Origin of the sequence: Pontibaca methylaminivorans, from assembly GCF_900156525.1 — a bacterium.
GTDB lineage: Bacteria > Pseudomonadota > Alphaproteobacteria > Rhodobacterales > Rhodobacteraceae > Pontibaca > Pontibaca methylaminivorans.
The window spans coordinates 1,670,654-1,782,121 of the sequence record NZ_FTPS01000001.1; the positions used below are offsets into that span (position 1 = coordinate 1,670,654).

The window sequence follows — 111,468 nt, forward strand, 5'->3', positions numbered from 1 at the left end:
GGAAATCCTTGTGCCCGAACAGGGTTGAGCGGAAAGGGGCAGGGCCACGCTTAGTTGATCGCAAGGCTATTCCCCTGCGCGCGGCCTGCCCCTATCTTCTGGCGCATGAAACGGATTGCACTGGCCACAGCGGCCCTGATTCTCGCTGCTTCGACCGCCATGGCCGAAGGAAAGCTCACGCTGGACGAGATTTCGTCCTATCTGAACGGAATCAATACGGCGCAGGCGCCCTTTACCCAGGTGAATGATGACGGCAGTCTCGTCACCGGAAAGCTTTACCTGCACCGGCCGGGGCGGATGCGCTTTCAATATGACCCGCCCGACAATGCGGTGGTGATGGCCGGCGGCGGCACGGTGGTGGTGCAGGATCCGAAATCCAACCAGCCGCCCGAAAGCTATCCGCTGAGCCGCACGCCGCTGTCGATCATCCTCGCGCGCAATGTGAACCTCGGGCAGGCCAACATGGTGGTCGGCCACAGTTATGACGGGACCAGCACCGTCGTCACGGCGCAGGATCCCGAACATCCAGATTACGGAAACATCGTGCTGAGCTTTACCGGCAATCCGGTGGAACTGCGCAAATGGGTGGTGAATGACAGCTCGGGGAGCGCGACGACCGTGATCCTGGGTGGTCTGGAAACCGGAATGACGCTCAGCCCGAACCTGTTCTCGGCTCCGACCGTGACCCGGGGCAGCCGCGGCCGCTGAGGCCGCGGACCCAGGCGGATTCGTCAGCGCGCGTATCACCAGCCGGCGGCGCCGCGCCCTGCACCGGCAGGGCGGGCGGGGATCAGCGCGAGCAGCTTGCCAGTTGGCGGGCATACATGGCGGATCGGCTTTCGACATTGCCCGACGTGCGCAGGAGCCAGCTCTTGGCATTGTGGCTGCCGCGGGCATAGCCGGAATGCCCCTCGTGATAGGCCAGATACTGGTTGCGCGCATCGGTCAGCGCAATGCCGTTGCGGTCGCGCGACTTGGTCATGTACCAGCCGATGAAATCCGCCGCATCGTCCATGCGGTCGCGCCGGGCCCGGCGTTTGCCCGTCGCTGCGCGGTAATCGTCCCATGTGCCGTCAAGCGCCTGACTGTATCCATAGGCGCTGCTCTGGCGGCCGACGGGAAGAATGCCGAGCACATAACGGAACGGTGTGCGCGCGTTTCCGCGGAAGCTGCTTTCATGATAGATGGTCGCCATCTGCACATGCACCGGAACGCCCCATTTGCGCTCGGCCGCCTTGAAGGCCCGCATGTATTTGGGTCGCTCGGTCGCGATGCTGCAGGCATCATCCATGTTGTGGGGTGGCTGGTACCGCGCCCCGCAGGACGCGAGCAGAACAGCCAAGGCTGTCGCCCATATAAATCTGCTCATCTGCCTCGTGCCTTTTTTGGTCAACCATACACGATCTTCGGCATTGGGGAAATCAAAATGCTGCGACCCTCCGGCGCAACCCCGCCGGGCGCGGACAAATTTTACGATAATGCTGCAACATCCATTCAAGAAGCACCGGGCGCTGCTTGAAACCCTGCTGCGGCGCAGCTAATAGCAGAAATGACATGTTGGAAAAACAAGCGAAATATCGCCTCGGCCAGGTGGTGCGGCATCGCAAGCATCCGTTTCGGGGTGTGATTTTCGATGTCGATCCGGAGTTCGCCAATACCGAGGAATGGTATGAGGCAATCCCCGAAGACATCCGCCCCGACAAGCAGCAGCCCTATTATCATCTTCTCGCCGAAAACGAGCAGAGCTTTTACGTGGCCTATGTGTCGGAACAGAACCTGATCGAGGACTATTCGGGAGAACCCGTGGACCACCCCGACATCCCCGAGATCTTCGGCCCGTTCCAGGACGGCACCTACAGGATCCAGTTCCAGATGAACTGATGCGCCGCCGGGCTGCGGCGTGGTTCCGATGTGCCGGTCACTCGCCGGCATTGTCCTGTTCCCGCGTCACGGCGCCGCCTTTCGTCGGGGGAGGTCCGGTCCGTCGCCAGCCATATTTCGCCGGGCGTTCTGCTGGAAAATCCGTGCAGGCTCGCCTTTGCGCCTGCCGGTTGCCCGGAACTGCGGCGTTCCTCCGAAACGGGGCCCCGCTCATGTCAAAAGGCCCGCGGTCATCCGCGGGCCTTTCGCTGTCTCGTGTCGGGCACGGGCCGGATCAGCAATCCAGCGTGTTCGCGCGCTCCCAATCGCTCAGTTCGGCACAATACTGCAGCCACTCCGCCCGCTTCTTGTTGCAGAAGGCAGAGGTGAACTCTTCGCTCATCTGCGCGACCAGATCCGTGTCGGCCTCGTAGGCACGCAGCGCGTCCAGAAGGTTCTCGGGCAGTTTGGGCGCGTCGGTGATCTTGTGGCCTTCGTGATGCATGTCGATGTCATCAAGCGGCTTGCCCGGATCGGCCTTGGAGCGGACGCCGAGGATTCCGGCCGCCATGTTGATCGCCGGCAGGAGATAGGGGTTGACCGAACCGTCGGGCAGACGGTTCTCCATCCGGCCGCCACCGGGGACCCGCATCAGATGGGTGCGGTTGTCGCCCGACCATGTCACCTTGGACGGTGCCCAGCTTGCCCCCGAAGCCGTGGCGACACTGCCGACGCGCTTGTAGCTGTTGACCGTGGGGCAACTGATCACTGTCGTCCCGCTGCCGTGCCTGATGATGCCGCCGAGGAAGTTCAGCCCCAGAGGCGAGAGCCCGTGGCTGTGGCTGTCGTCGCGGAACAGGTTGGTCTTGGCATCCTTGCCCTCGCCGTCCCAGGCGGAGATATGGATGTGCAGACCATTCCCCGTAAGCGGGCCGAGCGGCTTGGGCATGAAGGTGACGCGCATGCCGTGCTTTTCGGCGATGGTGCGGATCATGAACTTGAAGAAGCTGAGCTGGTCGGACATCTTCAGGACGTCGTCGAAGTCCCAGTTCATCTCCCACTGGCCGTTGCCGTCCTCGTGGTCGTTCTGGTAGCCGCCCCAGCCCATCTCGTGCATGTAGGCGCTGGCTTCGCGGATGACGTGCATGTTGCGCATCATCGACTGCTGATCGTAGCAGGGCTTGGAAAGCGTGTCGTAGCTGTCCGCCAGCGCCCGGCCGTCCGGGGTCAGGAACTGGAACTCGGGCTCCACGCCGATCTTGAAGTAGAGGCCAAGTTCGGCCGCGTCCTTCATCTGCTTGCGCAGCACGTTGCGCGGGGCCTGCATCGTGTATTCGCCGCGGATGACCGGGTTGCCGGGCACCCATGCCACGTCGCGCTGCCACGGAATCTGGATCACCTGATCGGCGTCGGGCATCACCATCATGTCCGGCTCGGCCGGCAGATAGTCGAAGTCCGCGGCGAATGCGGCGAAACCGGCACCGTTTTCCTGCACCCGGTCAATGGCGCGGATCGGCACCAGCTTGGTGCGCTGGACGCCCTTGATGTCGGTGAAGTTGACCATGAAATACTTGATACCGCGATCCTTCCCCCACTCCATGAGGTCGATCTGCGATTCCTGGGCAAGATTATCGTTTGCCATGACCTGATTTTAGCTCCCTGTGTGGTCCAACCTTGAGCGGTTGGCCGTTGTGTAGCATCAAGAAGAAGGCGCGGCATCCCGAAAGATACCGCGCCTCGATGTCGGATCAGAAGTTGCCGTAGCCCTTGCCGGGCCACCAGTCGGTGCCCGCGATCGGGACCTGGGCCATTGCAGCGGCCTCCATGGTCAGCGCCACCAGATCCTCGGGCTCGAGGTTGTGGAGGTGGTTCTTGCCGCAGGCGCGCGCCACGGTCTGGGCCTCGAGGGTCAGAACGTTCAGGTAGTTGCGCAGACGGCGCCCACCTTCAACCGGGTCGAACCGCTCGAAGAGCTCGGGCGTCTGGGTGGTGATCCCGGCCGGATCCTTCCCTTCCTGCCAGTCGTCATAGGCACCGGCGGTCACGCCGAGCTTGCGATACTCTTCTTCCCACTTGGGGTCGTTATCGCCGAGCGCGACCAGCGCCGCGGTTCCGATCGCGACGGCGTCGGCACCCATGGCCATCGCCTTGGCCACGTCCGCGCCGTTGCGGATGCCGCCCGAGACGATCAGCTGCACCTTGCGGTGCATGTCCATCTCCTGCAGCGCGCGCACCGCCTGGCGGATACAGCCAAGCAGCGGGAGCCCCACATGTTCGATGAACACGTCCTGGGTGGCGGCGGTGCCGCCCTGCATCCCGTCCAGCACGATCGCGTCGGCGCCGGCCTTGACGGCAAGCTTGACGTCGAAATAGGGGCGGGTGCCGGCGATCTTGACGTAGATCGGCACTTTCCAGTCGGTGATCTCGCGCACTTCGAGGATCTTGATTTCAAGATCATCCGGCCCGGTCCAGTCGGGGTGACGGCAGGACGAACGCTGGTCGATCCCCTTGGGCAGGTTGCGCATCTTGGCCACACGGTCCGAAATCTTCTGGCCGAGCAGCATGCCGCCGCCGCCGGGCTTGGCGCCCTGGCCGACCACGATCTCGATGGCGTCCGCCTTGCGCAGGTCGTCGGGGTTCACCCCGTAGCGCGAGGGCAGGATCTGGACCACGAGCTTGTTGGAGGATTCACGCTCTTCCGGCGTCATGCCGCCGTCGCCGGTGGTGGTCGAGGTGCCGGCGGCGTTGGCGCCGCGGCCCAGGGCTTCCTTGGCCCGGCCCGAGAGCGAACCGAAGCTCATCCCCGCGATGGTGATCGGGATGTCGAGATGCAGCGGGTTCTTGGCAAACCGGGTGCCGATGACGACATCGGTGCCGCATTTCTCGCGGTAGCCTTCCAGCGGATAGCGCGAGATCGACGCGCCCAGCAGAAGCAGGTCGTCGAAGTTGGGCACGTAACGGTTCGCGCCGCGACCACGGATGTCGTAAATCCCGGTTTGTGCCGCACGGCGGATCTCGTCCAGCGCATGCGGATGGTAGGTGGCAGAGAAAATCGGCTGCGTATGCGGATTTCCGTGCTGCTTGGAGTCTTTGTCCAGCATGTCAGCTATCCCTTAGTAAGCGTTGTCGATGTCGAAGTTGTAGAGCTGGCGGGCAGAGCCGTAGCGCTTGAACTCTTCGGGCTTCGCATCGGCGCCGGAGCGCTCAAGGATCTCCTTGAGGAATTCGATATGCTCCGGGCGCATCTCCTTCTCGATGCAGTCGGCACCAAGCCCTGCAACCTTGCCGCGCACGAAGAAACGCGCCTCGTAGCAGCTGTCGCCGAGTGCGTCGCCGGCATCGCCGAGAACGACGACGTTGCCGCTCTGGGCCATGAAACCGGACATGTGCCCGATATCGCCATGAACGACGATATCGACGCCTTTCATCGAAATGCCGACGCGGGCGCTTGCGTTGCCCTTGATCACCAGCAGCCCGCCATGAGCGGTGGCGCCAGCGTTCTGGCTGGCGTCACCCTCGACGATCACCGTGCCCGACATCATGTTCTGCGCGAGGCCGGGGCCGGCCGAACCTTCGATCCGGACGGTGGCCTCCTTGTTCATGCTGGCGGTGTAATACCCGGTCGATCCCTTGATGGTCACATCCAACGGCCCGTCGATACCGCAAGCGATCGCGTGCTGACCGCGGGGGTTGAGAATTTCCCACTGGGTCTGGTTGGTCTGCCCGATCTGATCGTGCAGTTTCTGATTCAAGTCGCGAATGCTTTCGGTCTGAAGGTCGATTGTCTGCATCTTAATGGCTCCAGAAGTAGGCAGTGGCGGGTTCGGGCTCCCAGATCTTGGCATTTTCGATGCCCGGGAGGTCGGCGAAGGCGCGGTACTCACTGGCGAAGGCGACATACTGGTCGGTTTCTGCCATGATCGCCGGCTTGGTGGCGATGTGGTCACGCACGACGCCAAAGCCGTCCTTGGTGCCGACCACGAAGTTGAAGAAGCCGTCGATGTCCTCGACCGAGCTTTCCAGCGCTTCCTTGAGGGAGGCACCATTCTGCAGCTTCCACGAGATGTAGGCCGCGCCGACTTCGGTGTCGTTCTGCGAGACGGTCTGGATACCTTCGCGGGCAAGGCGACGGCGCCACATGTTGTGGTTGGAGAGCGAACCGTTGTGCACGAGGCACTGATCGGTCCCGGTCGAGTAGGGGTGAGCACCGTTGGTGGTCACGTTCGATTCGGTCGCCATGCGGGTGTGCCCGATGCCGTGGCTGCCGCTCATCTGGGAAATGTGGAAGCTCTCGGCCACGTCCTTGGGCAGGCCGACTTCCTTGTAGATTTCCATGCTTTCACCGGTGCCCATGACGGTTGCGTCGGGGCGGATGCGGGCGAGAGCCTCGCGCGCTTCGTCCAGCTTGGCGGTCGGCAGCGTCAGCAGCGCATGAGTGTAGTTGCGCTCCATCTTGACCTCTGCGCCGATCTCCTTGCCGAGGTCGGTGTCGAGGTTGGCGAAATCCGCCTCCGCATTCGGGGACTGAACGGTCACTTTGGCAGTATCGCTCTGCCCGCTGCGGTAGATGGCGAGGCCGGCGCTGTCAGGCCCCCGCTCCGTCATCGTGATCAGCATTTCAGTCAGAAGCTCGCCCAAGCGTGGCTCGAGCGATTTGTCTTTCAGGAATAGTCCAACGATCCCACACATCGCTTTGATCCTTTCTGAGAACGGTCGAATCTATAGCTAGCAATTCCTATTTTTCAGTTCAACTGACAAGAATAAAATTTTCATCAGAGGATTATGCGCCTGCAGCAATATCACTGGCTGAGCGCCGGGCGCGCCGCACAACCGAAGGGAGATATGCGGGAGGGTGATACCGGGATACGGGTTTTCGGGGCGGGTCAGCCCGCCTGCGCATAGGCGATGATCGAGAGATAGCGCGTCGGCAGTTCGATCAGTTGCTCGGGCCCGTGCGGGGCATCGGCATCAAAGAACAGCGTGTCGCCGGGTTCCAGCACATAGATGTCGTTGCCGTGACGGTAACCGACCTTGCCTTCCAGAACGTAGATGGTTTCGATCCCGTCATGCTGGAACGTGGGGAAGGTGTCCGAGATCTCGGTCAGGGTGATGAGATAGGGTTCGACCACCACCCCGCTCGAATTGGAGCCGATATGGCCAAGCAGATTGTACTGATGCCCGGCGCGGGCGCCGCGCCGCTCGGTCTGCACGCCTTCACCGGCCTTTGTCAGAACCGCGGTGCGGGTTTCCTCGTATCCGCGCAGAAAGGCGGTCATGGGCACGCTCAGCGCATGGGACAGGGCCTGAAGCGTGCTGAGCGAGGGCGAGGTGTTGCCGTTCTCGATCTTGGACAGCATCCCGATCGAAAGCCCGGTGGCTTCGGCCAGGGCAAAGACCGTCATCTTCTGCTGGCGGCGGTGAGCGCGGACCTCCTTGCCGATGGCGACCTCAAGCACGTTTTCCCGAATGCTCGCGACCTTGTGCGGATCCTGCTGCAACCCCTTGCGACCGGCACGGGGGCTGCGTTTCTCAGGTTTCGCCATGCGATATTGCTCCGACGCTGAATTATATCCGATAAGAACGACAACAAAAGGAAAACACCCTGCCGGAGGCAGCAGGCATCCCCCCATGAAAATTTCACGTGAGGAATAATCCATGACCGGGCCTGAGAAATCAACAACATTGGGATTCCTCATCTTTCCGGGGTTTCCCATGGCCTGCCTGACCTCGGCGATCGAGCCGCTGCGCGCCGCGAACGAGATCGCCGGGCGCCCGGCCTTCGGCTGGCATCTGATTTCCGAGCGGGGCGACCGGGTGCGGTCGAGCGCCGAAGTCGGGTTCGATCCCGACCTTGCGCTGGCCGAGGCGGAGGGGCTCGATTACCTGTTCCTGCTCAGCAGTCCGCGGTCGCGTTTCGACGATCCGAAGGCGTCCGACGGGCTCCTGCGGCGATTTGCCCGCCACGGGGTGCGCATGGGCGGCATCAGCGGCGGCGTGTTCCCGCTGGCGCGTTCGGGCCTGCTGGCCGGGCATGAATGCAGCGTGCACTGGTGCTACGAGGCCGCATTCGCCGCCGAATTTCCCGATCACCGCACCACCGACGATGTGATTCGCATCGACCGGCAGCGTTACACCGTGTCCGGTGCGGCGGCGGCCTTTGACCTCATGCTGCACCTGATCGAGGAAAAGCTCGGCAACGACGTGACCACAGAGGTTGCCTGCTGGTTCCAGCATCCGCTGGTGCGCGGGCTGGGCGTGCGCCAGAAGATCCCGACCGCCCATGGCCCGAGCACCGCCGACATGCTCCCGACCGTGGTGGCGCGCGCGGCCGAGATCTTTGCCGACCACATCGAGGATCCGCTTGCCGTCAGCGATGTGGCCGACCTGATCGGGGTCTCTTCGCGCCAGCTTGAACGCAGCTTCAAGCAGGCCACCGGGCAAAGCCCGTCGCATTATTACCGCTCGCTGCGGATGAACGCCGCGCGGCAGCTCGTGCTTTATTCACGGGACAGCATGACCGAGATCGCCAATGCGGTCGGCTATGCGACGGCGGCGCCGATGCTGCGGCATTACCATGACGCCTTTGGCCTCAGTCCGAAGGAAGACCGCGAAACGATCAACATGTTCCGGGTGCGCAACAACCGCTCGATCCCCTCGACATGAGCGGAGAACGCGCCGCGGGTGCCGGCTGGCGGAAAAGATGACGGAGCGCGACCCGGGGGGCCGCGCTCCGAACGATCGCTCGCGCCGAGGGGGAGAAGACCCGTCAGATTACACTTCGGGCCGCGGCAACGAGCGAATCATGCAGTGATCCTGCCGAAGATCGTGGAGCAATTATACTAAAATGCGTGTCCGTGCCGCGGCAGACGAGAAAAGTTCCCAGCGCCGCAAGCTGGGTGCGGGTCACCTGGTCCTGTTCCATCATCCTTGTATCGGCATTGCAGAGCCGCTCCAGCACGTCGTGGCAGCGCGGTCCTTCAAGGTCGAAACGCACCCAGCCGTCGGTCTGTTCGGTGACCGATGCGCTTTCCCCGACCGCCGCGAGCAGTTGCGCCGCCAGATCCTCGTGGCTGTCGTGCGGGGCCTCGATCATCCATTGCTGCGGACCGGTCCAGAAGGCGGTGAGCCGCCCCTGGGTCACGCTTTTCGCGACATCGGGAAGGTCGGCGCCAAGGAAACCGGCCGCGCCTGACACGCAGGCGTCTTCCTGTCCGTGGCGCGCGGCCAGCGAGGCAAGCGCCCAGTCGGGACATTCCGAAATGGTCAGTCCCTGGAATTCCTCGACCCGGGGGGCTGTGCCCCAGAGGGCCGTAATCGGTTCAAGATCATGCACGGAGACGTTCTCCCTCTGGGTCGATGAATACCGGATTGACGACCTCGGCCTCGATGCTGAGGTTGGTCAGCGGGCTTACCACGCGGACGATCTCGCCCATGCGGTTGGCGCCATCCTTGAGGAACCCGAGCCCGATCGAGCTGTTCAGGATCGGCGAATAGCAGGCCGACGTGACGTAACCCTGATCGTTGGCGGCATCGACCGACCCGCTGCGGTTCATCAGATGCGCGCCTGCGGTCACCTTCTGGCTGCTGTCCACCGGCTTGAAGCCGACCAGCCGCAGCGCATCGGGCAGGTTCATGCCTTCGCGTTCGGACATGGTCGAGCCGATGCTGTCCTTCTTCTTGGAGACCATCCGCCCCATGCCGAGGTTCAGCGCCGTGGTGGTGCCGTTCAGTTCGTTCCCGGCGGCGTGGCCCTTTTCGATACGCATGACGCCCAGCGCCTCGGTGCCGTAGGGAACGACGCCGAATTCCTCGCCCGCGGCCATGAGGCGCTGCCACATGGCATCGCCATAGCGCGTCGGCACGGCGATCTCGAACGCCAGCTCACCCGAGAAGGAGATCCGGAACAGCCGGGCCCGCAGACCTCCGCAGACGGTGATCTCGCTGCAGGCCATGAAGGGGAAGCCCTCGTTCGAGATGTCGAATTCGGGATCGACCACCTTCTCCAGCAGCTTGCGGCTGTTCGGCCCGGCCACGGCATATTGCGCCCAGGCCTCGGTGGTCGAGATCAGCTGCACGTCCATGTCGGGGAACAGGCACTGCCGCACGAACTCCATATGGCGATAGACCGGCACCGCGTTGGCGGTGGTGGTGGTCATCACGAAATGGTTTTCGGACAGGCGCGCGGTGGTGCCGTCGTCCTTGGCGATGCCGTCCTCGCGCAGCATGAGCCCGTAGCGGACCTTGCCGACGCCGAGCTTGGCGAAGCCGTTCGCATAGATCAGGTTGAGGAACGCAGCGGCATCGGTGCCCTGGATGTCCACCTTGCCGAGCGTGGTCACATCGCAAAGCCCGACCGAATCGCGCACCGCGCGCACTTCGCGGTCCACGCTTTCGCGCCAGTGGGTTTCACCCGGCTGGGCGAACCACTGGGTACGCAGCCAGTTGCCGGTCTCGACGAAGACGCCACCGTTTTCTTCGGCCCATTTGTGGCTCGGGGTCTTGCGGATCGGGTGGAAATCCTTGCCACGCGCGCGCCCGCCGAAGGTGCCCATGGGCACCGGGCTGTAGGGCGGGCGGAACATGGTGGTGCCGGTCTCGGAGATCGACTGGCCGGTCAGTTCGGCCATGATCGCGACCGCGCTCACGTTGGCGGTCTTGCCCTGATCGGTCGCCATGCCGAGCGTCGTGTAGCGCTTGAGATGCTCGACCGGGCGGAAATTTTCCTGATGGGCGAGCTTCACGTCCTTGACGGTCACGTCGTTCTGCTGGTCGAGCCAGGCCCGGCCCTTGCCGTGTTTCACGTACCAGAGCGGCGTGATGTCGAGCGGCGCATCCTCGGCCTCGGGCAGATCGAAGGCGGGTGCCGTGATCCCGAGGTCGTCGAGCGCCGCCCGCGCCCCCTCGCTGCCGGTCCTGAGAGCGGCGGCGGTCGAGAAATCGCCATTGGCGGCGCCGGTCACCGTGAGCCCGGGAATCGCATCCGGCGCCGGGACGAAGGCCGCGATCTCGTCGCTCCAGACCGGGCGTCCGCGCTGGTGGCAGGTCAGGTGAACGTTCGGATTCCACCCCCCCGCCACGCCGAGCGCGCCGCATTCGATGGTGCGGGTGCCGCCATCGGCAAGCTGGACCTTGACGAAGGAAAGCCCGTGGCGCCCCGATGTGTCGATCACCTGCGCCCCGGTCAGCAGTTCGCAATCGGCGACCCGCTGCGCGCCGGGGCGGCTGTCGATCACCGCGGCGACCTTCACGCCCTTGGCCATGAGGTCGGCGGCGGTGCGGTGGCCGTCGTCGTTGTTGGTGAACACCGCCACCTTGGGCGCGGCGGTCACGGCCCAGCGGTTGGCGAAATCGCGCATGGCGCTGGCCAGCATGATGCCGGGGCGATCGTTGTTTTCAAAGGCGATCGGCCGCTCGATGGCGCCGGCGCAGAGCAGGGCGCGTTTCGAATAGATGCGCCACAGGATCTGGCGCGGCTTGCCGGCCTCGGGCACCAGCACATGGTCCGAGACCCGCTCGACCGCGCTGTAGACGCCCTGGTCATAGGCGCCATTCACCGAGGTGCGGCGCATGCAGCGCACGTTGGGCAGCGATTCGAGCTCCGCCACCGCTTCGGCTGCCCAGTCGGCCCCGGATTTGCCACCGACGCTGAAGGTTTCGCCGTTGAGCCGCCCGCCGAAGATGAAATCCTCGTCGGCGACGATCACCCGCGCCCCGGTCCGCCCCGCGGTGAGCGCGGCGGCAAGCCCCGAGGGGCCCGCACCGATCACCAGCAGGTCACAGTGCAGGAAGCCCTTGTCGTAGACGTCCGGGTCTTCCTCGAAGGAGATGGCGCCAAGCCCGGCCGCCCGGCGGATCATGGGCTCATAGACCTTTTCCCAGAAGCTCTTGGGCCACATGAAGGTCTTGTAATAGAACCCGGCGCCGAAAAAGCTGGAAAAGACGTCGTTGATCCCGAGCAGGTCGAACCGCAGCGACGGAGACCGGTTCTGGCTTTTCGCGACCAGCCCGTCGAACAGTTCGGCCGTGGTGGCGCGGGTGTTCGGCTCCTGCCGCGCGCCGGTGCGCAGTTCCACGAGCGCGTTCGGCTCGGCACTGCCCGATGTCAGCAGCCCGCGCGGGCGGTGGTATTTGAACGAACGCCCCATGAGCCGCACGTTGTTGGCAAGCAGCGCCGAGGCCAGCGTATCGCCCGGGTGCCCCTCGTAGCGGGCGCCGTCGAAGGTGAAGGCCAGCTTGCGCGACCGCTCGACCTGGCCGCCGGAAAGACGGTTCGGCTGTGGCTTGCCCGGGCTCGCGGTTGTCTGGATCTCATTCGTCATTTGCTGCGTCCCCGTGCGCGCGCCACGTCACTGGCCAGTTCGACTTTGTATATTTCATGGGTCACCGTGTCGCGGGTGACCACGAGCCACGAGCGGTCGCCGGCCTCGTGGAACCAGAGCTCCCGGTGCTCGCCGGCCGGGTTGTCGCGCAGGTAGCAGTATTCATAGAACTGCTCCTGTGCGTCATCGGCCTGCCAGTCGGGCCGGTCGATCAGGGATGCCGAGCCGAGGCAGGTGAATTCCTGCGCGTCACGCGGCCCAAGCAGCGGGTGATTGATGATCATCGCCGTGACTCCTCAGTGCAGGTTCGGGAAAGGGCCCTGGCCCTTTTCGTCGATCATGTATCCGCGGCGGAAACGATCGAAACGATAGGCCCGGGCCAGTTTGTGCGGGGTGTCGGTGGCCAGCAGATGCGCAAGGCAGACGCCCGCGGCCGGGGTCGCCTTGAAGCCGCCGTAGCACCAGCCGCCGTTGAAATAGAGCCCATCGACATCGGTCTTGTCGATGATCGGAGAGCCGTCCATGCTCATGTCCACGAGGCCGCCCCAGTTGCGCAGGACGCGCACGCGCCCGAGCGCGGGAATCAGCGCCATGCCGCTTTCGATCACGTCCTCGACCACCGGCAGACCGCCGCGCTGGGCATAGGTGTTGTAACCGTCCGGGTCGCCGCCGAACACGAGACCGCCCTTGTCGGACTGGCTGCAGTAGAAATGCCCGGCGCCGAAGGTGATGACCCCCGGCAGCACCGGCTTCAGCCCCTCGGTGACGAAGGCCTGCAGCACGCAGCTTTCGATCGGCAGGCGCATCCCCGCCGCCGCCATCACGCGCGAGGACGAGCCGGCGACGCTGCTTGCAACCTTGGTCGCGCCGATGAAGCCACGCGTGGTCTCGACCCCCTTGCAGGTGCCGTTCTCGATGCGGAAGCCCGTGACCTCGCAGTTCTGGATGATGTCCACGCCAAGCAGGTCCGCCGCCCGCGCATAGCCCCAGGCCACAGCGTCATGTCGCACCGTGCCGCCCCTCGGCTGCATCAGGCCACCCTTGATCGGAAAGCGTGCGTCGTTGAAATTGAGGAACGGATACATCTCCCGCACTTCGGCGGTGCTCAGCAGCCGCGCATCGGCCCCGTTCAGGATCATGGCGTTGCCGCGGCGGGTGAAGGCGTCGCGCTGGGGATCGCTGTGGATCAGGTTGACGATCCCCCGCTGGCTGACCATGGCGTTGTAATTCAGCTCCTGCTCGAGGTTCTCCCAGAGCTGCATGGAATATTCATAGAAGGGCTCGTTGCCGTCCAGCAGGTAGTTCGAGCGGATGATGGTGGTGTTGCGCCCGACGTTGCCGCTGCCGATCCAGCTTTTTTCCAGCACGGCGATGCGCTTCTTGCCGTATTCCTTGGCAAGGTAATAGGCCGCGGCCAGCCCGTGACCGCCGCCACCGATGATGATGTAGTCATAGCTCGCCTGCGGTTCGGGGTTTCGCCATGCGGGGCCCCAGCCCTTGTGACCCGTCAGCGCTTCCTTGATGACCCGAAGACCGGAATATCTCATGGGAGACCTCATTTCGTTTGCGACACGAAGATGCGCGGATTCAATGAACTGTTAATCTTCGGATCGGACAAACCTATCATCGAATCCGACATGAATGCATTTTTGTCGTGTTTCAGCGGGGCGGCGCCGCCAGTCCGGCCAGCCAGTCCCGCACCACGCGCCGTTCGTCGAAATCCTCGGAAGCGGTTGCGCAGAGCAGATGATAGCCCTGTTCCGTGCACACTTCACGCTCTCCCAGCGGGCGCAGAAGCGCGCCGCTGTCAATGTAGGGATCGACCAGATGCGCCCAGCCGAGCGCGACGCCGAGCCCGTCCACAGCCGCTTGGATCGCCAGTGGATAGGTGTTGAACGCGGCCGCATGTGCGGGGTCGGCGCCCGGCGCCCCGACCGCCTGGAGCCAGGTGCTCCAGGTCATCCATTCTGAATGGGCCGAGGTGACGCCGATCAGATCCTGCCGCGCCAGCCCCTCGACGCATTCTGCCTCCGGGTGAGCGGCCAGATAGACAGGGGAGCAGACGGGGAACACCGTTTCACCGAAAAGCTGACGGCTGGCAAAGCCCGGCCACTCGCCGCTTCCGCGCAGGATCGCGAGATCGACCGAATCGGAGAGGCATTCCTCGTCGTTGTCGGATGCGACCAGCAGGATCCGGATCTGCGGATTGATGCGCCGGAAGGCCTGCAGGCGCGGCATGAGCCAGAGCACCGCGACCGAATTGGTGGCCGCCAGCGTGACCGGGCGCGGGCGCCCTTCCGAGGCGATCCGGCGCGACGCTTCGCGCAGGCGGCGCAGCGCCGGCTTGATGTCGGCAAGGAAACGCTGCCCCTGCGGGGTCAGCCGCACCGAGCGCGATCCACGCAGGAACAGGGCCGTGCCGTGGTGCTGTTCGAGCAGGCGGACCTTGCGGCTGATGGCGGTTTCGCTGAGGTGGAGCCGCTCGGACGCGCGGGCAAAGCTTTCCTCCTCGGCCGCGGCCTCGAAGGCGAGCAGGTAATCGAGCGGCGGCAAGGACGGCCTGCCCCCGCTCTTCCGTTTCGCGTCCTGCCGGTCGGTCATGCCAGTCCTCTGATCGTTGCTGCGAGCCATCCCGAATGACCTCGGAAAGCGCAGGCTCAGCCTATCAAAAAAATATTCGGAAGAAAGCGCAACCGGTGGCAGGATGGGATGAGGGTCGGGGTTTGCAGGACTTCCTGCAGCACCGGCCATGAAACGCAAGCCATGTCACGAAGGGGGCATCATGGGTATGGAAGCAATCCTTCCGCGCGCAACCGAACGGGGCGGGGTGGTAACGCCCGGCCTGCCGGTTCTGCCGCCGGGTGTCGAACGCCACCCCGTGCCGGGGGGCGGCAGCCGGGCCGTGCAGATCACGGCGGGCGACGTGCTCACGCTGCAGGATCGCGAGGGGCTGCAACCGGTCGAACTCGTGTTCTTCGCCCCGGACGGGCGGTCCGATGCGGCGATGATCGGTGCCGCGGGCGGGCATGACCCGGTCGGGCTGAAACGGGCGCTGACCGCGGATGCCTCGGGCGCGCGGGTGCGCCATGCGCTCGATGTGGCGGGGTTCGACCTCGGGCGGGCCGACGGGATCCTGCTGTTCGGCGAGGGATCGCGCGCGGGCGAACACGCGAGCCTGACCGCGGCCAGCGACGGGCTTTTGCTGGTCTGCGCCCCCGGCGGCCCGATGGAGCCGCAGGAGCACTGGGCCCCGACCGAGATCGTGCTTTACATCCGCCGCAGCCGTCCCGCCAACGAGACGACCCTGCTGGAGCCGCCGCCGCCGCTGGCCGATCCGCTGCACGACATCAACGTCCAGCCGGGCGAGGCCCACAGCTACGAGGTGCGCAAGGGCCAGTATATCCAGGTGCTTGATGTGCAGGGGCGCGAATGTTCGGATTTCCAGGCGTTTTCGGCGCGCGCGCTGGAGAAGGGGCTGGAACGCGACATCGACCCGACCACGACGCGCACGCTGATGGGGCAGGCCTATCCGATGCCGGGGATGCGGTCGAAATACTATACCGTCGATCAGGAACCGCTGGTCGAGGTGGTGCGCGATACGGTCGGGCGCCACGACACGTTCGGGCTGGCCTGTACCGCGCGTTACTATGCCGACATGGGTTATCCGGGGCATGTGAACTGTTCGGACAACATCAACCTGCGGATGGCGCAATACGGCGTGCGTCCGCGCGCGGGCTGGCCGGCGGTCAATCTGTTCTTCAACACCATGCTGGACGATCACAACGCGATCACCAGCGACGAGCCCTGGTCGCGGCCGGGCGATTATGTATTGATGCGCGCCCTGACCGATCTGGTCTGCGTGACCACCGCCTGCCCGAGCGATATCGACCCGGCGAACGGCTGGAATCCGACCGATATCCAGGTGCGCACCTACAGCGATGACAACAGGTTCAGCCACTGGACGGGCTGGCGCAAGACCCCCGAGGGAGACATGGAAGAAACGAAAAAGACCGGGTTCCACGACTGTTTCGCGCGCCATACGCGGGATTTCGTCGAATATCAGGGCTATTGGCTCCCCAACGAGATGACCGCCCACGGCGCCATCGCCGAATATTGGGCGGCGCGGGAAAAGGCGGTGATCATGGATCTGTCGCCGCTGCGCAAATACGAGGTGACGGGCCCGGATGCCGAGGCGCTTTTGCAGCATTGCGTGACCCGCGACATGAGCAAGCTGCCGGCCGGTGCCGTGGCCTATACGGCGATGTGTTACGAACATGGCGGCATGATCGACGACGGCACGGTGTTCCGGCTGGACGAGAACAATTTCCGCTGGATCGGCGGCAGCGACCAGTCGGGGCTCTGGCTGCGCCGTCAGGCGGAGGAACGCGGGCTGAACGCCTGGGTGCGTTCCTCGACCGATCATCACTGCAACGTGGCGGTGCAGGGGCGGCTGTCGCGTGACATTCTCGCGCCGCTGATCTGGACCCCGCCCGCGCGCCCCACGGTCGAGGAACTCGGCTGTTTCCGCCTCACGGTCGGGCGCATCGGCGATCAATACGGCGCACCGGTGGTGGTGAGCCGCACCGGATATTCGGGCGAACTCGGCTACGAGGTGTTCTGCCATCCCCGCGATGCCGAGGCCGTGTTCGACGCGATCTGGGCGGCCGGCGAGCCCAGGGGGATGATCCCGTTCGGGCTCAAGGCGCTCGACATGCTGCGGATCGAGGCGGGGCTGGTCTTTGCCGGATCGGAATTCGACGACCAGACCGATCCGCTGGAGGCGGGGATCGGCTTTACCGTGCCGCTCAAGTCGAAGACCGACGACTTCATCGGTCGTGCGGCGCTCGAGCGGCGCAAGGCCCATCCGCAGAAAAAGCTGGTCGGCCTCGATATCGAGGGCGGCGTGGTGCCGGGCCATGGCGATTGCGTCCATGTCGGCAAGCCGCAGATCGGTGTCATCACTTCGGCGATGAAGTCCCCGTTCCTCGGCAAGGTGATCGCGCTCGCGCGGCTCGACGTGGCCCATGCGGATATCGGCACCGAGGTCGAGGTGGGGCTGCTCGACGGTGACCAGAAGCGCCTGAAGGCGCGCGTCGTGCCGTTCCCGCATTTCGACCCGAAGCGCGAGCGGGTGAACGGGAACTATGCCTGAACCGGAACCGCGGGACGGGCCATCCTGACAGGAAAGCCCCGGGACATTCCCGGGGCTTTGCTATTTCGGAGATCGCGTTTCAGGCCGGGGTCAACCGGTGCGGGATTCGCCGCGCAGATCGGGCGGGGTGGCCTCCTGCGCAAGCATCTTTACCACCTCGTCCAGCGGCAGCACCTGGCTTTGCTTTTCGCCGAGACGGCGCAGCGAGACGCTGCGTGCCTCGACCTCGCGGTGCCCGACGGCAAGGATCGCCGGCACCTTGGCCAGGGAATGTTCGCGCACCTTGTAATTGATCTTTTCGTTGCGCGCGTCAGCCTCGGCGCGGATCCCGGCCCGGCGCAGCGCGGTCACGGCCTCCTGCACGTATTCGTCCGAATCCGACGTGATCGAGGCCACCACCACCTGCCGCGGCGCCAGCCAGAACGGCAGTTTCCCGGCGCTGTTCTCGATCAATATGCCGAGGAAACGCTCGAAACTGCCAAGAATCGCGCGGTGCAGCATGACCGGGCGGTGCTTGGCGCCGTCGGCGCCGATATAGGTCGCGTCGAGCCGCTCGGGCAGCACGAAATCGGCCTGGAACGTGCCGAGCTGCCATTCGCGCCCGATCGCATCGGTCAGCTTGAAATCGAGCTTGGGTCCGTAGAATGCGCCTTCGCCGGGGTCGAGTTCGAAATCGTCCGTCACCGTGCGGATCGCGGCCTCAAGCGCCGCCTCGGCCCGGTCCCATGTCTCGTCCGAGCCGGCGCGCACATCGGGACGGGTGGAGAACCGGATGTCGAACCGCTCGAAGCCGAGATCGCGATAGACTTCGGACAGCATGGCGATGAAACCCGCGGTTTCGTCCCGGATCTGATCCTCGGTACAGAAGATATGCGCATCGTCCTGGGTAAAGCCCCGCACCCGCATGAGGCCATGCAGCGAGCCCGAGGGCTCGTACCGGTTGCAGGCGCCGAATTCGGCCATGCGCAGCGGCAGGTCGCGATAGGATTTGATCCCCTGATTGTAGATCTGCACATGGCAGGGGCAGTTCATGGGCTTGAGCGCATTGATCGCCTTTTCGCGGGCATGTTCTTCGTCCACCTCGACGATGAACATGTTTTCCTGGTATTTCTCCCAGTGGCCCGATGCCTCCCAGAGCCGGCGGGCCACCACCTGGGGCGTGTTCACCTCGACGTAGCCGTGGGCGCGCTGCTTGCGGCGCATGTAATCCTGCAGCGTGGTGTAGATGGTCCAGCCGTCCGGGTGCCAGAATACCTGTCCCGGCGCCTCGTCCTGAAGGTGGAACAGGTCCATCTCGCGCCCGAGCTTGCGGTGATCGCGTTTTGCGGCCTCTTCAAGCATGTGAAGATGGGCCTTCAGCCGCTCGCGGTTGAGGAAGCCGACGCCATAGATGCGCTGCAGCATGGGGCGGGCCGAGTCACCGCGCCAGTAGGCGCCGGCGATGCTCATCAGCTTGAAGGCATCGCCCGGCACCTGCCCGGTGTGCTGGAGATGCGGGCCGCGGCAGAGATCCTGCCAGTCGCCGTGCCAGTACATGCGGATCGGCTGCCCCTCGGGGATCGCCTCGACCAGTTCGACCTTGTAGGGCTCGCCGCTCTCGCGATAGTGGGAAAGCGCGCGGTCGCGGTCCCAGACCTCGGTGCGCACCGGATCGCTCTTGGCGATGATCTCGCGCATCCGCGCCTCGATCCGGCCCAGATCTTCGGGGGTGAAGGGCTCGGCACGGTCGAAATCGTAATACCAGCCGTTCTCGATCACCGGCCCGATGGTGACTTTCGTCTCGGGCCAGAGTTCCTGCACCGCCCGGGCCATGATATGCGCAAGATCGTGGCGCACGAGCTCATTCGCGGCGGCCTCGTCCTTCATCGTGTTGATGGTGATGGCCCCGCTTTCGGTGATCGGCCATTGCAGATCCCAGTGCTGCCCGTCGAGGGTGGCGCTGATCGCCTTTTTCGCCAGCGATTTCGACAGGTCGGCAGCGATTGCCGCCGCGGTCACGCCGCTGTCATATGCGCGTGAATTGCCATCGGGAAAGGTAAGGGAGATCTGGCTCATGGCAGGATCCTCGTCGGTCTGGCGCCCACGGAACGCCCGGTTGCGGGTTGTCGGGGCATCTCTGAACGCGCCGTCCATGGCTGTCAAGGCGCGGTTGTGCCGGCTGCACGCCCCGTGCATGATCGCGCCAACCGGAAGCAGGCGGCAGGAGGGGCCGGAGTGAGCGAACCATCCCACATCACCACGCGGCAGGGGCGGCGCATCGCCTATCACGCGACCCCCGGGCAGGGGCCCATGGTCGTGTTCCTTGGCGGGCTCAAATCCGACATGGAGGGGACCAAGGCGCTGCATCTCGAATCCTGGGCGCGTGAGCGGGGCCGGGCGTTCCTGCGGTTCGACTATTCGGGCCACGGCCAGAGCGGCGGGCGGTTCGAGGACGGCTGCATCGGCGACTGGGCCGAAGACACGCGCGAGGTGGTGGAGCGGCTGACAAGCGGGCCGCTGGTGGTGGTCGGATCGTCCATGGGGGGCTGGCAGGCGCTGCTGCTTGCCCGTGCATGCCCCGGCCGCATCGCCGGCATGGTCACCATCGCGGCCGCGCCCGATTTCACTGAAGACGGCTGGTGGGCCGGGCTCGACGAGGCCGGGCGGGCGGTGCTCATGCAGCGCGGACAGGTCGAACTCCCCTCCGACTACATGGAGCCCTACATCGTCACCCGCCGCATGATCGAGGACGGGCGCGAAAATCTGGTGTTGCGCAGCCCGCTCGCGCTGCCCTTTCCGGTGCGCTGCCTGCAGGGCACGGCCGACGAGGCGGTGAGCCGCGATACCGCGCTGCGCCTGCTCGACCATGCCGATTGCCCGGATATGCGGCTTGCTCTGGTCAAGGGGACCGATCACCGTTTTTCCGATCCGGCCTGCCTGCGCATGATCGAAACCGCCATCGAGGAGGTCTCGGCACCCGGTGCCTGACACCGGCATGGCTGAATCGCGCTGAACCCGGCCGGGCCGGCGTTGACAGTCCGGCGCGAGACGCCATGTTGCGCTCATAGGCAAGAGGCAGGCCCGAACATGAGAGAATCCGTGGTGTTCATCCCGGGCATGATGTGCGATGCGCGGCTGTTTGGGCCGCAGATCGAAGTGTTGTCGCGCGAACGCGTGGTGGCGGTGGCGCCGGCCACCCAGGGCGAGCGGATCGAGGAAATCGCCAGCCAGATGCTCGACCAGTTGCCGGCGCGGTTTGCGCTTGTGGGGCACGGGCTGGGCGGAATGGTGGCGATGGAGCTGCTGCGCCGCTCTCCGGCGCGGATCACGCGGCTTTGCCTCATGGCGACCGACGCGCAGGCCGAAACGCCGGAAAAGGCCGCCGCGCGCGAGCCGCTGATGGTTGGAATCCGGGCCGGGCGGCTCGAGGATGTGCTGAAGGACATGATGCCGCCGGAGCGGTTCGCGCCCGGCCCCGAACGTCTGCTGGTGCGCGATCGCCTGCTGAGCATGGCGCGCGACCAGGGCACCGAGGTCTTTCTGCGCCAGAGCCGTGCCCTGCAGCGGCGCCGCGATCAGCAGGTCGCGCTGGGGAAGGCGACGGTTCCGACGCTGATCCTCTGCGGCGAGCATGACGAGACGATGCCGCGCAGGCACCACGAGTTTCTGGCGGAACTCATGCCGAGCGCGACCCTGCGCATCATCGCGGGGGCCGGCCATTATCCGACGCTGGAACAGCCGGGCCCGACCAATGAGGCCCTTCGGGAGTGGCTGGCCCGCCGTCACCCGGCGCGCTGACCGGTCCCGGCGCCGGGGACCGCATCCCGGGGCGGCGGCGGAACCCGCGCCGGGTTTCAGGCCACGGCGATCTTGTGCACGGGAGCCTTGCGGCTTGCGCTGCGCGGCGAACCGCTGCCGTTGCGGTCGATGAAATCGAGCACCAGGGGGCGGATGTTGTCGCGCCACGAGCGGCCGGCGAAAATGCCGTAATGGCCGGCGCCGGGTTCGACATGGCTGGCCTTCATGTTGTCCGGCAGTCCGGTGCAGAGATCGAGCGCGGCAATGCACTGGCCGGGTGCCGAGATGTCGTCATTGGCCCCCTCGACCGACTTGACCGCGACGCTGGTGATCTGGCCGATGTCCACCTGCTCGCCGTTCACGGTAAACACGTTGCGCGCCACTTCGCGGTTCTTGAACAGCCGCTCGACCGTGGAAAGGTAGAATTCGGCCGGCATGTCCATGACGGCGAGATATTCGTCGTAGAAGCGGTTGTGCGCGTCGTGATCGGATGCCTCGTGGCGGGCCACCCGGGTGATCTGATCGACAAAGGCCTGGCTGTGCCGGTCCACGTTCATCGAGATGAACGAGCTTAGCTGCAACAGCCCCGGGTAAACCGGCCGGCCGACTCCGGCGTATTTGAACCCGACCCGCTGCACCATCATCGCCTCGAGCTGCCCCATGGTGACGCGGCGGCCGAAATCGGTGACCTCGGTCGGGGTTGCGTCCGGATCGACCGGCCCGCCGATCAGGGTGAGCGTGCGCGGCTGGGCCTCGGGCTCGCGTTCGGCCAGATAGGCGGTCGCGGCAAGGGTGAGCGGGGCAGGCTGGCAGATCGCGATCACATGGCTGTCGGGCCCCATCTCGCGGATGAAATCCACGAGGTAGAGGGTATAATCCTCGACGTCGAACTTGCCGGCCGAAACCGGGATGTCGCGGGCATTGTGCCAGTCGGTGACATAGACTTCGCAATCGACCAGCAGCGATTTCACCGTGCTGCGCAGCAGCGTCGCGTAATGCCCCGACATGGGTGCGACCAGCAGCACCTTGCGCGGACGCTCCGCCCGGCCGGAGATATTGAAATGGATGAGATTGCCGAAGGGTTTCTCCAGCACCGTCTCGATCTTGACCAGATGATCGCGGCCGCGTTCGGTAAAGGTGCGGATGCCCCAGTCGGGCTTGGTGATCATGCGTTCGAAACTGCGTTCGGTGACTTCGCCCCAGGCCGCCATCCAGCTGAGCGCGGGGTTCGGTATCATCGAAAAGATCGGATATGACGCGAGCGCCTGCGCCGAAGCACCCATCCATTGATTGGTGTTGCGGGCTGCCTCCATCATGTCGTAGGCTACCATATAGCGCAAATTCGGGTCTCCTTCATGTGTCCGAGCGGGTCGGACCCTCGTTGCCTTAGCTCGCGCAGCGGGTGGCGATCGTTCCGCGACCACACGAGATTAGGGAGGAAAGTGCATAATGACAACTGCCGAGGATGGCGCCGCCCCCCTTGACGAAGCGCAAATGCAACGCTTGACCGAGAATCTCTCGCGTGTCGAAGGACTGTCGCGCCGCCTGGTCGAGGTGATGAGCGCAAAGACCCATCATCATCCGGGCCTGGACGCGCCCGACCAGCAGTTGTTCACCCGCGCCGCCACCGCCTGGTGGTCGGAAATGATGCAGAATCCGGCCCAGATCTGGGAAAAGCAGATCGAATACTGGAGCGAGTCGGTCAGGCATTTCGCCGAGCTTCAGCGCGCCCTTGTCAGCGGGCAGTTGGCCATGCCCGACGAGGCGGCCGCAGGGGACAACGACGACCCCTCCGACCGGCGGTTTTCCAATCCGCTCTGGGATACGCATCCCTATTTCAACATGATCAAGCGGCAGTATCTGACCAATGCGCGGGCGATTCAGGAGGCGGTCGAACAGATCGAGGAACTGGACCCGACCGACCGGCGCCGGCTTGGCTATTTCGCAGATCAGATCATCGACATGATGGCGCCGACCAATTTTCTGGCCACCAACCCGGATGCGCTGGAACGCGCGGTGGCGACGGACGGCGAGTCGCTGATCAGCGGGCTCGAGAATCTCGTGGCCGACCTCGAGGCCAATGACGGGGAACTGGTGGTGCGGCTCGCCGATGAAAGCGCCTTCGAGCTTGGCGGCAACGTGGCGACGAGCCCCGGCGACGTGGTGTTCCGCAATCACATGATGGAACTGATCCAGTACAAGCCCGCCACCGAAACGGTGCACGAGACGCCGCTGCTGATCTTTCCGCCCTGGATCAACAAGTTCTACATTCTCGATCTCAAGGCCCAGAACAGCCTGATCCGGTGGATCACCGAACAGGGGCATACGCTGTTCGTGGTGAGCTGGATCAACCCCGATGCGAGCTATGGCGATGTCGGGCTCGAGAATTACATCGAGGACGGTTACCTGACGGCGCTGCGCGAGGTGAAGGCGATCTGCGACGTCGATCGTGTCAACGTGATCGGCTATTGCATCGGCGGCACCACGCTTGCGCTTACGCTGTCCCTGCTCAAGCAGCGTGGCGACACCTCGATCCGGTCGGCGACCTTCTTTACCACGCTGACGGATTTCACCGAGCATGGCGAATTCACGCCGTTCCTTACCAATGATTTCGTCGATGCGATCGAGGCGGAATCCGAGAAACGCGGGATCCTGCGCTCCTATATCCTGTCGCGCACCTTCAGCTTCCTGCGCTCGCGCGACCTGATCTATACGCCGGCGGTGCGCAGTTACATGCTGGGCGAGACGCCGCCCGCCTTTGACCTGCTTTACTGGAACGGGGACGGCACCAACCTGCCGGGCCGGATGGCGGTGCAGTATCTGCGCGCGCTCTGCCAGCGCAACGAATTCGCAAGGGACGGCTACGATCTTCTCGGGCACCGGCTGCATGTGAGCGACGTGGATGTGCCGCTTTGTGCCGTCGCCTGCGAAAGCGACCACATCGCCGCCTGGAAGGACAGCTACCGGGGCGTGCAGATGATGGGGGCGAAGGACAAGACCTTCATCGTATCGCAGTCGGGCCATATCGCCGGCATCGTCAACCCGCCGACCAAGAAGAAATACGGCCACTACACCAAGGCCGACCTTACGCCCGCGGCGGATGACTGGTTCAAGGCGGCGCGGTTCTACAACGGATCCTGGTGGCCGCGCTGGGGAAAGTGGCTGGCGAAACACGCCGGCCGGCAGATTCCGGCGCGGGAAACGGGTGATTCGAAGCACCCGAGACTGGCGCCGGCACCGGGAACCTATGTGCGCGTCCGCGCAAGCAGCTGAAATTCCTGACATTTCGAAAAATTTCTGCATTGCAGCAAAAAATCCTTGAATTGCTGCGATGCAGCGTGCATATTGTCGGCAGAAGGCAAGACCCCGCTAACCAGAGCCGCAACCAGAGGATTATGACAATGAGCAAGACCCAGGATTTCACCGCCGTCATGAAAGACATGATGGGTGCGTTCCCCGTCGACACCAGCGCCATGGACGACGTGTTCAAGTCGACCGCCAGCCTGAACGAAAAGCTTTCGAACGTGGCGATCGAGGCCGCCGGCAAGTCGGCTGAAATCTCGAACAAGTGGACCAAGGACACGCTGGCCAAGCTCGGCGAGATGTCCCGGGCCAAGACCGAGCCGGCCGACTACGCCAAGGCCATGACCGATTTCGCCTCCGCATCGGCCGAAGTCGCCGCCGAGAACCTCGCCGCCTTTGCCGAAGTCGCCAAGAAAGTTCAGATGGACACCATCGAACTGGTGATGTCCGCCGGCAAGGAAATGAGCGCCGACGCGACCGCCGCCATGAAGAAGGCCGCGACCGACGCGACCACCGCAGCCAAGAAAGCGGTTCCCGCGAAATAAGGAACAGCAGCCGAAATCCTATTCCTCCCCCCATGGATTTCCGGCGCTGGGATGGGCAGGCTTGAACGAGCCTGCCCTTTTCTTTTGCGAAACGCTCGCCTAGAGTTTTCGGGATGCACCATGCGGGGGGAGGAATACCCTATGGCGGAGACGGACAAGCCGTTGCTGATCAAGCGCTACGCGAGCCGCCGACTTTATAACACCGAGACCAGCGATTACGTGACGCTCGACGACATCGCCGGTTTCATACGCGCCGGGCGCGAGGTGCAGATCGTCGATCTGAAATCGGGCGATGATCTTACCCGGCAATATCTGCTGCAGATCATTGCCGAACACGAGAGTCGCGGCGAAAATGTCCTGCCGATCAACGTCCTGAACGATCTGGTGCGCAGCTATATGCTCCCCGGCGGGGGCATGATGCCCCAGTTCCTGCAAAGCTCTTTCGAGATGCTGCGCGAGAACCAGGCCAAGATGGTCGAGAGCATGAACGCCATGAACCCGATGACCAAGATGCCCGGTTTCGAGGCGGTGAAGGCGCAGCAGGAGGCGTTCCTGAAGGCCATGACCGGCGGATTCGTTTCCGGCAACTGGAATCAGGACCGGGACGAAGAGGACTCCGAGAGCGACGACAGCCTGGCCGAGATCCGCCGCCAGTTGGCCGAGCTTCAGAAAAAGCTTTCGCGCCTGGACTAGACACCGGCTGCCGCAGGGCGGGGCGCAGGATCAGCCCTGCACTGTGCCGGATTCTCGGGTGGCCTCATCCATGGCGGCAAGCAGGGCGCCGGCGATCGCGTCGATTTCGGCCGTGCTGCGCCAGACCGGCAGGCGCAGGTCGCAGGCGCGCATCAGCATCGCCCGCGTGCGGGGCAGCTCCGGCAGTTCGGACAGGAACTTCCAGTTCCAGAAAACCCGCGCATTATCGGTGCCGGCGCCGAAAATTCCGACCTCGATCCCCCGGGACCGCGCCGCGGCGACAAAGCCCGATGCCGTGGCGTCATCCAGGCCGACAAGGTTGAACTGGATCGAATCGGGGGCGCGCCGTTCGGGGCCAAGCGCGGCCGGAATGCTGAAATGCCGGTTCGTCCGCAGCCGCGCGGCCAGCCGGTCGTGGTTGGCCAGGCCCATGCGCACGCGATGCGGCACTTCGGCAAGCTGGGGCCGGATCACCGCCGCGGAAAGATTGCTCATGCGGACGTTGGAAAGCGGCAGGCGATTCTGCCAGCGCAGAAAGGCCCGCTCCAGATCCTGGCTGTTGTCGTCGCGCGGACTGCGGTGCTGTTCCCAGTTACGCTCATAGGCACCCGACATGATGACCGCCCGGGCCAGAAGATCGGCATCATCGGTGACCAGCATCCCGCCCTCGCCGGCGTTCACCATCTTGTAGGACTGGAACGAAAAGCAGCCGATCCGGCCGATCGTGCCGATATTGCGCTGTCCCCACCGTGTGCCCAGAGAGTGCGCGGCATCCTCGACCACCGGGAGGGCGCGGGCGTCGCAAAGCGCCATGATCGCATCCATATCGCTGGTGTGGCCCCGCATATGGCTGACGATGACCGCCTGCACACCGTCGAGCCGCGCCTCGAAATCCGCCAGGTCGATGCGGTAATCCTCGCCCGTTTCGCAAAGCACCGGCACGCAGCCGGCATTCACCACCGCCGAGGGAACGGCGGAAAAGGTAAATCCCGGGATCAGAACCCGCGCTCCCGGCGGCAGGTCGAGCGCCCGCAGCGAAAGGAACAGCGCCGCCGAGCATGACGACAGGGCGAGCGCATGGCGGCTGCCGATCAGGTCCGCGAATTCGCGTTCGAGCAAGGCCACCGGCGCGTCGCGGCTGTCCCGGTAACGGAACAGGTCGCCCGTCCGCAGCAGCTCGTCGATCGCATCGCGAGCGCCCGGAGGGATCGGCTCCGCATCATGGGTCTGGGAGGGTGATGACATGTCGCGTGCCCGTTGGTGCAAGCTTTTGCAACTGATAGAACAATGCCTTCCAGGTTCCAAGAACAACCGCCTGTGGGTGGCGGCATCGCGGACCGCCCTCAGACCCCGATCCGGTCGCGCAGGCGATACCAGCTCATCGCCAGCGCAAGCAGCGGCACCCGCAGCCGCCCGCGGCCCGGAAAGGCAGGGGCGGGCAGGGCGGCCATGGTGTCGAACCCTTCGGCCTGCCCCCGGATCGCATGCGCCATGAGCAGCCCCGCATGGGTGGCCATGCCGACGCCGTGCCCCGAATAGCCCGATGCCGACATCAGGTTCGGCGCAAGCCGCGCAAGCCAGGGCATCCGCCGCATGGTGATCGCCAGCGTTCCGCCCCAGGCATAGTCGATGCGCACGTCGCGCAGATGCGGAAAGATCCGCAGCAGGCGCCGGCGCACGAGCCCCGCGATGTCCTGCGGAAAACGGTAGCCATAGGTTTCGCCGCCCCCGAAAAGCAGCCGCCCGTCGCGGCTCAGGCGGAAATAATTCACCACGAAACGGCTGTCGCTCACGGCGATGTTGCGGGTCAGCACCTGTTTCGCACCGGACCCGAGCGGCTCGGTCGCGACGATGAAATTGTTGATCGGCATGACCCGCGCCGCGACCCGGGGCGAAAGCCGGTCGAGATAGCCGTTGCAGGCCAGGATCGCATGATCGGCGCGGACCTCGCCATATTCGCTCCGCACCAGCACCTGCCGGCCCGGTTCGATGTCCCGCACATGGGTCATCTCGCAGATTCGGACCCCCGCCGCCGCGGCGGCGCGCGCCAGCCCGCGCGCATAGTTCAGCGGATGCAGATGGCCCGCCCCCCGGTCCAGAAGGCCGCCGCGGTAGGATGGCGAGGGGCAGAGCGCCCGGCTGCGCCCGGCGTCGAGAAACTCGATGTCCTCGTATCCGTAGCGGTGGCGCAGATGCGCGCCATATTCGCACAATCGCTCCAGCTCGGCCCGGCGCGTCCCGGCATGGAGGATCCCCGGCGCAAGGTCGCAGTCGATCCGGTGGCGCGCGATCAGGGCCCGGACAAGCGCCTTGGCGGCCTCCGCATGGTCCCAGAGGCGCCGCGCATCCGCGTCGCCGACCAGCCGCTCGAGCTCGTCCTGGTCCATGCCATGCCCGCTGCCGAGCTGTCCGCCGTTGCGCCCCGACGCGCCGAAGCCGACACGATGCGCCTCGAGCAGAACGACACGAAAGCCGGCCTCGGCCAGATGCAGCGCCGCCGAAAGCCCGGTGTAGCCCGCACCGATGATGCAGACATCGGCGCGCAGGTCGCCCTCCAGCGGCGCAAAGGCCGGGAGCGGCACGGCACTCGCCGCATACCAGCTTTCGGGCAGCCTGCCGCGCCTGTCATTGGCAAAAAGCAGCTTCATCCGCAAACTCCGCCCGGCGGCCTTGGTGCGCGCCCCCCGGGTCTTCTTCTGGCTGTAAATATCCATATCCTGCCGCCTGCCGTCCCTCGGTGAGGCCGGGAACGGGCCGCGGTCAGACGTTCAGAAGCAGGTGCTCACGCTCCCACGGAGAGATGACCTGCAGGAACTCGTCGTATTCCGCCCGCTTGAGGACCGAATAGACGCGCGAGAATTCCGGCCCCAGAATCTCGTGCAGGTCGCGGGCCTCCTCGAAAAGGTCGAGTGCCTCGCCCAGAACCCTGGGAATGTCGCCTTCTCCCGCATAGGCATCGCCGCGGAATTGCGGGCGCGGGCGCCGCTCCTCGATCAGCCCCATATAACCGCAGGCGAGGCTCGCCGCGATCCCGAGATAGGGGTTGCAGTCCATCCCGGCAAGCCGGTTCTCGATCCGGCGCGCCTCGACCGTGGAAAGCGGAATGCGGATGCCGGTCGTGCGGTTGTCGCGGCCCCATTCGAGATTGATCGGCGCCGACTGGTCCCGCACGTAGCGCCGGTAGGAATTCACATAGGGCGCCAGCACCGCAACCACTTTCGGCAGGTGGCTCTGCAATCCGGCGATGAAGTGGAAGAACGCGTCGGTCTCCCCGCCATGGGGGCCCGCGAACAGGTTGCGCCCGCTTTCCATGTCGAGGATCGAGTGATGGATATGCATGGCGCTGCCGGGTTCGTCGGCGATCGGCTTGGCCATGAAGGTCGCGAAACACCTGTGCCGCAGCGCGGCCTCCCGGATCAGCCGCTTGAAATAGAACACCTCGTCGGCAAGCTTTACCGGATCGCCGTGGCGCAGGTTGATCTCGAGCTGGCCGGCGCCGCCTTCCTGGGTGATGCCGTCGATCTCGAAACCCTGCGCCTCGGCGAAATCATAGATGTCGTCGATAATCGGGCCGAACTCGTCCACAGCCGACATGGAATAGGCCTGCCGCGCGGCGGCCGGCCGCCCGGAGCGCCCGATCATCGGCTCGATGCTTTTCGCCGGATCCAGGTTCGGCGCGACCAGGAAGAATTCCATCTCCGGCGCCACCACGGGTTTCCAGCCCTGCGCATGATACAGCGCCACCACCCGCTTCAGCACGTTGCGCGGCGCATATTCGATGGGGCGGCCCTTGCGGTCATAGGCATCGTGGATGATCTGGAGCGTGGCATCCGCGGTCCAGGGGGCGGCGGTCGCGGTGCCGAGGTCGGGCTTCAGGATCATGTCGCGTTCGATGAATCCCTCCTCCCCCGCCGCCTCGCCCCAGTCGCCGGTGATGGTCTGGAAGAACAGGCTGTCGGGCAGGTGGAAATACTCCTGCCGCATGAATTTTCCGGCAGGCATCGCCTTGCCCCGCGCGATGCCGGGCATGTCGGCGATGATGCATTCCACCTCGTCCAGGTGCCGCCCCTCGATATAGGCCCGCGCCGCCTCGGGCAGGGCCTCGGGCCATTGATCGCCTGCGGACATCAGCCTTCCTTGCGCCGCAGGAAGTCGGCCATCATCCGCGCAATGGCCGCGCTGTCGTTGGGCTTGCCGAATTCGGCGCGGGCGGCGGCAAGCTGCGGTTCGGGCACCACCCCGGTGCGCGCCCGGATCAGCCCTTCGATATAGGCATCATCGAATTCGGGATGCGGCTGGATCGTCAGCATCGAATCGCCGTAGCGCAGCATCGCATGGGGGCAGAAGGCGCTGCTCCCGATCACTTCGGCCCCTTCGGGAAGCCGGGTGACCTGATCCTGATGCCAGGCATTCAGGAACACGGGCTTGCCGTTCAGGACATATTCGGAGCGCCCGACCGCATAGCCGCCCGGGTATTTCTCGACCTTGCCGCCAAGCGCCTGGGCGATGATCTGATGGCCGAAACAGACCCCGACCAGCGGGCGGCCGCTGTCATGGATGGCGCGGATCAGGGCCTCGAGAGGCGCGATCCAGGGCAGGTCGTCATAGGCGCCGTGGACCGAGCCCGTGATCAGCCAGCCGTCGGCGTCTTCGGGCCCGGCGGGGAACTCCATGTCGAGCACCGCCCAACTGCGGAATTCGAACCCATATCCGGCGAGCAGATGGCGGAACATGTCGTCGTAATCGCCAAGCTTTGCGGCAAGTTCGGGCGCGGCGCGGCCCGCCTGCAGGATACCTATCTTCATCGTCATGCTTCTTTGTTCAGACATGGGCGCAGGGCACTGATTCGCAGCGCTCCGCCCGGATGACATATGCCATGGATCCGGCCGGCAGGTCAGGCCGAATCATCGCCTTCCCGCGGCAGTCGGGCATTCGCGGCGCGCTGGCGGGCCAGCGCGCTGTCCACGTCGCCGATGCCGAGCAGCCGCACCACGAGCCGCACCAGCGCATCTTCATCCGCCGTATGCGTGCCGTCGGCCAGCGCCACCTGCCAGAGCGCCTCGACGATCTGCAGGCGCTCGTCATGGGGGATGGCGTCCTTGATCGCGCGGGTGAACCGGACCGTGTCGGGGGCTTCGGTCTCGAGCGTTTCGGCCTTGCCGCGCAGGGCGATGGCCTCGAACGGGGACAGCCCGTAGCGCATGGCGAGGATATGGCCGATGCGACTCCGCTCGGCCTCGGAATATTCACCGTCGGCCCGCGCACAGCGCACCAGCAGCGCGGCCAGCGCAAGCCGGGCGTCGCTTTCCGGCAGAGGCGCGGGGGTGCCGGTCAGACGGTTGAGGAAATCGGAAAACATGGGACGATGCGGATGCTCTCTGCGGCAGGGGCGCTATTGGTGACCGGTCCGGCCGGCTCCGGTCTCAGCGCCCGCCTCGGTTGCGTCGGTTACGGAGCCGGCCTGGTTTTCGGCGCGCTCGCGGGCACGGGCGCTGTCCAGCCGGCTCAGCCCCATGGCCTTGCGGGCCTTTTCCACCATGCGCAATTCTTCTTCGCGGATAGTGTCGCCGGCCAGCAGAACCTCCCACAGCGCATCCAGCGTCGCCAGCCGCGTGTCGAGTTCGGTGGTCTCGCGGATCAGCCGCGCAAAAGTGTCGGTTTCGGGGGCGACGGCATGAAGCTTTTCGCAGGTTTCGCGCAACCGCGCCGCTTCGGCCGGGCCCAGCCGGAACCGCTGCGCGAGGATACGCTCCACCAGCGCCATCTCGGCGGCCGAGCCCTCGCCATCGGCGCGCGCGACGCGCACCAGAAGCGCACCGATCGCCATGCCGGTGTCGGAGGCGGGGAGGTCATCCTCCGGGTGGTCGGCGCGAAAGGCCGCGAACAGCTTGTTCAACATGAGCGCCATGCTATCCGCGCCGCACGCCCCCGCCAAGCGCGAAGCCATCACATTCCGGTTTGCGCTCGTGCCGGGCCGGTTGCGCTTCAGGCGCTGCAGCGGAGCACGCATCACGTATCACACAAGGCGCGAGGCGGCGATGGCCGCGCGCACGAAATCGGCGAACAGCGGATGCGGAGCAAAGGGCTTGGATTTCAGTTCGGGATGGAACTGCACGCCGATGAACCAGGGATGATCGGCCCATTCCACCGCCACGGGCAGTTGATCGTCGGCGGACATGCCGGAAAACCGCAGCCCCGCCTGTTCCAGCCGCTCACGATAGGCGGTGTTGACCTCGTAACGGTGGCGATGGCGTTCGCTGATGTGCTCCGTCCCGTAAATCTCCGCCACTTTCGAGCCGGCGGCAAGCACCGCCTCGGATTCGCCAAGGCGGATCGCTTCGGCAAATTCGCCCGAACCCTCCGCCGCGTCACCGCAGGGGCCGTCGGCCGGGCCATGGGCCGAGCGGTGAATCACCGCCTCGATCCGGGTGTTGCCGCTTTCGCGGATGAATTCTTCCGACCCGGCCGTCGGCAGCCCGGCAACATTCCGCGCCGCCTCGAGCACCGCCATCTGCATGCCGAGCGAGATGCCGAGATAGGGCAGCTTGCGTTCGCGGGCGAACTGCGCGGCCTTGATCTTTCCCTCGGTGCCGCGCTCGCCAAAGCCCCCCGGCACCAGAATGGCATGAAAGCCCGACAGATGCGCCGCCGGATCCTCGCGCTCGAAAAGCTCGGCCTCGACCCATTCGATCTGCACCCGCACGCGGTTCGCCATGCCGCCGTGAATGAGCGCCTCGGCGATGGATTTATAGGCATCCTCAAGCTGGACATATTTGCCGACGATGGCGACCCGGACCGTGCCTTCGGGATGTTCGACCCGCTCGGCCACGTCGCGCCAGCGGTCGAGCTGCGGGCGCGGGGCCGGGGTGATGCGGAACGCATCCAGCACCGCCTGGTCCAGCCCTTCGCGGTGATAGGCCAGCGGCGCCTCGTAGATGGATTTCAGATCATGGGCGGCAATCACGGCATCGGGACGCACGTTGCAGAACAGGGCCAGCTTTTCGCGCTCCTTGGCCGGGATCGTCTGTTCCGAACGGCAGACGAGGATATCGGGCGCAAGGCCGATGCTGCGCAGTTCCTTGACGCTGTGCTGGGTCGGCTTGGTTTTCAACTCGCCGCTGGCCTTGATGTAGGGCAGCAGGGTCAGGTGCATGAACGTGCACTGGCCGCGTGGCTGTTCCTGCGAAAACTGGCGGATGGCCTCGAGAAAGGGCAGGCCCTCGATGTCGCCGACCGTGCCGCCGATTTCGCAAAGCATGAAATCCACCTCGTCGGCGCCGATGCGGATGAATTCCTTTATCTCGTCGGTGACATGGGGAATCACCTGGATCGTCTTGCCGAGATAGGCGCCGCGCCGCTCTTTCTCCAGCACGTTGGAATAGATGCGCCCGGCGCTGATCGAATCGCTGCGCCGCGCCGCGACGCCGGTGAAGCGTTCGTAATGGCCAAGGTCGAGATCGGTCTCGGCCCCGTCGTCGGTGACGAAGACCTCGCCGTGCTCGAAGGGGCTCATGGTGCCCGGATTGACGTTCAGGTAAGGGTCGAGTTTGCGCAGGCGCACCGAATAGCCGCGGGCCTGCAGAAGTGCCCCGAGCGCCGCCGAGGCGAGCCCCTTGCCAAGCGACGAGACGACACCGCCGGTGATGAATATGAAACGCGCCATTGCTGTCGGCTGCCCCCGTGACGTGTGGATTCTTGTGGCCCTGACCGGTCGGGAAAACCGCGGCATCACGGGATTTCACCAGTAAGGGATTTGCTTGGGGCGCGCAAGGCGAGGCGGAAAAAAGCAGCCGCAAAGGCCGCGGCCGGAGCCGCCCCGAAATGCGCGGAAATGTTGGCGGGTTCCCGCGCGGCCGTCAGTCGTCGGCGCGCGGGGTGAGCGGTTCGTCCGTATCGGGCGGGCTGCCGTCAGTGGCGCTGCCGGAATCGGGGGCGGTCGCTGTCGGCGGCGGCAGCAGGTCGTCGCCCAGCGGCGCTGTCGGCGCCGTCGCATCCGGCTGCGCGCCCGATGTGCCAAGCCGGTCGACCACCGATCCGCCGGTGACACCATCGGCCGCGAGGACCGTCAGATAGATCGAGGTGCCGAGAAAGGCGATCGCCAGCACCCATGTCACTTTTGCAAGCGCGGTTGCCGCGCCGCGGCTCGTCATGGCGCCGCCGCCACCGCCGATGCCAAGCCCCCCGCCCTCGGAACGCTGCATGAGGACCACGCCGATAAGGCCGAGGGCCAGAAGAAGATGGATGGTGAGAACGATATTTTCCATGAAGACCTGCGGCGGCTCGATGTCGAGGCGCTGTCTAGGCAAGAATGCGGCCCGGGGCAAGAGACGACTGCGGCGCCGTCGCTGCGGAGCACGGAGAGTCCCGCGAAAGATTGCGGTTTTCCCGGTCGGCGGGCAAGGTTATAGGGAGAGGGCGGTTTGAGGGAACAGATAAGATATGGCCAATGTCGTCGTTGTCGGCGCCCAGTGGGGCGACGAGGGCAAGGGAAAGATCGTTGACTGGCTGAGCGAGCGCGCCGATGTCATCGTCCGGTTTCAGGGCGGGCACAACGCCGGGCATACGCTGGTCGTCGACGGCACGGTTTACAAGCTGAACGCGCTGCCCTCCGGGGTGGTGCGCGGCGGCAAGCTGAGCGTGATCGGCAACGGGGTGGTGCTCGATCCCTGGCATCTCGTGCGCGAGATCGAGGCGATCCGCGCCCAGGGCGTGACCATCGACCCCGAAACCCTGATGATCGCGGAAAACACGCCGCTGATCCTGCCGATTCACGGTGAACTCGACCGCGCGCGAGAGGCGGCGGCGAGCAAGGGCACCAAGATCGGCACCACCGGGCGCGGCATCGGGCCGGCCTATGAGGACAAGGTGGGGCGCCGTTCGGTGCGGGTTGCGGATCTCGCCGATCCGGCCACGCTCGAGGCGCGGATCGATCGTGCGCTCCAGCATCACGACCCGCTGCGCCGGGGGCTCGGGATCGAGCCGGTGGACCGCGATGCACTGCTGGCCGAGCTTCGCGCGATCGCGCCCGAGATCCTGCAATATGCGGGGCCGGTCTGGCGGGTTCTGAATGAAAAGCGCCGTACCGGAAAGCGGATCCTCTTCGAGGGGGCGCAGGGGGCGCTGCTCGACATCGACTTCGGCACCTATCCGTTCGTCACCTCATCGAATGTCGTCGCCGGGCAGGCGGCGACCGGGGCCGGAATCGGGCCCGGTGCGATCGACTTCGTGCTTGGTATCGTCAAGGCCTATACCACGCGCGTGGGCGAAGGGCCGTTCCCGACCGAACTGTCCGACCCGGACGGGCAGCGGCTGGGCGAGCGCGGGCGCGAATTCGGCACCGTCACCGGACGCCAGCGCCGCTGCGGCTGGTTCGATGCGGTTCTCGTGCGCCAGACCTGCGCGGCCAGCGGCGTGAACGGCATCGCCCTGACCAAGCTCGACGTTCTGGACGGGTTCGAGACGCTGCGGATCTGCACCGGCTATGACCTTGACGGCGAGCGGCTCGATTACCTCCCGACCGCCGCCGACCGGCAGGCGCGTTGCCGGCCTGTCTATGAAGAGATGCCGGGCTGGAGCGAAAGCACCGAAGGCGCGCGATCCTGGGCGGAACTGCCGGCCAATGCGATCAAATACGTGCGCCGCGTCGAGGAACTGATCGATTGTCCCGTTGCGCTCCTGTCCACATCGCCCGAGCGCGAGGACACGATCCGGGTCACCGATCCCTTCGCCGACTGATGGCGCTCGGTTACAAGGCCCGTCGCCGCTGGTCGCTGGTGATCCTGGTGATCGGGCTTCCGGTTTATATCATCGTCGCGGTCACCATCATGAGCCGTCTGGACCGCCTGCCGGTCCTGGCGGAGCTTGCGGTTTATGTCGCGCTGGGCGTGCTCTGGGCGCTGCCGTTCCGCTTCGTCTTCCGCGGGATCGGACAGGCGGATCCGGAGGCAGAAAAAGACCCCGGCCAGCCGGACCGCTGATCCCGGGCCGCGCGACCGGGCGGCTCCGGCGGCTCTCCCGGTGCGGGGTGAAGACAGGGCAGTTCGCGCCGATGCCAGCCTGGGCGCTGTTGCCCCGCGCGGAATGAAGGATTCAGGAAAAGCGTCGGTCGATGGCGGCGATCGTGGCGTGTCAGGCGGTTCCGGCGCGGTCCTCCCTGCCCGGGGGCGTGCGGCCCGCTCCGGAGCGTGGTGTCGCCTGCCCGTTCAGCGCCGCCGGTGCCACACGGCGGGGGCGGACCGGGCGGGGCTCCGGCCGCGCCGGATCGACGCGCTGTTCCGCCACGAGCCGGAGCGGCGGAAGCTGGGCATCCATGTCCGGCCGGGCGCTTTGCACATGCGTCCCGTCGAGCACCGGACGGCGCGGGCGGATGACCTCGGCCAGGTCGGCGCGATAGGCGGTGCTGCCGTCCGTTTCCGGCCCCGCGTCGGGTTCGATGCGCTTGTGCGCCACGGCGGCGCGCATCTGTTCATAGGCTGCATGGTTCGACGCGGTGCGCTGCTCGCCCATGCGCGAATCGGCGGCCTCGGCCAGCCGCGCAAGCTCGGTCTCCCGCGGCGGCGCGGCGGAACCGGTTTTCGCACCCCCGTCCTCCTCCATCCCGTTGCCGCAGGACGGCGTCGCGCGCAGGGGCATGGTGGCCTCGGATTCGGTGGTTCCGGTCCCGATGGAGTCGGGCAGGCTGGCGGTGACGACCGGGAGGAGCCTGTGGCGCTGCACGGTCTCGACGATTTCGGCCTCGAAACAGGGCAGGTCCGCAGGAGTCGCCATGTCGCTGCCCGCAGCCGCCGCGGGATCGGGAAGGTCATCGACCCGCGTCCCTTCGGCCTCGTTCCGGGCGGGATCGTCGGTTTGCGCGCTCTCCTCGCCGTGGCGAGGGGCCGCCTGCGGGGCTGTCATGTCCGGGTGCGCCGGTGCTGGCGGAATACGAATGCCATCGCCAGGCGGGGGTGGCGCACTGCCGGTTGCCCCGTCGCTGTCCTCGTCGTTCCCCGGCAGGGCCGGCGGCGTGACCGGGAGCGAAGCCGTTTCCGGCGATGCCGGCATGTCGGGATCGGCCGCGATTCCGGGCGTCGGAATCTGGTCCGCCATATCCAGCCGCGCGAAAATCCCGGCCAGTTCCTCGTCGGCCCGTTCGTCCGGGGCCTCGACACCGGCTTCGTCCTCGTGTTGCAGGGCGGTGCCGATGTCCTGGGCGACGGTGCTCACGAAGATGTCTTCGGGCTCGTCCTCGCAAAGGGCGTCGTCGGGCGTGTCGCTCCGGGCGACCACCGCGCGGATGCGGCGCAGCCGTTCGGCGATGCTGTCGATCCCGCGCACGCCGCCGGGTCCCGTGGGATTGTCCTCCATCGCGCCTGGGGCAGAGGGCCGGTGCATCGAAAAGGCTGCTAATCCGGCGGCCTGCGCCTCGGGCGTCATCATTGGCGCGCCGAATCGGGGCTCTTCCCCGGCGATCCTGCGGAAATGGTCGGCGACCTCTTTCATTGCCCCGACGGAATCGTCGAATCCCTCGAGCGTGCAGGAAAATGTGCCGTAGGAGACCGTGAGGATCCTGTTGCTCTGCGCCATGGGATGGCCCATCCTTCGTTCGACCGCGATTCCGCGCGCTCACCCGTGTGAAAGTAGAATGCTTTCAGGGCGATAATGTGACCCCTTCCCGAACAAATGGTTAATGCGATCCCGATGAACGAGCCGAGTCAAGCCGCGCAGCCGGTAATCGTCACGAGTGCGCAGCCTGTCACGCTGATCGGGGGCGGGCCGCTCGGGCATGAGGATCTGCGCCTAGCGCTTGCCCATGCGCCGCTCCTGGTCGCCGCCGACGGCGGTGCCCATGCGGCGCTTGCGGCCGGCCATGTGCCCGAGGCGGTGATCGGGGATCTCGATTCGGTCGGCACCGGCCTGCCGCGCGGCATCACCCCGGAGCGGATGCACCGGATCGCCGAGCAGGACAGCACCGATTTCGACAAGGCGCTGCGCAACATCGACGCGCCGCTGGTGATCGGGGTCGGGTTCTGCGGCGGGCGGCTCGATCACCAGTTCGCGGCCTTCAGCACGCTGCTGGAACAGGCGGCGCGCCCCTGCATCCTTCTGGGAAGCACCGATATCGTGTTCCATGCGCCGCCAGCGCTGCAGCTTGATCTCGTGCCGGATACGCGGGTGTCGCTGATGCCGCTCGTGCCGCTTGGCGGGCGGTCGCGAGGGCTGCGCTGGCCGATCGACGGGCTCCGCCTCGCGCCGGGCGGGCGGCTCGGCACCTCGAACCGCGCCACGGGCCCGGTCACGCTCGATATCGACGGCGAGGGGATGCTGGTCGTGCTGCCGCGCGCGGAGCTCGGCGCCGCGGTGGCCGGGCTTGCTGCCGCCCGGGATGCGGGGCGGCAGCGTTGAGCGGAAGGCTCAGCAGTTCGGCACGTTGACCGCAAGGCCGCCGAGCGCGGTTTCCTTGTATTTCTCGCTCATGTCCTCGCCGGTCTGGCGCATGGTCTCGATACAGGCATCCAGCGACACGAGATGCTGCCCGTCCCCGCGCAGGCTGAGCGAAGCGGCGGTGACGGCCTTGACCGCGCCGAGGCCGTTGCGCTCGATGCAGGGCACCTGCACGAGCCCGCGGATGGGATCGCAGGTCATGCCAAGATGGTGTTCCAGCGCGATCTCGGCCGCGTTCTCGACCTGTTCGGGGGTACCGCCCATCACCGCGCAGAGTCCGGCGGCGGCCATGGCCGATGCGCTGCCGACCTCGGCCTGGCAACCGGCCTCGGCCCCGCTGATCGAGGCGTTGTACTTGACCAGCCCGCCGATCGCCGCCGCCGTCAGCAGGAAATCCTCGACCAGCGCGGCATCGGCATTGGGCACATGGTCGAGATAATAGCGCAGCACCGCGGGCACCACGCCCGCCGCGCCGTTGGTCGGGGCGGTGACGACCTGGCCGCCGGCGGCGTTTTCCTCGTTCACGGCCATGGCATAGGTGCTGATCCAGTCATTCACCACGTGGGGGATGACGACGTTCTTGCCATGCTCGGCCTGCAGCGCCTTGTGGATGTCACCGGCACGCCGGCGCACGTTGAGCCCGCCGGGCAGGATGCCGCCACCGTCGAGGCCGCGGTCGATGCAGTCGTTCATCACCTGCCAGATCCGCGCCGTGCCCTTGTGGACATCCTCGGCGCTGCGGCGGCTGGTCTCGTTCTCGCGCTTCATCTCGGCGATGCTCTTGCCCGACTGGCGCGCCATGTCGAGCATCTGGGCCGCCGAATGGAACGGGTAGGGGACGGGGGGGCCGTCCTCGGTATCCTTGCCGGCGGCAAGTTCGGCCTCGGTCATGACGAAACCGCCGCCGATCGAATAATAGGTCTCTTCGAGGATGACCTTTCCATCCTTGTCGGTCGCCATCAGGATCATGCCGTTCGCATGGCCGTGCAGCTTGCGCTTGTAGTCGAAGATCAGGTCCTGTTCCGGGTCGAAATGCAGCGTTCCGAGCCCCTCCGGCGTGACCTGGTGGGTGTCGCGGATCTCCTGCAGCGTCCTTTCGGCGGCCTCGGCATCATAGGTCTCGGGGTGGAACCCGGCGAGCCCGAGGATCGTGGCGCGGTCGGTGGCATGGCCGACCCCGGTAAAGGCCAGCGATCCGTGCAGCGAGGCGCGCAGCCCCGCGAATTCGAGCGGTGACGCGCGCATCAGGTCAAGAAACCGCGCGGCGGCGACCATCGGTCCGATCGTGTGCGAAGACGACGGCCCGATGCCGACCTTGAACATGTCGAAAACCGACAGAAACATTGTTAGCCTCTCAATCTTGTGCGCCTGCGGCCCTGGCCTTCGCGGGCGTTCGGTGCAAGCGGCATGTTGCGGGATGACGATCTCCCCCCCGCGCGGGGCGGTCCGGGGCTCCTCCTCTCGTCCTGCGGCGCACTATAGTGCATCGTGCGGGCAATAACAGGGGATTTCGGGGCGCAATTGCGCCTCGCACCCGGCGCACAACTTTCCTATAAGCGGGCGGGATCACGAGCGGAGTTGCCATGAGCGAACAAATGTCGCCGGCTGACCGGGCCAAATACGCAGCCGCGCACCGCGCGGCCGCTTTCGTCGAGGACGGCATGCGCGTCGGGCTCGGGACCGGCAGCACCGCCGCCTGGCTGGTGCGCAGCCTCGGGCAGCGGCAGCGCGACGAGGGGCTGCGCTTTCGGGCCGTGCCCACATCGCAGCGCACGGCCGAACAGGCCCGCGAAGAGGGGATCGCCCTTGTCACGCTGGAAGAGGCGGGCTGGCTCGATCTCACCATCGACGGCGCCGACGAGTTCGACGCCGAATTCAATCTGATCAAGGGCGGCGGCGGGGCGCTGCTGCGGGAAAAGATCGTCGCGGCCGCCAGCGAGCGGATGATCGTGATTGCCGACATCGGCAAGGAGGTCGGCCGGCTCGGCGCCTTTCCGCTGCCGGTCGAGGTGATCCCGTTCGGCTGGCAGGCCACGCAGCGGCTGATCGAGGAAACGCTCGAGGCGGCGGACGTGCTCGGGCGCGAGGTGCGGCCGCGCCTTGCCGGCGGACAGCCCTTCGTTACCGACGAGGGCAATTACATCCTCGACCTGCATCTCGGGCGCATCGGCCAGCCGCGCCGCCTTGCCATGGTGCTGAACCAGATTCCCGGTGTGGTTGAAAACGGGCTGTTCGTTGATATCTGCGACATGGTCATCGCCGGATATGCCGATGGGCGGGTCGAACTCCGCGATCGCGATCGGGGCGCCAGCCAACAGGACAACATAGAGCTGCCCCGGCCGGGCAATCTGTTTTCGGATATTGCGGAATGAGGGTTTCAGCGGATGAGTTTTGATTTTGATCTTTTTGTCATCGGCGGCGGCTCCGGCGGGGTGCGGGCTGCCCGGGTTGCGGCCGGCGAACACGGGGCAAAGGTCGGGCTGGCCGAGATGGACCGCTACGGCGGCACCTGCGTGATCCGGGGTTGTGTCCCCAAGAAGCTGATGGTCTTTGCCTCGGGCTTCGGCGATGTCGTCGAGCGCGCGAATGCCTATGGCTGGGATTACGGCGGCGGGCCGTTCGACTGGTCCCGCTTCCGCACCCGGCTCGAGGGAGAGCTGGAGCGGCTCGAGGGCGTCTATCGCCGGCTGCTGAAGGAATCCGGGGTCGAGACCTTCGATGCGCGGGCGCGGCTGCGCGATCCGCATACGGTCGAACTTTCCACCGGCGAGACCTTCACCGCGAAACATGTCCTGATCGCAAGCGGCGGCCGCGCGGTTCGCCCGGCGCTCGACAATGCGGGCCTTGGCATCGTTTCGGACGACATCTTTCATCTGGACCGGCTGCCGGAGACGATCCTGATTCTCGGCGGCGGCTATATCGCCTGCGAATTCGCCTGCATCCTGCACGGGTTGGGGGTCGGGGTGACGCTCTATTGCCGGGGGGACCAGATCCTGCGCGGATTCGACGACGAGGCGCGCGGCCTCATCGCCGAACAGATGCGCGCGCGCGGCATCGAGATCCAGACCGCCACGAATATCGCGGCGCTTGCGCCGGCGGATGGCGGCGACGGCGGCAGGGGGGCGCTGCGCGTCACCGCGACCACCGGCGGGGAGCGCACCTTCGATAGGGTGCTTTTCGCCACCGGCCGGGCGCCCAATACGCCCGATATGGGGCTTGAGGATGTCGGGGTCGAGCTTGGCGCGCGTGGCGAGATCCTCGTGGACGAATACAGCCAGACCGCCGTGCCCTCGGTTTATGCGATCGGCGACGTTACCGACCGGATCAATCTTACCCCGGTGGCGATTCGCGAGGGCATGGCCTTTGTGCGCACGGTCTTCGGCGGCACCCCGACCCCGGTCGATCACGAACTTGTGCCCTCTGCCGTCTTCACGCAGCCCGAGATGGGCACTATCGGGTTGAGCGAGGAAGAGGCCCGCGCGCAGGGTCCGGTCGAGATCTACGCGACGAGCTTTCGTCCGATGCAGACGTCCTTCATCGACCGCCCTGAAAAGGTGCTGATGAAACTGGTGGTCTGCAGCGAAACCCGCCGCGTGCTCGGCTGCCACATCGTGGCGCCGGATGCGGGCGAGATGATCCAGCTTGCGGGGATCGCGGTCAAGATGGGAGCGACCAAGGAGGATTTCGACCGCGTTGTCGCCGTGCATCCGACCATGTCCGAAGAAATCGTGACCTTGCGGGCTCCGGTGCGGAGTTGAACGCGCGGCGCGGATGCAGGATTAGGAACACAATGGCGCGCTGATCTGCGGCCGAGAGACAAGAGGATGACCACATGGCGGGTAATGGTGATGGTCCCTGGGGTGGTGGCGGCGGATCGTCTGGCGACGGTTCGGGGCATCGCGGCAAGGACGAGGGCGGCGGACGCGACCGTCCCGACGGGGCGCGCCCCGGCGGCGGGCGGCCGCATCCGCCCGAGATCGAGGAACTGATGCGCCGCGGCCAGGACCGGCTGCGGGTGCTGATGGGCGGGCGCGGCGGCAACGGCGGCCTGCCCGGCGGCGGCAGCGGCGGGGGCGGCTTTGTCCCCCATTTCAGCCGCGGCACCATTGCCATCGCGGCGCTCGTGGCGGCGGGCATCTGGGCCTTTGCGAGCTTCTACACCGTGAAACCCGAAGAACAGTCGGTCGAGCTTTTCCTCGGGCGCTATTCCGGGATCGGGGAGCCGGGGCTGAACTTCGCGCCCTGGCCGGTCACCACCTACGAGGTGGTCAATGTCACTTCCGAGCGCACCGAGAACATCGGTTCGGAACGCACCAGCGACACCAGCGGGCTGATGCTGACCACCGACGCCAATATCGTCGATATCGACTTTCAGGTGGTCTGGAACATCAGCGATCCGGCCAAGCTCCTGTTCAACATCGCCGATCCGCAACTGACCGTTCAGGCGGTGTCGGAATCGGTCATGCGCGAGATCATCGCCGCGTCGCGCCTCGCGCCGATCCTGAACCGCGACCGCGGCATCATCGCCGATACGGCCATGAGCAACATCCAGGCGACGCTTGACGATTACGACAGCGGCATTCGCGTGGTGCGGGTGAACCTCGACAAGGCCGACCCGCCGGCCGAAGTGATCGACTCCTTCCGCGAGGTGCAGGCGGCCGAGCAGGAACGCGACCGGCTCCAGCGGCAGGCCGACGCCTATGCGAACCGGGTTCTTGCCGAGGCGCGCGGGAAGGCGGCGCAGGTTCTGGAACAGGCCGAGGGTTATCGGGCCAGCGTCGTCAACGAGGCCATCGGTGAGGCGAGCCGGTTCCTGTCGGTCGCGGCCGTGTTCAACCAGGCGCCCGAAGTCACCCAGCGCCGCCTCTATCTTGAGACCATCGAGCGGACGCTGGGCAAGGTCGACAAGATCCTGCTCGACGATGCGATCGGTGGCGGCGGCGGGCAGGGGGTTCTGCCCTATCTGCCGCTCAATGAACTGCGCCGCTCGACCGGCAGCACGAGCGGAAGCGCCGCCAGCAGTACCCAGTCCAGCGGCAGTTCCGCAAGCCAGGAGGCCAACTGATGCGCAAGTCCCTGTTTGTCATTCCGGTGCTGTTCGTCGCGCTGCTGGTCGGGTTCGCCTCGCTTTTCATCGTCGACGAGCGGGAAAAGGCGCTGGTGCTGCAGTTCGGCCAGATCCGCCAGGTGGTGGAAAAGCCCGGCATCGGCTTCAAGCTGCCGTTCATCCAGCAGGTGGTGAAATACGACGGGCGGATCCTGTCGCTCGATACCGAGACGATCGAGGTGACGCCGTCGGATGACCGCCGCCTCGTGGTCGATGCCTTTGCCCGCTATCGCATTTCCGATGTGGTGCGGTTCCGTCAGGCGGTCGGTGCCGGTGGCATCCGCATTGCCGAGGACCGGCTGTCCTCGATCCTGAATGCCCAGATCCGCGAGGTGCTTGGTGCCGATCAGGTGACGTCGGACACGATCCTTTCGCCGGAGCGCCGTGACCTGGCGCTGCGCATCCGCTCGCAGGCCCGCGCCAGCGCCGAGGGGCTCGGCATTGACATCGTCGATGTGCGGCTCAAGCAGACCAACCTGCCGCAGCAGAACCTGGATGCGACCTTTGCCCGGATGCGGGCAGAACGGGCGCGCGAGGCCGCCGACGAGGTGGCCCGCGGTAACGAAGCCGCGCAGCGCGTGCGCGCGGCCGCCGACCGCACCGTGGTCGAGACCGTATCGAACGCCGAGCGCGAAGCGCAGATCACCCGCGGTGAGGCTGATGCCGAACGCAACCGGGTCTATGCCGAGGCGTTTGGTGACAATCCCGAATTCTTCTCCTTCTATCGTTCGCTCAGCGCCTTCGAGCGCAGCCTGAAGCCTGAGAATTCGACCCTCGTGGTTTCGCCTTCGAGCGAATTCGCCGGACCGCTGTTCGAGGCGATCCGCGCCGAGGGGCTGAGCGAGGTGTCGCTCGACAACGTCGATCTCGACAAGCTGCGCGACCTTGCGCCCGAGGCCGAGATCTCTCCCGAGCTTCCGGTCGAGGAGCGCCAGCGCCTCCTGGAGGATGCGGATGCCTTGAAATCCGGGCTGGACGAGCTGGAATCCGAGATCGACGAGACCGAACCCCAGGCCGCGCCGGAAGCCGATGGCGAAGGGTCCGATGCCGGCGACCCAGGCGCCGCAGCGCCCGCGCCGGCAGAGCCGGATGCACCGGATGCGGGTGAAACCTCGACCGAGGCGCCGGGCGTCGAGGCGCCCGAGCCGGATGACACCGGCCAGTGATCGGGGCACTTGCGCTCGCCATCGGGCTTATCCTGGTGGTCGAGGGGCTGGTCTGGGCGCTTGCGCCCGGACTGGTCGAGCGCATGCTGATCGCGCTCCGGGCGCTGCCCATGGGCGCGAGGCGCCAGTTCGGCGCGCTTGCGGTGGTGCTCGGGTTGCTTCTGCTCTGGCTCGCGGATCGGCTGGGCGCGCTGCCCTAGGGCCGGAAGGGCGGCGATCCGGCCCGTCGTGCCGCGCCGCCTTGTGCGCGACCTCATACGCAGCCGGTGGCGCGCGATGCGCGGTTGCCGGCACGCGGAATCACAACCGCTTGATGATGTGCAATATTCCTTTCGGGCCAGATCGCCGCGTCTAGATTATGCTTGCAAATGAACAGACGGCCGAACCGCGCGAGTGGCGAGCCGCCGCTTTCATCCAGAGGAGGAGGCTCCAAAGTGCATTCACAGTCAGAGACATCGAGGATAACGCCGGGACGGGCCGCATTGCTGCGGTCATGGATGGTCTGGCTTGCCGCGCTGACGTTCCTGGTTGTTCTCGCGCAGGCCGCGGTCGCGCAGGCGAGGCCCGAGAGCCTTGCCCCTCTCGCGGAAAAGATCAGCCCCGCCGTGGTCAACATCACCACCACCACCATGGTCGAGGGCCGCAGCCTGCCCGAGGGGATCGTTCCCAAGGGCTCGCCCTTCGAGGATTTCTTCCGCGAGTTCCAGGAACGGCACGGCCCGCAGGATCGCCCGCGCCGCTCCAACGCGCTGGGCTCGGGCTTCGTGGTGTCCGAGGACGGTTACGTCGTGACCAACAACCACGTGATCGAGGGCGCCGACGAGATCCGGGTCGAATTCTTCAATGGCAAGGAGCTTGCCGCCGAAGTGATCGGGACCGATCCGAACACCGACATCGCCCTGCTCAAGGTGGAGGGCGACGAGGCGCTCCCCTTCGTCAGCTTTGCCGACAGCGACACCGCAAGGGTGGGGGACTGGGTTCTGGCCATGGGCAACCCGCTTGGCCAGGGATTTTCCGCCTCGGTCGGGATCGTTTCCGCCCGCAACCGGGCGCTGACCGGGTCCTATGACGATTACATCCAGACCGATGCGGCGATCAACCGCGGCAATTCGGGCGGGCCGCTTTTCAACATGGATGGCGGCGTGGTCGGGGTGAACACCGCGATCCTCTCGCCCAGCGGGGGCTCGATCGGCATCGGATTTTCCATGGCCTCGAATGTGGTGTCGCGGGTGGTGGATCAGCTCAAGGAATTCGGCGAGACCCGCCGCGGCTGGCTTGGCGTGCGGATCCAGGACGTGACCGAGGACGTGGCCGAGGCGATGGGGCTCGACAAGGCGGCCGGCGCACTGATCACCGATGTTCTTGAAGGCCCCGCCGAAGAGGCCGGGCTCAAGTCGGGCGATGTGATCGTCAACTTCGACGGCGTCGATGTCAGCGACACGCGCGCGCTGGTCCGCCAGGTCGGCGACAGCGAGGTCGGCAAGTCGGTGCGCGTGGTGGTCCAGCGCGACGGCAAGACCAGAAGCTTCAAGATCAAGCTCGCGCGCCGCGAGGACAGCGAAGACGCCGTGCCGGCCGCATCGCGGGACCAGCAGGCGCCGTCGCAGGAACAGGGCGAGGTTCTGGGCATGACGCTCCGCGCTCTCACCGACGACATGCGCGGTGAACTGGGCATCGGCGCCAATGTCGAGGGGCTCGTGGTGTTCGAGGTCGACGGAGCAAGCGAAGCCTCGGAAAAGGGCATCAGCTCGGGTGACGTCATCACCGAGGCCGGGCAGCAGAATGTGACGAGCGTTGCCGATCTGGAAGCGGGAATCGAAGCCGCGAAGGAAGCCGGGCGCAAGTCGATCCTGTTGCTCGTGCGGCGCGGTGGCGATCCGCGTTTCGTCGCCCTTTCGGTCGAGGACGGCCCCGGCGCGGATTGATGAGGCGCGACCCCGAAAACGAAAGGCCAGCACCCGGTGCTGGCCTTTTTTTCATCAGCGCCCGCAATGGGCCCCGTCAGAAATCGAGATCGGCGTAATGGGGCGGCGGGCGGAAGCCCGGAATCTGGTCGGCGAGGATCGAGCGGAAGGCGGGGCGCGACTTGATCTTGGCATACCAGTCCTTGACGGTTGCCGAGCGGTCCCAGTCCACATCCGAGATATAGTCGAGCGATGACAGATGCGCGGCCGCGGCGAAATCCGCAAGCGTCATGGTGTCACCGGCAAGCCAGCGCCGGTGATCGAGCAGCCAGGCCATGTAATCCAGGTGATACTTGATCGCCCGCGCGCCGGCCTTGACGTTGCGGCTGTCCGGGTAGCCCTCGCCGGTCACCTTCTTGTTGACCCGCTCATAAAGGAGCTTGGACGTCACCTCGTTGTGGAACTTGTCGTCGAACCAGCCGACCAGCCGGCGCATTTCATAACGCGCCTTGGGCTCGCGCGGTATCAGCGGCGGATCCGGGCGCGTTTCGTCGATATATTCGCAGATCGCCGTGCTTTCGGCCATCATCAGCCCGTCGAATTTCAGCACCGGAACCTTGCCGGCCGGATTGCGGCGAAGGAAATCGGGATCCTGCTCCCAGTAATGTTCCTCGACAAGCTCGACCTCGATCTTCTTTTCCGCGAGGCAAAGCCGCACCTTGCGGCAGAAGGGCGAGAGCGGCACATGAAACAGTCGGGTCATCGGGGTCCGTAAACTGGCTGATCCAGCCCCATCCATGCCCTGCCGCGCCGCATTTTTCAATCCTCGAAACAATTTGCCCGGCCATCCGCGGCGATCGTGGCCGCGCCGATGACGATCGCGGCCGCCCGGCGCTGCATCCAGCCGCTCGGACGCCCGGGCCTGCGGTTGCGCGGATCGGGCAGGGCGGTGGCGATAAGCGCCGCCTGCTGCGCGTTCAGGTCGCGGGCGCTGACGCCGAAATTCTTTCGCGCCGCGGCCTCGACACCGAACACGCCTTCGCCCATCTCGGCCACGTTCAGATAGACCTCGAGAATGCGGCGCTTGGACCATGTCAGTTCGACCAGCGGCGTCAGCAGCGCCTCGAGCGCCTTGCGGGGCCAGCTTCGCCCCTGCCAGAGGAACACGTTCTTGACCACCTGCTGGCTGATGGTCGATCCTCCGCGGCGCCCGCCCGAATTCATGGCGGCCCGGATCGCGGCGACATCGAATCCCCAGTGACGGCAGAAATTCGCGTCTTCCGCCGCCACCACCGCGCGGACCATGGAAGGCGCGATGTCGGAAAGCGCAACCCAGTCGCGCTCGACACTGCCCAGCCGGCGCTGTTCGGAGAGAATGGTATGGGTGGTCGGCGGCCGCAGCACCGAAAACAGCAGGACAAGCGCAACGACAAAGGCGACCGCTCCGATGACGGCACGCCACAGAAGACGGCGGAGCCGGATTCCGGGGCGCGCCCGGCTCTTGCGCCCGGATTTTTTCTTCCGGGGCGAATTTGCGCGTGTTGCCATGGGATCAGCTATAGACGCTGCCCGCCAGACGGGGAAGGGCGGCCATGAACCGGGTCGCGATCAGGGCGAACAGGCCCAGACCCGCACCGCGCAGCCCCGGCCGTTGCGCGAGCAATGGGCAAGCGCCTGGTCCTGCGCCGCCTCCCGCGTCGCGCCGCTGGCCCAGCCCCAGGCATCCGATGCGCCCATCGCGATGGCGCCGCAAGCGTTGTAGAAGGTGCGCACCTGCGTGCATTTCCCCTCGCCGCAGGTGGAGCGGGCGACGTCATGCGCATTCCTTTCGCTCACATGGCTGAAGGAATAGCCGCTCGCCCCGTTCGGCCCGGTTGCAACCGCGCCCCAGCAGTAGTCATAGCCGCACTTCCCCGCCGCCGCTGCTCCCGCAAGGGTGATCCAGCCGACAAGGGCCAGAAGCCCCAGCCCCGCCGGCATCCACCGGCCCAGCCTCGTTCCCGCCATTTTCCCGCCTCCTGCCCGATCTTTTGCAGGCATTTTGCCATGTGACCGGGCGGCACGGCAAGGCATTTGCCCGAATGGTGGAGAAGGCGCCCTTCGTCACAGCGCCCCGGACATCGCCCCCGGGGCCCGCGCCCGGCACTCCGCAACGCCCGGGCCCGGCCATCGAGTGCCGCTCCCCACCCGGCCCCCGCCGCGCCGGGGAGCGCGCGCCCGGAGCGTGGCACATGATTTCGGTCTTGCAATAAACGCTGCGATCCATCAGACCCCCGCTGACGGAGCGGTGGCCGAGTGGTCGAAGGCGCACGCCTGGAAAGTGTGTAGGCGGGCAACCGTCTCGAGGGTTCGAATCCCTCCCGCTCCGCCACCTTGGTATAAAACCGGGAACGCCGATTCCCGCCGATTTCCCTCCCTTAGTGGCTATCAGCGTCCTCAACAGCGTGTTTTTGTTGCCATTGATGTAGATCGCATCATCCGCGACCTCGACATGGCTCGGGCGAACGCCCGGACGTGCTCCCGCCGATAGCCGCCCTTTTCGAGCCGAAGCCCGGTGCGCGCCTCGCTCGCCAGTTCCCGCACGGCCGCCCCCGTGACAGGAACGTCATCGGGCCAATCGTCGGGAAGTGTCTCGGGGATCGACTGTCGCGGTCGCCCTTTGCGGGCGCGGCGGCGCTCTGCACACATGGAATCCACCGAACCAAGGAGGGCAGTCGGCGGCCTGTAGCGTGCCGAATTTGTGGCTATGCGCTGGCGGCACCCCTAACGGCAGGTAATCAAATCTTGACTTCTTTGTCTCTTTCGGAACATTGTATGAACATCAGGGGGGATTCTAGATGACGGACCTTAACCGTTATAAAGCTAGATCAGGTGAATTCGTTCCCGTCTGGACAATCGAGATACAGACGCTGCCAGAGGATACCGACAAGATTCTGGACGCTGTGATGCAGGTTCACACTCTTAGTTTTGGGCGTTATCAACGGAACGCCAGTATTTCTGCTGTCGGAAAAGAAACCGCGCAACCCGAGGCTGGTTCGACTACGACCACCCATGTCGAAGGCTTCGTAGCCGGAAATACCGAAACCTATCCGATGGTTGAGCTGAAAATTTCGATAGAGCGGGATATGGCCGTTCTTGAGAAGGTCATGGATGCGGTTAATCTACGCCCATCATTACGAAGAACCTGTGATCTTTCTTCGTGAAGACTGGGCAAGCCGGGCTGCATATGATCCACGCAGCGATAATCCCAACCGATGGTGGAACAACGGTCGCGGCTTGCCTGATCGCATGGATTGACCTGATAAGCGTTGGCCCCGTTTCCCTGACGCTTCCCGGCTCGCTATAGCCGCACCGGGCATCGCAGCCGCCAAGCCGGCGCCAGATTCCGCTCCGAAGGGCAATGTCGATTGCAGGCCTTGGGCTCGCGATCTCTCAAAAGCTCAGCACCGTGGTTCCGGGGGCGACGATTTCGGCCCCTATGGCATCGGGGGCGGCGGCGCTTACCCCGTCAAGCAGGATGCTGGCGTCCGCGCCCTTGCCGGGCAGGTAGATTGCGCAGACCTGCACCTTGAGCCCGTTCGCCTCCATCATCGACGTCATCATGCCTTGCGGGCTTGCGTCCCTGGGCGGCTGGCCGCTGGCGGCGGTGTCGGGGGCATCTTTCAGGGCGATGTCTCCGGCCGGACCGCAAAGCAGCATTTGCGCTTCGGCGCCGGCGGCGATCGCGTTCATCGTCAGCACCATGGCCATCAGCTGCGTCTGCGGCTCGGCTGCGGTCAGGATGGTGAGCAGCCTGTTCGGCGTTTCGGCCTGCACGGCGCCGGTCAGACCCAGGCCGGCGATGGCGGCGGCGGTGGCGAGTTTACGCATGGAGTTCTCCTGTCGTGGCTGAAACTGAAAAGACCGGATTGCCCGTGAATTGCGGAATCGGACACCCGGTGCTTGTCATGGGTCGCCCCCGTTCCGGCCATCCTGTCCGCAATCATACTTGCATCCTTTGTCACAGCCGGAACGCCTGGCGGGGCGGGTCGGGCGCGGTATGTCGGACCGGGGCATATCCATAGTTTCGAATATACGATGTTAAGCGATTGCCGGGTTTTCCGTTCTGCGGCAAAAGCCCGCATCCGGGGAATCCGGCAGGTTGCGCGTCTGTGACTGTTCGGGCGTCGTCCGGCGCCCGGCGGATAACGCGCGCGGTCAATGCGGTCGCGATCTTCAAGGTGACGGGTGCCGGCGATCCGGCCGGGCAACCGGGCCTGTACCGGGCCTGTGCGGGTGGTCCCGTTCCTATCTGCGGTCGTCGTGGTAGGACATGAGCAGGGCGGTCTGGCGGGCGGTTTCGCGCAGCCGGCAGGTCGGCTCGGCCAGGATTCCGCCGGTGCCATGTCCGTTCGTGACCTTGTCATAAGCGCAGCGGCTGTCGCGAAAGGCGATCCAGGCGCGCTCCATCGTGATCAGCGCGGTCGCGCGTTCATTCCCCCGCTCGGCCTCGGTGCTTTTCAGCGCGTCATAGGTCGATTGCAGCTTTGCGTCCCATGCCTGCTGTTCCGCGTCCAGGCAGCCAAGCTGGCGGTCGATCACGGAAAGGTCGGGGTGCCGGGCCGCAACGAAAGCGAGGCAGCTTTCCTGCCCCGCGCCGGCGCAATCGGAGCGCTCCCCCTCGCTGCTGGCCGATGCCAGGCACTGGTCAATGATCGCGGGGTCGAGCCCCGACGCGTCACCACCTGCAACAGACACCGGGACAAGCGCCGACAGCGCCACGATGACAGTGCGACCTATCGCGCGAAATCCGGGCATCTATGCCTCCTTCTCCTGTGCATGGGCACAACGCGAAGGTGCGGGGCAGGCTCCCCGATCTCACGAAATCATGAAAACGACCTCGCCGGGGGGCAGGGCCCCGCGAAAGGTCAGCCGGAAGGCTGGTCCCGGGTCGAGGCATGCAGGTCGGCATATTGCCCGCCCCTGCGGAACCGCCACAGATATTCGGGCAGCACCGCCTGCATCGGCGTCGGCCGGATGCCGAGTGTCCGGAGGCTGTTCGACCCTTCCCCGACCACGTTGTCGCGGGCGAGATTGCGCAACTGATCGAAGGTCAGCGTATCGTTGCGGAACAGGCCGAAGCTCACCCATTGCAGGACGGAAAACCCGGCCGCGATCACCCGCCCGAGCCAGAACGGCAGGTTCACGATCATCCGGCGGCGGCGGATGATGGTCAGCATCCGCTCCATGAGTTCGCGGAAGGTCGCCACTTCCGGCCCCCCGAGTTCATAGATGCCGGCGCCGGCGTCGCCGATCACGCCCTTTTCGGCGGCGGCGGCCACGTCATCGACATAGACCGGCTGGAAGCGGCTCTTGCCGCCGGCGATCGGCAGCACCGGGCTCAGCCGGCTCATCGCGGCGAAACGGTTGAACAGCCGGTCCTCCGGGCCGAAGACGAGCGAAGGGCGCAGGATCACCGCATCCGGCATGTGCCGCAGCACGGCCTCTTCGCCCATGGCCTTGGTGCGGGCGTAATCGCTGCGGCTTTCGGGATCGGCCCCGATCGCCGAGACATGCACCATGCGCGGGATGCCCTGTTCGGCGGCGATCCGCGCGATGCGCCCGGCGCCTTCGGCCTGGATCGCGTCGAAGCGGTTGCTGCGCCATTCGGACAGTATCCCGACGCAGTTCACCACCGCGTCCGAATCATGCATGGCCGCAGCCACCGATGTATCGTCGAGGATGTTGCAGAAGACCGGCACCACCTGTCCGACCACGCCATAGGTGCGCACGAAGCCCGCGTCGTTCGTGTTGCGCACGGCAACCCGCACCCGCCATCCCCGCCGCGACATGCGGCGCGCGATATAACGTCCGATGAAACCGGACCCGCCGTAGATCGTGACCAGTCTGGACATCCCGAGGCCCCCGTTGCTTCTGGCTCATTGAGTGATCTATCGCCCTGACGATGAGAGAACAAGGCGCAAGAGCGGGCGCCCCCCGATCGGGGCGAAAATCGTTGCCTTTTGCACGCGAAAACCGCTGCGGGTGATTGACAGCACGCGTCGCCCGGCTTACACGCTCGCCACGACACCTGCCCAGGTGGCGGAACTGGTAGACGCGCTGGCTTCAGGTGCCAGTGGCCGCAAGGCCGTGGAGGTTCGATTCCTCTCCTGGGCACCACACTCCCCGCAGATTTCCTTGATATGACTGCTTCCGGCGTCACGCGGCAGGGCGGATTTCATCCGCCGCCCCACGATGCCGCCATACGCAAGACCGGAGCGCGCGGCGCGCTCCGGTGATTGTCTCGTGCGGGTGGCCTGGCGCCTAGCGCGGGTCGATGATCAGCAGGCAGGCCGAGAGGATCTTGCGCGAGTCGTCATGAACCCCCGGCCGCTCGCCGAGCCAGCGCCCGTGGTGACGGTGGGGCAGGGGAGGGGGTGCGGTCAGGCTGCGCAGGGTTTCCCCGGTTTCGGTGGCAAAGCGCGAAAAGCGGATGCGCATGTTGTCGTGATAGGTCTCGCGGTGCTTCACCTCCATCCGCAGATGATAGAGCGAGCTGCGCGTCCGCGGTGCGATCTTCATCGCGGCGATCTGTTCGGGCGCATGTTTCCAGATATCGAGCGCCCGGCGCTGAAAGCGCCGGGCGCGGCCCTGCTGCCCTTCCCCCACGGCAAGCAAGGCTAGGTTGGCCGCGGCAGTGGCGCGGCGCAGATCGGAACCGGCAAAGGCGACCCGCGACAGAAGGTCAGCCCGCCGGAACAGGGCCCGGGCGCCGGCGGTATTCCCGTCCAGATAGGCGCTGTTGCCCCGTTCCATCAGGCGCTCCCACAGGATGTCGGCGCGCGACCAGCCGGCGGCACGGGCGGCCTGGTCCTCGCGGGTCTTCCGGTCCTCGATGGTGCGGTTCATGCCGGTTTCCATTTGCATGGTCTGTCTCCGAAATCAGAGCCCGAGATAGGCCTTGCGGACGGTTTCGTCGTCGCGCAGATCCACGGCCGGTCCCTCGAGCACCATGTTGCCGGACTCCAGCACATAGGCGTAGCTCGCAAGTTCGAGGGCCATGACCGCGTTCTGCTCGACCAGCACCACGGACAGGCCGCGGGCGTTGATTTCCTCGATGATGACGGCGATTTCCTCGACGATCACCGGGGCGAGCCCCATCGAGGGTTCGTCCATCAGCAGGATGCGCGGATTGGACATGAGCGCGCGCCCGATGGCGAGCATCTGCTGCTCGCCGCCGGACATGGTCTGCGCCCGCTGCCGGCGCCGCTCCAGAAGGCGCGGAAAGCGGTTGTAGACATCGCGCAGGTCATGTTCGACCGCGGCCTTGTCCTTGCGCAGGAAAGCCCCGGTGCGAAGGTTTTCCTCGACCGTCATATCGGGAAAGATCCGCCTCCCCTCGGGCACATGGGCGATCCCGTTGGCGACGATCTTGTGCGGCGCCATGCCGTCCACCCGCTTGCCTTCGAAATGGATCTCGCCGCTTTTTACCGGCAGCATGCCCGACATGGCCCGCAGCGTCGTGGTCTTGCCCGCGCCGTTGCTGCCGATGATGGTGACGATCTGACCTTCCTCGACCTTGACCGAGAGGTTCTTGAGCGCCGCGACGGGGCCGTAGTTCACGCTGACATCGCGCAGTTCAAGCAACATGGCGGGCCCCTCCCAGATAGGCTTCGATCACGGCGGGATGGTTGCGGATCTCGCTCGGGTTGCCCTCGGCCAGGAGCTTGCCGAAGCTCATGCAGGTGATCCGGTCGCAAAGGCCCATGATCGCCTGCATATCGTGTTCGACGATCAGGATCGTGGTGCCGCCGCTCTTGAGCCGGCGCATGAGCTCCATCATGTGCCGGGTTTCCTCGGGGTTCATGCCGGTGAAGGGTTCGTCCAGCAGGATCACTGTCGGCTTGCTGGCATAGGCCACCGCCATGCCGAGCGCCCGCTGGTGCCCGTGCGAGAGATCCCCCGCGCGTTCGTGCAGATGCGGGGCAAGGCCGAAGAATTCGAGCACCTCGACCGCCCGTTCGCGCGCCGCCTTGCGGGCCGCGCCGTCGAAACCGAAGATCGCGGCAAAGATGTTCGGCTTGTAGACCATATGCGTGCCGACAAGCGCGTTCTCGAGCACGCTGAGTTCGGCAAACAGCGTCGAGTGCTGGAACGTGCGCACCAGCCCCTTGCGGGCGACCAGGTGCATCGGCATGCCTGAAATCCGCTCGCCCTTGAGCAGCACCTCGCCCGATGTCGGCGTGTAGAAGCCCGAAACCATGTTGAAGGTTGTGGTCTTTCCGGCCCCGTTGGGGCCGATCAGCCCGTGGATTGTGCCTTCCTCGACGCTGAAGTTCAGATGATCCACCGCCGTCAGGCCACCGAAACGGATCGTCAGATCCTTGATTTCCAGAATTGTGGTCATTTTGCCTCCTTCCGGGGCGTGAATTTCTGGACGATGCCTTCCAGCCCGTTCGGCATGAACAGGATCGAAAGGATCAGGATCAGCCCGTAGAACAGCGGGCGGGCCTGATCGAACCCGAGTTGCCGCAGCACGACCTCGTTGAGGGCGGTCAGGACCACACAGCCGAGAATCGGCCCGTAGAAGGTCGTGGTGCCGCCGACGATCGCCCAGGTGAGCACGAAGACCATCACGTCGAGATCAAAACTGTTGGGGTTGATGGTGCCGATGTAATGCGCCAGCAGCGCGCCGGCGATCCCGGCAAAGCCCGAGGCGATGACGAAGGCGAGCGTCTTGTAGGCGCGGATATTCACTCCCGACGCCTGCGCCAGCGTGTCCTGCCAGTGCACCGCGTGGAAGGTAAGCCCGACCGGGGATTTCTCGATCCGCCACAGGATCAGCAGGCAGACCGCCACCACGACGACGGAGAGATAGAAATAGCTGGTCGGCTCGAAAAAGTCGAAACTGTAGAACCCGACCGAGAAATCCGGCATGGCCGGGATGCCCTTGATGCCCTTGGTGCCGCCGAAGACGTTGCGGAACCCGCTCCACTTCCACAGCAGGCGGATGATCTCGCCGGCGGCAAAGCTGCCGATGAGAAAGTAAAAGCCCTTCATGCGGAACAGCGGATAGCTGAGCACGAGCGCGACCAGCGCCGCGACCAGGCCGCCGGCGATCACGCTGAACGGCACCCAGAGCCCGAAATCCTTGGACAGCAGCGCCGAGGTATAGGCCCCGACCCCCATGAGCACCACATGCCCGAGCGACCATTCCCCGGTCAGCGTCATGACCCGGTAAGTGGCCACGACGAGCACGTTGAAGGTCAGGAAGACAAGGATCTCGCGCTGGGAAAAGCTGAGCAGGTTCGGCAGGAAGACGAGGGCGACAGCCAGGATGGCTAGGAATATCAGGTTACGCACGGTTTGCACTCCCGAACAGGCCGGTGGGCTTGACGATCAGGACGATCAGCATGAGCGAAAGGCCGGCGATATCGGCAAGGACTCCGTCGTAGAACGTCGTCACGACGGTCTGGACCACGGCATAGATGACAGCGGCCACCACCGCCCCCTCGAGCGAACCGACGCCGCCGACGATGATCACCACGAAGGCCGTCACGATGACCGAATGCCCCATGTGCGGCGTGACCGAGACCAGCGGCGCGGTGAGCGCCCCGGCAAGCCCGGCATAGGCCGCGCCGATGAACATGGCGATCTTCGCGGTCAGGTTGACCGAAATCCCCTGCAGCGCGGCGGCCTGCGGATCCTGCGCCGAAGCGCGCAGCGCCCAGCCGAACTTGGTCCGCTTGAGAAAGAACCACAGCAGCGTGAGCATCACCACCGCAGCGACGATCACGTAAAGCCGCGCCACCGGCAGCCGCACGTAATCGGTAAAGGAAATGACCTTGTGCGACACCACCGGGATGTTTTCCATCCGCACGCCGAAACCCATGGCGGCGATCGCCTGCAGGATCATCAGGAAACCGATCGAGGCGACCAGCCCGGCCAGCGGGTTGTCCCTCAATGGCCTGAACAGGGCCCTTTCCATCAGCAGGCCGAGACAGCCGACGAAGATCAGGCCCGCGACGACGGCGACGAAGAAGGGAACGAAGCTTTTTGCATAAAGCGCCACGATGACATAGCAGCCCGCCATGTACAGTTCGCCGTGGGCGAAGTTGAGCACCCCCATCACGCCGAAGATCAGGACGAGCCCGACCGCGATCAGCGCGATGTAACTGGCGGCATAGATAGAGTTCAGGCCGGTCTGGGCCAGGAATTCAAGCATCTCGCATTCTCATCATTCAGGATTCGGGAATCCGGGCGGCGCGACCGGGTGGAACGCGCCGCCTGCACGAAGGATCGGGTCAGCTGCGCTGATCCCACATCTGGCGATATTCCTTCATGTGCTTGATGAGCAGATCGCCGTGTTGGTCGTACCAGTCCGGGATCGAGCCGAACTCCTGGATGACGGCCTTGCCGTCCTCGATCATGACCACCGGCCAGTTGCCGACCAGGGCATGATTGATGCCGAACAGTTCTTCGCCCCACCAGGTCGCATCGCCGAAGGCATGCTTGCCCGTGCCGCCGTCGAGCATCGCCTCGAGAACATCCGCGGGTTCGGCGCTGCCGGCCTTTTCCGCCGCGTCCTTCCAGAGATCCATGATCGCGGCATATTCCCAGCTCACGGCACCCCACTGGTTGGGGAAGCGCTTGGCGTATTCCTCGTAGAAGCCGTTCGCGTCCTTGAAGTTGACCGTATCGCTGTTCATCGCCGGGTCGTCGAAGTCGGGGAACTGGAAGATCACGCCTTCCATGAATTCCTTGGAGGTCTTCTGGACGATCTGGTCGTAGAAATCGAGCGTGGCCGAGATGATCTGCCCCTGGTAGCCCTGCTGGTAAAGCTGCTGGCAGATCGGGTGCACGTAATCCGAATAGGACGTGTCGAGGCAGATGATGTCGGGGTTGCCGGACATCAGCCGCGTGACGATGGGGGCGAAATCGGTGGTCGAGGCATCGAACAGGAGCGGCCTGCGCAGTTGTTCGATTCCAGCGGCCTCGAAGGCGGCGAGATAGGTCGCGATCGAGGGCAGGCCGAGCGAATCATCCTGCGCGCAGATCACCGCGGTCTTGAGTTCGGGACGGTTGCGCGCAAGCCAGTCCACGCCGGTGACGATATAGGCCGGGTGCACCTCGCAGGGGGCGACGAGCGTCGTGGTATCCGGCGACAGGTCCGACGGCAGCAGGGTCGAGAACAGCATTCCCGTCCTGTCCGCAACCGGTTCCACGCCGGGCCAGGGGTCGCCGCCCAGCATCATGATGAACTTGACCTCATCTTCGCGGATCAGCTTGGTCGCGCCGGTGCGGGCCTTGGCGGGGTCGTATTCCTCGTCATAGGCGACGAACTCGACCGGGTGATTGCCATCGGCCAGCTTGACGCCACCCTCCGCGTTGATGCGCTCGGCCCAGATCCGGCACCCGTCGAGCCCCGGCTTGCCCCAGGCCGCGGTGGCGCCGGTCAGCGGCGCGAGAAAGCCGATCTTGATCGGCTCTTCGGCGGCCAGGGCGACGTTCGGCAAGGCGGCACCGACGGCGGTGACCGCACTCGATTTCAAAAACAGGCGACGTGACAAGCCGCCCTTCAGCATCTTGGAAAACATTAATTCCTCCCATGTGTGTCCCGCATTTTTATGCGTGGATTTTTTGGGGAACCAGTTTCGGACCGGTTTCTTTCGTCGCGGATGCTGCCGGCATTCGCCAGCAGGCCGGAAATGCTTCTGGTTCCACTCTTGACGCTAGCAGCATACCAATTTTGTGACAAGAAATTTAATTAGCATCTTGCGATCAAGTGTTTACACTTCTTGTCGGCGTCAGGGCCAAGTGGGTGGAATCACCGGGAAAACGGGAAATCCGAAGCGCGGAATCAGCCCCGGAAGGGGTGTGATTCACCCGCCGCTCCGGCCTTTGCCGCAGGACCGGTCATGCGTTTTCCGGGTGGCGGCTTCCCGGGATGGTTCGCGCGCTGGACCAGATTCGATAATTGCGGCAGACTTGGCCCTGATGCGGTCCTGCGGGATTCGCATGTCGCCGGGCCCGGCACCTTCCGAACATGCAGCTCCGATAGGCAGAGATGACCACAGAAAGCCCCGAAATGACGTCGCCGATCATCACCACGCATTCGGTTGGCGCCACCGTGCAACTGGTGCTCGACCGGCTGTTCGCGCAGATCAAGAGCGAGGAATACCCGCTGGATTCACGGCTTCCGTCGGAACGGGCGCTGGCCTCGGAAATGGGGGTGTCCCGCAACACCGTGCGCGAGGCGCTCGATGTGCTCGAAGCGCGCAACGTGATCCGCCGGCGCCCCGGCAGCGGCAGCTTCGTGACCTGGCGTTCGCCCGAGGCCGAATCGGGCCAGGGAACCGGGGCAGGGGTCACCGGGGCCTCGGTCGCCTTCGAGACCAGCCCGCTTGATCACCTGGTGGTGCGCGGGATCATCGAACCCGAAATGGTGCGGCTTGCCGTCATCAACATGACCCCGCGCGAAATTCAGGAACTGGAACGGCTCATGGCCGAGCTTGAAAACGTGCACACGGATGTCGAAGCCTTCGTCGCAGGCGAGGAAAACCTGTATCGCAAGATCGCCGCCGGCACCCGCAATCCGCTGCTGGCCTCCTGTTACGGGCTTGCGATCGAATCCTGCCGGGTAAGCTTTCGCGCGGCGCTGCTGCGCCGCCATCTGACGCCGCGGCGGATCCGGGAATGTCAGCAGCGTTACAAGTCGCTGCTCCAGGCCATCGCCGCGCGCGATGTGGAACGCGCGGTCGAACTGATCAAGCTGCACCTGCTCGAGGAACAGAAGCTCCTGCTGCAGGATCTGTGACCACCTGAACGCCGTTGGGGCGCGTGGTCAGGACACCGCCTGATCGCTGTCGGGAAGCAGGCCGGCGCTGCTCGAAACCCGCTGGTCCCACAACTGCCCGAGCGCCATCATCTCGCGCTTGAGCAGATCGCCGTGCTGCTCCAGCCAGTCGGGAATCGAGCCGAAATCGACGATCTGCGCCTTGCCGCCCCGGATTTCGACCACCGGCCAGTCGCCGATCAGCGCGTTGTCGATGCCGAACATGTCCTGCCCCCACCAGCGCGCCGGGCCGAAGGCATGGGTGACATGGCCAAGCTGCTTCATCGCCGCCAGCACCGACCCCGGCGCGGTGCTGTTGGATTTCTCCACGGCCCCGTGCCAGATGTCCAGAATGGCGGCATATTCCCAGCTGACCGCGCTCCAGCTTCCGGGAAAGCGGCGGTTGTATTCCTCGAAAAACGCATGTGGCTGATTGAAGAAGAACGCCTTTTCCCGCAGCAGCGGGTCGTCGAAATCGGGGAACTGGAACACCGTCTGCTCCATGAACCCGACCGAGGTGCGGGCCACCAGCCGCTCGTACTGATCGAGCGTGCAGGACAGGATCTGCCCGGTGAAGCCCTGCGCATGGGCATATTCGGTCATCGCATGGACCATCGGCGTGCGGCTCGTGCACCAGCAGAGAATATCCGGCCCGGCGTCGAGCATGGGCTGGACCACCGCCGCGACATCGCAGTTGTCGGCCCGGTAGCGGATCTGCTTGACGATCTCGATGCCGGTGGCGGCAAAGGCGGCGCGATAGCTTGCGAGCGACGGCAGGCCAAGCGCATCCTCCTGCGTGCAGAGCGCGACGCGGCGCAATTCCGGGCGGTTGCGCGCCAGCCACTCGACGCCGGTGACGTTGTAGACCGGGTGCAGTTCGCTCGGCGCGATAAGATAGGGGCTGTCCGGCGACAGGTCGCTCGGCAGCAGGGTCGAGGTCAGGATCCGCCGCTGGTTCAGATAGTCGCGCGACAGCGTCAGCGTATCGCCGCCGAGCATCAGCAGAAGCTTTACGTCATGTTCGCCGACCAGGTGATGCGCACCCGCAAGCGCCCGCTTGCCGTCGTAGCGGCAGTCGAAGGGGATGATCTCGATCGGGTAGCGATGCCCGCCCAGCATCAGCCCGCCGTTGCGGTTCAGCCAGTCGGCCCAAATCCGGCAGCCGTTCAGCCCCGGCAGTCCCCAGCTTTCGACCTGTCCGCTCAGCGGCGCCAGAAAGCCGATGTTGATCGCTTCGCGCATTCCCACGGTGAGCCGGGGGAATGCAGTCGAAATCGCCAATTTATGTGCAAAACTGGGTGGAGACATGTGGAAACGCTAGCACCGCCTTGCGCAGCTTTCACCGATTCTCTGACCGGTCAGCGCAATATTCGGCAATTTGGTGCCTGTTTCCGCGCCAATCATCAGCCCAAAGCGGAACCGGTTGTGAGGGCCGGTCCATACCGCATTCGCGGGGCGGCGGAATTCGGCATTGCGGGAGACCGCGGGCGACAAAAGAAAAGGCCGGCAGCGCATGGCTGCCGGCCTTGATCCTTGCGCTGCCGGCCTTGATCCTTGCGGTGTCGGACGCATCCGAAACTCCGGCTCGCCCGTCCCGATCAGAGGTCGGGGTAGAGCGGGAACTTCTTGCAGAGCGCCAGCACCTGTTCGCGCACGCGGCTCTCGACCTCGCCGTTGCCTTCCGGGCCATTGGCGGCAAGCCCGTCCACCACCTCGATGATCCAGTCGGCGATCTGGCGGAACTCCGCCTCGCCAAAGCCGCGGGTGGTGCCCGCCGGGCTGCCGAGACGGATGCCGCTGGTCACGGTCGGCGATTCCGGATCGAAGGGCACGCCATTCTTGTTGCAGGTGATATGCGCGCGCTCGAGCGCTTTCTCGGTGTCGTTCCCCTTGACCCCCTTGGGACGCAGATCGACCAGCATCACATGGGTGTCGGTGCCGCCGGTCACGGTCTTGAGCCCGCCCTTCACAAGCTGGTCCGACAGCGCGCTCGCGTTCTTGACCACGTTCTGGATGTAGGTCTTGTATTCGGGGCGCAGCGCCTCGCCGAAGGCAACCGCCTTGGCGGCGATCACATGCATGAGCGGCCCGCCCTGGATCCCGGGGAAGATCGCCGAGTTGAATTTCTTCGCAAGGCCCGCATCATTGGTCAGGATCATGCCGCCGCGCGGCCCGCGAAGGGTCTTGTGCGTGGTGGTGGTGGCGATATGCGCATGCGGGAAGGGGTTCGGATGCTCGCCCGCGGCCACCAGCCCGGCGAAATGCGCCATATCGACCAGGAAATAGGCCCCGACCTCATCGGCGATCGCGCGCATGCGGGCAAAGTCGATGACCCGCGGAATCGCGCTGCCGCCGGCAATGAGCAGCTTGGGCTTGTGCTCGCGGGCCAGGCTTTCGACCTGTTCGTAATCCAGCAGGTCATCCTGCCGGCGCACGCCGTAATGCACCGCGTTGAACCATTTCCCCGACTGGTTCGGAGCCGCCCCGTGGGTCAGGTGGCCGCCGGCGTCGAGGCTCATGCCGAGAATGGTGTCGCCGGGCTTCAGCAGGGCCATGAACACGCCCTGGTTGGCCTGGCTGCCCGAATGCGGCTGCACGTTGGCGAATTCGCAGCCGAACAGCTGCTTGGCGCGCTCGATGGCCAGGTTCTCGGCGACATCCGCGAATTCGCAGCCCCCGTAATAGCGGCGGCCGGGATAGCCCTCGGCATATTTGTTGGTCAGAATCGATCCCTGAGCTTCCAGGACCGCGCGGGACACGATGTTCTCGCTCGCGATCAGTTCGATCTCGTCGCGCTGGCGGCCCAGTTCGCCGGTGACCGCGGCAAACAGTTCGGGGTCGGATTCGGATAGTTTGGACGTGAAGAAACCGGGGGTCGTCGCAGATGCGCTCATGGCTGGCTCCAATCAGTTGCAGACATTGGGTTTGCAGGCCTTCCTAGATGATTATCACACGGGGGTGAAGCCTGGAATGCTAATGCTGGCATCCGCGCGGGAGGTATGCTTCTCTCGCGCCAGGAACCAGCGAGCGGAAAGTCCCTGCCAATGTCCCTCAAGATCGCCTTCCTGGCCAGCGAGACCGAGGTCGCGCAGACCGCGCGCCGCACGCTCGTCGGGCGTTACGGCGATGTCGCCCCCGAACGCGCGGATGTGATCGTGGCGCTCGGCGGGGATGGTTTCATGCTGCGCACGCTTCATGCGACCCAGGACCATTCGGTCCCGGTCTATGGCATGAACCGCGGCACGGTCGGTTTCCTGATGAACGACTACAGCGAGGACAACCTGATCGAACGCCTGCGCATGGCCGAGGAAGAGGTGATCAACCCGCTCTCGGTTCGCGCCACCGACCGCTCGGGCAAGACCCATCACGCGCTTGCGATCAACGAGGTCTCGCTGCTGCGCGCGGGCCCCCAGGCGGCGAAGCTGCGCATCACGGTGGACGGGCGGCTGCGCATGGCCGAACTCGCCTGCGACGGCGCCCTTCTGGCCACGCCGGCCGGATCCACGGCCTATAACTACTCGGCGCACGGGCCGATCCTGCCGATCGGCTCCGATGTGCTGGCGCTGACCGCGATCGCGGCCTTCCGCCCCCGCCGCTGGCGCGGGGCGCTGCTGCCCAAGACCGCGCTCGTGCGCTTCGACGTGCTCGAGGCCGACAAGCGCCCGGTGGTCTCGGATGCCGATGCGCTGCATGTGGCCGACGTGATCCGGGTCGAGGCCTGGTCCGAACCCTCGATCCGCCACCGCCTCCTGTTCGATCCGGGCCACGGGCTGGAAGAGCGCCTCATCTCCGAACAGTTCGCCTGAGCGCCCGGCCCGAACTCCCGGGTGGTCCGGCGCGGCACCGCCGCCCTGCCTTCTTCTGGCAGAAATATCCCACGGGGGTGCGGGGGTGTGAAACCCCCGCCGGTCATGCGGGTGCGGGGGTGTGAAACCCCCGCCGGTCATGCGGGTGCGGGGGTGTGAAACCCCCGCAGGTCATGCGGGTGCGGGGGTGTGCCCCCCTCCCCCCGCCGGCGCCATGTCAGCTTTGGGCCGCGATGCTGCTGCGCGCATAGCCGATGGTGCCGAGCGCGGCGCGGATCTCGTCGAGGATTTCAGGATCGTCGATGGTCGCCGGCATCCTGTATTCGGCCCCGTCGGCAATCCTGGCCATGGTCGCGCGCAGGATCTTGCCGGATCGCGTCTTCGGCAGCCGCTCGACCACCACGGCCAGGCGGAAGGCCGCCACCGGGCCGATGCGCTCGCGCACAAGCGCGACACATTCCGCGACGATTTCGGTATGCGGGCGCTCCACCCCGGAGGCGAGGCACAGGAACCCGACCGGCACGCTTCCCTTCAATTCGTCCGCGACCCCGATCACGGCGGTCTCCGCCACATCCGGATGGCTCGCCAGCACCTCTTCCATGGCGCCGGTCGAAAGCCGGTGGCCGGCAACATTGATCACGTCGTCGGTGCGCGCCATGATCCAGAGATACCCGTCGTCGTCCTTCATCCCCGCGTCGCCGCTTTCGTAATAGCCCGGGAACCGGTCGAGATAGGAGGCGCGGAACCGGTCCTGCGCGTTCCACAGCGTCGAAAGCGTGCCCGGCGGCAGCGGCAGGCGGATCGCGATGGCGCCAAGCTCGCCCTGCGGAACCGGCTCGCCGCCCTCGTCCAGGACCTCCACGTCGTAACCGGGCATCGGCACGGTCGGAGAGCCGACCTTGACCGGGAGCGCCTCGATCCCGGCCGGATTGCCGGCGATGGTCCAGCCGGTCTCGGTCTGCCACCAGTGGTCATAGACCGGCACCCGCAGCACCTCCTGCGCCCATTCGATCGTGTCCGGGTCGGCGCGCTCGCCCGCAAGGTAAAGCGCCTGCAGGCAGGACAGGTCGTATCTGCCGATCAGCTCGCCCTTCGGGTCGGCGCGCCGGATCGCGCGAAAGGCGGTCGGCGCGGTGAAGAAGCTGCGCACGCGGTGGTCCGAAATCACCCGCCAGAAGGTTCCGGCATCAGGGGTGCCGACCGGCTTGCCCTCGAAGACGATGGTGGTGTTGCCATGGATCAGCGGCCCGTAGCAGATATAGGAATGTCCGACCACCCAGCCCACGTCCGAGGCGGCCCAGAACACGTCCCCCGGATCGACGTTGTAGATGTTCTTCATCGACCAGTTCAGCGCCACGAGATGCCCGCCCGTCGGGCGCACGACCCCCTTGGGCGCCCCCGTGGTGCCGCTCGTGTAAAGGATATAGGCGGGGTGATCGCCCTCGACCGGGACGCATTCGGCCGGCTCGACCCCGTATTGAAAGCCGTGCCAGTTCACGTCGCGCCCTTCCTCGAGATGCGCGACCTCCTGTTCGCGCTGGAAGATCACGCAGAAATCGGGCTGGTGCTCCGACTGTTCGAGCGCCCCGTCCAGCAGCGGCTTGTAATGCACGACCCGCCCCGGTTCGAGCCCGCAGGAGGCGGCGATGATCGCCTTCGGCCGGCAGTCGTCGATCCGGACCGCGAGCTCGCGGCTTGCAAAGCCGCCGAACACCACCGAATGAATCGCTCCGAGCCGCGCGCAGGCCAGCATCGCGATCAGCGCCTCGGGGATCATCGGCATGTAGATGATGACCCGATCGCCCTTTTCCACGCCCTTGGCCCGCAACGCCCCGGCAAGCTGCGCCACGCGGTTGCGCAGGTCGACATAGGTGATGCGCCGGATCACGCCGCTGGCCGGGCTGTCGTGGATGATCGCGACCCGGTCGCCGTGCCCCCGCTCGACATGGCGGTCGACCGCGTTCCAGCAGGTGTTCACCAGCCCGTCGCTGAACCAGCCGTAGAACGGCGCCCTGTCGTCGAACAGCGCCTTGGTCGGCGGGCGCAGCCAGTCGATCGCCTCGGCCGCGGCCATCCAGAAACCCTCGGGATCCCGTTTCCAGCGTTCGTAGACTTCGCTGTAGCGCATGCTCCGCTCCCTCTGCCTGTCGTTGCCCGCCTGTCGTGGCGCGCCCGTCCCGGCGGGGCGCCCTTCCGCCCCTTGCCGGGCACTCGTCAGTTCCGAGCGTAGGCGGAGATTTCCGAGAACGCCATTGCAAATTCCGCCGCCGCCGGACAGGCTGTGCCCTGCCGGAACCCGACTGTCCCGCGCGCCGCCGCCGTGGGGGATCCGGCAGACTGGCCCCCAGATCGGCCCCAACCCGGCCCCCGTACTGGCCCCCGACCGCCCGGAGTGTCCGCGCCCTATGTCCCAAGGCTCTTCCGCGTTGCCCCCGTGCCCTGCGACCGATGTGCCCGGTGCGGCGGGGGTACAGGTGATCGACCATCCGCTCGTGCAGCACAAGCTCACGCTCATGCGCGAGCGCAGCACGCCGACCGGCCCGTTCCGGCGGCTCCTGCGCGAGATCACCCAGCTTCTCGCCTATGAGGTCACGCGGGATCTTGCGTTGGCCCGGCGACGCATCGACACGCCCATGGAGCCGATGGAGGCGCCGGTGCTCGACGGCAAGAAGCTCGCGCTGGTTTCGATCCTGCGGGCGGGGAACGGGATGCTCGACGGTGCGCTTGAACTGATCCCGTCGGCGCGGGTCGGCTTTGTCGGTCTTTACCGCGATCCGCAGACGCTGCAGCCGGTGCAGTATTATTCCAAGCTGCCCGAGGATCTGTCCGAGCGGGTGGTGATACTGCTCGATCCCATGCTCGCCACCGGAAATTCCACCGCGGCCGCGGTGGACCTGCTGAAACAGGCCGGAGCGCGCCGGATTCGCTTTCTCCGCCTGCTTGCGACCCCCGAGGGGCTGGCGCGGCTGCAGGGAGCGCACCCCGATGTTCCGATCACGACGGCGTCGGTCGATCGCGGGCTGGACGCCAAGGGCTATATCCTGCCCGGCCTCGGCGATGCCGGGGATCGGATGTTCGGCACCAGATAGGCCCTAAACCCGCGCTAGCGTCCGCAGATCGTCTGCAGCAGCACCCAGTCGCGATCCGCAAGCACCGGAGTGCCGCTGCGGCCGTTCATCGGATCCCGTGCCTCGAGTGCCTCCATCACGGTGCCTTGCATCGCGTCGGTGCGGGCAAAGGGGGTCGCCGGGATTTCGGCGCTGGCAAAGCCCGCAAGAAGCGCCTCGGCCGGGAGCGGAGCCGGGGTTTCATCCAGCAGCCGCCGGGCATGGCGCTCCAGCGCGCGGCGCGACATCTCGCCCGTGGTCACGAGCCGCAGCGTCGCGATGGGGCCTGCATCGCGCAGCAGATGCGCGAGCGGGTCGTCGCCGTCCGCGCGCGCATGTTCCGCGACCACATGACCGGCGACCACCGCCGGATCCTCGTGATCCTCGATCAGGGAACGGTCGACCAGCACGATGTCGCCGGGCAGATAGAGCGCGGGGCGCGGCAGGTCGCGCAGCACCACGAGCCGGCGGATACCGCTGCGCCGGGCCAGCGCGGCGAGCGGGATGTTCGCCTCGACGTCCTGACAGGCCGGGCCGGCGAGCGTTTCGATCCGGGCGGTAAGCGCGCGCCCGATCTCCTGCCGCTTGATCGGCGGTACGACCATCACCGCATAGTCCCGCATCGCCCCGGGCAGCCAGAACACGCTCCCCCAGAGCGCAAAGGCCAGCACGATCAGCAGCACGAGGCGCCGCAGCCCCCGGCGCCGGCGCGGACGCGCACGTTCGACCGCGCGACGCAGCCGCTCGATCGCGTCGGTCATGGTGGATTCGCCCTCGGCCAGTTCCAGTGTCTCGCCGGGATCGCCGTCGGGGTGATAGATCGCGGGTTCCTGCCCGGGATTGGCGCGGGCGAGCGCCGCGAGCGACCAGTGCGCGAGCGCGAGGTCGTCGAGATCGGAAATCGTGAGCGTGGCCTTCCCGAGCGACACCACCACTTCGCGCGGTTCGGCGCGCGGGCCGGCGCGCCAGAGGCCGCTGGCCTCGAGCCGCTGGTATTTCTTCAACGCTGTCATTGCGCGATAGGTCTGCCCCGTTCCTGTTTTGGGCGAACCTAGCCGGTTTCAATGCGGCGTTGAAATGAAAACTGCGTGGCTGCGCGCTGCCCGGCCGCGCGGACGGCCGTTCACACCGTGCCGATACCCGCCGGGCCGTGCCTTCATGCGCTGCGGGGCTCGGCCGCGAAGCGGTCATAGAACCGCGTGCCGCTCTCGGCCATCTCGCGCAGCAGAGGCGGGCAGGCAAAGCGCGGCCCGTGCTGCGCCGCCAGCCGGTCGGCGCGGCGGGCAACCTCGCGCGGGCCGGTGATGTCGATCCAGCTGAACGGCCCGCCCGACCACGGCGCGAAGCCCCAGCCGAGCACCGCGCCCACGTCGCCTTCGCGGATGTCCTCGAGCACGCCCGCCTCCAGAGCCCGCACCGCCTCCAGCACCTGCGCAAGGATCAGCCGGTCCTGCACCTCGGCCAGCGCGGGCTGTGTTTCGGCCGCCGGATGGCGCGCGGCCAGCCCGCCCCAGTAGCCCTGCCGCTTGCCCTTGTCGTCATAGTCGAAGAACCCGACCCCCGCCTTGCGCCCGAGCCGCCCCTGTTCCTCCATCCAGAAGATCAGGTCATCCGCCGGGTTCTCGGGATCGGCTCCGCCCGCCGCAGCCCGCGTGGCACGGGCAATCTGGGCGGCGAGCGCGATGCTGGTCTCGTCGGTCAGGCGGATCGGGCCGACCGGAAAGCCGAGCTGTTCCGCCGCGTGGTCGATCAGCGGCAGCACGGTGCCCTCGCACACCATGCGCAGCCCCTCGTTGATATAGGGGATGATGCAGCGGTTCGCGTAGAAGAACCGCGCATCGTTCACCGTGATCGGGGTCTTGCGGATCTGGCGCACGAAATCGAGCGCGGACGCGAGCGCCGCCGCACCGGTTTCCCGGCCCTTGATGATCTCGACCAGCGCCATCCTTTCGACCGGGCTGAAGAAATGGATGCCGATGAACCGCTCGGGCGCGGCGCTCGCCTGCGCCAGGTCGCCGATGGGCAGGGTCGAGGTGTTGGTGGCAAGGATGCAGTTCTCGCCGATATGCGCGCTGATTTCGCGCAGGATGCCGGTCTTGACCGCCATGTCCTCGAACACCGCCTCGATGACGAGGTCGCAGTCGCGCAGATGCGCAAGATCGGTGGCCGGGGTGATGCGCGCAAGCGTCTCGTCGCGCTGGGCCGGCGTGGTCTTGCCGCGTTTCACGCCCTCGGAAAGATAGTTCTCGGCATGGGCGCGGCCGCGTTCGGCGGCGGCCTGATCCCGGTCGATCAGCACCACGTCGATGCCGGCGCGGGCCCCGACCAGCGCGATGCCGGCCCCCATCATGCCGGCGCCGACCACGCCAAGGCGGCTGACGCGGCGGTCGGGAATTTCCTCGGGGCGCATGACCCCTTTTTCCAGCGCCTCCTTGTTGACGAAAAGCGAGCGGATCATGGCGCCCGAACTCGGATTCAGGAGGATATTGGTGAACCAGCGCGCCTCGACCCGAAGCGCGGTGTCGAAATCGACGAGCGCCCCCTCATAGGCGGCGCTGAGCAGGGCCTTCGGTGCGGGCAGCGCGCCTTTGGTGCGCCCGTTCACCATGGCGCTTGCGCCAACGAAGGTCATGTAGCCCGCCGGGTGATAGGGCGCGCCGCCCGGCATCCGGTATCCCTTCCGGTCCCAGGGTTTCACCAGATCGCCATCCGTCGCGGCAAGCACCCAGTCCCGCGCGGCGGTGAGCGGGTCGTCGCAGATCTCGTCGATCAGCCCGGCCGATTGCGCGCGCTCGGGCGCGACGAGCTTGCCTTCGAGCAGGAAGGGCGCGGCCGCCATGGCGCCGAGCTTGCGCATGAGCCGCGTGGTGCCGCCGGCGCCCGGGAAGATACCGACGAGGATCTCGGGAAAGCCGATCCGCGCGCGCGGATTTGCGGCGGCAAAGATGCGATGCGTCGCCAGCGGCAGTTCGAGCCCGATCCCGAGTGCCGTGCCGGGCAGCACCGCCGCGACCGGCTTGCCGCCTTTCTGCGTCTTCGGGTCCATGCCGGCGCGCTCGATCTTGCGCAGCAGGGTGTGGATCTGCATCACGCTCTCGAAAAGGCTCCGTGCCGGGTCGTCGCCGGCTGTGTCCTTCATCCGGCCAAGCAGGTTCAGATCCATGCCGCCGGCAAAGCTGTCGGCCTTGCCGCTGGTGATGACGATGCCTTTGACCGCGGGGTCGGCCAGCGCCGCGTCGATCAGGCCGTCCAGTTCGCGCAGCCCGTCGAAGGACATCACGTTCATCGACCGTCCGGCCACGTCCCAGGTGATGGTGGCGACGCCTTCCGTGTCTTTCTCCATGGTGAAGTCGGTCATGGCGGTGCTCCTTCAGAGGCGCTCGATGATGGTGGCCGCGCCCATGCCCGAGGCGACGCAGAGGGTGACGAGCCCGGTTTCCCGGTCGCTGCGCTCGAGTTCGTCAAGCAGCGTGCCGACCAGCATCGCACCGGTCGCGCCGAGCGGGTGGCCCATGGCGATGGCGCCTCCGTTCACGTTGACGCGCGCGGGATCGACCCCGAAGGCCTGCATGAAGCGCAGCACCACCGCCGAGAAGGCCTCGTTCACCTCGAACAGGTCGATGTCGCGGATGGTCATCCCCGCCGCTTCCAGAACCCGTTCGGTCGCCGGAACCGGGCCGGTCAGCATGATGGTCGGATCGGTGCCGATGCGCGAGGTGGCGCGGATGCGGGCGCGCGGGCGCAGCCCCCATGTCTCGCCGAAACTGCGGTCGCCGATCAGCACGGCCGCCGCGCCATCGACGATCCCCGAGGAATTGCCGGCGTGATGCACGTGGCGGATGCGTTCGAGATGAGGGTATTTCAGCAGGGCCACCTGATCGAAGCCCGGCATCTGTTCGCCCATGGCCTGAAAGCTCGGGGTGAGGGCGCCCAGTGCGTTCAGGTCGGTATCGGGGCGCATGTGCTCGTCACGGTCGAGGAGCACGAGACCGTTCTGGTCGCGCACCGGCAGGATCGAGGCGGCAAAGCGCCCCTCTGCCCAGGCATGGGCGGCGCGGCGCTGGGATTCGACGGCGTAAGAGTCGACATCCTCGCGGGTAAGGCCGTATTCGGTGGCGATGAGATCGGCCGAGATGCCCTGCGGCACGAAGCCGCTGCCGAGCGCAACCACGGGATCGACCGCGATCGCCGCCCCGTCGCTGCCCATGGGAACGCGGCTCATCATCTCGACGCCGCCGGCGATATAGCCCGCGCCGGCACCGCCCCGGACCTGGTTCGCGGCAAGGTTCACCGCCTCGAGCCCGCTTGCGCAGAAGCGGTTGATGGCCAGCCCGGGAATGCGCTCGTCAAGGCCGGAGGCGAGCACGGCGCTGCGTGCAAGGCAGCCGCCCTGTTCGCCGACCTGGGTCACGTTGCCCCAGATCACGTCATCGACCGCGTGCCCCTCGAGCCCGTTGCGCATTTTCACCGCGTCCAGAACGAGGGCGCTGAGGTGCAGGCTCGTGACTTCGTGCAGGGCGCCGCCGTTGCGGCCCCGGCCGCGGGGCGTGCGCAGCGCGTCATAGATGAAGGCGTCGGTCATGGGGCGGATTTCCTTCTCAGGCGCGAGATGGGCGGTCGGGTGGGGGTTTCACACCCCCACACCCCCGTGGGATATTTCCGGCCAGAAGAAGACCGGGGCCGGTGCGGCGGGAGGATCGGGGCACGGCTCATGTCAGAACTGCCCGGGAGCGAGCGCCATCACCGGCGCGGCGCCGCTGCGGATGCGGACGAGATGGAGCGCTGTCGCCGGGAGGCGGCGGGCCATGTAATAGCGGGCAGTTGCGAGGCGGGCCTCCTGCGTCTGTGCATCGGGGGCGCCGTTTTCGAGCGCGGCCTGCGCGGCCCGGGCCATTCGCGCCCACATGAAGCCGAGACAGAGATGGCCGAAGAGGTGCAGGAAATCGGTCGAGCCGGCCAGGGCATTGTCCGGGTCCTTGACGCCTTCCTTCATGAAATAAAGGCCCGCGGCCTGAAGGTCGTCGGCGGCCGCGAGGAGGGGAGCGATGATGGTGCGGGTGAAGGTTTCGTCGTCCCCGTCGTTCTGCGCGGCCCAGTCGCGGACATGGTCGAGGAAGCCGATCATCTGCTGCCCGCCGTCGCGGGCCAGCTTGCGCCCCACGAGGTCGAGCGCCTGGATGCCGTTCGCGCCCTCGTAGATCATGGTGATGCGGGCATCGCGGACGAACTGGGCCATGGGGTTGTCCTCGATATAGCCATGCCCGCCGAACACCTGCTGGGCCTGCACCGCCATGGTGAAGCCCTCGTCGGTGAGAAAGCCCTTGATCACCGGGGTCAGCAGGGAAATCAGCGCCTCGGCCCCGGCGTCCCCGTTGCGGTGGGCGCGGTCGATGAGGCTTGCGCCCCAGAGCAGCAGGGCACGGCCGCCCTCGACGAAGGCGCGCTGGTCCATCAGGCTGCGGCGGATGTCGGGGTGGACGATGATCGGATCGGCGGGACCGTCCGGGTTTTCCGCCCCGCCGGCGGCGCGCCCCTGGAGACGTTCGCGCGCATAGGCCGCCGCGTGCTGGTAGGCGATCGCGGCCTGGGCATGACCCTGCAGGCCGACGCCGAGGCGGGCCTCGTTCATCATGGTGAACATGGCCTGCATCCCCCGGTGCTCCTGTCCGAGCAGCCAGCCCCTTGCGCCGTCGTAGCGCATCGCGCAGGTGGCATTGCCGTGGATACCCATCTTGTCTTCGAGGTGGGTGCAGGTCACGGCGTTGCGCGCACCAAGGCTGCCGTCCTCGTTCACGAGGTATTTCGGTACGATGAAGAGCGAGATGCCCCGGATGCCGTCGGGGCCGCCCGGGATCCGTGCCAGCACGAGGTGGATGATGTTGTCGGCAAGGTCGTGTTCGCCGGCGGAAATGAAAATCTTTTCGCCGCTGATCGCATAGCTGCCGTCGCCCGAGGGTTCGGCCTTCGTGCGCAGCAGGCCGAGGTCGGTGCCGCATTGCGGTTCGGTCAGGTTCATGGTGCCGGTCCACTCGCCGGCGACGAGGCGGGGCAGGAACAGCGCCTTCTGCGTATCGCTCCCATGTGCGAAGATCGCCGAGATCGCCCCGTGCGTGAGCCCTTGATACATGGTGAAGGCCTGGTTCGCGGCGCTGAACATCTCGGTCACGGCGCTGTTCAGCAGGTAGGGCAGGCCCTGACCGCCGAATTCTTCGGGCGCATCGAGCCCGATCCAGCCGCCCTCGCGCAATGTCCGGAAGGCGGCGGGGAACCCGTCGGGCGTGCGCACCGCCCCCTCGGTCAGGCGGCAGCCCTCGCGGTCGCCGGTCCTGTTCAGCGGCTCGAGCAGTTCGGTGCCGAGCCGGCCGGCCTCGTCCAGGATCGCGCCGGTGAAATCGCGGTCGAGTTCGGCATAGCCCGGAATGTCGGCATTCTGCACGTCGAGCACGTCATGCAGGAGAAACTGGAAATCCGCGATCGGGGGGGTATAGCCTGGCATTTCCGCTCTCCTTGCAAAACCGGTGGCCGTCAACTGCCGCCGTCATTTCCTCCGCCGGGGGAGGCGCCGGTCGCCGAGGCCAGCGCCCGTTCGCCCCATTCGAGCTGCGTCCGCAGATCGGTGATCACCTCGTCCAGTTCGACGCGCTGACGTTCCAGATCGGCGAGACGTTCGCGCGCCAGCCGATAGGTCTGCGAAAGCTGGGTGAACTGATGGTCGCCCACGTCGTAGAGGTCGAGCAGCTGGCGAATCTCCTCGAGGCTGAAGCCGAACCGTTTGCCGCGCAGGATCAGCTTGAGCCGGGCGCGATCCCGTTTGGTGAAAAGGCGTTTCTGCCCGTCGCGGATCGGCGCGAGAAGCTCTTTCGATTCATAGAACCTGAGCGTTCGTGGGGTGACATCGAATGCGTCGCACATGGCCCGGATCGTCATCAGCTCGTCAGTCATGGTGTGGTCATGTCCTCGTCATGAGGTAATCTGTTCTGTGCCGGCGCGATTGCAACCGCTTGCGGGCGCCCCGGGACGGGCTTTGGCGGGGGACGTTACGTCATCGCCTAGTTTGCCCTGTTCGGCCGTTACGTCAACCGTCAAGGATCCCGGCAACGGGTTGCCCTTTCGGCCGGCCGCCCCATAAACATCGCGAGCGGGATATGCGATGCGGAAGGGCGGAGCCGATGGAAAGGAAGAGGGCGGCACAGCAGTTCGTGGAGGTGATCCCCCATGCGCGCGAGCTTGGCATGCAGGTCGTCGAGGTCGGCGAGGGGCGGGCGGCGATCGCCATGCCCTATGATCCGAAGCTGATCGGCGATCCCGAAACCGGGGTGATCAGCGGCGGTGCGGTCTCGGCGCTCATGGATACCTGCTGCGGGGCAGCGGTGCTGACCCATCCCGGTGCACGCGGGGCGACGGCGACCATCGACCTGCGCATCGACTACATGCGCCCGGCCCGGCCCGGCCAGACCATCATCGCCCGTGCCGTCTGCCATCACATGACCCGTTCGGTTGCCTTCGTGCGCGCCACGGCCGAGGATGACTCCGCCGATCCGCCGGTCGCGACGGCGACCGGGGCATTCACCGTGGGGGAGGGATGATGGCGCCCAGGGCCCCTTCGTCGGGTGCCGGCCTTCGTGCCGAGCCCGCCAGTCTGCTTGAACGGCGCCGCGACGACATTCTGGCGGCGGTGGTGGCCGGGGTGCCCTATGCGCGGTTTCTCGGCATCGGCTTCGAGCGGCGGGGCGACGAACTGACCGCGCGGCTTGCCTTTGACGACAAGCTGATCGGCAATCCCATGGTGCCGGCGATCCACGGCGGCGTGACGGCGGCCTTTCTCGAGGTGACCGCCATTCTGGCGCTCGGCTGGCGGTTGCTGCTGCCGGCCATTGACGCCCGCGATATCGACCCCGGGGAGGTCGCGGCGGGACGGCTTCCGCGGCTGCCGCGCACCATTGACTTCAGCGTGAACTATCTGCGCCCGGGCCTGCCGCGCGATGCCTTTGCCCGGGCCGTCATCTGCCGCATGGGCCGGCGCTTTTCCACCGTGCGGGTCGAGGCCTGGCAGGATCAGCGCGACCGCCCCTTTGCCCAGGCGGCCGGGCATTTCCGGATGCCGAAGGCGGATGTGCCGGACATGCCGGGCGGAGCCGACGGCAAACAGCCTGCGCCGGCGCCCCGGGCGGGAGATGGCTGAGCCTGCACGCCCCATCACCCACCGGCGCGTGCTGTCGATCGCGATTCCGATCGTGCTGGCGAATGCCACGGTTCCCATACTGGGGCTCGTCGATACCGGCGTCGTGGGGCAACTCGGGCTGGCCGCGCCGATCGGTGCGGTCGGCATCGGCGCGGTGATCCTCACGGCCATCTACTGGGTGTTCGGCTTCCTGCGCATGGGCACGACCGGGCTGACCGGGCAGGCACGGGGGGCGGCGCGCGAGGGCGAAGTGACCGCGCTGCTGGTGCGCGCGATGCTGGTCGGGTTCGTCGGGGGGTGCGGCATCATCGCCCTGCAATGGCCGCTGTTCCGGGGCGCGTTCCTGCTCTCGCCGGCCAGCGCCGAGGTCGAGGCGCTGGCGCGCAGCTACATGGCGATCCGGGTCTGGTCGGCGCCGGCGGCGATCGCGATGTTCGGCGTCACCGGATGGCTCATCGCGCTCGAGCGCACGCGGGCGGTGCTGCTGCTGCAGCTCTGGATGAACGGGCTCAACATCGTGCTTGACCTGTGGTTCGTGCTCGGGCTCGGCTGGGGCGTGCAGGGGGTCGCCGTCGCCACGGCGCTGTCCGAGTGGTCGGGATTCGCGCTCGCGCTCTGGCTTTGTCGCGATGCCTTTGCCAACCCGGCGTGGCGCGACTGGCCGCGCGTCTTCGACGGTGCCCGCCTGCGCCGCATGGCGGTGGTGAATACCGATATCCTGCTGCGGTCGCTGCTGCTCATGGGAGTGATGGTGTCGTTCCTGTTCCTCGCGTCGGGCTTTGGCGACGTGACGCTTGCCGCCAATCAGATCCTGCTTCAGTTCGTCGAGGTGACGGCCTTCGTGCTTGACGGATTTGCCTTCGCGGCCGAGGCGCTGGTCGGACAGGCGGTCGGCGCGGCGAGCGTTGCGCGGCTGCGCCGGGCGATCCGCGTCAGCAGCATCTGGGCGCTGGTCGGCGTCATGGGGTTGTCGCTCGGATTCGGACTGTTCGGCGGAATGCTGGTCGATCTGATGGCGAAGGCGGAAGCGGTGCAGGCCGAGGCGCGCCTTTACCTGCCCTGGATGCTGCTCGTCCCGCTTGCGGGGCTCGGGGCCTGGATGCTGGACGGGGTCTTTATCGGCGCGACGCGCACCGGCGACATGCGCAACATGGCCGCGCTTTCGGTGGCGGGTTATGCGCTTTTGGTCGCGCTGCTGATGCCCGCCTTCGGCAATCACGGGCTCTGGATCGCGCTGTTGCTGTCCTATCTGCTGCGCGCGCTCACGCTGGCGGTGCGTTATCCCGCGCTCGAGCGGCAGGCGGCGCTGGGCGCGCTATAACAGGTCGAGCACGCGCTCGGGCGGGCGGCCGATCACCGCGCGCCCCCCGCGCAGGGCAAGCGGGCGCTCGATCAGGCGCGGGTGGGTGGCCATCGCCTCGACAAGATGCGCCTCATCCGCCCCGTCGAGGCCGAGTTCGGCAAACAGCGCCTCGCCCCGGCGGATCAGCGACAGCGCGGGCGCATTGCCAAGCGCGACAAGCGCCGCCTCGATCTCGGCGCGGGTCGGGCCGTCCTCGAGGTAGCGGCGCAGGCGGACCGGAGCGCCGCGTTCCTCTAGCAGCGCAAGCGCCGCGCGCGATTTGGAACAGCGCGGGTTGTGCCAGAATTCGATGGCGTCACCCGGGGTCATGCCCAGTCCTCCCGCCGGCTGGCGACGGCTTCGGCGACATTTGCGAAACCATCCCGCTCCAGCAGGTGGTCGAGCCCGCGGGCAATATCGGCCGCCAGCGACAGCCCCCTGTAGATCAGGGCGCTGTAAAGCTGCACCGCCGAGGCGCCGGCGCAGATCTTGGTATAGGCATCCTCGGGCGATGAAATCCCGCCGACACCGATCAGCGGCAGGCGCCCTTCGGTCAGTTGCGAAAGCCGGGCCAGAATCCGGGTCGAGCGCCGGAACAGCGGCGCGCCGGACAGGCCGCCGGATTCGTCCCGGTGACCGCTTTGCAGGCCCTTGCGCGACAGTGTCGTGTTGGTGGCGATGATGCCGTCGATCCCGCTTTCGATCGCAACGCCGGCAATGTCGGTGAGGTCGGAGTCGTCAAGATCTGGCGCGATCTTCAGGAAGACCGGCAATGGATGGGACAGCCCGTCGCGGGCCTCGAACACGCCATTGAGCAGATGCGCGAGCGCCTCCTTGCCCTGCAGGTCGCGCAGGCGCTCGGTATTGGGCGAGGAAACGTTGACGGTCGCGAAATCGAGCGACTCCCCGCAGTGGCGCAGCACCTGCGCGAAATCGTCCATCCGGTCGGCGCTGTCCTTGTTGGCCCCGAGGTTGAGCCCGATCACGGCCTCGCGCGGGCGGCGCGCCAGCCGCGCACCGATCGTCTGCATCCCGTCGTTGTTGAAACCAAAACGATTGATGATGGCGCGGTCTTCGCTCAGGCGGAACAGCCGGGGGCGCGGGTTGCCGTCCTGCGGCAGCGGGGTCACGGCACCCGCCTCGATGAAACCGAAACCGGCGCGCGACAGCGGCGCGAGCGCGCGGGCGTTCTTGTCGAACCCGGCGGCGAGCCCGACCGGGTTGGGCAGGTCGAGCCCGGCGAGGCGGGTGCGCAGCCGCGCCGAGGTGACCGGCCCCGGCAGCGGCACGAGCCCCGCGCGCAGCAACCGGAAGGCCAGATCGTGCGCGCGTTCGGGGTCGAGCCGGTGCAGGAGCGCAAGCCCGGCCTGTTCGACGCCGCTCATGTCAGGTCATCCGGGAACTGATGCGCCCCGCCGACCAGCGGCAGCGGCCGCGCCCGGAGCACGTCACGCAGGCGCAACGGGCCGTAGAGATGTGGAAACAGCGCGTCATTGCGGGATTTTTCCCAGCGCAGGGCCGGACCGAGCGTCTCGGCCGCGACCGCGAGCAGCACGAGCCCGTCAGTGCCGGCGAAATGCTTCGCGGCGGTTTCCGCGACCTGCGCGGCGGTCGAGAAATGCACGAATCCGTCCGCCTGGTCGATCGGCGCGCCGGCGCTCTCGCCCTCGGTGCGAAGCCGGTCCCATTCCTCCGGCCGCAATATCTTGTAGATCCGCATGGAACCCTGATGCCCCGGGCCCCCGGCGGGGTCAAGCTGGCGATGGAAGCGGACGGTGGACATGACCACCGCGCCGCAATAGGGAAACGCCATGCCGCTTGAATATTCCTCGCCCGCGATGCTGCTGGATCATGGCTTCGACAGCCTGATCGACGTGCGCAGCCCGGGCGAATATGCCGAAGACCACATTCCCGGTGCCATCAACCTGCCGGTGCTCAATGATGCCGAGCGCGCCCGTGTCGGCACCCTTTATCGCCAGAATCCGTTCGAGGCGCGCAAGATCGGCGCCGCGCTCGTCTTTCGCAACGCGGCGGATCATGTGGAGAACAGCCTCCTGCAGCGCGACGGCGGCTGGCGCCCGCTGGTCTATTGCTGGCGCGGCGGGCAGCGTTCGGGCACGCTCGCCTGGATGCTGCGCGAGATCGGCTGGCGCTCGGACACGATCACCGGCGGCTACCGCAGCTGGCGCCGGCTGGTGAAGGCCGCGCTTTACGACCGGCCGCTGCCGCACCGGCTGGTCCTGCTCGACGGGGACACCGGCACGGCCAAGACGGCCCTTCTGCATCGGCTCGCGGCACGGGGTGTGCAGGTGGTCGATCTCGAGGGGCTTGCCAATCATCGCGGGTCGCTGCTTGGCGCCCGCCCCGGCGGGCAACCGACCCAGAAGGGATTCGAGACCGCGCTTGCGGCCCGGCTTGCGCGGCTCGACCCCGCGCGTCCGGTGCTGGTCGAGGCGGAATCGAACAAGATCGGCGAGCGCAACCTGCCGCCCGCGCTCTGGGCGGCCATGCGGGTCGCGCCGCGCATCCGCGTGAGCGCGCCCGTCGAGGCCCGCGCGCGGTTCCTGAACGAGGCTTACGACGATGTGCTGTCGGACGCGGCCCGCCTCAAGGATCTGCTTGGCTGGCTGCGCCCGCACCGGGGACATGCGGTGGTCGATGGCTGGTTTTCCCTGATCGACGCGGGCGAGCGCCTTGCGCTGACGCGGGCGCTGATCGAGCAGCATTACGACCTTGCCTATCGCCGCTCCCGCAAGGGGGCCGGAGCGGCCTGTGCGGAGGTCGAGGCCCTTTCGCTCGACGCACCCGGGGTCGAGGCGGCCGCGGCGCGGATCGAGGCCGCGCTGGGCGAAATCATGCCGCAAGAGGGCTGACGGCCGCCGATTCGCCAACGGGCGCGGGGCGTTGCGCCCCTGCATCGGTTGCGCTGTTTCGTGGCATAAAATCTGCGTCAGCGGTCGGCTCCGGTCTGGACTATCGGGCGAAATCCCTTACCCAAGAAGCCAGCCAGGCGCCGCCGAAGACGAGGAGATGCCCCGTTGTCCGTTTTCCTGATTGCCGTGCTGCCGTTTCTCGGGGCGGTGTTTCCCGCGCTCATGATCCGCGCCGGCCGCAACGCGGCGGCCATGGCGGCGGGGGCCGTGACACTTGCCGCGCTGGCCGGGCTGATCGGTCATCTGCCCGAGGTGATGGCGGGCCATGTCATCACCACACGGATCGACTGGATGCCGGGCCTCGGGCTCAACGCGAATTTCCGCCTTGACGGGCTCGGCCTGCTGTTCGCGGGGCTGATCCTCGGCATCGGGCTCCTGATCATCATCTATGCGCGCTTCTACCTGTCCGAGCGCGACCCGATGGGGCGGTTCTATGTCTATCTGCTGCTCTTCCAGGGGGCGATGACGGGCATCGTCCTGTCCGACAACGTGCTGCTGCTGCTGGTGTTCTGGGAGCTCACCTCGCTGTCGTCCTTCCTGCTGATCGGCTACTGGCGCCATCTGCCCGAGGGGCGGCAGGGCGCGCGCATGTCGCTTGCGGTGACGGCCGGGGGCGGGCTGGCCATGCTCGGGGGGCTCCTGATCCTCGGCGATATCGCCGGGAGCTACGACCTGTCCGTGATCCTGACCCAGCGCGAGGCGATCCAGGGCAGCCCGCTCTACCTGCCGGCGCTGATCCTGATCCTGCTCGGCTGTTTCACCAAATCGGCGCAGTTCCCGTTCCATTTCTGGCTGCCCCATGCCATGGCCGCGCCGACGCCGGTTTCGGCCTATCTGCACAGCGCCACCATGGTGAAGGCCGGGCTGTTCCTGATGGCGCGGCTCTGGCCGGTGATGGCGGGGACCGATGCCTGGTTCTATATCGTCGCGACCACGGGGCTTGTCACCATGGTCGTCGGGGCGGTGATCGCGCTGTTCAAGGACGATCTGAAAAGCCTGCTCGCCTTTTCCACCGTGAGCCACCTTGGCCTGATTACCATGCTGCTGGGTTTCGGCAGCCCGCTCGCGGCGGTGGCGGCGGTGTTCCACATCATCAACCACGCGACCTTCAAGGCGGCGCTGTTCATGACCGCCGGAATCATCGACCACGCCGCCCATACCCGCGACATCCGCCGCCTTGGCGGGCTGGCGGGGCTGATGCCGGTGACATTCACCCTGGTCGCGATCGCGGGGCTGTCGATGGCCGGGATTCCGCCCTTCAACGGGTTCATCAGCAAGGAGATGATGCTGGAGGAGGTGACGCAGACCAACTGGATCGCCGGGCCCTGGCTGCTTGCCGCGATCGTCACCGCCGGCACGGTGTTCTCGGTGGCCTATTCGCTGCGCTATGTCGCGCATGTGTTCCTCGGCCGCCGGCGCCACGACTATCCGGCATGGCCGCGCGATCCCTCTTTCGGCCTGTGGCTCCCGCCGGCGGTGCTGGTGGCGTTCGTGGTGGCGATCGGGCTGTTTCCGGCGGCGGTCGCGGGCGATCTGGTGGCGGTCGCTGCCGGGGCGGTGACGCAGACCGTGCTGCCGGCCTATTCGCTGTCGCTCTGGCACGGGGTCAGCCCGGCGCTGCTGCTGTCGATCATTGCCATTGCGGGTGGCGTGGCCCTGCTGCTGTTCTATGCGCAGGCGAACGAGGTCTGGCTCGGCCTGCGCCGCCCCGAGGCGAAGCAGATCTACGACCGCTGCATGGCTGCTTTCCAGCGCCTCTGCCGCTGGATCACGCAGCGTTTCGACGACGGGGCGCTGAGCCGCTACAACGCCATCCTGATCGGGTTCACCCTTCTGATCGGCGTCTGGGCCTGGAACACCGGCGGCGTCGGTCCGCAGACGCGCGCGAGCCTCGCGCCGACCTTCATCACCGTGATCGGCTGGATCGCACTCATGGGCTCGGCGGTCGGGGTGGCGGTCTTTCACCGCAACCGGCTGCTCATGCTGGTGATGATGGGCGTGTCGGGGCTGATGGTGGCGCTGACCTTCAACTATTTCTCGGCGCCCGACCTTGCGCTGACGCAGATCTCGGTCGAGGTGGTCTCGGTCGTGCTGCTGCTGCTTGCGCTGAACTTCATGCCGCCCGAAACCCCGCGCGAAAGCACGCCGGCCCGGCGCAGCCGCGACATCGTGCTCTCGCTCGGCGCGGGGCTCGGCATGGCGGGGCTGATCTACGCGATCCTGACCCGCGATTTCGTGGAGCCGTCGATCTCGGGCTATCACCTGGCCCATTCCGCGAGCGGGGGCGGAGGCACCAATGTGGTGAACGTGACGCTGGTGGATTTCCGCGGCTTCGACACATTTGGCGAAATCACCGTTCTGGGGATCGCGGCGGTGATCATCTTTGCCATTACCGAAACGATCCTTCAGTCGCCGGCGCGCGAGCGGCTTCTGGCGCGGCAGCCGTCGCGCCCGCTGGCGGGAGACCGGTATCCGCTGATCATGGTCGCGATCACGCGGATCCTGCTGCCGCTCGTGCTGATGGTGGCGGTCTATATCTTCCTGCGCGGGCACAATCAGCCGGGGGGCGGATTCGTCGCCGGGCTGCTCGGCGCCAGCGCCATCGTGATCCAGTACATGGCAAGCGGGTTCGGCTGGGTCGCGACGCGCCAGCGGATGCCCTATCACGTGCTGATCGGGGCCGGGGTGATGATCGCGGCGCTGACCGGCATCGGCGCATGGTTCAACGACATGCCCTTCCTCACCAGCGCGTTTACCGAGCTGCATCCGCCGGGGTTCGAGGGCATCGAGCTGGCCACGGCGGCGCTGTTCGATCTCGGCGTGTTCCTGACGGTGCTCGGGGCGGTGCTGCTGGCGCTCGAAAGCCTCGCCTGTTTCGCATGGCAGCCGCATCTGCCGGGGACGCGGACGCAGATCGCCGCCGCGCCGGCAACGGAACCGGCCGCCCGGGCCGGCGGGGGAGGGGACTGAGATGGAATTCATGCTTGCCACCGCAGTCGGCGTCTTTACCGCCGCCGGGGTGTATCTCGTGCTGCGCCAGCGCAGCTTTCCGGTGATCGTCGGCATGACGCTGCTGTCCTATGCGGTGAACGTGTTCCTGTTCGCGACCGGGCGCCTTGTGCTGAACAGGCCGCCGATCCTTGATGCGGCGGCCGCCGGCTATACCGATCCGCTGCCGCAGGCACTGGTGCTGACGGCGATCGTGATTTCATTCGGCATGACGGCGCTGATCGTGATGCTGGCGGTCAGCGCCTATCTCGCGGCGCGCACCGACCGCGTGGACATGACCGGCGAGTCCGGGGAGGACGCCTGATGTCGCACTGGATCATCCTGCCGATCATCCTGCCGGCGATGATCGCCGCCTTCATCCTGCTGGTGCTGCGCGGCGAGGTGATGCTGCAGCGCGTGTTCTCCACCGCCGGAACCGTGGCGCTGGTCGGCATCGCCGGAGTGCTCCTGGCGCAGGCCATGGACGGCACGATCACGGTTTACGAACTCAGCGCCTGGCCCGCCCCCTTCGGGATCGTGCTGGTGCTCGACCGGTTGTCGGCGCTCATGGTGATGCTGACCGCGCTCCTGTCGCTGGTGGTGGTGATCTATTCGATCGGCACGGCCTGGGACCGGCGCGGGCGCAATTTCCATGCCCTGTTCCACTTCCAGCTGATGGGGATCATGGGGGCGTTCCTCACGGGAGATGCGTTCAACCTGTTCGTGTTCTTCGAAGTGTTGCTGATCGCGTCCTACGGGCTCATGGTTCACGGCGGGGGTGCAGTGCGGCTGCGGGCCGGGGTTCAATATGTGATCTACAACCTGCTTGCCTCGGCCCTGTTCCTGGTCGCGCTCGGCACGCTCTATGCGGTGACGGGGACGCTCAACATGGCGGACATGGCCGCGCGCGTGTCGCAGGTGCCGCTGTCGGAGGCGGCGCTGCTGCGGGTCGGCGCGATCCTGCTGCTCGCGGTATTCGCGGTCAAGGCGGCGCTGCTGCCGCTGCATTTCTGGCTGCCGGCCAGTTACGGCAACGCGCCGGGCCCGGTCGGGGCGCTGTTCGCCATCATGACCAAGGTCGGTGCCTATTGCATCCTGCGCATGTTCACGCTGGTGTTCGGACCCGACCAGATCGCGACCGTGGATGTGCAGGGCTGGCTGCTTCCCGGAGCGCTGCTGACGCTGGCGATCGGCATGATCGGGCTGCTGGGCACGCGGCTGTTGAGCCGGCTTGCGTCCTTCGCGGTGATCGCCTCGATGGGGACGCTGCTCATCGCGGTCTCGCTCTTTACCCAGCAGTCGAGCGCGGCGGCGCTTTATTACATCGCGCATTCCACCTTTGCGACCGGGCTCATGTTCCTGATCGTCGATCTTGCCGCCATGCGGCGGGGCGACGCGATCGGGGTCAGCGCGCCCATGCCGCAGGGCGGGCTGATCGCGGCCCTGTTCTTCGGCGGCGCCATCACCCTGGTCGGGATGCCGCCGTTTTCGGGGTTCCTCGGCAAGATGCTGGTGCTCGATGCCGCGCGGCATGTGGAATGGGCGGGGCTGATCTGGGCGGTGATCCTGTCCACTTCGCTGATCGGGATCGTCGGCTTTACCCGCGCGGGCAGTCTCGTGTTCTGGAAAGGGCATGATCCGGGCATCCGCACCGAGCCGCCGGACGAGGCCGATCTTCCTGCGCCGCTCGAGGCTGCGGCCGCAGGGCCCGCGCCCCGGGCCTCGTCCGCCATGGCCTTCGGTGCCGTCTGGGGGCTGTTCGGCCTCGTGATCCTGCTCACGCTTTTCGCCGGGCCGATGCAGGATTACGCCGAGGCCACGGCGGCGCAGCTCCATGCGCCCGGGGATTACATCGGGGCGGTTCTGGGGGAGGGCACGAAATGAGAATGCTGCGCGCGATCTTTCCCCATCCGGTGCTGACGGTGCTGCTGACGCTGGTCTGGCTGCTGCTGGTCAACCGGTTCTCGCTGAATTCGCTGCTGTTCGGGCTGATCCTCGGGACCGTGCTGCCCTGGCTGACCAGCACCTACTGGCCCGACGCGCCGCGCCTGCGCCATCCGCTTCGGGTTGCGGAATATGTCGTCGTCGTGCTCTGGGACATCGTGATGGCCAATATCGCCGTGGCGCGGCTCATATTGCTGCGGCCCGACCATTCCCGCAGCCCCGGCTGGGTGAGCGTTCCGGTCGACCTGACCGACACGACCGCGATTGCCGTGCTCGCGAACACCATCACCATGACGCCGGGGACGGTGTCCGCCGACCTGACCCGCGATCACAGCGCCATACTGGTGCATTTCCTCGATGCGCCCGACCCCGAAAGCGTGCGCGACGAGATCAAGCAGCGTTACGAACGCCGGCTGAAGGAGATTTTCGAATGATCCTCACCCTTGCGATCTGGTTCAACCTGCTCTGCTTCGGCGCGGCGCTTCTCATCACGCTGTTCCGGGTGCTGACGGCGCCGGGCCTCAGCGACCGGATTCTCGCGCTCGACACCATGGTGATCAACGTGATCGCGCTGCTTCTGCTGTATGGCATGCTGGTCGGGTCGGCGATCTATTTCGAATCGGCGCTGATCTTTGCCATGCTCGGATTCGTCTCGACCGTGGCCTATGCCCGCTACGTCCTGCGCGGCAATATCATCGAGTGAGCCTGCCATGTCCCTGATATTCGAAATCGTGATCGCGTTCCTGCTCGTCATCGGGGGAATCTTCGGCTTTGCGGGCTCTTTCGGCCTGATCAAGTTCCGCGATCCGATGTCGCGGCTGCACACGCCCACCCTCGCCACGACGCTCGGGGTCGGGGGGGTGCTGCTTGGTTCGATGCTCCATGCCTGGGTGTTCCAGGGGCGGTTTTCGCTGCATGAAATCCTGATCATCATGTTCCTGCTGATCGCGCCGCCGCTTTCGGCGCATTTCATCGCCAAGCTGCATATCCACCTGAACGAGCGCCGCGAGTCCCTGCCGCCGCCCGATGTCGGGGGGGATGTGACCGACTGGGCGGTTCTCGACCCCGAGGCCGGGGCGACGGGAAAAGAGCCGGGCCTGTGATCCGCCGCGCATCCCGACGCCCCTTGCAGCGCCGATGCGGCGCTAATAAGACTCTGGCAACTTATCGCGGGGTATCGTCCCCGCGGCTCCAAACCACAGGCAGGCTCCATGTTCGATCCGATTGACACCTACATGAACACGCTCGTCCCCATGGTGGTCGAACAGACCAGCCGGGGCGAGCGCGCCTATGACATCTTTTCGCGGCTGCTGAAGGAGCGGATCGTTTTCGTCAACGGGCCGATTCATGACGGCATGTGCCACCTGATCGTGGCGCAGCTCCTGCATCTCGAGGCCGAGAACCCGAGCAAGGAAATCAGCCTTTACATCAACTCTCCGGGCGGTGTCGTGACGGCGGGGCTGTCGATCTACGACACCATGCAGTACATCAAGCCCAAGGTCAGCACGCTCTGCCTCGGGCAGGCGGCCTCCATGGGGTCGCTGCTGCTGGCCGGTGGCGCGGCGGGGATGCGCTTTGCCCTGCCGAACAGCCGCATCATGGTCCACCAGCCCTCGGGCGGCTTCCAGGGGCAGGCCAGCGACATCATGATTCATGCGACCGAGACCCAGAAGCTGAAGGACCGGCTGTATGACATCTACGTGAAGCACACCGGCCAGACCAAGGAGGCGGTTGAAAAGGCGCTCGACCGCGACAATTTCATGTCGCCCGAAGAGGCAAAGGCATGGGGCCATATCGACGAGGTGGTCGAGAGCCGTGGCAAGCACGACGAATCCACAAGCGACGGATGACCGGCGGCGCCCGGCCGGCAGGGGGCAGCGCCCGCAGGGCGGGGACGAGTTTGCAATTGTTCTGCCCCAGTGCCTGCCCTAGACTGCCGAAGATGCCGAAACGTTCCGCACGGCGGAGCGAGCTTGAATAACGAAGCCCGAAAGGTTGATCATGGCAACGAACTCAGGTGGCGACAGCAAGAATACGCTTTACTGCAGTTTCTGTGGCAAGAGCCAGCATGAGGTGCGCAAGCTCATCGCCGGACCGACCGTCTTCATCTGTGACGAATGTGTCGAACTCTGCATGGACATCATCCGGGAGGAGACCAAGGCGACCGGGCTCAAGGCCACGGACGGCGTGCCCTCTCCCAAGGACATCTGCAACGTTCTTGACGATTACGTCATCGGCCAGACCATGGCAAAGCGTGTGCTGTCAGTGGCGGTGCACAACCATTACAAGCGCCTGAACCACGCCCAGAAGCCGGGCAACGACATCGAACTGGCCAAGTCGAACATCCTGCTGATCGGCCCGACCGGCTGCGGCAAGACGCTGCTCGCGCAGACGCTGGCGCGGATCCTCGACGTGCCCTTCACCATGGCCGATGCGACCACTCTGACCGAGGCCGGCTATGTCGGGGAGGATGTGGAAAACATCATCCTCAAGCTGCTGCAGGCCAGCGAATACAACGTCGAACGCGCCCAGCGCGGCATCGTCTATATCGACGAGGTCGACAAGATCACCCGCAAGTCCGAAAACCCGAGCATCACCCGCGACGTCTCGGGCGAGGGGGTGCAGCAGGCGCTGCTGAAGCTGATGGAAGGCACCGTCGCGAGCGTGCCGCCGCAGGGCGGGCGCAAGCATCCGCAGCAGGAATTCCTGCAGGTGGACACGACCAACATCCTGTTCATCTGCGGCGGCGCCTTTGCCGGGCTCGACAAGATCATTTCGCAGCGCGGCAAGGGCAGCGCCATGGGCTTTGGTGCCGATGTGCGCGAGAACGACAACCGCAACGTGGGCGAGGTCTTCAAGGATCTGGAGCCCGAGGACCTGCTGAAATTCGGCCTGATCCCCGAATTCGTTGGCCGTCTGCCGGTGGTGGCGACGCTTGACGACCTTGACGAGGATGCGCTGGTCACGATCCTGACCCAGCCCAAGAACGCGCTGGTCAAGCAGTATCAGCGCCTGTTCGAGCTCGAGGACACCGACCTGCAGTTCACCGATGACGCGCTGCGGGCAATCGCGCGGCGGGCGATCGCCCGCAAGACCGGGGCGCGGGGTCTGCGCTCGATCCTCGAGGACATCCTGCTCGACACGATGTTCGAGCTTCCGGGGCTCGACAGCGTGACCAAGGTCGTGGTGAACGAAGAGGCGGTGACCTCGGACGCCGCGCCGCTGATGATCCATGCTGAAGAGCACAAGGGCTCGATCTCGGCCGGCTGACCATTGCCGGCCCGCCGGCGCGGGCCGGGAAGGCGCCGGAGATGTGCGGATATGCTGGACCCCGGCGCCGGGATCGGCCATATCGGACGGGCAATCCGGGGATTGACGGCTAAGGATTCAACGGGCGGAGATTCACATGGGCATCGGCAATCTTCTTCTGCGCACGGTTGGCTGGTGGGACCGGCAAACGATCAACACCCAGCTTTTCACCTGGCGCAAGGGGATCAAGGTCGGCGAGGATGAACAGGGCAACGTGTTCTACCGCAACGCCGATGACAGCAAGCGCTGGGTGATCTTCAACGGCGAGATCGAGGCGACCCGGGTCGGGCCGGGCTGGCAAGGCTGGCTGCACCGCACCTGGGACGAGCCGCCCAGTGAAAAGCCGCTGCCGCAGAAGACCTGGGAAAAGCCGCATCTCGAGAACCTGAGCGGCACCATGCTGGCCTATGCGCCGGCCGGGTCGATCCGCCGCGTCGCGCCGGTGGAACGGCGCGATTACGAAGCCTGGACCCCGGAATGACCGCAAGCCGGAGACTGCTTCATGTCCTATAAGCCGACCGAGGTTCTCGTTGGTGCGCTGGTGCTGGTCGCGGCCGTCGGGTTCGTGCTTTTTGCCGGCCAGAAGACCGGATTCGCCTCGCGCGGCAGCGACAGCTATCCGCTGCATGCAAGCTTTCGTTCGCTCGACGGGGTGAGCGTCGGCACCGAGGTTCGCCTGGCCGGGGTGCGTGTGGGCAGCGTGACCGACATGCGTCTGAACCCTGAAACGTACCGCGCGGACGCGACCCTGTCGCTGCGCAAATCGGTGCGCATTCCCGATGACAGCGCCGCCGCGGTCGCCTCCGAAGGGCTGCTTGGCGGGAATTTCGTCGAGCTTTCTCCCGGTGCCTCGTTCGATTACCTCGAGCCGGGCGGGGAAATCGTCGATACCCAAGGCTCGGTCAGCCTGATTTCGCTGCTGCTCAAGTTCGTCTCGGCAAGTGGCGGGGATGACAGATGATCCGCGCCGTGCTGGCCGTTCTGGTCCTGCTGTCAGGTCCGGCTGCGGTGCTGGCGCAAAGCACACAGCAGACGCGGGCGCAATCCGGCCTTGGCGTGCTGCTTCGCGGTCTCGACAAGGTGAACGGCGAAACCGTCGACGTGGAGATTCCCTGGGGCGGAACGCTTGACGTTTTCGGGCTGAGCGTGACCGCCGAGGATTGCCGCTATCCGGCCGAAAACCCGACCGGCGACGCCTTTGCCCTGCTCGGCATCAAGGATCGGGTGAGCGGCGAGGACGTGTTCCACGGCTGGATGGTGGCATCGTCGCCGGCGCTGAATGCGCTTGACCACAACCGCTATGATGTCTGGGTGTTGCGCTGTATGATTTCCTGAGCGGTGCCGATCGGCGGGCCGAGGAAATCCGCTTCCCGCGCCGTGGCCTCGTCGAGGCGGCGGAAATATTCGTCGCGCGGGATTTCAACCGCCCCCAGGCTTTCCAGATGGGACGTGGTGAACTGCGTATCGAACAGGGTGAACCCCCCGAGCCGGAGCCGGTCCACCAGCCAGGCCAGCGCCAGCTTTGATCCGTCGCGGCGGTGTGAAAACATGCTTTCGCCACAAAACGCGGCGCCGATGCAGACCCCGAACACGCCACCGGCCAGCTCGCCCTGTTCGCGGATTTCCACCGAATGGGCATGGCCCGCGGCAAACAGCGCAAGGTAAAGCGCCCGCAGTTCGGCGTTGATCCAGGTCTCCTCGCGTTCGGCGCAGGCATTGACCACGGCGGCGAAATCCTGGTCGATCGTGACCTCGAAACCGCCGCGCCGCATCCGCCGCGCGAGGCTGCGGGAGATGTGGAACCCGTCAAGCGGGATGATCCCCCGCTCCATGGGGTTGACCCAGAACACCCGCTGGCTGTCCCGGGCGCGCGCCATCGGAAATACGCCCTCGCGATAGGCGTAGAGCAGCACATCCGGGGTGAGTTTCATCCTGCCCCGCCGTCAGCCTTCGCCGAGATGGGTTTCCAGCCACTGTTCCAGCCAGTGGATGTTGTATTGCCCGCTGTGGATGTCGGGTTCGGCGAGCAGTGCGTGAAAAAGCGGCACGGTGGTGTCCACCCCATCCACGATCAGTTCCCCGAGCGCCCGGTGCAGCCGCGCCAGCGCCTCCGAACGGTCGCGCCCGTGCACGATCAGCTTGCCGATCAGGCTGTCGTAATAGGGCGGGATCACATAGCCGTCGTAAAGCGCCGAATCGACCCGCACCCCGAGCCCGCCCGGCGCGTGGTATTGCGTGATCCGCCCCGGACTCGGCGTGAAGTTCGGCAACCGCTCGGCGTTGATGCGGACCTCGATCGAATGGCCGTTGATGGTCAGATCGCCCTGATGAAACGACATCGGCAGTCCGGCGGCGACGCGGATCTGCTCGCGCACGAGGTCAACCCCGAAGATCGCCTCGGTGACCGGGTGCTCGACCTGCAGCCGCGTGTTCATCTCGATGAAATAGAAATCGCCGTTTTCATAAAGAAACTCGATCGTGCCCGCCCCCGCATAGCCGAGTTCGGCCACCGCATTGGCGCAGAGCCGGCCGATCCGTGCGCGTTCCTGTTCCGAGATGACCGGGCCGGGCGCTTCCTCAAGCACCTTCTGGTGCCGGCGCTGCAGCGAGCAGTCGCGCTCGCCAAGATGCACCGCCCCGCCCCGGCCGTCGCCGAAGATCTGCACCTCGATATGTCGCGGCGTGGCGAGGTATTTTTCGAGATAGACGGCATCGTTGCCGAAATTTGCCTTGGCCTCGGCCCGGGCGGTGCGGAAGGCGCGCTCCATCTCTTCTGGATCGTTCGCAACCTTCATGCCCTTGCCGCCACCGCCGGCGGTGGCCTTGATGATCACCGGATAGCCGATCTCGCCGGCGACCTGCAGCGCGTCTTCGAGCGAGGCGACGCCGCCCTCGCTGCCCGGAACACAAGGCACCCCGAGCCGGCGCATGGTTTCCTTGGCGGTGATCTTGTCACCCATGACGCGGATATGTTCGGCGCGGGGGCCGATGAAGGTCAGCCCGTGGTCCTCGACGATCTGGACGAAATTCGCGTTCTCCGAGAGGAACCCGTACCCCGGGTGGATCGCCTGGGCGCCGCTGATCTCGCAGGCGGCGATGATCGCCGGCACCGAAAGATAGCTCGCAGTGGCCGAGGGCGGGCCGATGCAGATCGATTCGTCGGCCATGCGCACATGCATCGCATCCGCATCGGCGGTGGAGTGGACGGCGACCGAGGCAATGCCCATCTCGCGGCACGCCCGCACCACCCGGAGGGCGATTTCTCCGCGATTGGCGATCAGGATCTTTTCGAACATCTGCGGCTGTCCTACTCGATGATGACGAGCGGGGTGCCGAATTCGACCGCTGCCCCGTCTTCGACGAGGATCCGCCGCACCGTGCCCGCCCGCGGTGCCGGGATGTGGTTCATGGTCTTCATCGCCTCGACGATCAGCAGCGTGTCGCCCTCGGCGACGGTGCCCCCCACGCTCACGAAGGGCGCGGCACCGGGTTCGGGCTGCATGTAGACCGTGCCGACCATGGGCGATGTGACGGCGCCCGGATGGTCCGCCGGATCTTCGGAAGCGGCGGCGGGCGCCGGAGCATCCGCCACGGGCGTTGCGCCATGAAAGGGAAGCGACGGCGCCGGCAGCAGCCCGGGCTGCGCCGCGGCCGGTGCTGCCGGAGCGGGTGAAAAGCGGCTGATGCGGACATTCAGGGTATTGTCGTCGCCATAATCGCGCTTCACCTGCAGTTCGGCGAGTTCATTCTCGCGCAGAAGCTCCGCCAATGCGCGGATGAAGCTCACATCGTTGTCGTGGTCGGGGTTGGTCATGAATGTCCTCGGCGGGTTCGGAGCTGCGCCCGGGCAGCGGAAGCGAAGATTTCAACGTGGTTATAGGGTAAGGCGGGCGCAGTGGAAAGCGCCGTTACGCGCTGTTTCCGGCCCGCGGAGAGGGCCGGGGCGGCACAGGCGCATGGTTTGCGATGGATTTTGACAGTGTGGCGATGGGGGCGCTAGTCTTGACGGCAGTCCAGGTGCCGGGCGGATGATGTGCATGGCGGAGGAGGGCTGCGGATGATCCGCCACAAGGTTCCCGGCCACAGGGGTCGCGGGCCCGGCATGGCCGGTACGGGCCGCCTGGTTCAACCCGTGCGGCAAGGATCCGGACCCACAGGCTTCCGCGGCCGGACGCTCCGGCGGGAACACCCCGCGGTGGCCGGATCGCGGGGCGCGCCATGAGCCCCGAGGCGCGGCGCCGCCGCCGCCGGGAGAGCGTGTTCCACGAGCGCCGGATCTACCGCCGCCGCCGGGGGCGCGATGCGGCGCGGCTTCTGTCGGTGCTCGGCGCGGTCCTCTTTGCCCTGCCGCTGCTCTGGGAACGGGCCGGAACGGACGGGGCCGTCGCCATGTCCTCGGCCGTCATCTACCTGTTCACCGCCTGGGTCGGGCTCCTGCTCGCGAGCTTCTGGGTCGGGTTCAGCGCCCGGCACTGGGAACAGGACGGCGATACCGCCCCCGAGGACGGGGAGGACGGACCGTGACGTCGTTCAACCTCCTGGTCGGGGTCTGCCTCGGCTATGTCGCGCTGCTTTTCCTGGTCGCCTTCCTGGCCGATCGTGTCGCCGCGCAGGGCCGGGGGCGCTGGCTGCGCACGCCGCTGATCTATACCCTGTCGCTGTCGATCTACTGCACCGCCTGGACCTTTTACGGCGCGGTCGGTTATGCGGTGCGCTCGGGCCTTGAGTATGTGACGATCTATCTTGGCCCGACCATCGTCATGATCGGCTGGTGGTGGGGCCTGCGCAAGCTCGTGCGCGTCGCCCGCAGCCAGCGGGTGACCTCGATCGCGGACCTTCTGTCGTCGCGCTATGGCAAGTCGAACACGCTGGCGGTCGGGGTCACGATCCTCGCCGTGATCGGCATCACCCCCTATATCGCGCTGCAACTGCAGTCGATCACCCTGTCCTTCGCGACCTTTGCCGAGGCCGACAGCGCCAGCGACTGGCCCGAAATCTCGAGCGGGATCTGGGTCGCGATCGGGCTTGCCCTGTTCGCGATCCTGTTCGGAACCCGCAACCTTGACGCCAATGAACGCCACCACGGCATCATCACGGCGGTTGCGCTCGAAGCCGTGGTCAAGCTGGTGGCGCTGCTTGCGGTCGGCATCTTCGTGGTCTGGGGAATCGCGGGCGGCGTGGGCGATACCATGGCGCGCATCGACGCCTCGCCGCTCGGCGAATGGAGCGTCGAGCCCGGGCGCTGGAGCGCGATCATGTTCCTTGCCGCCGCCGCCTTCGTCTGCCTGCCGCGGATGTTCCAGGTGCTCGTGGTCGAGATCGACAACGAACGCCACCTGCGCACCGCCGGCTGGGCCTTTCCGCTTTACGTGCTGCTGATGAGCCTGTTCGTGGTGCCGATCGCGGCGATCGGGCTCGACCTGCTGCCCGAGGGCACGGACCCCGATCTTTTCGTGCTGACCCTGCCGCTGTCGCAGGGGCAGGAGAACCTCGCCATGCTGTCGTTCCTCGGGGGGTTTTCATCGGCCACCTCGATGGTGATCGTGGCCAGCATGGCGCTGGCCACGATGCTGTCCAATCATATCGTCATGCCGCTGTGGCTGTCCCGCCGCGGCGGGGCGGCGGCGGGGAGCGGCGATCTGCGCCATATCGTGCTGCGCGCGCGCCGCCTGGCCATCATCGCGGTGCTGGCGCTCGGCTATGCCTATTATCGCCTGTCCGGGGGCGGCGCGGGACTGGCGGCGATCGGGCTGGTTTCCTTTGCCGGCGTGGCGCAGATGGTGCCGCCGCTCGTCGGCGGGCTCTACTGGCGGGGGGCGACGCGCATCGGCGCGCTTGCGGGGCTGCTGGTCGGGTCGCTGTTGTGGCTTTATACCCTGTTCCTGCCGCAGTTCGTCGGTTTCATGCCCGAATCGATCGTGGCCGCGGGACCATTCGGCATCGCCTGGCTGCGCCCTCACGCGCTGTTCGGGATCACCGGGCTCGATCCCATGACCCATGCGGTGGTCTGGAGCATGGCGCTCAATACGCTGGTCTTCGTGGGAGTTTCGCTGTTGACCGTGCCGGCGCCGCTCGAACGGCTGCAGGGCGCGCAATTCGTCAACGTGTTCGAACATTCGAGCGGCCTGCGCGGCTGGACCGGCTACGTCGCGCAGAGCGAGGATCTGCTGGTGATGGCGCAGCGTATTCTCGGGGCCGAAGATGCGCGTGCCCTGTTCCGGCGCGAGGCCGAGGCGCAGGGGGTGCGCGGCCAGTTGCCCGAGCCGACGCCCGATTTCCTCGAACGGCTCGAACGCCATCTCGCGGGGCTCGTGGGGGCCGCCGCGGCCCATGCGATGATCGGGCAGATCGTCGGCGGCACGTCGGTTTCGGTCGAGGACTTGCTGGCGGTGGCCGACGAAAGCGCCCAGATCCTCGAATATTCGAGCCAGCTCGAGGCAAAATCGGCCGAACTGAGCCGCACCGCGCGCCAGTTGCGCCAGGCCAATGCCATGCTGACCCGGCTTTCCGAACAGAAGGATGCCTTCCTCGGCCAGGTGAGCCACGAATTGCGCACGCCCATGACCTCGATCCGGGCCTTTTCCGAGATCCTGCGCGACACCGACGACCTGACCCCCGAGGAAAATACCCGCTATGCGGCGATCATCCACGACGAGGCGCTTCGCCTGACCAGGCTGCTTGACGATCTGCTGGATCTGAACGTGCTGGAAAGCGGCAAGGTGAGCCTGAACCTCAAGGACGGCAACCTTGCGCAGGTGCTGGACCGGGCGCTGTCATCCGCATTGGCCGGGGCCGACCGCGAACTTGTCGTGCGCCGCGATCCGGGGGCGGAGGATGTTGCGCTGCACACCGATCTTGACCGGCTGGCGCAGGTTTTCATCAATCTGGTGACGAATGCGCTCAAATACTGCAACGCCGAGGCGCCGGAGCTGCGAATTCGGGTGTCGCGCAACGGCCCGGATCTGGCGGTCGATTTCATCGACAACGGACGCGGGCTCGGCCCCGAGGCGCAGGCGATGGTGTTCGAGAAATTCTATCGCGTCAGCGGCGAAAAGGCCGGCGGCGCGGGGCTTGGCCTCGCGATCTGCCGCGAGATCATGCAGCGTCTGGGCGGCGATATCACCTATCTGGCCGACGAGGGCGGCGGCGCCTTCCGCGTGAGCCTGCCACTGGCGCCGGGGCTGGCTGACGAGGCCGGATCAACGGTTTCGTAACCCGGCCGTGATTAGCCTTGTCCCTGCGGCAGAAGCGCGGGAACAGATGAAGATCGCGATGACAGAGACGGATGGTTCGGGGTCGGTATTGCGGCGCATGGTTGCCGGGGACGGGGACAATGCGAATCCGCCCGCCCGCCCGGTGCTGCGGGCCCTGCGAATGGGGTTTGCCCGTGCCGCGAATGATGCGCTCGACCTTGCGCTGTCGGTGATCGGGATCACGGCAGGGGCCTGCCGGTACGAGGATCTCGGGGCGCGGCTGCCGGCGGAGCGGCTGATGATTCTCATGGATGGTCCGGGTTGCGCGACCGCGGCGCTGCTCATGGACGGCCCGGCGCTGGCCGCGCTTGTGCAGCGGCAGACCATGGGGCGTGTCGCCGCCGCCCCGGCCCCGGCCGCGCCGCGCGCCTTTACCGATACCGATGCCGCGCTGGCCGCGCCGCTGATCGACGCCGCGCTGGCGCAGGTCAGCGCGTTGTGCGAAAGCGCCGAGGATCGCGCCCTGTTTGACGGGGTCCGCTTCGGCGCCCGCGCCCATGATCGTCATGGCCTGCTGGTCGCGCTCGAATCGGGGCCTTATCGCCTGTTCGACCTCACGCTGGATTTCGCGGGCGGGGCGCGGCAGGGGGCTGTCCTGCTCGTCCTGCCGGCGCCCGAACCGGAACCGGACGCCACCCGGGGAGAGGGGGCCGAGCCGGGCCTTGCGGCCATGTTCGGCGTGGTGCGGGCCGAGCTTCTGGCCTCGGTCGGGCGCATCCGCCTGCCGCTTTGCGATCTCGCGGCGATGAAGGCCGGCGATCTCCTGCCGCTGCGGGGCAAGACGCTGCGCGAGGTCGAATTGCGCGCGATCGACGGCAACGCGCGGGCGGCCGGGCGGCTTGGGCAGGTGCGGGGGATGCGCGCCGTGCGGCTCGAGACCCTTGCACCGGCCGGCGCCGAGAACGAGCCCTTCGCCGAACGCCTGTTGGAGCGGGCGCCGCAGGGCACGGGCGACAGGCCGGTGGCGGAAGCGATGGCGGCCGCAGCGACGGGGCAGGCGATGGCGGGCGGTGCAGGCGGGGCAGGAATGGCGGGGCATTTGCCGGATGCCGATCTCGACCCGGCGGAGATCACCGCGCTGGCCGGGCTCGAGGAGGAGGGCGAAGCTGACGAGCCCGTGACGGCCGGGCACCGTAGTGCGGGCTGAGGGCGGCTGTGCCGGCAGGACGGTGGACTTACCGCGCGAGCTGCTCCAGGACCGGGCGCAGAAAACCCAGGTCATATCCCCCGCGCAGCGCGGTCGCGAGGATCTCGTCCACCGGCATATGCCCGGCCTGTCCGAGCGCCCAGATCATCGTGCAGCGCGTGCCGGTCGCGCAATAGGCAAGCACCGGCCCGGGGGCCGCCTCGATGATCCGGTTTTGCCGGGCGATGTTGTCCGGGGTCATGGTGTCACGCGTGAGTTCGAGCCGCTCGAAGGCGAGCCCCGCCTTTTCGGCCGCGGCCTGTATGTCGGCGGCCCGAATCTCGGGCGGAACCTCGCTGTCGGGGCGGTTGCAGATCACCGTGCCGAACCCGGCGGCGGCGATCCCGGGCAGGTCATCGGGGGTGATCTGGGGTGCGACATGATAGCGCGGGGTGATCTGACGAATGTCCATGCCGTTTGCCTTACGTTCGCAAACCCGGCCTGTCCAGAGGCTGAATCGGCCTGTTTTTGCCGGGTCCGGCGCACCAGGCCTCGGGGCGCGAACAATCCATCGGTGAATTTCCGCCGACTGCTGCTCTCAACGCGTGATTTTTCGGGCATCACGTGGTATGTTAGCGCTATAAGTCGAGGTTGACTGACAGGAGCGGACACATATGTCCTCAGTGAGGGCGGTAAGGCCGCTCAGCAGTCAACGCAGGGGAAATTCACGGAAATATTCGCTGCGACCGATCAGGGGGATTGTCATGCCGATTCGCGAGCTGAAGCAACGTGCCGAACATCTGGAAAACCGGATTTCCCGATCTGATTACCTTGAACGGCTCAGACTGCAGCCCGAATTCAGCCGGGTGATCGACCGGCTGCGGGCCGAAGGCGTCCGGGTTCCGACACATCTGTCCAACCTCGAATACAGCCTCGCCGAAGAGGCGATCGAGGCGCAGTTCGACAACATGCCCGTCTGAACCCTTTGCCCGTCTGAACCCTTTGCCCGTCTGAACCGTTTTCGTCTGACGCGGAAAACATGACTGCGGCCGGCGCGCCGGCTGCAGTTGCGCCGGTCACGGGGGTGCGTCGATCACGGCGGCACTGGTCGCAAAGGCCGGTTCTTCAGGGCAGGTGCTCAGCCGAGCATCACGCCGATCACCACCAGCATGAGGCCGAGCACCGACAGGAACAGCGCCCCGAGATTGATCGGCAGGGCCGATTTCAGCACGGCGCGCAGATCCTCGTCCGAAAGCCGCGCCCGGCGGGCCCGGGCGACGCGCAGGATACTCCAGACCAGACCCGCGAGCCCGAGCAGGGACAGGGCCGCGCCGACCAGCACCATGGCTTCGAACATGAGACTCCGTGCTCCCTTTTTCGTGCCGCGTCCGATCTGCGCTGATCCCGCGCAGCATCCGCATGGCGCGCGCCTAGCGCAGGGCAGGGCACCATGCAAGCCGCTTGCCGGGACAGGCCCGCCTCAGGGCATTTGCTGATGCCTGCCTGCCGCCTCCATCCAGGCCAGCGTGGCGGCCCGCACGGCATCATGCGTCGCCCGCCCGAGCGCTTCGCCGGCGGCCGTATGCAGCCCCACATGCCGGCCGGTGCCCGCCGGGGCGGCGATGGCGATACAGTCGGTGCCGGTGCCGGTGGCCTGCCCGGTCGCGAGCATGGGCCCGGTTTCCATGATGGCGGCGGTGCGGGCCTCGGCACTGATCGAGACGGCCTCGATCAGCGCCGCATCATTCAGCCCGCAGGACAGGCGCAGCCCGATGTTGATCGTGCCCCATCCCGCGCCGCTTTCCGCATCCGCCGGCGGGAGCCGCGTGCCGATGCGCTCGGCGTTGGAAAGCCCGGCGGTGACCACGCAATCGGCGCGAATCCCGTCCACCGTGACGCTCGCGGTCCGGTAGGCGGCAAGGCTGCGCGATGTCAGCATCGCTACCGCGTCGCTTTCGCCGCGTACCGCCAGTTCGCGTGCGAGCCAGGCGTCAGCATCGAAGCCTTCGGGCAGGTCGGCATTGCGGACCTCGCGCCAGAGGATCCGACTGGCATCCGTGAGCCCGGGGTTCGCCACCGCCCAGCTGATGATGCGGTGCGGTGCGCCCAGGTCGAACATGAGCCAGGGCGCCTTGAGCGTGACGTTCATCCGGTCAGCTCCATCGGCTGGAACACGACGCCCTGCGGCGTCTCGCGATAGAACGCCGTGATGCCGAAGACCTGCGCCACGTTTTCGGCGGTCAGCACCTCGTTCGGGGGGCCGTCGGCGACCAGGCGGCCGCGATCCAGCATCAGCAGCCGCGTGCAGTGGCGCGCCGCCAGCCCGAGATCATGCAGCGAGACGATGATCGAGCGCCCGCCCCAGGCGAGATCGGCAAACAGCTCCATGGTGGCGATCTGATGCGCGGGGTCGAGCCCGGCGATCGGTTCATCCGCAAGCACGAGCGGCGTCTCCTGCGCGAGCGCGCGCGCGATCAGCACCCGCGCCTGTTCGCCCCCTGAAAGCCGGGTCGCCGTGCGGCCGCGCATCGCCTCGAGCCCCATATGCGTGATGGCGCGCTCCACCGCCGCCCGGTCGGCATCGCGCAGCCGTGCGCCGCGCGGCAGATGCGGCAGGCGGCCGAGCGCGATCACCGTCTCGACGCTGACCGGCCAGGCGATTTCGCGCGCCTGCGGCATCCATGCGACCCGGCGTGCGCGCTCCGCCGCGCCAAGCAGGGCGAGCGAGGACATGCCCTGTGCCCCGATCAGCCCGAGCGCCGCACGCAGGAGGGTGGTCTTGCCGGACCCGTTCGGGCCGACGAGGCCGATGCATTCGCCGCGCCCCACGCTCGCGCTTACGTCATCGACCACCGCGCGGGTGCCGCGGAAAACACTGAGGCCGGAGAGGGTGAGCAGGCTCATGGCAGTTCCTTGCGGGTCTTGTAGATCAGATGCAGGAACAGCGGCGCGCCGACCAGTGCCATCAGCACCCCGAGCTTGAGATCGCGCTCGGGCAGGAACACGCGCACGGCGATGTCCGCCGCCAGCACCATCCCCGCCCCGCCGAGCATTGACGCCCAGAGCAGCGCGGAGGGCCGCCCGCCGACGAACGGGCGCAGCAGATGCGGCGCGACCAGCCCGACAAAGCCGATCGCCCCGGCGACCGCGGTCGCCGCGCCGACGCTGGCCGCGACGCCGAGGATCAGCGCAAGGCGCAGCCGGTCGAGCCGCATCCCCATCGCCTGCGCCGCATCCTCGCCCAGCGTCAGCGCATCGAGCCCGCGCCCGAGCCCGAGCAGCAGCACCCAGCCCGCCGCCATGAACGGCAGCGCGAGCCAGACATGGGTGAACGAGCGGTCCGCGAGCGACCCCATCATCCAGAACACGATATCGGCGGTGGCGAACGGGTTGGGCGACAGATTGAGCACGAGCGACGTGAGCGCCCCGGCCAGCGCCGAAATGGCGATGCCGGCAAGGATCAGCGTGATCGACCCGCCGCGCGGCCCGGCCAGCAGCAGGATCACGAGCACCGCGATCACCGCCGCCCCGAGCGCCGAAAGCGGCAACGCCAGCGCGAAAAGGGTGGCGAACCCGCTCTGCAGCGCCAGCACCGCACCGAGCGCCGCCGCGCCGGTGACGCCGATCAGCCCGGGTTCGGCCAGCGGGTTGCGCAGATATCCCTGCAGCGCTGCGCCCGAAAGCCCGAGCGAGCCGCCGACCATGAGCCCGAGCAGGGCGCGCGGCAGGCGGATTTCCTGCATCACCACCGCAAGCGGCGTGTCCTCGGCGCCCAAAAGCGCCCCGAGCGCGCGCAGCGGCGTGACCGGCAGCGGTCCGGCCAGAAGCGACCCCGCAAACAGCACGGCACAGATCGCGGCCATCACCAGGGCGACACGGGTCATTGTCCGGCCTCGATCCGCTGGCGCAGCGCGCGCATGTCCTGCAGCGCCTCGATCACCGCCGGGGTGCCGCAGATCCAGTGCCTGTCATCCATGTGCCCGGCCAGCAGGCTGTCCGGCAGGGCGCGCAGCGCGGGGTGTTTCAGCACTTCGTTCGCGCGGGAATAGCCCGGGTATTCGTGCCCGCGCAGGATCACGTCCGGGGCCAGCATGACCAGCCGTTCGAGCGGCAGGTTGCCGCCATCCGGGATGCCGGCCTCGTCGGCCACGTTGGCGAAGCCGGCCTTGCGCAGGATGTCCCCGGCAAGGGTCTTGCCGCCGGTGGTATAGCCGTTCGCGTAGTAAAGCGCGGCGCGGGGGCGCCTTTCGGGCGCGCCGGAGGCCGCGGCCATACCCGCATCGAACCGCGCGAGCATCCCCGCCGCGGCCTCTTCGCGTCCGAGAAGGTCGCCCATGCGGCTGATGTTGTCGCGCACCTCGGCAAGCGAATCGGCCGGCTTGAACTGTTCGACCCGGATGCCGAGGCTGCGCAGCATCTGCACCGTGGCCGGGTCCGCATAGGTTCCGGTCAGCACGAGGTCGGGGGCGAAAAGAAAGATCGACTCGGCGCGGGTGTCGTTGACCGGCAGCGCCCGGGCCGCCTCGACCATGAGCGAGCTTTGCGGATCGCGCGAGAGCCGCGAGACCGAGACAAGCTGCCCTGGCGCGGCCAGCAGCAGCGCAAGCTGGTCGGTGCAGAGATTGGCGGACACCACCCGCTCCGGTGCCTTTTGCGGCGTGCCGGCGAGCGTCGCCGTGGCGGAAAGGACCACCACGGCGACAGCGCAGAGAGCCTCAGAAATCCGCACGGATACCCGCATAGAATGCCCGGTCGGAGGTGCCATAGCCCCGCGCCGTCTGATACTGCCGGTCGGTCAGGTTATCGACGCGCAGGTAGATCTGCGAGGCTGGCGTGAGGTCAAAGGACAGCCCCGCGTTCACCACCGTGTAATCGGGCATGGGGCCGGTATCCACGCGGTCGGCGACATGGTTGACAAAGACCTGTCCGTCGAGCCGGTTGGTCAGGCTGGCACGCAGCCCGAGCAGCAGGTCATGTTCGGGGACGCGGCTCAACTGGTCGCCCGCCGCGGTCCTGGCGCGGGTATAGGTGTAGTTGCCGAGAAAGGTCACGCGCTCCCCGAGCGGAAATTCGCTGGAAAACTCGATCCCGCGCGTCGTGGTGGTTCCGGGCACCTGTATGTAACGTCCGCTGTCCCAGTCGATGAGATCGTTGATCCTGGTGTAGAACAGCGTTGCCGCAATCAAACCGCCATTGGAAAACTCGCGCTCGGCGCCGAGTTCGAAACTGCGGCTTTTCTCGGGTTTCAGAGTATCATTGCCATAGGTCGGGTCAAAAAGCTCATAGAGCGATGGCGCGCGAAAGCCCGTGGCAATCGCGGACCTGATGGTCCATGCCTGATCAGGCCGCCACGCAAGCGCGATCCGCCCGGTTGGTTCGGTGCCAAATTCGGAATGGCGGTCAACACGCAGGGAAGTGGTCAGGTCAAGGTTGTCCGACAGGCCGAATTGCGCCTCGCCAAAGACCGAGGCCGTATCGCTGCGCGATTTGTCGCTGTCCAGCCGCGCCTTTTCCTCGGCGTACTCGGCGCCGAAAACGAGCGTGCCGAAGGACGGGCGGACCGTGCCCGTATAGCGCGCACCTTTCCGCATACCCTCAAACCGCTGGGTGTAACCGTTCGGATCATAGCGTGTTGTCTTGAAATACGACGCTTCGAGTTCATGCGATACGTTATCGCCGTCGAAAGTCGCAAATATCCGTCCACCCTTTCTGTCGGTGAAATTCTTGTCCGGCGTATCTATCAAGCCATAGGGCGGAAACATCGAATAGCCATCTATATCGGCTTCGTGCTCTTCATATATCATGTCGAAGCCGACCCGGACCTGATCGGTCAAGGCATAGCTTCCCGAGAAATAGATGGTCTTTCCGTCGAATCCGTCGCGCTCGGTATTGCCGTCGTTTTCGTCGGCAGCCGAGAATCCGTCCGTATGCAGGCGCGTCATGGTCAGGGCAAGTTCCGCACGATCCGAAAGATACCCGACGCTGCCGGAAACGCTTGCGGTGCCGTAGCTGCCCGCCTCCCCCGAAAAGCGGTAGCTGATGCCCTCGCTTGTCGGTCGCCATGTAAATATGTTCACCACGCCCGCGATGGCCGATGATCCATAAAGCGCGGATTGCGATCCTTTCAGAACCTCGACGCGGCTCAGCCCCGCGGCGGTCAGTCCGCCCCAGTTGTAGGATTGTTTGATCTCGGTCGGATCGGTCACGTCGATGCCGTTGATGCGGGTGCTGACATAGCCGCTACCGAGCCCCCGGATTCTGAGTGTCGTGGCCGTGCCGACGCCGCCATTCGCGCTGGCTGTGATGCCGGGAAGCCGCGTCAGCGTATCGACCAGTTCGGGGCCTGTGCTTCTGCCCAGATCGTATTCATCCAGCACATCGACGGTTGCGCCCACACGGTCCGCTTCGGTCTCTGTCTGGTTGGCCGATACCACGATCGTGCCCAGTTCCAGATATTGCTGCGCCGTGGCCGCTCCTGTGCCCAGCACGAGCGCGGATGCGGTTGCGAGAAGTCGTTTCATGTCAGGCCCTCCCGGCCTTGTCGGTGGTCATGTCTGGGAGAGCCACGCCGGGCCTTCCAGGACGGTGCGCATCACCATCGCGGAACCGGCGCCGCCCATGCGACGCCCCTCGCGCCACATGAAGGTGATCGCTCTGGCAGGTCTCCTGACTTGCGGGTCGTTGCGGCAAACAGTCCTTCCCAGCCCGGTCCGGGCCAGTGGTGTCATTCTGTTTCCGCTCGCCGCCTACAGTTGCGGGGGCAGTCGTGGAATTGGCGGTTTCCCGCCGCACCACATTCCCTATTGACGGCGGGTTTCCCGCCGCACCAGAGCAGCTTCGGCATAGGCGCAAGCCCCGCGCGGATCAAGAGGCATGATCGCTTGCAGAGCGCGGGGGCGGGCGGTAATGGCCCGGTGACGCCCTGCCGGCCGGTCGCGGCAGGACAACAGGGCCGGAACGAGACCGATACGGGAGACAGGCAAGTGAGCGATATCAACACCGACACGAGTTACAGCGTCACCGCCGAGGAACTGCGCCAGTTCGTCGAGCGGATCGAGTCGCTCGAAGCCGAGAAAAAGGATATCGCCGACCAGCAGAAAGAGGTCATGGCCGAGGCCAAGGGGCGCGGCTATGACACCAAGGTGCTGCGCAAGATCATCGCCCTGCGCAAGCGCGACAAGGACGACATCGCCGAGGAAGAGGCGATCCTTGAAATGTACAAGGAAGCGCTTGGCATGGCCTGAGCGCGCCCGGTCAGGCGGTGCGTAGCAGGATCGCACCCTCGCGCGCGCCGGCGGCCACCGCGTCATGGGCCCGCGCCCCGTCGGCAAGGTCGAATACCGCCGCCACCGGACAGTCGAGCGCTCCATGCCGGAGCGCATCGTGCAGACGCCGGATCGCGGCCGCGCGGGCCGCGTCGGGAAGCAGATAGACCAGCATCAACTCGACCGTGACCGCCTTGAACAGCAGCGGATAGAAGGGCAGCCCCGGTTCCGGGGCGAGCGCCGAACCATAGGCGCAGATCGTGCCGTTTTCCGCGATCACCTCCGTATCGGTCGCGATGTTGCGGCCGAATTCGACCTCGATGATGCGATCAACGGGGTGGCCCCCGTTCGCGGCAAGGATCTCCTGCGCCAGATCGGGGGATTCGAAATCGAGCGCGGCATCTGCCCCGGCGCCGCGGACCTGGTCGAGCCCGCGGCCCCGCGCGGTGGCGATGGTGCGTGCCCCGCCCCGGCGGGCAAGCTGCATCGCAAGGTGGCCGACCGTGCCCGCACCGCCCTGGACCAGCACCGTCCTGCCCGAAACATCGCCGCCCCCGAACACCGCGTGGGCGGCCGTCAGCCCCGGAATGCCGAGCACCGCCCCGGTTTCAAGCGGCAAGTTGTCGGGCAGGGGCACCGCCTGCGCGGCGGGCAGGGTAATCTGCGCCGCTGCCGTGCCGAGCGCGCGCCGCCACTGGCCGTTCCAGATCCAGACCCGCTGGCCGAGCCGCTCACCCGCGACCCCCTCACCGATGGCCGAGATCACCCCCGCACCGTCGCTGTGCGGAACGATCAGCGGAAAGGGCATTTCCGCGGCCCCCGCACGGGCCCCCGCGCGCGCCTTCACGTCCGAGGGATTCACCCCGGAAAATGCAAGGTCGACCGTGACTTCGCCGGCTTGCGGCGCGGGGCAGGGGATGTCCTCGATCCGCAGGACGTCGGCCGCGTTTCCGTAGCGGCGATAGGCGAGCGCTTGCAAGGGTGCCTCCTTTTTTCCGAAGCCTGCTGACGACTCTAGCGAAGCGGGGCCGGACTGCCAGCCCGCGATGCATGAGTGGCGCCCTAGTCGCGCAGCTCATCCGGGGCGACGCCCCAGAGCGCCTTTTTCGGCGCCCAGCCGCGATAACCGCCCGAGGAAATGCGGCACCAGCCGGGATTGCATTCGCCCAGCCGGGCGATCACGCTTTGCTCGAACACGGCGACAACCGATGAGGATTCGTCGGGCTGGCTGCGGATCTGGAGCGTTTCCTGCTCGACCAGTACCGTTCGCGTGCCCGACAGCAGTGCATAATGCATCCAGCCGCCGGCGCCGTCTCGGTCCTGCACGCGGCGCCAGTGCCCGTGTTCGGCGGTGATCTGCAGCGGCATGTCGCGGCGCTTGAACACCCAGTCGATGCGATGGCTGAGCGTCGGACCGCGGCGCGCGTTGCCCTCGGCCACCTTGAGCGAGACATAACGCGGCAGCGGCAGATTCGTCGCCTGACCGCGTTTTTCGGCCGCCTGGGCGCGGGTCGGCGCGGGCAAGGCCAGCGCCAGCAGCAGCGCGACGACGGCCAGATGCCATGAGAATCGGAATGTCACTGCGGTTCTCCCGTCCTGCCTCATTTCCGGGCTGCGCCTTGAATTTCCGCCGGAAATCATGCGCGCGGTTCTTGTGCCATGCCCGCTCCTGCGCCACGATGCCATGGCGCCACCTCGATTGAAAAGCGACGGGAGAGGCTGATTGTCAAGAGAACGCCTGACTGTTGTGCTGCCGCGACGCTTGCCGGAGCCGGTCGAAACCGCCATGGCGGCGCTGTGCGACCTGGTGACGCGCGAGGACGACCGGCCCATGTCGCGCGACGAGATGATCGCCGCTGTCCGGCAGGCGGATGTGCTGGTGCCGACCATGGCCGAGCGGATCGACGCGCCCTTCCTGGCGGAGGCCGGTACGCGGCTGCGGCTGATCGCGAATTTCGGCGCGCGGGTCGATCACATCGACCTGTCCGGGGCGCGCCGGCGGGGAATTCTCGTCACCCATGCGCCGGACATCGCGACCGGGGATATCGCCGATATGGCGATGACGCTGATCCTGGCCCTGACCCGGCGCTTTCCCGAAGGGCGCGCCCTGATCCGCACCAATGAGTGGGCCGGGTGGAGCCCGGCCGGGCCGCTTGGCCGGCGTCTCGAGGGGCGCTGTCTCGGGATTCTCGGGATGGGGCGGGTCGGGCAGGCGCTTGCGCGGCGTGCCCGTGCCTTCGGCATGGACATTCATTACCACAACCGCAACCCGGTCCCGGATGCGATCGCCGAGGAACTCGGCGCGACCTGCTGGCCGAGCCTCGACCAGATGGCGGCGCGGGTCGATGTGATGTCGGTCAACTGCCCGGCGACGCCCGGCACGTTCCGCCTGATGAACGCGCGCCGTCTTGCTCTGATGAAACCCGGAGCGGTGATTGTCAGCACCGCCCTTGGCGAGGTGGTGGACGAGGTGGCGCTGACGCGGATGCTGCGCGCGGGGCGGCTTGCCGGCGCGGGGCTCGACATCCGCGACGCCGACACGGGATTCAACCCGCGCCTGCGGGCGCTCGACAACGTGGTGCTGCTGCCGAACATGGGCGCGGCGACGCTCGAGGGGCGGATCGAGACCGGAAAGCGCGTGATCGCCAGCATTGCCGCCTTTGCCGAGGGGCTTGCCGTTCCCGACCGGGCCGATGCGGCCGCGCCCTGATCCGGCCGTCTGATTTCATTCCATGTTGCGAGGCCCCCATGCGTGCATTCATCGCCATATCGCTTCCAGCGCCGGTGCGGCAGCAGCTTGCCGACCTGCGCGAGGCGCTCCCCTTCGGGCGGCCGGTGCCGGAGGAAAACCTGCATCTCACGCTGGCCTTTCTCGACGACCAGCCCGAATCGCTGCTGCGCGACCTGCATGAGCAGTTGTCGCTGATCCGCGCCGAGCCGTTCGAACTGTCCCTCTGCGGCCTCGGTATCTTCGGCGGGCCGAAGCCGCGGGCGCTGTTTGCCGAAGTGGAGGAATCCGAACCGCTCCTGTCGCTCCATCGCGAGGTGAGGCGCGCCGCCCGGCGGGTCGACCTGACGCTCCCGCGCGAGCGGTTCCGCCCGCATGTGACGCTCGCGCGGCTGCCGGGGCAGTTGTCGCCGCTGCGGGCGCGGCAGTTGCAGCTTTACCTTGAAAACCACATCGCTGCGCCCCTGCCCGGGTTCCGGGTCGAGGATTTCACGCTGTTCCATTCGATCCTCGGCCGCGACGGCGCACGCCACGAGGAACTGGCCACCTATCCGCTCTCGCGGGATCCGGCTGAAGGCTGAGCGCGGCCGGGCCCGCCCCGCCCGCCTGTCGGTTTTATCCGCTTTTCGGTCGGAAGGACTTGGCCCCCGCGGGCTGCGCTTGGCATAAGTAAAGGGAACATCCCGAGCGTGGAGGACGCCGATGAAAACCGAAGTCAAGGCCCTGGTTATCGGAGGCGGTGCGGTCGGCACCTCGATTGCCTATCATCTGGCCCGGGCGGGCTGGGACGACGTGATGCTGATCGAGCGGGACGAACTCACCAGCGGCAGCACCTGGCACGCGGCGGGGCTGCTGCCGCTGTTCAACATGTCCTATGCCTCGACCTGGATTCACAAGTATTCGGTCGATTTCTACAAGACGCTCGAGGCCGAGACCGGGCTCGACGCCGGGTTCTTCGTGGTCGGCAACCTGCGCATGGCGCAGAGCGATACGCGCATGGACGAATACATGCTTTATGCGAGCACGGCCGAAACCTGCGGCGTGCCCTACGAGTGGCTGTCGCCCGGGGACATCAAGGACCGCTGGCCGCTGGTGCGCACCGATGACCTGAAAGGCGCGATCTTTCACCCGACCGATGGTTATATCAATCCGGCCGACGTCACCATGGCCATGGCCAAGGGCGCACGCCAGCGCGGGGTGGTGATCGAACGCAAGTGGCAGGCCGATGCCCTCCGCTGGACCGGCGACGCCTGGGAGGTGACGCTCACGAAGATGGTCGAGAAGGGCGGCAACCTCGTGCCGTCGGACGAACAGGTGGTGATCACGGCCGAACACGTGGTGACGGCAAGCGGCAACCACGCCCAGCGCACGGCGCGGATGCTCGGCATCAAGATGCCCGCGATCCCGGTCGAGCACCAGTATGTCGTGACCGAACCCGATCCGGCGCTGGTCGAATGGCGCAAGGACAACCCCCAGCACCCGGTGCTGCGCGACCCCGATGCCAAATGGTACGTGCGCGAGGAGCGCGGCGGCTGGATCCTCGGCCCCTACGAGCGCGGCGCGCCGGCGCGGTTCGAATACGACGTGCCCGAAGGGTTCCGCGCCGATCTCTTCCCGCTCGACCTCGAGCGGATCGAAGAGGAATACATGTCGATGATCCACCGCATTCCGTCGTCGGAACATGTCGGGCTCAAGGACGATTTCAACGGCCCGATCTGTTACACGCCGGATGGCAACCCGCTGCTCGGCCCGGCGCCGGGGCTGCGCAACATGTGGCTGGCCGAGGGGTTCAGCTTCGGCATCACCGCGGCGGGCGGTGCGGGCCATTACCTGGCGCAGATGATGGTCGAGGGCGAGGCCGAGATCGACATGGCGAGCGTCGATCCCCGGCGCTACGGCCCGTGGATGACCACCGAATATGCCGCGCGCAAGAATGAAGAATCCTATGAACACGTCTATCTGCCGCATTTCCCGGATGAAGAGCGCCCGGCCTGCCGCCCGCTGCGCACCTCGCCCGCCTACGACCGCCAGAAGGCGCGCGGCGCGCAGTTCGGGCAGGCGAACGGCTGGGAGCGGCCCAACTATTACGCACCGGAAGGATTCAGCGATTTCGATTCGCGTTCGTTCCGCCGCGGCGGCTGGTGGCAATATGCGGTCGATGAGGCCCGCGCGATCCGCGACGGCGTCGGGCTGATCGACGCCACCGCCTTTGCCAAACATGTGGTGAAGGGGCCGGGCGCAACGCAGTTCCTTGACTGGTTCACCTGCAACCGGCTGCCGAAGACCGGGCGCATCACGCTCACCTATGCGCTGACCTCGGCCGGGACGGTGCGCACCGAATACACCATGGTGCGGCTGGCCGAGAACGAATATTACCTGATCTCGGCGGGCGGCTGGGCGGAATATGACGGCGATTTCCTGCGCAAGGCGGCGCAGGACAAGGCGGGCGAGTTCGGCTATATCGAGGTGCAGGACGTCACCACCCAATGGGGCGTCTTTGCCATCGCCGGGCCGAAATCACGCGATCTTCTGCGCCCGCTCCTGCGCGACGCGGATCCTGACAGCGCCCTTTCCAACAAGCGGTTTCCCTGGCTTTCAGCCCGCAATATCGAACTGGGCATGTGCCCGGTGCGGGCGATCCGCGTCGCCTATACGGGCGAACTCGGCTGGGAGCTGCACCACCCGATCGAGATGCAGAACCATCTCTGGGACAGGCTCATGGAGGCCGGCGAGGCACCGGGTCTGCGGCTGGTCGGCGGGCGCGCGCAGAACTGGCTGCGGCAGGAAAAGAGCTATCGCGCCTTCGGCACCGAACTTGCCCGCGATGTCACTCCGCTCGAGGCCGATCTCGTGCGGTTCGTCGATCAGTCCAAGGACTTCCACGGCAAGGCGGCAATGAACGAGACCGGTATTCGCATGATCGCCGTGAGCCTGCTGATCGACGGGCCGGATGATGCGGACCCCTGGGGGCGCGAGGTGATCTGTGCGGGCGACGACCGTGTCGGGCGGCTCACGTCCGGGGGCTATTCGGTTGCTTTCGGCAAGAGCATCGGCATGGGCTATGTGCGCCCGGACCTTGCCGCGCCGGGCACGCGGCTGCAGGTCAAGATGCTGAACCGGTTCTGGCCGGCCGAGGTCGTGGCGGAAAGCCCCTATGACCCCGGAAACGAGCGGATCCGCCGCGACGGCTGATCCCCGTGAAAGGATCCGGGGCGGTCCGCAGGTGATGCGCGCCGCGCCGGACCGTCAGTGCCGGCGCCGGGCGAGCCAGTTCTCCCAGTCGGCCCGCGACCCGGCGAAGGTGTTCAGATCGACATCGCCGCTGATGCCGGGAACGATGCCGGTGCCGCTGTATTGCCAGAAGGCCCAGGACTGCCCCGGATAGCGCTCGTCCGGGTGATTGGCGGTCGATCGCAGCCAGAACTCCACCCCGCGCAGCCGCCCCATGTCGTTGCGGTGATAGAAATCGGGCGTGGTATAGAGAATCGGGCGCTGCCCGTAGTGGCGCTCCAGCATGTCGAGAAAGATTTTCGCTTCGGCGCGCACGGTTTCGGCGGGCGGACGGTAACGGCAGGTGGGCGAATAGGGGTTCCATTCCATGTCCAGAACGGGCGGCAGCATGCCACGTTCCCGCGATACGTTGCGGATGAACCACTGCGCCTGAACCTCGGCCGGCTTGCAGAAGTAATAGAAATGATAGGCGCCGCGATGGACGCCGGCGCGCCTGGCCCCGCTCCAGTGTTCGCCAAAGCGCGGATCGACCCGGTCGCTGCCCTCGGTCGCCTTGACGAAGGCGAAATTCACGCCGGCGCGGCTGGCGGCGTGCCAGTCCACCTGATCCTGGAACCGGGCCACGTCGATGCCGTGAACCGTGTAATTATGCGGTGCGCGGCCGCTCCAGTCCGCCGGAACGCGATCGGACAACTGCCCGGTCACATGTTCGCCGCCCCCGCCCGGCCCGCGCGCGCAGGCAGCGATCAAGAGGCAACAGGCGATGCTGAGGAAAAGACGAATCATTCGGGACTCCGGCAGGATGGCGCGCTCACTATGGCCGCAGCCGGGGCGACCGAAGACGAGCAGGAGGTTGTCGGCCGGCATCGCGACCGTTTCGAGTGCGACGAGCCCGGCCGCCGCGGCGCTGCGCCGGACCTGTGCCGCATCCTTGTAACCGATGTCGGGATCCCGCGCGGTGAGGTCAGCGTGAAAGCGGCGGTCGGTTTCGTTTGCGAATTCCCCATCGCGCAGGAACGGCCCGTAGATCACCATCCGTCCGCCCGGCTGCAGGGCGCAGGCGGTTTCGGCCAGCAGAATTTCGGCTTCGGGCCCTGACACGAGGTGCAGGAGGTTGACCACGAGGATCAGCGCCTGACCGGCATGAATGTCACCCCAGCCCGCGACCACGGCGTCGAGTTCGAGCGCCGGCGCGACATTGCCAAGCCCCGCATCGGCCACGAGCGCGTCGATGCTTGCGCGGCGTTCGGGCGCGATATCGCTCGGCTGCCAGCGCAGGCCGGGCAGGGCGCGGGCAAAGGCGGCGACGTGCTGGCCGGTGCCGCTCGCGATTTCGAGCGCGGTCCCGTCTGTCGGTGCAACCCGGCGCAGAACGTCAAGGATCGGACCGGCGTTCCGGGCCGCAGAAGGCGCAAACAGGCGCGCGCCCTCGCGCGGGTCGGCGATGCTGGCGCCGGGAGGAACGGGGCGGAGCGGCATGGCGGCATCCCTGGTGAATGACTGGACAACCCGGAGCCGGGGGCTTTCCGCCCCCGGACCCCCGAGGATATTTCCGGCCAGAAGAAGGCCCGGGGCGGATGATGAGAGGTTTGCGTTGCTGCAGCTTATGAAGGTCAATGGGTTAAGTCCAGTTTCATCGGGGCGACGCGAGTCGGCAATCATCCATCACAGCGCCCGCCCCGGGTTCGGAACGTGTGGTGCATTGTGGGCCTCTTTCCGCTGGGGCAGGCCCGCTTGCGATCTGCAAGAGCGGGCAAAGTCAGAAGCTGTAACGCGACAGGTTCTGACCCCTGATTTATGGTAATTTGAAGAGGCAAGAGCGGATATCATAGGGTAACTTCCCTTGAATCCTCTAGGCGGACAGGTGTTTATCCGACCGGAATTCGCGGCGCGAAGGCAGTGTTGATCTTGGAAAGTTCATCGGCCGCCGACAGATCTTCGTTGCGCGAATCGCCCTCGACACATAAGGTTACCGGACAGTTATTGATGGGCGTCTGCCGCAACATGTTTGCGGTATATGCGGGGTTTCGACCGGTTTTGCCGGTCTGGCCCGGCTCCTGTTTCCTGGCGGAAAGGACACTGAGAGGCGACGTCAGAGAGGTCATGCATGCAGGTAAATGAGAGTGACCCGTTATTGTCGACGCTAGCCCAGCGGATGACGAACGTTCAGACCTTTGACGAAGCGTTGGACGTCCTTTCAGATGCCACAAAGGATATGGGATTCGACAGCGTCCTTTATGGTTATATTCCAGTGGCTCCTCGTCTGCCGAACGGGGATTGGCTTCCCCTTCGGCTAAACTTGAGGAACTTTCCCGCGAGCTTTGAGCGTGGCTGGGAAAAATTCATGAAGGTTGACCCCTTTTACCGGGCCTGCTTTGAAACGACGCTTCCTTTCGACTGGCGCAGCGTTCGAAGATCCCGGAATATCACCACTGACCAGAAGTCGGCTATTGGTTATCTTGCGGATTTCGGCCTGAGAAACGGGGTGACCGTTCCCGTGCATCTCCCGCATGGGAAATTCGCCGTCATGAGTGCGATTACCTGCAGGGGGAGCAAGGCTGGTCGCGGGGCCGCCATCAGTCAGCAGACGAATAACACGCTGCTTGGCCTTATGCACAGCTTTACGAAAGCAATACATGACCGGAAACTGGAGACCCAGATACCGACCAGCGTTCCGTCCTTTCTGACCGCGCGTGAGCAGGAATGCCTGAAATGGGCGTCGCAGGGAAAGACATCTGCCGAGATCGCGGTAATCATAGACCGATCCGTTGATACGGTTCGATTGCATATCAAGAATGCAATCAGAAAGCTGGACGCATCCAACCGCTCCCATGCAATTGCCATTGCGCTTCATTTGGGGTTGATCTGAAAGTTCTGCTTCAGCATTTCCGGATCGGGCGCGCCGCTTTTCCGGCGAGCAGGGGGCGCAGTTCTTGCCAGGTCTGGAAAAGCGCCTCGTGGCATTGCCAGGTTTCGGTTGCCATGATCCGGCAGGTCAGAAGCTTGTCTCGCGGGCGGCTGACCCCGCAGGCGACCAGTTGCAAGGCGTTCAGGCGCTCGCGGACCCGATCCTCGCAGTCGCCATCGAAGTCGCCCCAGGCCACGATGCTCATCATGTGATTGGCGCCGTCCCAGAGCGCACGCAGGTCCGAAGTTTCTTCGGGCGTTTCCGCGAACAGCCGATCGAGAAC

At 66.3% G+C, this 111,468-nt stretch carries 107 protein-coding genes, 2 tRNA genes, 1 pseudogene and 1 riboswitch (2 of these 111 only partly in view); of the genes and pseudogenes, 49 read left to right on the top strand and 61 right to left on the bottom strand.

Features of this window, described 5'->3' with window-relative positions; translation table 11 throughout:
* Both B0B01_RS08155 and B0B01_RS08160 read left to right on the top strand, forming a co-directional pair.
* Positions 1-28, top strand: partial view of a DNA translocase FtsK gene (locus B0B01_RS08155; RefSeq protein ID WP_076649377.1) — the 3' portion only. It extends 2,879 nt beyond the left edge of the window; 28 of the gene's 2,907 nt are visible here — the last part of the coding sequence; its start codon lies off the left edge, out of view; it ends in the stop codon at positions 26-28.
* A 77-nt stretch (positions 29-105) separates the two neighbouring features.
* Entirely contained in the window at positions 106-708 is a 603-nt protein-coding gene (locus tag B0B01_RS08160; RefSeq protein WP_076649379.1) for a LolA family protein, read from the top strand.
* A gap of 82 nt (positions 709-790) precedes the next feature.
* Here B0B01_RS08160 and B0B01_RS08165 read toward each other — a convergent pair whose 3' ends face one another.
* A complete protein-coding gene (locus B0B01_RS08165; RefSeq protein ID WP_076649381.1) occupies positions 791-1,369 on the bottom strand; it encodes a transglycosylase SLT domain-containing protein in 579 nt (192 codons plus the stop codon).
* Positions 1,370-1,554: 185 nt separating this feature from the next.
* Here B0B01_RS08165 and hspQ point away from each other — a divergent pair, with 185 nt between their 5' ends.
* Positions 1,555-1,881: a heat shock protein HspQ gene (hspQ, locus tag B0B01_RS08170; RefSeq protein WP_076649383.1), complete on the top strand. Its 327-nt coding sequence runs from the start codon at positions 1,555-1,557 to the stop codon at positions 1,879-1,881.
* A gap of 274 nt (positions 1,882-2,155) precedes the next feature.
* Here hspQ and glnT read toward each other — a convergent pair whose 3' ends face one another.
* The 5 genes from glnT to B0B01_RS08195 form a co-directional block, all read right to left on the bottom strand.
* Positions 2,156-3,502, bottom strand: a complete 1,347-nt coding sequence (glnT, locus tag B0B01_RS08175; protein WP_076649385.1) for a type III glutamate--ammonia ligase — start codon at positions 3,500-3,502, stop codon at positions 2,156-2,158.
* A gap of 106 nt (positions 3,503-3,608) precedes the next feature.
* Entirely contained in the window at positions 3,609-4,961 is a 1,353-nt protein-coding gene (locus B0B01_RS08180) for an FMN-binding glutamate synthase family protein (RefSeq protein WP_076649387.1), read from the bottom strand.
* Positions 4,962-4,973: 12 nt separating this feature from the next.
* Positions 4,974-5,651 (bottom strand): GltB/FmdC/FwdC-like GXGXG domain-containing protein, encoded by a 678-nt coding sequence (locus tag B0B01_RS08185; RefSeq protein ID WP_076649389.1) that lies wholly within the window; start codon positions 5,649-5,651, stop codon positions 4,974-4,976.
* Between the two features lies 1 nt (position 5,652).
* Entirely contained in the window at positions 5,653-6,549 is an 897-nt protein-coding gene (locus B0B01_RS08190) for a class II glutamine amidotransferase (protein ID WP_076649391.1), read from the bottom strand.
* 194 nt (positions 6,550-6,743) lie between these two features.
* Complete coding sequence (locus B0B01_RS08195) at positions 6,744-7,403, bottom strand: helix-turn-helix domain-containing protein (protein WP_076649393.1); 660 nt, start codon at positions 7,401-7,403, stop codon at positions 6,744-6,746.
* Positions 7,404-7,515: 112 nt separating this feature from the next.
* Between B0B01_RS08195 and B0B01_RS08200 the strand changes: the two genes are divergently transcribed.
* Positions 7,516-8,523 carry a GlxA family transcriptional regulator gene (locus B0B01_RS08200; RefSeq protein WP_076649395.1) on the top strand — a complete coding sequence of 336 codons (1,008 nt, stop codon included), beginning with the start codon at positions 7,516-7,518 and terminating at the stop codon, positions 8,521-8,523.
* Positions 8,524-8,626: 103 nt separating this feature from the next.
* On the opposite strand, the gene B0B01_RS08205 is transcribed toward B0B01_RS08200, so the two are convergent.
* The 5 genes from B0B01_RS08205 to B0B01_RS08225 form a co-directional block, all read right to left on the bottom strand.
* Positions 8,627-9,193, bottom strand: a complete 567-nt coding sequence (locus tag B0B01_RS08205) for a sarcosine oxidase subunit gamma (RefSeq protein ID WP_076649397.1) — start codon at positions 9,191-9,193, stop codon at positions 8,627-8,629.
* Complete coding sequence (locus B0B01_RS08210; RefSeq protein ID WP_076649399.1) at positions 9,186-12,179, bottom strand: sarcosine oxidase subunit alpha family protein; 2,994 nt, start codon at positions 12,177-12,179, stop codon at positions 9,186-9,188. Before B0B01_RS08210 ends, B0B01_RS08205 begins: the two co-directional genes overlap by 8 nt.
* Complete coding sequence (locus B0B01_RS08215; RefSeq protein ID WP_076649401.1) at positions 12,176-12,463, bottom strand: sarcosine oxidase subunit delta; 288 nt, start codon at positions 12,461-12,463, stop codon at positions 12,176-12,178. The genes B0B01_RS08210 and B0B01_RS08215 overlap by 4 nt, the downstream gene beginning before the upstream one ends.
* A 12-nt stretch (positions 12,464-12,475) precedes the next feature.
* On the bottom strand, positions 12,476-13,726 hold the full coding sequence (locus B0B01_RS08220; RefSeq protein ID WP_076649403.1) for a sarcosine oxidase subunit beta family protein: 1,251 nt from the start codon (positions 13,724-13,726) through the stop codon (positions 12,476-12,478).
* Positions 13,727-13,838: 112 nt separating this feature from the next.
* A complete protein-coding gene (locus B0B01_RS08225) occupies positions 13,839-14,780 on the bottom strand; it encodes a LysR substrate-binding domain-containing protein (protein ID WP_076649405.1) in 942 nt (313 codons plus the stop codon).
* Between the two features lie 181 nt (positions 14,781-14,961).
* Here B0B01_RS08225 and B0B01_RS08230 point away from each other — a divergent pair, with 181 nt between their 5' ends.
* Positions 14,962-17,331: a DUF1989 domain-containing protein gene (locus B0B01_RS08230; protein WP_076649407.1), complete on the top strand. Its 2,370-nt coding sequence runs from the start codon at positions 14,962-14,964 to the stop codon at positions 17,329-17,331.
* Positions 17,332-17,421: 90 nt separating this feature from the next.
* Here the strand turns inward: B0B01_RS08230 and thrS are convergent, their stop codons facing one another.
* Entirely contained in the window at positions 17,422-19,386 is a 1,965-nt protein-coding gene (thrS, locus tag B0B01_RS08235; protein WP_076649409.1) for a threonine--tRNA ligase, read from the bottom strand.
* A gap of 159 nt (positions 19,387-19,545) precedes the next feature.
* Between thrS and B0B01_RS08240 the strand changes: the two genes are divergently transcribed.
* Together B0B01_RS08240 and B0B01_RS08245 are read left to right on the top strand one after the other, a co-directional pair.
* Complete coding sequence (locus tag B0B01_RS08240) at positions 19,546-20,298, top strand: alpha/beta fold hydrolase (RefSeq protein ID WP_076649411.1); 753 nt, start codon at positions 19,546-19,548, stop codon at positions 20,296-20,298.
* A 99-nt stretch (positions 20,299-20,397) separates the two neighbouring features.
* Entirely contained in the window at positions 20,398-21,108 is a 711-nt protein-coding gene (locus B0B01_RS08245) for an alpha/beta fold hydrolase (RefSeq protein ID WP_076649414.1), read from the top strand.
* Positions 21,109-21,164: 56 nt separating this feature from the next.
* Here B0B01_RS08245 and phaZ read toward each other — a convergent pair whose 3' ends face one another.
* Positions 21,165-22,448 (bottom strand): polyhydroxyalkanoate depolymerase, encoded by a 1,284-nt coding sequence (gene phaZ / locus B0B01_RS08250; protein WP_076649415.1) that lies wholly within the window; start codon positions 22,446-22,448, stop codon positions 21,165-21,167.
* Between the two features lie 109 nt (positions 22,449-22,557).
* Between phaZ and phaC the strand changes: the two genes are divergently transcribed.
* The 3 genes from phaC to phaR all read left to right on the top strand — a co-directional run bounded on the left by phaC (position 22,558) and on the right by phaR (position 25,649).
* Positions 22,558-24,381, top strand: coding sequence for a class I poly(R)-hydroxyalkanoic acid synthase (gene phaC, locus B0B01_RS08255; RefSeq protein WP_076649417.1), 1,824 nt, complete (start codon positions 22,558-22,560; stop codon positions 24,379-24,381).
* A gap of 128 nt (positions 24,382-24,509) precedes the next feature.
* Positions 24,510-24,956: a phasin, PhaP gene (locus B0B01_RS08260; RefSeq protein ID WP_076649419.1), complete on the top strand. Its 447-nt coding sequence runs from the start codon at positions 24,510-24,512 to the stop codon at positions 24,954-24,956.
* Positions 24,957-25,097: 141 nt separating this feature from the next.
* Positions 25,098-25,649 (top strand): polyhydroxyalkanoate synthesis repressor PhaR, encoded by a 552-nt coding sequence (gene phaR / locus B0B01_RS08265; protein ID WP_076649421.1) that lies wholly within the window; start codon positions 25,098-25,100, stop codon positions 25,647-25,649.
* A 30-nt stretch (positions 25,650-25,679) separates the two neighbouring features.
* On the opposite strand, the gene B0B01_RS08270 is transcribed toward phaR, so the two are convergent.
* The 8 genes from B0B01_RS08270 to secG form a co-directional block, all read right to left on the bottom strand.
* Positions 25,680-26,894 carry a DegT/DnrJ/EryC1/StrS family aminotransferase gene (locus tag B0B01_RS08270; RefSeq protein WP_076649423.1) on the bottom strand — a complete coding sequence of 405 codons (1,215 nt, stop codon included), beginning with the start codon at positions 26,892-26,894 and terminating at the stop codon, positions 25,680-25,682.
* Between the two features lie 98 nt (positions 26,895-26,992).
* Positions 26,993-28,297 (bottom strand): NAD(P)/FAD-dependent oxidoreductase, encoded by a 1,305-nt coding sequence (locus B0B01_RS08275; protein ID WP_076650126.1) that lies wholly within the window; start codon positions 28,295-28,297, stop codon positions 26,993-26,995.
* Positions 28,298-28,409: 112 nt separating this feature from the next.
* The gene (locus B0B01_RS08280) at positions 28,410-29,777 is read right to left on the bottom strand and encodes a glutamine synthetase family protein (protein ID WP_076649425.1); all 1,368 of its coding nucleotides are present in this window, start codon (positions 29,775-29,777) and stop codon (positions 28,410-28,412) included.
* Positions 29,777-30,454 (bottom strand): type 1 glutamine amidotransferase, encoded by a 678-nt coding sequence (locus B0B01_RS08285; protein ID WP_076650127.1) that lies wholly within the window; start codon positions 30,452-30,454, stop codon positions 29,777-29,779. Before B0B01_RS08285 ends, B0B01_RS08280 begins: the two co-directional genes overlap by 1 nt.
* Before the next feature lie 89 nt (positions 30,455-30,543).
* Entirely contained in the window at positions 30,544-31,008 is a 465-nt protein-coding gene (locus B0B01_RS08290) for a tellurite resistance TerB family protein (RefSeq protein ID WP_076649427.1), read from the bottom strand.
* Positions 31,009-31,041: 33 nt separating this feature from the next.
* On the bottom strand, positions 31,042-31,557 hold the full coding sequence (locus B0B01_RS08295; RefSeq protein ID WP_327082984.1) for a tellurite resistance TerB family protein: 516 nt from the start codon (positions 31,555-31,557) through the stop codon (positions 31,042-31,044).
* A gap of 108 nt (positions 31,558-31,665) precedes the next feature.
* On the bottom strand, positions 31,666-33,312 hold the full coding sequence (locus tag B0B01_RS08300; RefSeq protein WP_076649429.1) for a CTP synthase: 1,647 nt from the start codon (positions 33,310-33,312) through the stop codon (positions 31,666-31,668).
* Between the two features lie 193 nt (positions 33,313-33,505).
* Complete coding sequence (gene secG, locus B0B01_RS08305) at positions 33,506-33,913, bottom strand: preprotein translocase subunit SecG (RefSeq protein WP_076649431.1); 408 nt, start codon at positions 33,911-33,913, stop codon at positions 33,506-33,508.
* A gap of 175 nt (positions 33,914-34,088) precedes the next feature.
* Between secG and B0B01_RS08310 the strand changes: the two genes are divergently transcribed.
* Together B0B01_RS08310 and B0B01_RS08315 are read left to right on the top strand one after the other, a co-directional pair.
* The gene (locus B0B01_RS08310) at positions 34,089-35,384 is read left to right on the top strand and encodes an adenylosuccinate synthase (RefSeq protein WP_076649433.1); all 1,296 of its coding nucleotides are present in this window, start codon (positions 34,089-34,091) and stop codon (positions 35,382-35,384) included.
* Positions 35,384-35,626 (top strand): DUF2842 domain-containing protein, encoded by a 243-nt coding sequence (locus B0B01_RS08315; RefSeq protein WP_076649435.1) that lies wholly within the window; start codon positions 35,384-35,386, stop codon positions 35,624-35,626. The genes B0B01_RS08310 and B0B01_RS08315 overlap by 1 nt, the downstream gene beginning before the upstream one ends.
* A 151-nt stretch (positions 35,627-35,777) precedes the next feature.
* Here the strand turns inward: B0B01_RS08315 and B0B01_RS08320 are convergent, their stop codons facing one another.
* On the bottom strand, positions 35,778-37,214 hold the full coding sequence (locus B0B01_RS08320; protein ID WP_143733028.1) for a hypothetical protein: 1,437 nt from the start codon (positions 37,212-37,214) through the stop codon (positions 35,778-35,780).
* 114 nt (positions 37,215-37,328) lie between these two features.
* Between B0B01_RS08320 and B0B01_RS08325 the strand changes: the two genes are divergently transcribed.
* Complete coding sequence (locus tag B0B01_RS08325; protein WP_076649438.1) at positions 37,329-38,033, top strand: thiamine diphosphokinase; 705 nt, start codon at positions 37,329-37,331, stop codon at positions 38,031-38,033.
* A gap of 9 nt (positions 38,034-38,042) precedes the next feature.
* On the opposite strand, the gene B0B01_RS08330 is transcribed toward B0B01_RS08325, so the two are convergent.
* Positions 38,043-39,416 (bottom strand): L-serine ammonia-lyase, encoded by a 1,374-nt coding sequence (locus B0B01_RS08330; RefSeq protein WP_076649439.1) that lies wholly within the window; start codon positions 39,414-39,416, stop codon positions 38,043-38,045.
* Between the two features lie 239 nt (positions 39,417-39,655).
* On the opposite strand from B0B01_RS08330, the gene rpiA reads away from it, so the two are divergent.
* From rpiA to B0B01_RS08360, 6 genes are all read left to right on the top strand, one after another.
* Positions 39,656-40,444 carry a ribose-5-phosphate isomerase RpiA gene (rpiA, locus tag B0B01_RS08335; protein WP_076649440.1) on the top strand — a complete coding sequence of 263 codons (789 nt, stop codon included), beginning with the start codon at positions 39,656-39,658 and terminating at the stop codon, positions 40,442-40,444.
* Between the two features lie 12 nt (positions 40,445-40,456).
* Entirely contained in the window at positions 40,457-41,830 is a 1,374-nt protein-coding gene (gene gorA / locus B0B01_RS08340; protein ID WP_076649441.1) for a glutathione-disulfide reductase, read from the top strand.
* Between the two features lie 74 nt (positions 41,831-41,904).
* Entirely contained in the window at positions 41,905-43,137 is a 1,233-nt protein-coding gene (gene hflK / locus B0B01_RS08345) for an FtsH protease activity modulator HflK (protein ID WP_076649442.1), read from the top strand.
* On the top strand, positions 43,137-44,345 hold the full coding sequence (gene hflC / locus B0B01_RS08350) for a protease modulator HflC (protein ID WP_076649443.1): 1,209 nt from the start codon (positions 43,137-43,139) through the stop codon (positions 44,343-44,345). The genes hflK and hflC overlap by 1 nt, the downstream gene beginning before the upstream one ends.
* Positions 44,345-44,545, top strand: coding sequence for a DUF2065 family protein (locus B0B01_RS08355; protein WP_076650129.1), 201 nt, complete (start codon positions 44,345-44,347; stop codon positions 44,543-44,545). The genes hflC and B0B01_RS08355 overlap by 1 nt, the downstream gene beginning before the upstream one ends.
* Before the next feature lie 297 nt (positions 44,546-44,842).
* Entirely contained in the window at positions 44,843-46,270 is a 1,428-nt protein-coding gene (locus B0B01_RS08360; protein ID WP_200805411.1) for a Do family serine endopeptidase, read from the top strand.
* 76 nt (positions 46,271-46,346) lie between these two features.
* Here B0B01_RS08360 and fzlA read toward each other — a convergent pair whose 3' ends face one another.
* The 3 genes from fzlA to B0B01_RS08375 are packed head-to-tail and all read right to left on the bottom strand — an operon-like array spanning position 46,347 to position 48,256.
* A complete protein-coding gene (gene fzlA, locus B0B01_RS08365) occupies positions 46,347-47,012 on the bottom strand; it encodes an FtsZ-binding protein FzlA (protein ID WP_076649445.1) in 666 nt (221 codons plus the stop codon).
* Between the two features lie 56 nt (positions 47,013-47,068).
* A complete protein-coding gene (mtgA, locus tag B0B01_RS08370) occupies positions 47,069-47,797 on the bottom strand; it encodes a monofunctional biosynthetic peptidoglycan transglycosylase (RefSeq protein WP_083946111.1) in 729 nt (242 codons plus the stop codon).
* A 60-nt stretch (positions 47,798-47,857) separates the two neighbouring features.
* Complete coding sequence (locus B0B01_RS08375; protein WP_159438965.1) at positions 47,858-48,256, bottom strand: DUF4189 domain-containing protein; 399 nt, start codon at positions 48,254-48,256, stop codon at positions 47,858-47,860.
* A 274-nt stretch (positions 48,257-48,530) separates the two neighbouring features.
* On the opposite strand from B0B01_RS08375, the gene B0B01_RS08380 reads away from it, so the two are divergent.
* Positions 48,531-48,620: transfer RNA gene (locus B0B01_RS08380), tRNA-Ser, on the top strand.
* 466 nt (positions 48,621-49,086) lie between these two features.
* Complete coding sequence (locus tag B0B01_RS08385) at positions 49,087-49,452, top strand: hypothetical protein (protein ID WP_234967731.1); 366 nt, start codon at positions 49,087-49,089, stop codon at positions 49,450-49,452.
* A gap of 229 nt (positions 49,453-49,681) precedes the next feature.
* On the opposite strand, the gene B0B01_RS08390 is transcribed toward B0B01_RS08385, so the two are convergent.
* The 3 genes from B0B01_RS08390 to B0B01_RS08400 form a co-directional block, all read right to left on the bottom strand.
* Positions 49,682-50,119 (bottom strand): hypothetical protein, encoded by a 438-nt coding sequence (locus tag B0B01_RS08390; RefSeq protein ID WP_076649448.1) that lies wholly within the window; start codon positions 50,117-50,119, stop codon positions 49,682-49,684.
* 417 nt (positions 50,120-50,536) lie between these two features.
* Positions 50,537-51,046 (bottom strand): lysozyme inhibitor LprI family protein, encoded by a 510-nt coding sequence (locus B0B01_RS08395; protein ID WP_076649449.1) that lies wholly within the window; start codon positions 51,044-51,046, stop codon positions 50,537-50,539.
* A 110-nt stretch (positions 51,047-51,156) separates the two neighbouring features.
* Complete coding sequence (locus B0B01_RS08400; protein ID WP_076649450.1) at positions 51,157-52,143, bottom strand: complex I NDUFA9 subunit family protein; 987 nt, start codon at positions 52,141-52,143, stop codon at positions 51,157-51,159.
* Between the two features lie 178 nt (positions 52,144-52,321).
* Between B0B01_RS08400 and B0B01_RS08405 the strand changes: the two genes are divergently transcribed.
* Positions 52,322-52,408 (top strand) — tRNA-Leu (locus tag B0B01_RS08405).
* A gap of 144 nt (positions 52,409-52,552) precedes the next feature.
* Here the strand turns inward: B0B01_RS08405 and B0B01_RS08410 are convergent.
* From B0B01_RS08410 to B0B01_RS08435, 6 genes are all read right to left on the bottom strand, one after another.
* Positions 52,553-53,155 (bottom strand): tetratricopeptide repeat-containing protein, encoded by a 603-nt coding sequence (locus tag B0B01_RS08410; protein WP_234967732.1) that lies wholly within the window; start codon positions 53,153-53,155, stop codon positions 52,553-52,555.
* A gap of 15 nt (positions 53,156-53,170) precedes the next feature.
* Positions 53,171-53,878, bottom strand: coding sequence for an ABC transporter ATP-binding protein (locus tag B0B01_RS08415; protein WP_076649451.1), 708 nt, complete (start codon positions 53,876-53,878; stop codon positions 53,171-53,173).
* Positions 53,868-54,635 (bottom strand): ABC transporter ATP-binding protein, encoded by a 768-nt coding sequence (locus B0B01_RS08420; protein WP_076649452.1) that lies wholly within the window; start codon positions 54,633-54,635, stop codon positions 53,868-53,870. The genes B0B01_RS08415 and B0B01_RS08420 overlap by 11 nt, the downstream gene beginning before the upstream one ends.
* Positions 54,632-55,591 (bottom strand): branched-chain amino acid ABC transporter permease, encoded by a 960-nt coding sequence (locus B0B01_RS08425; protein ID WP_234967733.1) that lies wholly within the window; start codon positions 55,589-55,591, stop codon positions 54,632-54,634. The genes B0B01_RS08420 and B0B01_RS08425 overlap by 4 nt, the downstream gene beginning before the upstream one ends.
* Positions 55,584-56,453 (bottom strand): branched-chain amino acid ABC transporter permease, encoded by an 870-nt coding sequence (locus tag B0B01_RS08430; RefSeq protein ID WP_076649454.1) that lies wholly within the window; start codon positions 56,451-56,453, stop codon positions 55,584-55,586. The genes B0B01_RS08425 and B0B01_RS08430 overlap by 8 nt, the downstream gene beginning before the upstream one ends.
* Positions 56,454-56,532: 79 nt before the next feature.
* Positions 56,533-57,825, bottom strand: a complete 1,293-nt coding sequence (locus tag B0B01_RS08435; RefSeq protein ID WP_076649455.1) for an ABC transporter substrate-binding protein — start codon at positions 57,823-57,825, stop codon at positions 56,533-56,535.
* A gap of 470 nt (positions 57,826-58,295) precedes the next feature.
* On the opposite strand from B0B01_RS08435, the gene B0B01_RS08440 reads away from it, so the two are divergent.
* Entirely contained in the window at positions 58,296-59,045 is a 750-nt protein-coding gene (locus B0B01_RS08440) for a FadR/GntR family transcriptional regulator (protein ID WP_076649456.1), read from the top strand.
* A gap of 27 nt (positions 59,046-59,072) precedes the next feature.
* Here the strand turns inward: B0B01_RS08440 and B0B01_RS08445 are convergent, their stop codons facing one another.
* A complete protein-coding gene (locus tag B0B01_RS08445; protein ID WP_076649457.1) occupies positions 59,073-60,371 on the bottom strand; it encodes an ABC transporter substrate-binding protein in 1,299 nt (432 codons plus the stop codon).
* Positions 60,372-60,661: 290 nt separating this feature from the next.
* On the bottom strand, positions 60,662-61,957 hold the full coding sequence (glyA, locus tag B0B01_RS08450; protein WP_076649458.1) for a serine hydroxymethyltransferase: 1,296 nt from the start codon (positions 61,955-61,957) through the stop codon (positions 60,662-60,664).
* 150 nt (positions 61,958-62,107) lie between these two features.
* On the opposite strand from glyA, the gene B0B01_RS08455 reads away from it, so the two are divergent.
* On the top strand, positions 62,108-62,869 hold the full coding sequence (locus tag B0B01_RS08455; protein WP_076649459.1) for an NAD kinase: 762 nt from the start codon (positions 62,108-62,110) through the stop codon (positions 62,867-62,869).
* Positions 62,870-63,086: 217 nt separating this feature from the next.
* On the opposite strand, the gene B0B01_RS08460 is transcribed toward B0B01_RS08455, so the two are convergent.
* Positions 63,087-64,997: a propionyl-CoA synthetase gene (locus B0B01_RS08460; RefSeq protein WP_076649460.1), complete on the bottom strand. Its 1,911-nt coding sequence runs from the start codon at positions 64,995-64,997 to the stop codon at positions 63,087-63,089.
* Between the two features lie 346 nt (positions 64,998-65,343).
* Here B0B01_RS08460 and upp point away from each other — a divergent pair, with 346 nt between their 5' ends.
* Positions 65,344-65,958, top strand: a complete 615-nt coding sequence (upp, locus tag B0B01_RS08465; protein WP_268802039.1) for a uracil phosphoribosyltransferase — start codon at positions 65,344-65,346, stop codon at positions 65,956-65,958.
* A gap of 14 nt (positions 65,959-65,972) precedes the next feature.
* Here upp and B0B01_RS08470 read toward each other — a convergent pair whose 3' ends face one another.
* From B0B01_RS08470 to B0B01_RS08490, 5 genes are all read right to left on the bottom strand, one after another.
* Positions 65,973-66,989, bottom strand: coding sequence for a hypothetical protein (locus B0B01_RS08470; protein ID WP_076649462.1), 1,017 nt, complete (start codon positions 66,987-66,989; stop codon positions 65,973-65,975).
* A 143-nt stretch (positions 66,990-67,132) separates the two neighbouring features.
* Positions 67,133-69,334, bottom strand: coding sequence for a 3-hydroxyacyl-CoA dehydrogenase NAD-binding domain-containing protein (locus B0B01_RS08475; RefSeq protein ID WP_076649463.1), 2,202 nt, complete (start codon positions 69,332-69,334; stop codon positions 67,133-67,135).
* Between the two features lie 12 nt (positions 69,335-69,346).
* Positions 69,347-70,558: an acetyl-CoA C-acetyltransferase gene (locus B0B01_RS08480; RefSeq protein WP_076649464.1), complete on the bottom strand. Its 1,212-nt coding sequence runs from the start codon at positions 70,556-70,558 to the stop codon at positions 69,347-69,349.
* A 132-nt stretch (positions 70,559-70,690) separates the two neighbouring features.
* The gene (locus B0B01_RS08485; RefSeq protein WP_076649465.1) at positions 70,691-72,472 is read right to left on the bottom strand and encodes an acyl-CoA dehydrogenase C-terminal domain-containing protein; all 1,782 of its coding nucleotides are present in this window, start codon (positions 72,470-72,472) and stop codon (positions 70,691-70,693) included.
* 29 nt (positions 72,473-72,501) lie between these two features.
* Positions 72,502-72,918, bottom strand: coding sequence for a MerR family transcriptional regulator (locus B0B01_RS08490; protein ID WP_076649466.1), 417 nt, complete (start codon positions 72,916-72,918; stop codon positions 72,502-72,504).
* A 227-nt stretch (positions 72,919-73,145) separates the two neighbouring features.
* Between B0B01_RS08490 and B0B01_RS08495 the strand changes: the two genes are divergently transcribed.
* The 3 genes from B0B01_RS08495 to B0B01_RS08505 are packed head-to-tail and all read left to right on the top strand — an operon-like array spanning position 73,146 to position 75,479.
* The gene (locus B0B01_RS08495; protein WP_076649467.1) at positions 73,146-73,562 is read left to right on the top strand and encodes a PaaI family thioesterase; all 417 of its coding nucleotides are present in this window, start codon (positions 73,146-73,148) and stop codon (positions 73,560-73,562) included.
* A complete protein-coding gene (locus tag B0B01_RS08500; RefSeq protein WP_076649468.1) occupies positions 73,562-74,158 on the top strand; it encodes a PaaI family thioesterase in 597 nt (198 codons plus the stop codon). The genes B0B01_RS08495 and B0B01_RS08500 overlap by 1 nt, the downstream gene beginning before the upstream one ends.
* Positions 74,151-75,479 (top strand): MATE family efflux transporter, encoded by a 1,329-nt coding sequence (locus B0B01_RS08505; RefSeq protein WP_076649469.1) that lies wholly within the window; start codon positions 74,151-74,153, stop codon positions 75,477-75,479. Before B0B01_RS08500 ends, B0B01_RS08505 begins: the two co-directional genes overlap by 8 nt.
* Here B0B01_RS08505 and arsC read toward each other — a convergent pair.
* The 3 genes from arsC to B0B01_RS08520 are packed head-to-tail and all read right to left on the bottom strand — an operon-like array spanning position 75,474 to position 77,313.
* Positions 75,474-75,830 carry an arsenate reductase (glutaredoxin) gene (gene arsC / locus B0B01_RS08510; RefSeq protein WP_076649470.1) on the bottom strand — a complete coding sequence of 119 codons (357 nt, stop codon included), beginning with the start codon at positions 75,828-75,830 and terminating at the stop codon, positions 75,474-75,476. The genes B0B01_RS08505 and arsC overlap by 6 nt on opposite strands.
* Positions 75,827-76,885, bottom strand: a complete 1,059-nt coding sequence (locus tag B0B01_RS08515; RefSeq protein WP_076649471.1) for a quinone-dependent dihydroorotate dehydrogenase — start codon at positions 76,883-76,885, stop codon at positions 75,827-75,829. The genes arsC and B0B01_RS08515 overlap by 4 nt, the downstream gene beginning before the upstream one ends.
* Positions 76,882-77,313, bottom strand: coding sequence for a DUF952 domain-containing protein (locus B0B01_RS08520; RefSeq protein ID WP_327082985.1), 432 nt, complete (start codon positions 77,311-77,313; stop codon positions 76,882-76,884). Before B0B01_RS08520 ends, B0B01_RS08515 begins: the two co-directional genes overlap by 4 nt.
* On the opposite strand from B0B01_RS08520, the gene mnmH reads away from it, so the two are divergent.
* From mnmH to B0B01_RS08580, 12 genes are all read left to right on the top strand, one after another.
* Entirely contained in the window at positions 77,312-78,373 is a 1,062-nt protein-coding gene (gene mnmH, locus B0B01_RS08525) for a tRNA 2-selenouridine(34) synthase MnmH (protein WP_076649472.1), read from the top strand. The two genes, B0B01_RS08520 and mnmH, sit on opposite strands and share 2 nt — an antisense overlap.
* A 165-nt stretch (positions 78,374-78,538) precedes the next feature.
* Complete coding sequence (locus B0B01_RS08530) at positions 78,539-81,403, top strand: monovalent cation/H+ antiporter subunit A (RefSeq protein WP_076649473.1); 2,865 nt, start codon at positions 78,539-78,541, stop codon at positions 81,401-81,403.
* A 1-nt stretch (position 81,404) separates the two neighbouring features.
* Entirely contained in the window at positions 81,405-81,746 is a 342-nt protein-coding gene (locus tag B0B01_RS08535; RefSeq protein WP_076649474.1) for a Na+/H+ antiporter subunit C, read from the top strand.
* Positions 81,746-83,305 carry a monovalent cation/H+ antiporter subunit D gene (locus B0B01_RS08540; protein ID WP_076649475.1) on the top strand — a complete coding sequence of 520 codons (1,560 nt, stop codon included), beginning with the start codon at positions 81,746-81,748 and terminating at the stop codon, positions 83,303-83,305. Before B0B01_RS08535 ends, B0B01_RS08540 begins: the two co-directional genes overlap by 1 nt.
* Positions 83,302-83,799, top strand: a complete 498-nt coding sequence (locus B0B01_RS08545; protein WP_076649476.1) for a Na+/H+ antiporter subunit E — start codon at positions 83,302-83,304, stop codon at positions 83,797-83,799. The genes B0B01_RS08540 and B0B01_RS08545 overlap by 4 nt, the downstream gene beginning before the upstream one ends.
* Positions 83,799-84,068 carry a K+/H+ antiporter subunit F gene (locus B0B01_RS08550; RefSeq protein WP_076650132.1) on the top strand — a complete coding sequence of 90 codons (270 nt, stop codon included), beginning with the start codon at positions 83,799-83,801 and terminating at the stop codon, positions 84,066-84,068. The genes B0B01_RS08545 and B0B01_RS08550 overlap by 1 nt, the downstream gene beginning before the upstream one ends.
* A 7-nt stretch (positions 84,069-84,075) precedes the next feature.
* Positions 84,076-84,468: a Na+/H+ antiporter subunit G gene (locus B0B01_RS08555; RefSeq protein ID WP_076649477.1), complete on the top strand. Its 393-nt coding sequence runs from the start codon at positions 84,076-84,078 to the stop codon at positions 84,466-84,468.
* A gap of 108 nt (positions 84,469-84,576) precedes the next feature.
* Positions 84,577-85,215 carry an ATP-dependent Clp protease proteolytic subunit gene (locus tag B0B01_RS08560; RefSeq protein ID WP_076649478.1) on the top strand — a complete coding sequence of 213 codons (639 nt, stop codon included), beginning with the start codon at positions 84,577-84,579 and terminating at the stop codon, positions 85,213-85,215.
* A gap of 151 nt (positions 85,216-85,366) precedes the next feature.
* On the top strand, positions 85,367-86,635 hold the full coding sequence (gene clpX / locus B0B01_RS08565) for an ATP-dependent Clp protease ATP-binding subunit ClpX (RefSeq protein WP_076649479.1): 1,269 nt from the start codon (positions 85,367-85,369) through the stop codon (positions 86,633-86,635).
* Between the two features lie 136 nt (positions 86,636-86,771).
* Positions 86,772-87,155 (top strand): NADH:ubiquinone oxidoreductase subunit NDUFA12, encoded by a 384-nt coding sequence (locus B0B01_RS08570; RefSeq protein ID WP_076649480.1) that lies wholly within the window; start codon positions 86,772-86,774, stop codon positions 87,153-87,155.
* 21 nt (positions 87,156-87,176) lie between these two features.
* A complete protein-coding gene (gene mlaD, locus B0B01_RS08575) occupies positions 87,177-87,635 on the top strand; it encodes an outer membrane lipid asymmetry maintenance protein MlaD (RefSeq protein ID WP_076649481.1) in 459 nt (152 codons plus the stop codon).
* Positions 87,632-88,009: a DUF2155 domain-containing protein gene (locus B0B01_RS08580; RefSeq protein ID WP_076649482.1), complete on the top strand. Its 378-nt coding sequence runs from the start codon at positions 87,632-87,634 to the stop codon at positions 88,007-88,009. Before mlaD ends, B0B01_RS08580 begins: the two co-directional genes overlap by 4 nt.
* Here the strand turns inward: B0B01_RS08580 and aat are convergent.
* The 3 genes from aat to accB are packed head-to-tail and all read right to left on the bottom strand — an operon-like array spanning position 87,973 to position 90,488.
* On the bottom strand, positions 87,973-88,605 hold the full coding sequence (gene aat / locus B0B01_RS08585; protein WP_076649483.1) for a leucyl/phenylalanyl-tRNA--protein transferase: 633 nt from the start codon (positions 88,603-88,605) through the stop codon (positions 87,973-87,975). The genes B0B01_RS08580 and aat overlap by 37 nt on opposite strands.
* Positions 88,606-88,617: 12 nt before the next feature.
* A complete protein-coding gene (gene accC, locus B0B01_RS08590) occupies positions 88,618-89,970 on the bottom strand; it encodes an acetyl-CoA carboxylase biotin carboxylase subunit (protein ID WP_076649484.1) in 1,353 nt (450 codons plus the stop codon).
* 11 nt (positions 89,971-89,981) lie between these two features.
* Positions 89,982-90,488, bottom strand: coding sequence for an acetyl-CoA carboxylase biotin carboxyl carrier protein (accB, locus tag B0B01_RS08595; RefSeq protein ID WP_076649485.1), 507 nt, complete (start codon positions 90,486-90,488; stop codon positions 89,982-89,984).
* Positions 90,489-90,892: 404 nt separating this feature from the next.
* Here accB and B0B01_RS08600 point away from each other — a divergent pair, with 404 nt between their 5' ends.
* From B0B01_RS08600 to B0B01_RS08610, 3 genes are read left to right on the top strand one after another with little or no spacing between them, the layout of a single operon-like run.
* Complete coding sequence (locus B0B01_RS08600; protein ID WP_076649486.1) at positions 90,893-91,198, top strand: hypothetical protein; 306 nt, start codon at positions 90,893-90,895, stop codon at positions 91,196-91,198.
* The gene (locus B0B01_RS08605) at positions 91,195-93,888 is read left to right on the top strand and encodes a sensor histidine kinase (protein ID WP_076649487.1); all 2,694 of its coding nucleotides are present in this window, start codon (positions 91,195-91,197) and stop codon (positions 93,886-93,888) included. Before B0B01_RS08600 ends, B0B01_RS08605 begins: the two co-directional genes overlap by 4 nt.
* A gap of 58 nt (positions 93,889-93,946) precedes the next feature.
* Complete coding sequence (locus tag B0B01_RS08610; RefSeq protein ID WP_159438966.1) at positions 93,947-95,074, top strand: FliM/FliN family flagellar motor C-terminal domain-containing protein; 1,128 nt, start codon at positions 93,947-93,949, stop codon at positions 95,072-95,074.
* Positions 95,075-95,102: 28 nt separating this feature from the next.
* Here B0B01_RS08610 and B0B01_RS08615 read toward each other — a convergent pair whose 3' ends face one another.
* Positions 95,103-95,525: a protein tyrosine phosphatase family protein gene (locus B0B01_RS08615; protein ID WP_076649489.1), complete on the bottom strand. Its 423-nt coding sequence runs from the start codon at positions 95,523-95,525 to the stop codon at positions 95,103-95,105.
* A 292-nt stretch (positions 95,526-95,817) separates the two neighbouring features.
* Between B0B01_RS08615 and B0B01_RS08620 the strand changes: the two genes are divergently transcribed.
* The gene (locus B0B01_RS08620; RefSeq protein WP_076649490.1) at positions 95,818-96,033 is read left to right on the top strand and encodes a hypothetical protein; all 216 of its coding nucleotides are present in this window, start codon (positions 95,818-95,820) and stop codon (positions 96,031-96,033) included.
* Positions 96,034-96,191: 158 nt separating this feature from the next.
* Here the strand turns inward: B0B01_RS08620 and B0B01_RS08625 are convergent, their stop codons facing one another.
* The 6 genes from B0B01_RS08625 to B0B01_RS08650 form a co-directional block, all read right to left on the bottom strand.
* Positions 96,192-96,410 carry a hypothetical protein gene (locus B0B01_RS08625; RefSeq protein WP_076649491.1) on the bottom strand — a complete coding sequence of 73 codons (219 nt, stop codon included), beginning with the start codon at positions 96,408-96,410 and terminating at the stop codon, positions 96,192-96,194.
* 123 nt (positions 96,411-96,533) lie between these two features.
* Entirely contained in the window at positions 96,534-97,202 is a 669-nt protein-coding gene (locus B0B01_RS08630; protein WP_076649492.1) for an adenosylcobinamide amidohydrolase, read from the bottom strand.
* Positions 97,199-97,957: an ABC transporter ATP-binding protein gene (locus B0B01_RS08635; RefSeq protein ID WP_076649493.1), complete on the bottom strand. Its 759-nt coding sequence runs from the start codon at positions 97,955-97,957 to the stop codon at positions 97,199-97,201. Before B0B01_RS08635 ends, B0B01_RS08630 begins: the two co-directional genes overlap by 4 nt.
* A complete protein-coding gene (locus B0B01_RS08640) occupies positions 97,954-98,937 on the bottom strand; it encodes a FecCD family ABC transporter permease (protein ID WP_076649494.1) in 984 nt (327 codons plus the stop codon). Before B0B01_RS08640 ends, B0B01_RS08635 begins: the two co-directional genes overlap by 4 nt.
* Entirely contained in the window at positions 98,934-99,782 is an 849-nt protein-coding gene (locus tag B0B01_RS08645; RefSeq protein ID WP_234967734.1) for an ABC transporter substrate-binding protein, read from the bottom strand. The genes B0B01_RS08640 and B0B01_RS08645 overlap by 4 nt, the downstream gene beginning before the upstream one ends.
* On the bottom strand, positions 99,769-101,574 hold the full coding sequence (locus B0B01_RS08650; protein ID WP_076649496.1) for a TonB-dependent receptor plug domain-containing protein: 1,806 nt from the start codon (positions 101,572-101,574) through the stop codon (positions 99,769-99,771). Before B0B01_RS08650 ends, B0B01_RS08645 begins: the two co-directional genes overlap by 14 nt.
* A gap of 118 nt (positions 101,575-101,692) precedes the next feature.
* A riboswitch (cobalamin riboswitch) is annotated at positions 101,693-101,899 on the bottom strand.
* A gap of 137 nt (positions 101,900-102,036) precedes the next feature.
* On the opposite strand from B0B01_RS08650, the gene B0B01_RS08655 reads away from it, so the two are divergent.
* A complete protein-coding gene (locus B0B01_RS08655) occupies positions 102,037-102,297 on the top strand; it encodes a DUF2312 domain-containing protein (RefSeq protein WP_076649497.1) in 261 nt (86 codons plus the stop codon).
* 10 nt (positions 102,298-102,307) lie between these two features.
* On the opposite strand, the gene B0B01_RS08660 is transcribed toward B0B01_RS08655, so the two are convergent.
* Both B0B01_RS08660 and B0B01_RS08665 read right to left on the bottom strand, forming a co-directional pair.
* Positions 102,308-103,297 carry an NADPH:quinone reductase gene (locus tag B0B01_RS08660; RefSeq protein ID WP_076649498.1) on the bottom strand — a complete coding sequence of 330 codons (990 nt, stop codon included), beginning with the start codon at positions 103,295-103,297 and terminating at the stop codon, positions 102,308-102,310.
* Between the two features lie 83 nt (positions 103,298-103,380).
* Positions 103,381-103,923 (bottom strand): SH3 domain-containing protein, encoded by a 543-nt coding sequence (locus B0B01_RS08665; protein WP_076649499.1) that lies wholly within the window; start codon positions 103,921-103,923, stop codon positions 103,381-103,383.
* A 118-nt stretch (positions 103,924-104,041) separates the two neighbouring features.
* Between B0B01_RS08665 and B0B01_RS08670 the strand changes: the two genes are divergently transcribed.
* The 3 genes from B0B01_RS08670 (at position 104,042) to B0B01_RS08680 (ending at position 108,238) form a co-directional block, all read left to right on the top strand.
* Positions 104,042-105,028: a 2-hydroxyacid dehydrogenase gene (locus B0B01_RS08670; protein WP_076649500.1), complete on the top strand. Its 987-nt coding sequence runs from the start codon at positions 104,042-104,044 to the stop codon at positions 105,026-105,028.
* Between the two features lie 38 nt (positions 105,029-105,066).
* A complete protein-coding gene (gene thpR, locus B0B01_RS08675) occupies positions 105,067-105,627 on the top strand; it encodes an RNA 2',3'-cyclic phosphodiesterase (RefSeq protein ID WP_076649501.1) in 561 nt (186 codons plus the stop codon).
* 121 nt (positions 105,628-105,748) lie between these two features.
* Positions 105,749-108,238 carry a GcvT family protein gene (locus tag B0B01_RS08680; protein WP_076649502.1) on the top strand — a complete coding sequence of 830 codons (2,490 nt, stop codon included), beginning with the start codon at positions 105,749-105,751 and terminating at the stop codon, positions 108,236-108,238.
* 54 nt (positions 108,239-108,292) lie between these two features.
* Here B0B01_RS08680 and B0B01_RS13270 read toward each other — a convergent pair whose 3' ends face one another.
* Together B0B01_RS13270 and B0B01_RS13275 are read right to left on the bottom strand one after the other, a co-directional pair.
* Positions 108,293-109,063 carry a glycoside hydrolase family 25 protein gene (locus B0B01_RS13270; protein ID WP_076650133.1) on the bottom strand — a complete coding sequence of 257 codons (771 nt, stop codon included), beginning with the start codon at positions 109,061-109,063 and terminating at the stop codon, positions 108,293-108,295.
* A 60-nt stretch (positions 109,064-109,123) separates the two neighbouring features.
* A pseudogene (locus tag B0B01_RS13275) lies at positions 109,124-109,939 on the bottom strand (DUF938 domain-containing protein); the annotation flags it as partial.
* Between the two features lie 445 nt (positions 109,940-110,384).
* On the opposite strand from B0B01_RS13275, the gene B0B01_RS08695 reads away from it, so the two are divergent.
* Positions 110,385-111,146, top strand: coding sequence for a helix-turn-helix transcriptional regulator (locus B0B01_RS08695; RefSeq protein WP_076649503.1), 762 nt, complete (start codon positions 110,385-110,387; stop codon positions 111,144-111,146).
* A gap of 10 nt (positions 111,147-111,156) precedes the next feature.
* Here B0B01_RS08695 and B0B01_RS08700 read toward each other — a convergent pair whose 3' ends face one another.
* A protein-coding gene (locus tag B0B01_RS08700; protein WP_076649504.1) for an urease accessory protein UreD crosses the window boundary here: on the bottom strand, positions 111,157-111,468 show its 3' portion. Its footprint extends 555 nt past the window's final position; the window shows 312 of its 867 coding nt (coding positions 556-867); its start codon lies off the right edge, out of view; the stop codon is at positions 111,157-111,159.

Excerpts from the sequence above, each read along its gene's own strand:
- B0B01_RS08160 (WP_076649379.1), top strand. The coding sequence starts at position 106 with ATGAAACGGATTGCACTGGCCACAGCGGCCCTGATTCTCGCTGCTTCG.
- B0B01_RS08165 (WP_076649381.1), bottom strand. The coding sequence starts at position 1,369 with ATGAGCAGATTTATATGGGCGACAGCCTTGGCTGTTCTGCTCGCGTCC.
- hspQ (WP_076649383.1), top strand. The coding sequence starts at position 1,555 with ATGTTGGAAAAACAAGCGAAATATCGCCTCGGCCAGGTGGTGCGGCAT.
- glnT (WP_076649385.1), bottom strand. The coding sequence starts at position 3,502 with ATGGCAAACGATAATCTTGCCCAGGAATCGCAGATCGACCTCATGGAG.
- B0B01_RS08180 (WP_076649387.1), bottom strand. The coding sequence starts at position 4,961 with ATGCTGGACAAAGACTCCAAGCAGCACGGAAATCCGCATACGCAGCCG.
- B0B01_RS08185 (WP_076649389.1), bottom strand. The coding sequence starts at position 5,651 with ATGCAGACAATCGACCTTCAGACCGAAAGCATTCGCGACTTGAATCAG.
- B0B01_RS08190 (WP_076649391.1), bottom strand. The coding sequence starts at position 6,549 with ATGTGTGGGATCGTTGGACTATTCCTGAAAGACAAATCGCTCGAGCCA.
- B0B01_RS08195 (WP_076649393.1), bottom strand. The coding sequence starts at position 7,403 with ATGGCGAAACCTGAGAAACGCAGCCCCCGTGCCGGTCGCAAGGGGTTG.
- B0B01_RS08200 (WP_076649395.1), top strand. The coding sequence starts at position 7,516 with ATGACCGGGCCTGAGAAATCAACAACATTGGGATTCCTCATCTTTCCG.
- B0B01_RS08210 (WP_076649399.1), bottom strand. The coding sequence starts at position 12,179 with ATGACGAATGAGATCCAGACAACCGCGAGCCCGGGCAAGCCACAGCCG.
- B0B01_RS08215 (WP_076649401.1), bottom strand. The coding sequence starts at position 12,463 with ATGATCATCAATCACCCGCTGCTTGGGCCGCGTGACGCGCAGGAATTC.
- B0B01_RS08220 (WP_076649403.1), bottom strand. The coding sequence starts at position 13,726 with ATGAGATATTCCGGTCTTCGGGTCATCAAGGAAGCGCTGACGGGTCAC.
- B0B01_RS08225 (WP_076649405.1), bottom strand. The coding sequence starts at position 14,780 with ATGACCGACCGGCAGGACGCGAAACGGAAGAGCGGGGGCAGGCCGTCC.
- B0B01_RS08230 (WP_076649407.1), top strand. The coding sequence starts at position 14,962 with ATGGGTATGGAAGCAATCCTTCCGCGCGCAACCGAACGGGGCGGGGTG.
- thrS (WP_076649409.1), bottom strand. The coding sequence starts at position 19,386 with ATGAGCCAGATCTCCCTTACCTTTCCCGATGGCAATTCACGCGCATAT.
- B0B01_RS08245 (WP_076649414.1), top strand. The coding sequence starts at position 20,398 with ATGAGAGAATCCGTGGTGTTCATCCCGGGCATGATGTGCGATGCGCGG.
- phaC (WP_076649417.1), top strand. The coding sequence starts at position 22,558 with ATGACAACTGCCGAGGATGGCGCCGCCCCCCTTGACGAAGCGCAAATG.
- B0B01_RS08260 (WP_076649419.1), top strand. The coding sequence starts at position 24,510 with ATGAGCAAGACCCAGGATTTCACCGCCGTCATGAAAGACATGATGGGT.
- phaR (WP_076649421.1), top strand. The coding sequence starts at position 25,098 with ATGGCGGAGACGGACAAGCCGTTGCTGATCAAGCGCTACGCGAGCCGC.
- B0B01_RS08270 (WP_076649423.1), bottom strand. The coding sequence starts at position 26,894 with ATGTCATCACCCTCCCAGACCCATGATGCGGAGCCGATCCCTCCGGGC.
- B0B01_RS08275 (WP_076650126.1), bottom strand. The coding sequence starts at position 28,297 with ATGAAGCTGCTTTTTGCCAATGACAGGCGCGGCAGGCTGCCCGAAAGC.
- B0B01_RS08280 (WP_076649425.1), bottom strand. The coding sequence starts at position 29,777 with ATGTCCGCAGGCGATCAATGGCCCGAGGCCCTGCCCGAGGCGGCGCGG.
- B0B01_RS08285 (WP_076650127.1), bottom strand. The coding sequence starts at position 30,454 with ATGAAGATAGGTATCCTGCAGGCGGGCCGCGCCGCGCCCGAACTTGCC.
- B0B01_RS08290 (WP_076649427.1), bottom strand. The coding sequence starts at position 31,008 with ATGTTTTCCGATTTCCTCAACCGTCTGACCGGCACCCCCGCGCCTCTG.
- B0B01_RS08295 (WP_327082984.1), bottom strand. The coding sequence starts at position 31,557 with ATGGCGCTCATGTTGAACAAGCTGTTCGCGGCCTTTCGCGCCGACCAC.
- B0B01_RS08300 (WP_076649429.1), bottom strand. The coding sequence starts at position 33,312 with ATGGCGCGTTTCATATTCATCACCGGCGGTGTCGTCTCGTCGCTTGGC.
- secG (WP_076649431.1), bottom strand. The coding sequence starts at position 33,913 with ATGGAAAATATCGTTCTCACCATCCATCTTCTTCTGGCCCTCGGCCTT.
- B0B01_RS08310 (WP_076649433.1), top strand. The coding sequence starts at position 34,089 with ATGGCCAATGTCGTCGTTGTCGGCGCCCAGTGGGGCGACGAGGGCAAG.
- B0B01_RS08315 (WP_076649435.1), top strand. The coding sequence starts at position 35,384 with ATGGCGCTCGGTTACAAGGCCCGTCGCCGCTGGTCGCTGGTGATCCTG.
- B0B01_RS08320 (WP_143733028.1), bottom strand. The coding sequence starts at position 37,214 with ATGGCGCAGAGCAACAGGATCCTCACGGTCTCCTACGGCACATTTTCC.
- B0B01_RS08325 (WP_076649438.1), top strand. The coding sequence starts at position 37,329 with ATGAACGAGCCGAGTCAAGCCGCGCAGCCGGTAATCGTCACGAGTGCG.
- B0B01_RS08330 (WP_076649439.1), bottom strand. The coding sequence starts at position 39,416 with ATGTTTCTGTCGGTTTTCGACATGTTCAAGGTCGGCATCGGGCCGTCG.
- rpiA (WP_076649440.1), top strand. The coding sequence starts at position 39,656 with ATGAGCGAACAAATGTCGCCGGCTGACCGGGCCAAATACGCAGCCGCG.
- gorA (WP_076649441.1), top strand. The coding sequence starts at position 40,457 with ATGAGTTTTGATTTTGATCTTTTTGTCATCGGCGGCGGCTCCGGCGGG.
- hflK (WP_076649442.1), top strand. The coding sequence starts at position 41,905 with ATGGCGGGTAATGGTGATGGTCCCTGGGGTGGTGGCGGCGGATCGTCT.
- hflC (WP_076649443.1), top strand. The coding sequence starts at position 43,137 with ATGCGCAAGTCCCTGTTTGTCATTCCGGTGCTGTTCGTCGCGCTGCTG.
- B0B01_RS08360 (WP_200805411.1), top strand. The coding sequence starts at position 44,843 with ATGGTCTGGCTTGCCGCGCTGACGTTCCTGGTTGTTCTCGCGCAGGCC.
- fzlA (WP_076649445.1), bottom strand. The coding sequence starts at position 47,012 with ATGACCCGACTGTTTCATGTGCCGCTCTCGCCCTTCTGCCGCAAGGTG.
- mtgA (WP_083946111.1), bottom strand. The coding sequence starts at position 47,797 with ATGGCAACACGCGCAAATTCGCCCCGGAAGAAAAAATCCGGGCGCAAG.
- B0B01_RS08375 (WP_159438965.1), bottom strand. The coding sequence starts at position 48,256 with ATGGCGGGAACGAGGCTGGGCCGGTGGATGCCGGCGGGGCTGGGGCTT.
- B0B01_RS08385 (WP_234967731.1), top strand. The coding sequence starts at position 49,087 with ATGACGGACCTTAACCGTTATAAAGCTAGATCAGGTGAATTCGTTCCC.
- B0B01_RS08390 (WP_076649448.1), bottom strand. The coding sequence starts at position 50,119 with ATGCGTAAACTCGCCACCGCCGCCGCCATCGCCGGCCTGGGTCTGACC.
- B0B01_RS08395 (WP_076649449.1), bottom strand. The coding sequence starts at position 51,046 with ATGCCCGGATTTCGCGCGATAGGTCGCACTGTCATCGTGGCGCTGTCG.
- B0B01_RS08400 (WP_076649450.1), bottom strand. The coding sequence starts at position 52,143 with ATGTCCAGACTGGTCACGATCTACGGCGGGTCCGGTTTCATCGGACGT.
- B0B01_RS08410 (WP_234967732.1), bottom strand. The coding sequence starts at position 53,155 with ATGCAAATGGAAACCGGCATGAACCGCACCATCGAGGACCGGAAGACC.
- B0B01_RS08415 (WP_076649451.1), bottom strand. The coding sequence starts at position 53,878 with ATGTTGCTTGAACTGCGCGATGTCAGCGTGAACTACGGCCCCGTCGCG.
- B0B01_RS08420 (WP_076649452.1), bottom strand. The coding sequence starts at position 54,635 with ATGACCACAATTCTGGAAATCAAGGATCTGACGATCCGTTTCGGTGGC.
- B0B01_RS08430 (WP_076649454.1), bottom strand. The coding sequence starts at position 56,453 with ATGCTTGAATTCCTGGCCCAGACCGGCCTGAACTCTATCTATGCCGCC.
- B0B01_RS08435 (WP_076649455.1), bottom strand. The coding sequence starts at position 57,825 with ATGTTTTCCAAGATGCTGAAGGGCGGCTTGTCACGTCGCCTGTTTTTG.
- B0B01_RS08440 (WP_076649456.1), top strand. The coding sequence starts at position 58,296 with ATGACCACAGAAAGCCCCGAAATGACGTCGCCGATCATCACCACGCAT.
- B0B01_RS08445 (WP_076649457.1), bottom strand. The coding sequence starts at position 60,371 with ATGTCTCCACCCAGTTTTGCACATAAATTGGCGATTTCGACTGCATTC.
- glyA (WP_076649458.1), bottom strand. The coding sequence starts at position 61,957 with ATGAGCGCATCTGCGACGACCCCCGGTTTCTTCACGTCCAAACTATCC.
- B0B01_RS08455 (WP_076649459.1), top strand. The coding sequence starts at position 62,108 with ATGTCCCTCAAGATCGCCTTCCTGGCCAGCGAGACCGAGGTCGCGCAG.
- B0B01_RS08460 (WP_076649460.1), bottom strand. The coding sequence starts at position 64,997 with ATGCGCTACAGCGAAGTCTACGAACGCTGGAAACGGGATCCCGAGGGT.
- B0B01_RS08470 (WP_076649462.1), bottom strand. The coding sequence starts at position 66,989 with ATGACAGCGTTGAAGAAATACCAGCGGCTCGAGGCCAGCGGCCTCTGG.
- B0B01_RS08475 (WP_076649463.1), bottom strand. The coding sequence starts at position 69,334 with ATGACCGACTTCACCATGGAGAAAGACACGGAAGGCGTCGCCACCATC.
- B0B01_RS08480 (WP_076649464.1), bottom strand. The coding sequence starts at position 70,558 with ATGACCGACGCCTTCATCTATGACGCGCTGCGCACGCCCCGCGGCCGG.
- B0B01_RS08485 (WP_076649465.1), bottom strand. The coding sequence starts at position 72,472 with ATGCCAGGCTATACCCCCCCGATCGCGGATTTCCAGTTTCTCCTGCAT.
- B0B01_RS08490 (WP_076649466.1), bottom strand. The coding sequence starts at position 72,918 with ATGACTGACGAGCTGATGACGATCCGGGCCATGTGCGACGCATTCGAT.
- B0B01_RS08495 (WP_076649467.1), top strand. The coding sequence starts at position 73,146 with ATGGAAAGGAAGAGGGCGGCACAGCAGTTCGTGGAGGTGATCCCCCAT.
- B0B01_RS08500 (WP_076649468.1), top strand. The coding sequence starts at position 73,562 with ATGGCGCCCAGGGCCCCTTCGTCGGGTGCCGGCCTTCGTGCCGAGCCC.
- B0B01_RS08505 (WP_076649469.1), top strand. The coding sequence starts at position 74,151 with ATGGCTGAGCCTGCACGCCCCATCACCCACCGGCGCGTGCTGTCGATC.
- arsC (WP_076649470.1), bottom strand. The coding sequence starts at position 75,830 with ATGACCCCGGGTGACGCCATCGAATTCTGGCACAACCCGCGCTGTTCC.
- B0B01_RS08515 (WP_076649471.1), bottom strand. The coding sequence starts at position 76,885 with ATGAGCGGCGTCGAACAGGCCGGGCTTGCGCTCCTGCACCGGCTCGAC.
- mnmH (WP_076649472.1), top strand. The coding sequence starts at position 77,312 with ATGCCGCTTGAATATTCCTCGCCCGCGATGCTGCTGGATCATGGCTTC.
- B0B01_RS08520 (WP_327082985.1), bottom strand. The coding sequence starts at position 77,313 with ATGGCGTTTCCCTATTGCGGCGCGGTGGTCATGTCCACCGTCCGCTTC.
- B0B01_RS08535 (WP_076649474.1), top strand. The coding sequence starts at position 81,405 with ATGGAATTCATGCTTGCCACCGCAGTCGGCGTCTTTACCGCCGCCGGG.
- B0B01_RS08540 (WP_076649475.1), top strand. The coding sequence starts at position 81,746 with ATGTCGCACTGGATCATCCTGCCGATCATCCTGCCGGCGATGATCGCC.
- B0B01_RS08545 (WP_076649476.1), top strand. The coding sequence starts at position 83,302 with ATGAGAATGCTGCGCGCGATCTTTCCCCATCCGGTGCTGACGGTGCTG.
- B0B01_RS08555 (WP_076649477.1), top strand. The coding sequence starts at position 84,076 with ATGTCCCTGATATTCGAAATCGTGATCGCGTTCCTGCTCGTCATCGGG.
- B0B01_RS08560 (WP_076649478.1), top strand. The coding sequence starts at position 84,577 with ATGTTCGATCCGATTGACACCTACATGAACACGCTCGTCCCCATGGTG.
- clpX (WP_076649479.1), top strand. The coding sequence starts at position 85,367 with ATGGCAACGAACTCAGGTGGCGACAGCAAGAATACGCTTTACTGCAGT.
- B0B01_RS08570 (WP_076649480.1), top strand. The coding sequence starts at position 86,772 with ATGGGCATCGGCAATCTTCTTCTGCGCACGGTTGGCTGGTGGGACCGG.
- mlaD (WP_076649481.1), top strand. The coding sequence starts at position 87,177 with ATGTCCTATAAGCCGACCGAGGTTCTCGTTGGTGCGCTGGTGCTGGTC.
- B0B01_RS08580 (WP_076649482.1), top strand. The coding sequence starts at position 87,632 with ATGATCCGCGCCGTGCTGGCCGTTCTGGTCCTGCTGTCAGGTCCGGCT.
- aat (WP_076649483.1), bottom strand. The coding sequence starts at position 88,605 with ATGAAACTCACCCCGGATGTGCTGCTCTACGCCTATCGCGAGGGCGTA.
- accC (WP_076649484.1), bottom strand. The coding sequence starts at position 89,970 with ATGTTCGAAAAGATCCTGATCGCCAATCGCGGAGAAATCGCCCTCCGG.
- accB (WP_076649485.1), bottom strand. The coding sequence starts at position 90,488 with ATGACCAACCCCGACCACGACAACGATGTGAGCTTCATCCGCGCATTG.
- B0B01_RS08600 (WP_076649486.1), top strand. The coding sequence starts at position 90,893 with ATGAGCCCCGAGGCGCGGCGCCGCCGCCGCCGGGAGAGCGTGTTCCAC.
- B0B01_RS08610 (WP_159438966.1), top strand. The coding sequence starts at position 93,947 with ATGACAGAGACGGATGGTTCGGGGTCGGTATTGCGGCGCATGGTTGCC.
- B0B01_RS08615 (WP_076649489.1), bottom strand. The coding sequence starts at position 95,525 with ATGGACATTCGTCAGATCACCCCGCGCTATCATGTCGCACCCCAGATC.
- B0B01_RS08620 (WP_076649490.1), top strand. The coding sequence starts at position 95,818 with ATGCCGATTCGCGAGCTGAAGCAACGTGCCGAACATCTGGAAAACCGG.
- B0B01_RS08625 (WP_076649491.1), bottom strand. The coding sequence starts at position 96,410 with ATGTTCGAAGCCATGGTGCTGGTCGGCGCGGCCCTGTCCCTGCTCGGG.
- B0B01_RS08630 (WP_076649492.1), bottom strand. The coding sequence starts at position 97,202 with ATGAACGTCACGCTCAAGGCGCCCTGGCTCATGTTCGACCTGGGCGCA.
- B0B01_RS08635 (WP_076649493.1), bottom strand. The coding sequence starts at position 97,957 with ATGAGCCTGCTCACCCTCTCCGGCCTCAGTGTTTTCCGCGGCACCCGC.
- B0B01_RS08640 (WP_076649494.1), bottom strand. The coding sequence starts at position 98,937 with ATGACCCGTGTCGCCCTGGTGATGGCCGCGATCTGTGCCGTGCTGTTT.
- B0B01_RS08650 (WP_076649496.1), bottom strand. The coding sequence starts at position 101,574 with ATGAAACGACTTCTCGCAACCGCATCCGCGCTCGTGCTGGGCACAGGA.
- B0B01_RS08665 (WP_076649499.1), bottom strand. The coding sequence starts at position 103,923 with ATGAGGCAGGACGGGAGAACCGCAGTGACATTCCGATTCTCATGGCAT.
- thpR (WP_076649501.1), top strand. The coding sequence starts at position 105,067 with ATGCGTGCATTCATCGCCATATCGCTTCCAGCGCCGGTGCGGCAGCAG.
- B0B01_RS08680 (WP_076649502.1), top strand. The coding sequence starts at position 105,749 with ATGAAAACCGAAGTCAAGGCCCTGGTTATCGGAGGCGGTGCGGTCGGC.
- B0B01_RS13270 (WP_076650133.1), bottom strand. The coding sequence starts at position 109,063 with ATGATTCGTCTTTTCCTCAGCATCGCCTGTTGCCTCTTGATCGCTGCC.
- B0B01_RS08695 (WP_076649503.1), top strand. The coding sequence starts at position 110,385 with ATGCAGGTAAATGAGAGTGACCCGTTATTGTCGACGCTAGCCCAGCGG.